The 115,343-nt window shown below is 67.6% G+C and carries 97 protein-coding genes and 1 other RNA gene (1 of these 98 running past the window's edge); 68 read left to right on the plus strand and 30 right to left on the minus strand.

The window, feature by feature from the left end:
* The 7 genes from infB to L0966_RS18435 all read left to right on the plus strand — a co-directional run.
* The coding region (gene infB, locus L0966_RS18405) for a translation initiation factor IF-2 (RefSeq protein ID WP_234053483.1) at positions 1-2,628 on the plus strand (2,628 nt) is incomplete at its 5' end.
* A 284-nt stretch (positions 2,629-2,912) separates the two neighbouring features.
* Positions 2,913-3,347: a 30S ribosome-binding factor RbfA gene (gene rbfA, locus L0966_RS18410; RefSeq protein ID WP_234053484.1), complete on the plus strand. Its 435-nt coding sequence runs from the start codon at positions 2,913-2,915 to the stop codon at positions 3,345-3,347.
* Positions 3,344-4,405, plus strand: coding sequence for a tRNA pseudouridine(55) synthase TruB (gene truB / locus L0966_RS18415; protein WP_234053486.1), 1,062 nt, complete (start codon positions 3,344-3,346; stop codon positions 4,403-4,405). Before rbfA ends, truB begins: the two co-directional genes overlap by 4 nt.
* A gap of 85 nt (positions 4,406-4,490) precedes the next feature.
* The gene (locus tag L0966_RS18420) at positions 4,491-4,778 is read left to right on the plus strand and encodes an SH3 domain-containing protein (RefSeq protein WP_234053488.1); all 288 of its coding nucleotides are present in this window, start codon (positions 4,491-4,493) and stop codon (positions 4,776-4,778) included.
* A 229-nt stretch (positions 4,779-5,007) separates the two neighbouring features.
* Positions 5,008-5,277, plus strand: coding sequence for a 30S ribosomal protein S15 (gene rpsO, locus L0966_RS18425; protein ID WP_234053489.1), 270 nt, complete (start codon positions 5,008-5,010; stop codon positions 5,275-5,277).
* Between the two features lie 318 nt (positions 5,278-5,595).
* Positions 5,596-7,785, plus strand: a complete 2,190-nt coding sequence (pnp, locus tag L0966_RS18430; protein WP_234053494.1) for a polyribonucleotide nucleotidyltransferase — start codon at positions 5,596-5,598, stop codon at positions 7,783-7,785.
* Positions 7,786-8,109: 324 nt separating this feature from the next.
* On the plus strand, positions 8,110-8,586 hold the full coding sequence (locus L0966_RS18435) for a ferritin family protein (RefSeq protein ID WP_234053495.1): 477 nt from the start codon (positions 8,110-8,112) through the stop codon (positions 8,584-8,586).
* A gap of 672 nt (positions 8,587-9,258) precedes the next feature.
* Here L0966_RS18435 and L0966_RS18440 read toward each other — a convergent pair.
* From L0966_RS18440 to ffs, 4 genes are all read right to left on the minus strand, one after another.
* A complete protein-coding gene (locus L0966_RS18440; RefSeq protein WP_234053497.1) occupies positions 9,259-9,579 on the minus strand; it encodes a YbaB/EbfC family nucleoid-associated protein in 321 nt (106 codons plus the stop codon).
* 18 nt (positions 9,580-9,597) lie between these two features.
* Positions 9,598-11,445, minus strand: coding sequence for a DNA polymerase III subunit gamma/tau (locus L0966_RS18445; RefSeq protein ID WP_234053500.1), 1,848 nt, complete (start codon positions 11,443-11,445; stop codon positions 9,598-9,600).
* Between the two features lie 102 nt (positions 11,446-11,547).
* Positions 11,548-11,769 (minus strand): hypothetical protein, encoded by a 222-nt coding sequence (locus tag L0966_RS18450; protein WP_234053501.1) that lies wholly within the window; start codon positions 11,767-11,769, stop codon positions 11,548-11,550.
* Positions 11,770-11,964: 195 nt separating this feature from the next.
* Positions 11,965-12,063: signal recognition particle sRNA small type (gene ffs, locus L0966_RS18455), an RNA gene on the minus strand.
* A 309-nt stretch (positions 12,064-12,372) separates the two neighbouring features.
* Here ffs and L0966_RS18460 point away from each other — a divergent pair.
* From L0966_RS18460 to L0966_RS18545, 18 genes are all read left to right on the plus strand, one after another.
* On the plus strand, positions 12,373-13,005 hold the full coding sequence (locus L0966_RS18460) for a hypothetical protein (protein ID WP_234053503.1): 633 nt from the start codon (positions 12,373-12,375) through the stop codon (positions 13,003-13,005).
* A 166-nt stretch (positions 13,006-13,171) separates the two neighbouring features.
* Positions 13,172-14,923 (plus strand): ATP-dependent endonuclease, encoded by a 1,752-nt coding sequence (locus tag L0966_RS18465; protein WP_234053504.1) that lies wholly within the window; start codon positions 13,172-13,174, stop codon positions 14,921-14,923.
* A 273-nt stretch (positions 14,924-15,196) separates the two neighbouring features.
* Entirely contained in the window at positions 15,197-16,303 is a 1,107-nt protein-coding gene (locus tag L0966_RS18470) for a hydrogenase small subunit (RefSeq protein WP_304945432.1), read from the plus strand.
* On the plus strand, positions 16,300-18,114 hold the full coding sequence (locus tag L0966_RS18475; RefSeq protein ID WP_234053505.1) for a nickel-dependent hydrogenase large subunit: 1,815 nt from the start codon (positions 16,300-16,302) through the stop codon (positions 18,112-18,114). Before L0966_RS18470 ends, L0966_RS18475 begins: the two co-directional genes overlap by 4 nt.
* 11 nt (positions 18,115-18,125) lie before the next feature.
* Entirely contained in the window at positions 18,126-18,887 is a 762-nt protein-coding gene (gene cybH / locus L0966_RS18480) for a Ni/Fe-hydrogenase, b-type cytochrome subunit (RefSeq protein WP_234053506.1), read from the plus strand.
* Between the two features lie 340 nt (positions 18,888-19,227).
* The gene (locus L0966_RS18485; protein WP_234053507.1) at positions 19,228-19,851 is read left to right on the plus strand and encodes a HyaD/HybD family hydrogenase maturation endopeptidase; all 624 of its coding nucleotides are present in this window, start codon (positions 19,228-19,230) and stop codon (positions 19,849-19,851) included.
* A gap of 23 nt (positions 19,852-19,874) precedes the next feature.
* A complete protein-coding gene (locus L0966_RS18490) occupies positions 19,875-20,207 on the plus strand; it encodes a HypC/HybG/HupF family hydrogenase formation chaperone (RefSeq protein ID WP_234053508.1) in 333 nt (110 codons plus the stop codon).
* Positions 20,207-20,602: a hydrogenase gene (locus L0966_RS18495; protein ID WP_234053509.1), complete on the plus strand. Its 396-nt coding sequence runs from the start codon at positions 20,207-20,209 to the stop codon at positions 20,600-20,602. Before L0966_RS18490 ends, L0966_RS18495 begins: the two co-directional genes overlap by 1 nt.
* 22 nt (positions 20,603-20,624) lie before the next feature.
* The gene (locus L0966_RS18500) at positions 20,625-21,476 is read left to right on the plus strand and encodes a hydrogenase expression/formation protein (RefSeq protein ID WP_234053510.1); all 852 of its coding nucleotides are present in this window, start codon (positions 20,625-20,627) and stop codon (positions 21,474-21,476) included.
* A gap of 7 nt (positions 21,477-21,483) precedes the next feature.
* A complete protein-coding gene (gene hybE / locus L0966_RS18505) occupies positions 21,484-22,470 on the plus strand; it encodes a [NiFe]-hydrogenase assembly chaperone HybE (protein WP_234053511.1) in 987 nt (328 codons plus the stop codon).
* Positions 22,467-23,486: a nickel-dependent hydrogenase large subunit gene (locus tag L0966_RS18510; protein ID WP_234053512.1), complete on the plus strand. Its 1,020-nt coding sequence runs from the start codon at positions 22,467-22,469 to the stop codon at positions 23,484-23,486. The genes hybE and L0966_RS18510 overlap by 4 nt, the downstream gene beginning before the upstream one ends.
* Complete coding sequence (gene hypA / locus L0966_RS18515) at positions 23,479-23,820, plus strand: hydrogenase maturation nickel metallochaperone HypA (RefSeq protein ID WP_234053513.1); 342 nt, start codon at positions 23,479-23,481, stop codon at positions 23,818-23,820. The genes L0966_RS18510 and hypA overlap by 8 nt, the downstream gene beginning before the upstream one ends.
* Complete coding sequence (hypB, locus tag L0966_RS18520; RefSeq protein WP_234053514.1) at positions 23,820-24,986, plus strand: hydrogenase nickel incorporation protein HypB; 1,167 nt, start codon at positions 23,820-23,822, stop codon at positions 24,984-24,986. Before hypA ends, hypB begins: the two co-directional genes overlap by 1 nt.
* A gap of 1 nt (position 24,987) precedes the next feature.
* Positions 24,988-26,457: a sigma-54 dependent transcriptional regulator gene (locus L0966_RS18525; RefSeq protein WP_234053515.1), complete on the plus strand. Its 1,470-nt coding sequence runs from the start codon at positions 24,988-24,990 to the stop codon at positions 26,455-26,457.
* Between the two features lie 19 nt (positions 26,458-26,476).
* On the plus strand, positions 26,477-26,779 hold the full coding sequence (locus tag L0966_RS18530; protein ID WP_234053516.1) for a HypC/HybG/HupF family hydrogenase formation chaperone: 303 nt from the start codon (positions 26,477-26,479) through the stop codon (positions 26,777-26,779).
* 11 nt (positions 26,780-26,790) lie between these two features.
* Complete coding sequence (gene hypD, locus L0966_RS18535) at positions 26,791-27,915, plus strand: hydrogenase formation protein HypD (RefSeq protein ID WP_234053518.1); 1,125 nt, start codon at positions 26,791-26,793, stop codon at positions 27,913-27,915.
* Entirely contained in the window at positions 27,912-28,970 is a 1,059-nt protein-coding gene (gene hypE / locus L0966_RS18540; RefSeq protein ID WP_234053520.1) for a hydrogenase expression/formation protein HypE, read from the plus strand. Before hypD ends, hypE begins: the two co-directional genes overlap by 4 nt.
* Before the next feature lie 40 nt (positions 28,971-29,010).
* Positions 29,011-29,610, plus strand: a complete 600-nt coding sequence (locus L0966_RS18545) for a HupE/UreJ family protein (RefSeq protein WP_234053521.1) — start codon at positions 29,011-29,013, stop codon at positions 29,608-29,610.
* 72 nt (positions 29,611-29,682) lie between these two features.
* Here the strand turns inward: L0966_RS18545 and fabG are convergent, their stop codons facing one another.
* Positions 29,683-30,462: a 3-oxoacyl-ACP reductase FabG gene (gene fabG, locus L0966_RS18550; RefSeq protein WP_234053522.1), complete on the minus strand. Its 780-nt coding sequence runs from the start codon at positions 30,460-30,462 to the stop codon at positions 29,683-29,685.
* A 264-nt stretch (positions 30,463-30,726) separates the two neighbouring features.
* On the opposite strand from fabG, the gene L0966_RS18555 reads away from it, so the two are divergent.
* The 9 genes from L0966_RS18555 (at position 30,727) to L0966_RS18595 (ending at position 41,314) form a co-directional block, all read left to right on the plus strand.
* Complete coding sequence (locus L0966_RS18555) at positions 30,727-31,869, plus strand: PotD/PotF family extracellular solute-binding protein (protein ID WP_370640785.1); 1,143 nt, start codon at positions 30,727-30,729, stop codon at positions 31,867-31,869.
* Positions 31,870-31,977: 108 nt separating this feature from the next.
* Entirely contained in the window at positions 31,978-33,057 is a 1,080-nt protein-coding gene (locus L0966_RS22585) for an ABC transporter ATP-binding protein (protein WP_234053524.1), read from the plus strand.
* A gap of 16 nt (positions 33,058-33,073) precedes the next feature.
* Positions 33,074-33,991, plus strand: coding sequence for an ABC transporter permease (locus L0966_RS18565; RefSeq protein ID WP_234053525.1), 918 nt, complete (start codon positions 33,074-33,076; stop codon positions 33,989-33,991).
* Positions 33,991-34,791, plus strand: coding sequence for an ABC transporter permease (locus L0966_RS18570; protein ID WP_234053526.1), 801 nt, complete (start codon positions 33,991-33,993; stop codon positions 34,789-34,791). Before L0966_RS18565 ends, L0966_RS18570 begins: the two co-directional genes overlap by 1 nt.
* The gene (locus L0966_RS18575; RefSeq protein ID WP_234053527.1) at positions 34,788-35,618 is read left to right on the plus strand and encodes a DeoR/GlpR family DNA-binding transcription regulator; all 831 of its coding nucleotides are present in this window, start codon (positions 34,788-34,790) and stop codon (positions 35,616-35,618) included. Before L0966_RS18570 ends, L0966_RS18575 begins: the two co-directional genes overlap by 4 nt.
* A 2-nt stretch (positions 35,619-35,620) precedes the next feature.
* Positions 35,621-36,319, plus strand: coding sequence for an isochorismatase family cysteine hydrolase (locus L0966_RS18580; RefSeq protein WP_234053611.1), 699 nt, complete (start codon positions 35,621-35,623; stop codon positions 36,317-36,319).
* Between the two features lie 12 nt (positions 36,320-36,331).
* On the plus strand, positions 36,332-37,315 hold the full coding sequence (locus L0966_RS18585; protein ID WP_234053528.1) for a phosphotransferase: 984 nt from the start codon (positions 36,332-36,334) through the stop codon (positions 37,313-37,315).
* Between the two features lie 41 nt (positions 37,316-37,356).
* Positions 37,357-38,694, plus strand: coding sequence for an aspartate aminotransferase family protein (locus L0966_RS18590; RefSeq protein ID WP_234053529.1), 1,338 nt, complete (start codon positions 37,357-37,359; stop codon positions 38,692-38,694).
* Positions 38,695-38,944: 250 nt separating this feature from the next.
* The gene (locus L0966_RS18595) at positions 38,945-41,314 is read left to right on the plus strand and encodes a Tex family protein (RefSeq protein ID WP_234053530.1); all 2,370 of its coding nucleotides are present in this window, start codon (positions 38,945-38,947) and stop codon (positions 41,312-41,314) included.
* A gap of 1,781 nt (positions 41,315-43,095) precedes the next feature.
* On the opposite strand, the gene L0966_RS18600 is transcribed toward L0966_RS18595, so the two are convergent.
* Positions 43,096-43,389 (minus strand): hypothetical protein, encoded by a 294-nt coding sequence (locus L0966_RS18600; protein ID WP_234053531.1) that lies wholly within the window; start codon positions 43,387-43,389, stop codon positions 43,096-43,098.
* Positions 43,390-43,659: 270 nt separating this feature from the next.
* Between L0966_RS18600 and L0966_RS18605 the strand changes: the two genes are divergently transcribed.
* From L0966_RS18605 to L0966_RS18635, 7 genes are all read left to right on the plus strand, one after another.
* A complete protein-coding gene (locus tag L0966_RS18605; protein ID WP_234053532.1) occupies positions 43,660-44,103 on the plus strand; it encodes a host attachment protein in 444 nt (147 codons plus the stop codon).
* 923 nt (positions 44,104-45,026) lie between these two features.
* Positions 45,027-45,221, plus strand: coding sequence for a twin transmembrane helix small protein (locus L0966_RS18610; RefSeq protein ID WP_234053533.1), 195 nt, complete (start codon positions 45,027-45,029; stop codon positions 45,219-45,221).
* A gap of 42 nt (positions 45,222-45,263) precedes the next feature.
* The gene (locus L0966_RS18615) at positions 45,264-45,842 is read left to right on the plus strand and encodes a cob(I)yrinic acid a,c-diamide adenosyltransferase (protein WP_234053534.1); all 579 of its coding nucleotides are present in this window, start codon (positions 45,264-45,266) and stop codon (positions 45,840-45,842) included.
* 135 nt (positions 45,843-45,977) lie between these two features.
* Positions 45,978-46,724, plus strand: coding sequence for a rhomboid family intramembrane serine protease (locus tag L0966_RS18620; RefSeq protein WP_234053535.1), 747 nt, complete (start codon positions 45,978-45,980; stop codon positions 46,722-46,724).
* 135 nt (positions 46,725-46,859) lie between these two features.
* Complete coding sequence (locus L0966_RS18625) at positions 46,860-47,609, plus strand: electron transfer flavoprotein subunit beta/FixA family protein (protein ID WP_234053536.1); 750 nt, start codon at positions 46,860-46,862, stop codon at positions 47,607-47,609.
* The gene (locus tag L0966_RS18630; protein WP_234053537.1) at positions 47,609-48,553 is read left to right on the plus strand and encodes an electron transfer flavoprotein subunit alpha/FixB family protein; all 945 of its coding nucleotides are present in this window, start codon (positions 47,609-47,611) and stop codon (positions 48,551-48,553) included. Before L0966_RS18625 ends, L0966_RS18630 begins: the two co-directional genes overlap by 1 nt.
* 213 nt (positions 48,554-48,766) lie before the next feature.
* A complete protein-coding gene (locus L0966_RS18635; protein ID WP_234053538.1) occupies positions 48,767-49,648 on the plus strand; it encodes a 3-hydroxybutyryl-CoA dehydrogenase in 882 nt (293 codons plus the stop codon).
* Between the two features lie 476 nt (positions 49,649-50,124).
* Here L0966_RS18635 and L0966_RS18640 read toward each other — a convergent pair whose 3' ends face one another.
* Together L0966_RS18640 and L0966_RS18645 are read right to left on the minus strand one after the other, a co-directional pair.
* On the minus strand, positions 50,125-51,465 hold the full coding sequence (locus tag L0966_RS18640) for an ATP-binding protein (protein ID WP_234053539.1): 1,341 nt from the start codon (positions 51,463-51,465) through the stop codon (positions 50,125-50,127).
* Positions 51,462-52,193, minus strand: a complete 732-nt coding sequence (locus tag L0966_RS18645; RefSeq protein ID WP_234053540.1) for a response regulator — start codon at positions 52,191-52,193, stop codon at positions 51,462-51,464. The genes L0966_RS18640 and L0966_RS18645 overlap by 4 nt, the downstream gene beginning before the upstream one ends.
* 199 nt (positions 52,194-52,392) lie before the next feature.
* Between L0966_RS18645 and L0966_RS18650 the strand changes: the two genes are divergently transcribed.
* Positions 52,393-53,142 (plus strand): hypothetical protein, encoded by a 750-nt coding sequence (locus L0966_RS18650; RefSeq protein WP_234053618.1) that lies wholly within the window; start codon positions 52,393-52,395, stop codon positions 53,140-53,142.
* Between the two features lie 619 nt (positions 53,143-53,761).
* Here L0966_RS18650 and L0966_RS18655 read toward each other — a convergent pair.
* Entirely contained in the window at positions 53,762-54,682 is a 921-nt protein-coding gene (locus L0966_RS18655; protein ID WP_234053541.1) for a LysR family transcriptional regulator, read from the minus strand.
* A gap of 96 nt (positions 54,683-54,778) precedes the next feature.
* Between L0966_RS18655 and L0966_RS18660 the strand changes: the two genes are divergently transcribed.
* The 8 genes from L0966_RS18660 (at position 54,779) to rpe (ending at position 64,601) form a co-directional block, all read left to right on the plus strand.
* Entirely contained in the window at positions 54,779-56,245 is a 1,467-nt protein-coding gene (locus L0966_RS18660; RefSeq protein WP_234053542.1) for a form I ribulose bisphosphate carboxylase large subunit, read from the plus strand.
* 11 nt (positions 56,246-56,256) lie between these two features.
* On the plus strand, positions 56,257-56,661 hold the full coding sequence (locus tag L0966_RS18665; RefSeq protein ID WP_234053543.1) for a ribulose bisphosphate carboxylase small subunit: 405 nt from the start codon (positions 56,257-56,259) through the stop codon (positions 56,659-56,661).
* Between the two features lie 119 nt (positions 56,662-56,780).
* Complete coding sequence (gene cbbX / locus L0966_RS18670; protein WP_234053544.1) at positions 56,781-57,731, plus strand: CbbX protein; 951 nt, start codon at positions 56,781-56,783, stop codon at positions 57,729-57,731.
* Between the two features lie 82 nt (positions 57,732-57,813).
* Entirely contained in the window at positions 57,814-58,893 is a 1,080-nt protein-coding gene (locus tag L0966_RS18675; protein WP_234053545.1) for a class 1 fructose-bisphosphatase, read from the plus strand.
* Positions 58,894-58,912: 19 nt separating this feature from the next.
* The gene (locus L0966_RS18680; protein WP_234053546.1) at positions 58,913-59,788 is read left to right on the plus strand and encodes a phosphoribulokinase; all 876 of its coding nucleotides are present in this window, start codon (positions 58,913-58,915) and stop codon (positions 59,786-59,788) included.
* 506 nt (positions 59,789-60,294) lie between these two features.
* Positions 60,295-62,334: a transketolase gene (tkt, locus tag L0966_RS18685; protein ID WP_255684144.1), complete on the plus strand. Its 2,040-nt coding sequence runs from the start codon at positions 60,295-60,297 to the stop codon at positions 62,332-62,334.
* Between the two features lie 141 nt (positions 62,335-62,475).
* Positions 62,476-63,540, plus strand: a complete 1,065-nt coding sequence (fba, locus tag L0966_RS18690; RefSeq protein ID WP_234053547.1) for a class II fructose-bisphosphate aldolase — start codon at positions 62,476-62,478, stop codon at positions 63,538-63,540.
* A 368-nt stretch (positions 63,541-63,908) separates the two neighbouring features.
* Positions 63,909-64,601, plus strand: coding sequence for a ribulose-phosphate 3-epimerase (rpe, locus tag L0966_RS18695; RefSeq protein WP_234053548.1), 693 nt, complete (start codon positions 63,909-63,911; stop codon positions 64,599-64,601).
* Between the two features lie 248 nt (positions 64,602-64,849).
* Here rpe and murI read toward each other — a convergent pair whose 3' ends face one another.
* The 9 genes from murI to L0966_RS18740 all read right to left on the minus strand — a co-directional run bounded on the left by murI (position 64,850) and on the right by L0966_RS18740 (position 73,232).
* Positions 64,850-65,698 carry a glutamate racemase gene (murI, locus tag L0966_RS18700; protein ID WP_234053549.1) on the minus strand — a complete coding sequence of 283 codons (849 nt, stop codon included), beginning with the start codon at positions 65,696-65,698 and terminating at the stop codon, positions 64,850-64,852.
* A gap of 213 nt (positions 65,699-65,911) precedes the next feature.
* Complete coding sequence (locus tag L0966_RS18705; protein WP_234053550.1) at positions 65,912-67,438, minus strand: acetyl-CoA hydrolase/transferase family protein; 1,527 nt, start codon at positions 67,436-67,438, stop codon at positions 65,912-65,914.
* A gap of 111 nt (positions 67,439-67,549) precedes the next feature.
* Positions 67,550-68,371 carry a DUF429 domain-containing protein gene (locus L0966_RS18710; protein WP_234053551.1) on the minus strand — a complete coding sequence of 274 codons (822 nt, stop codon included), beginning with the start codon at positions 68,369-68,371 and terminating at the stop codon, positions 67,550-67,552.
* Positions 68,372-68,522: 151 nt separating this feature from the next.
* Positions 68,523-69,599: an extensin family protein gene (locus L0966_RS18715; protein ID WP_234053552.1), complete on the minus strand. Its 1,077-nt coding sequence runs from the start codon at positions 69,597-69,599 to the stop codon at positions 68,523-68,525.
* A 209-nt stretch (positions 69,600-69,808) separates the two neighbouring features.
* Positions 69,809-70,099, minus strand: coding sequence for a hypothetical protein (locus L0966_RS18720; protein WP_234053553.1), 291 nt, complete (start codon positions 70,097-70,099; stop codon positions 69,809-69,811).
* 255 nt (positions 70,100-70,354) lie between these two features.
* Positions 70,355-70,702: a hypothetical protein gene (locus tag L0966_RS18725; protein ID WP_234053554.1), complete on the minus strand. Its 348-nt coding sequence runs from the start codon at positions 70,700-70,702 to the stop codon at positions 70,355-70,357.
* A gap of 204 nt (positions 70,703-70,906) precedes the next feature.
* A complete protein-coding gene (locus tag L0966_RS18730) occupies positions 70,907-71,176 on the minus strand; it encodes a glycine zipper domain-containing protein (protein ID WP_234053555.1) in 270 nt (89 codons plus the stop codon).
* A gap of 315 nt (positions 71,177-71,491) precedes the next feature.
* A complete protein-coding gene (locus tag L0966_RS18735) occupies positions 71,492-72,097 on the minus strand; it encodes an invasion associated locus B family protein (RefSeq protein ID WP_234053556.1) in 606 nt (201 codons plus the stop codon).
* Positions 72,098-72,581: 484 nt separating this feature from the next.
* Positions 72,582-73,232: a glutathione S-transferase family protein gene (locus L0966_RS18740; protein ID WP_370640782.1), complete on the minus strand. Its 651-nt coding sequence runs from the start codon at positions 73,230-73,232 to the stop codon at positions 72,582-72,584.
* Between the two features lie 356 nt (positions 73,233-73,588).
* On the opposite strand from L0966_RS18740, the gene L0966_RS18745 reads away from it, so the two are divergent.
* Together L0966_RS18745 and L0966_RS18750 are read left to right on the plus strand one after the other, a co-directional pair.
* Positions 73,589-74,806, plus strand: a complete 1,218-nt coding sequence (locus tag L0966_RS18745; protein WP_234053558.1) for a polyhydroxyalkanoate depolymerase — start codon at positions 73,589-73,591, stop codon at positions 74,804-74,806.
* Between the two features lie 839 nt (positions 74,807-75,645).
* Complete coding sequence (locus tag L0966_RS18750) at positions 75,646-77,076, plus strand: homospermidine synthase (RefSeq protein WP_234053559.1); 1,431 nt, start codon at positions 75,646-75,648, stop codon at positions 77,074-77,076.
* Positions 77,077-77,539: 463 nt separating this feature from the next.
* On the opposite strand, the gene L0966_RS18755 is transcribed toward L0966_RS18750, so the two are convergent.
* Both L0966_RS18755 and L0966_RS18760 read right to left on the minus strand, forming a co-directional pair.
* A complete protein-coding gene (locus tag L0966_RS18755) occupies positions 77,540-78,112 on the minus strand; it encodes a GNAT family N-acetyltransferase (protein WP_234053560.1) in 573 nt (190 codons plus the stop codon).
* Between the two features lie 256 nt (positions 78,113-78,368).
* On the minus strand, positions 78,369-79,499 hold the full coding sequence (locus L0966_RS18760; protein ID WP_234053561.1) for a type III PLP-dependent enzyme: 1,131 nt from the start codon (positions 79,497-79,499) through the stop codon (positions 78,369-78,371).
* 651 nt (positions 79,500-80,150) lie between these two features.
* On the opposite strand from L0966_RS18760, the gene L0966_RS18765 reads away from it, so the two are divergent.
* Positions 80,151-80,684, plus strand: coding sequence for a hypothetical protein (locus L0966_RS18765; protein ID WP_234053562.1), 534 nt, complete (start codon positions 80,151-80,153; stop codon positions 80,682-80,684).
* Positions 80,685-80,852: 168 nt separating this feature from the next.
* On the plus strand, positions 80,853-82,136 hold the full coding sequence (hemA, locus tag L0966_RS18770; protein ID WP_234053563.1) for a 5-aminolevulinate synthase: 1,284 nt from the start codon (positions 80,853-80,855) through the stop codon (positions 82,134-82,136).
* A 65-nt stretch (positions 82,137-82,201) separates the two neighbouring features.
* On the opposite strand, the gene L0966_RS18775 is transcribed toward hemA, so the two are convergent.
* The 4 genes from L0966_RS18775 to rpmH all read right to left on the minus strand — a co-directional run bounded on the left by L0966_RS18775 (position 82,202) and on the right by rpmH (position 85,643).
* On the minus strand, positions 82,202-82,990 hold the full coding sequence (locus L0966_RS18775; protein ID WP_234053564.1) for an SRPBCC domain-containing protein: 789 nt from the start codon (positions 82,988-82,990) through the stop codon (positions 82,202-82,204).
* Positions 82,991-83,132: 142 nt separating this feature from the next.
* Positions 83,133-84,968 (minus strand): membrane protein insertase YidC, encoded by a 1,836-nt coding sequence (yidC, locus tag L0966_RS18780; protein WP_234053565.1) that lies wholly within the window; start codon positions 84,966-84,968, stop codon positions 83,133-83,135.
* Positions 84,965-85,489: a ribonuclease P protein component gene (gene rnpA / locus L0966_RS18785; RefSeq protein WP_234053566.1), complete on the minus strand. Its 525-nt coding sequence runs from the start codon at positions 85,487-85,489 to the stop codon at positions 84,965-84,967. Before rnpA ends, yidC begins: the two co-directional genes overlap by 4 nt.
* 19 nt (positions 85,490-85,508) lie before the next feature.
* A complete protein-coding gene (gene rpmH / locus L0966_RS18790; protein ID WP_029349589.1) occupies positions 85,509-85,643 on the minus strand; it encodes a 50S ribosomal protein L34 in 135 nt (44 codons plus the stop codon).
* Positions 85,644-85,973: 330 nt separating this feature from the next.
* Between rpmH and L0966_RS18795 the strand changes: the two genes are divergently transcribed.
* The 4 genes from L0966_RS18795 to L0966_RS18810 all read left to right on the plus strand — a co-directional run bounded on the left by L0966_RS18795 (position 85,974) and on the right by L0966_RS18810 (position 91,798).
* Complete coding sequence (locus L0966_RS18795) at positions 85,974-87,758, plus strand: glucan ABC transporter ATP-binding protein/ permease (protein WP_234053567.1); 1,785 nt, start codon at positions 85,974-85,976, stop codon at positions 87,756-87,758.
* Positions 87,759-88,010: 252 nt separating this feature from the next.
* Complete coding sequence (locus L0966_RS22395; protein WP_370640781.1) at positions 88,011-89,354, plus strand: D-alanyl-D-alanine carboxypeptidase family protein; 1,344 nt, start codon at positions 88,011-88,013, stop codon at positions 89,352-89,354.
* A 744-nt stretch (positions 89,355-90,098) separates the two neighbouring features.
* A complete protein-coding gene (locus tag L0966_RS18805) occupies positions 90,099-91,235 on the plus strand; it encodes a GTP-binding protein (protein WP_234053568.1) in 1,137 nt (378 codons plus the stop codon).
* Positions 91,232-91,798: a DUF924 family protein gene (locus L0966_RS18810; protein ID WP_234053569.1), complete on the plus strand. Its 567-nt coding sequence runs from the start codon at positions 91,232-91,234 to the stop codon at positions 91,796-91,798. Before L0966_RS18805 ends, L0966_RS18810 begins: the two co-directional genes overlap by 4 nt.
* A 622-nt stretch (positions 91,799-92,420) precedes the next feature.
* Here the strand turns inward: L0966_RS18810 and L0966_RS18815 are convergent.
* Positions 92,421-93,626: a TIGR03862 family flavoprotein gene (locus L0966_RS18815; protein WP_234053570.1), complete on the minus strand. Its 1,206-nt coding sequence runs from the start codon at positions 93,624-93,626 to the stop codon at positions 92,421-92,423.
* A gap of 1,703 nt (positions 93,627-95,329) precedes the next feature.
* On the opposite strand from L0966_RS18815, the gene L0966_RS18820 reads away from it, so the two are divergent.
* The gene (locus L0966_RS18820; protein ID WP_370640784.1) at positions 95,330-97,810 is read left to right on the plus strand and encodes a DNA translocase FtsK; all 2,481 of its coding nucleotides are present in this window, start codon (positions 95,330-95,332) and stop codon (positions 97,808-97,810) included.
* 30 nt (positions 97,811-97,840) lie between these two features.
* On the opposite strand, the gene L0966_RS18825 is transcribed toward L0966_RS18820, so the two are convergent.
* Positions 97,841-98,764 (minus strand): LysR family transcriptional regulator, encoded by a 924-nt coding sequence (locus tag L0966_RS18825; protein WP_234053614.1) that lies wholly within the window; start codon positions 98,762-98,764, stop codon positions 97,841-97,843.
* Positions 98,765-98,960: 196 nt separating this feature from the next.
* On the opposite strand from L0966_RS18825, the gene L0966_RS18830 reads away from it, so the two are divergent.
* Positions 98,961-99,734 (plus strand): SDR family oxidoreductase, encoded by a 774-nt coding sequence (locus tag L0966_RS18830; RefSeq protein WP_234053571.1) that lies wholly within the window; start codon positions 98,961-98,963, stop codon positions 99,732-99,734.
* Positions 99,735-99,814: 80 nt separating this feature from the next.
* On the opposite strand, the gene L0966_RS18835 is transcribed toward L0966_RS18830, so the two are convergent.
* Positions 99,815-100,936: a helix-turn-helix transcriptional regulator gene (locus tag L0966_RS18835; RefSeq protein ID WP_234053572.1), complete on the minus strand. Its 1,122-nt coding sequence runs from the start codon at positions 100,934-100,936 to the stop codon at positions 99,815-99,817.
* Between the two features lie 218 nt (positions 100,937-101,154).
* Here L0966_RS18835 and L0966_RS18840 point away from each other — a divergent pair, with 218 nt between their 5' ends.
* Positions 101,155-102,423, plus strand: a complete 1,269-nt coding sequence (locus L0966_RS18840) for a HAMP domain-containing methyl-accepting chemotaxis protein (protein ID WP_234053573.1) — start codon at positions 101,155-101,157, stop codon at positions 102,421-102,423.
* 729 nt (positions 102,424-103,152) lie between these two features.
* Here the strand turns inward: L0966_RS18840 and hisN are convergent.
* On the minus strand, positions 103,153-103,938 hold the full coding sequence (gene hisN, locus L0966_RS18845) for a histidinol-phosphatase (protein WP_234053574.1): 786 nt from the start codon (positions 103,936-103,938) through the stop codon (positions 103,153-103,155).
* A 209-nt stretch (positions 103,939-104,147) separates the two neighbouring features.
* Here hisN and L0966_RS18850 point away from each other — a divergent pair, with 209 nt between their 5' ends.
* From L0966_RS18850 to rfbA, 7 genes are all read left to right on the plus strand, one after another.
* Positions 104,148-106,601: an FAD-dependent oxidoreductase gene (locus tag L0966_RS18850; protein WP_370640783.1), complete on the plus strand. Its 2,454-nt coding sequence runs from the start codon at positions 104,148-104,150 to the stop codon at positions 106,599-106,601.
* Between the two features lie 255 nt (positions 106,602-106,856).
* Entirely contained in the window at positions 106,857-107,807 is a 951-nt protein-coding gene (locus tag L0966_RS18855) for an ABC transporter substrate-binding protein (RefSeq protein WP_234053576.1), read from the plus strand.
* Between the two features lie 203 nt (positions 107,808-108,010).
* On the plus strand, positions 108,011-109,045 hold the full coding sequence (locus tag L0966_RS18860; RefSeq protein ID WP_234053577.1) for a glycine betaine/L-proline ABC transporter ATP-binding protein: 1,035 nt from the start codon (positions 108,011-108,013) through the stop codon (positions 109,043-109,045).
* Positions 109,042-111,084: a proline/glycine betaine ABC transporter permease gene (locus L0966_RS18865; RefSeq protein ID WP_234053578.1), complete on the plus strand. Its 2,043-nt coding sequence runs from the start codon at positions 109,042-109,044 to the stop codon at positions 111,082-111,084. The genes L0966_RS18860 and L0966_RS18865 overlap by 4 nt, the downstream gene beginning before the upstream one ends.
* 5 nt (positions 111,085-111,089) lie before the next feature.
* The gene (locus L0966_RS18870) at positions 111,090-111,965 is read left to right on the plus strand and encodes a phosphotransferase (RefSeq protein ID WP_234053579.1); all 876 of its coding nucleotides are present in this window, start codon (positions 111,090-111,092) and stop codon (positions 111,963-111,965) included.
* 333 nt (positions 111,966-112,298) lie between these two features.
* Positions 112,299-113,465: a nucleotide sugar dehydrogenase gene (locus L0966_RS18875; protein ID WP_234053580.1), complete on the plus strand. Its 1,167-nt coding sequence runs from the start codon at positions 112,299-112,301 to the stop codon at positions 113,463-113,465.
* Positions 113,466-113,649: 184 nt separating this feature from the next.
* Complete coding sequence (gene rfbA, locus L0966_RS18880) at positions 113,650-114,522, plus strand: glucose-1-phosphate thymidylyltransferase RfbA (RefSeq protein ID WP_234053581.1); 873 nt, start codon at positions 113,650-113,652, stop codon at positions 114,520-114,522.
* Positions 114,523-114,702: 180 nt separating this feature from the next.
* Here rfbA and trxA read toward each other — a convergent pair whose 3' ends face one another.
* Both trxA and addA read right to left on the minus strand, forming a co-directional pair.
* Complete coding sequence (gene trxA / locus L0966_RS18885; RefSeq protein WP_234053582.1) at positions 114,703-115,023, minus strand: thioredoxin; 321 nt, start codon at positions 115,021-115,023, stop codon at positions 114,703-114,705.
* Between the two features lie 85 nt (positions 115,024-115,108).
* On the minus strand, positions 115,109-115,343 hold the 3' end of the coding sequence (gene addA, locus L0966_RS18890) for a double-strand break repair helicase AddA (protein WP_234053583.1). The gene runs 3,311 nt beyond the window's last position; 235 of the gene's 3,546 nt are visible here — the last part of the coding sequence; its start codon lies off the right edge, out of view; its stop codon occupies positions 115,109-115,111.

Raw genomic sequence — 115,343 nt, forward strand, 5'->3', positions numbered from 1 at the left:
GCCACTCCGGCGGCGCCCGCAGCTCCGGCTCGCCCGGCGGCCCCCGCCGCGCCGCGTGCCGGCGCCAGCCATCAGGGCGCCGGCCATTCCGGCCCCCGTCCGACCGGGAACGCGCCGCAGCGTTCCGGCGGCCCCCAGCGCTCCGGCGCGCCGCAGTCGAACCGCCAGGGTCAGGGCCACGGACAGGGCTCCGGCCAGTCCCAGCGCTCGGGCGGCGGCGCCGATCGCCGTTCCGGCGGCCCGCAGGGTCGTCCCGGCGCCCAGCGCCAGGGCGGTTCCGGCGTGGTGCTGCGCACCCTGACCGAGGAGGAGCGCAACGCTCGCGCCACCGCCCTTGCCGATGCGCGCGCCCGCGCCGTCGAGGAAGCGCGGATGGCGGAGGAGCGCCGCATCGCGGAGGAGGAAGCCCGCCGCCGCGCCGAGCGCGAGCGCGCCGAACGCGCCGAGCGTGAGGCCGCCGAGGCGCGCAAGCGCGAGGAAGACGCCCGCCGCGCCCAGGAAGAGGAAAAGAAGCGCAAGGCCGAGCAGGAAGCGCGCAAGCGTTTCGGCGAGGAGCAGGGCTCCGGCACCGCCGCCGCCCGGCCCGCCGGCACCACCACCGCGCGCCCGCTGACGCCCCGCGCGCCCGGCGAGGGCGAGGAAGAGGAGCGCCGCGCCGGTGGTCCCCTGCGCCGCAGCCCCGGCGCGCGCGTCGTCACGCCGCCCAAGCCCACCCGCACCCCGGGTGCGGCTGAGAAGCAGCGCGGCCGCCTCACCGTGGTCACCGCCTTGTCGGACAGCGACGAGCGCCAGCGTTCGGTGGCCTCGTTCCGCCGCCGCACCCAGCGCATGACCGGCAATCGCGTGCAGGAGAGCAAGGAGAAGATCTCCCGCGAGGTGATCCTGCCCGAGACCATCACCATCCAGGAACTCGCCAACCGCATGTCGGAGCGGGGCGTGGATGTGATCCGCCTGCTGATGAAGCAGGGCCAGATGATGAAGATCACCGACGTGATCGACGCCGATACCGCCGAGCTGATCGCCGAGGAGATGGGGCACACGGTGCGCCGCGTCTCGGAATCCGACGTGGAAGAGGGCCTGTTCGACACGCCCGACGCCGCCGAGGACCTGGTGGCGCGCCCGCCGGTGGTCACCATCATGGGCCATGTCGACCACGGCAAGACCTCGCTGCTCGACGCCATCCGCAAGGCGAACGTGGTGTCGGGTGAGGCCGGTGGCATCACCCAGCACATCGGCGCCTACCAGGTGACCGCGCCGTCCGGCGGCAAGATCACCTTCATCGACACCCCCGGCCACGCCGCCTTCACCGCCATGCGCGCCCGCGGCGCCAAGGTGACGGACATCGTGGTGCTGGTGGTGGCGGCCGATGATGGCGTGATGCCGCAGACCATCGAGGCCATCAATCACGCCCGCGCCGCTGGCGTGCCGATCATCGTGGCCATCAATAAGATCGACAAGCCCGGCGCCAAGCCCGAGCGTGTCCGCACCGAGCTGCTCCAGCACGAGGTGCAGGTGGAAAGCATGGGCGGCGAGACGCTCGAGGTGGAGGTCTCCGCCAAGGAGCAGATCAACCTCGACAAGCTGCTCGACGCCATCTCGCTGCAGTCGGAAATCCTTGATCTCAAGGCCAACCCCGACCGCGCCGCCGAAGGCACCGTGGTGGAAGCCAAGCTGGATCGCGGCCGTGGCCCGGTGGCCACCGTGCTGGTGCAGCGCGGCACCATGCGCGTGGGCGACATCGTGGTGGCCGGCGCCGAATGGGGCCGCGTGCGCGCCCTCATCTCGGACCTTGGCACCAATGTGACCGAGGCCGGCCCCTCCATGCCGGTCGAGGTGCTCGGCTTCAACGGCACCCCGGAGGCGGGCGACCGCCTGGCCGTGGTGGAGAACGAAGCCCGCGCCCGCGAAATCACCGATTATCGTCAGCGCCAGAAGCGCGAGAAGGCGGCGGCTCGCTCCACCGCCATCCGCGGCTCGCTGGAACAGATGATGAGCCAGGTGAAGTCGGCTGGCCGCAAGGAGTTCCCGCTCATCGTCAAGGGCGACGTGCAGGGCTCGGTGGAAGCGATCATCGGCGCGCTGGAGAAGGTGGGCAATGACGAGGTGCAGGCCCGCATCATCCACTCCGGCGCCGGCGGCATCAATGAGAGCGACGTGACCCTGGCGGAGACTTCCGGTGCGGCCATCATCGCCTTCAACGTGCGCGCCAACAAGGAAGCGCGCGACGCGGCCGAGCGGGCCGGTGTCGAGATCCGCTACTACAACATCATCTACGACCTCGTGGATGACGTGAAGCACGCGATGAGCGGCCTTCTGGCCCCCATCACCCGCGAGACCATGCTGGGCAACGCGGAGATCCGTCAGATCTTCGCCGTGTCCAAGGTCGGCAAGGTGGCGGGCTGCCTGGTCACCGACGGTGTGGTGGAACGCGGCCAGCATGTCCGCCTCATCCGCGACAACGTGGTGATCCACGAGGGCAAGCTCTCGACCCTCAACCGCTTCAAGGATGCGGTGAACACCGTGCACGCCGGCCAGGAATGCGGCATGTCCTTCGAGAACTACCAGGACATGCGCGAGGGCGACGTCATCGAGTGCTATCGCGTGGAGACGGTGCAGCGCTCGCTGTGAGCCACCGCGCCTCCGCGTAACGCCGCACGCCCTCCCGCCAAAGGGAGGGGCAGGGGAACGCAAAGCGGGCGTCGGCAACGGCGCGCGCTTGCTTTTCCCGTGGCGGTTATGGGCACTGCCCTGCCCTCCCCGGTCCCTGCGGCCGGGGCACGGCGTGAGTCCTCCGCAGCGACGTGGACATCACGCAAAGACATCACCGGAGCGGCACGGTCCAAGCCCGTCCGCTCCCCCTGAAGGAACAGGCGCCCGGCTCCGCCACGGCGCCGCTGAGGCTTTATCGACCCATGAGACCTGAACCCCGCACGGGAGGCGGCCCCTCCCAGCGCATGCTGCGCGTCGGCGAGCTCGTGCGCCACGCCCTCGCCGATGTGCTCTCGCGCGGCGACCACATCGACCCCGTCCTCTCCGGCCACATCATCACGGTGCCGGAAGTGCGCATGTCCCCCGACCTGAAGGTGGCCACCTGCTTCGTGATGCCCCTGGGCGGCAAGGACCTCGCCCCGGTGCTGAAGGCGCTGGAAGCCAATCGCCGCCACCTGCGCAGCGAGGTCGCGCGCCGGGTGGAGCTGAAATCCGTGCCGGAGCTGCGCTTCCGCGAGGACACCTCGTTCGACGAGGGCGCCCGCATGGATGCGCTCCTGCGCTCTCCCCAGGTGGCGCGCGACGTCGTGCCCGACCTGGATTCCGATAGCGACGACGAAGAGACCAACCGCGAATGACTTCCGCATCTGCCGCCGCCTCCGCCCCCGAAGCAGCGCCCCAGCCGGAGCAGACCGGCGACCACGCCAACGCCCCCCGCGGCCGCGGCCCCCGCGCCCCGCGCGAGCAGGACAACCGCCCCCGCGTGCCCAAGCGCGACCTTGACGGCTGGGTCCTGCTGGACAAGCCCGTGGGCCTCACCTCCACCCAGGCGGTGACCGTGGTGAAGCGCCTGTTCGGCGCCAAGAAGGCCGGCCACGCCGGCACCCTCGACCCGCTGGCGTCGGGCTGCCTGCCCATCGCCTTCGGCGAGGCCACCAAGACCGTCCCCTATGTGATGGACGGCCGCAAAACCTATCGCTTCACCGTGCGCTTCGGCATCGAGACCGACACGGACGATGCCGAGGGCAAGGAGGTCGCCAGCTCCGACGTCCGCCCCGCCGATGACGAGATCGTCGCTGCCCTCGCCCAATTCCACGGCGAGATCATGCAGGTCCCGCCCGCTTACTCGGCCCTGAAGATCGGCGGCGAGCGCGCCTACGACCTCGCCCGCGAAGGCGAGGAAGTGAAGCTGGAGGCCCGCCCCGTCAGCATCTTCAGCCTGGTGATGGTGGAGCGCCCCGACATCGACCACGCGGTTCTGGAAGCGCAGTGCGGCAAGGGCACCTATGTGCGCGCCATCGCCCGCGACCTCGGCCGCCTGCTGGGCACGCGCGGGCACGTTTCCGCCTTGCGCCGCACCTCCGTCGGCCCCTTCCTGGAAGAGGACCTCGTGCCCCTGGACGAGCTGCGCGAGCGGGCCGACGTGGGCGACGAGGCGCTGATGGAAGCGCTCGACCCGGTGGAATTCGCGCTCGAGGAAGTGCCGCAGATCTCGGTGACCCCGCCGGACGCCCACCGCCTGCGCTGCGGGCAGAGCGTGATCCTGCGCGGGCGCGATGCCCCCATCGTCGAGGGCCATGCGGCCATCTTCTGCCAGAACGCGCTGATCGCCATCGGTGACGTTGAGGGGGGTGAAATCTACCCTCATCGCGTGTTTAACTGGGCCCGTCGGGCGGCCAAGCCGGCCAACCGGTAGGAGCGGACCGCCGGCCTCGGCCTCTCCTCAGCCATCGAACCCGGCCCACCGGGTTCGAGTGCCGGCAGATGAGAGGGAGGGGCCCATGTCGCGGCACGTCTTCGCATTCACGCTGCTGGCGGCGAGTCTGCTCGCCGCCGCTTCGCCGGCCTCGGCTCAGAGCCGGTGCAGGGTCACCGACCCCACGGGAACGCCACTGAATGTGCGCACCGCGCCCCAAGGGCAAGTGGTCGGCACCATCCCCAACGGAACACTGGTGACCATTCTGGACCACGCCAGCGATTCCCGCGGGCGCCCCTGGGTCTATGTCGCGGTACACAAATCCGGCCGCCCGCTCGGCTGGGTCTATCGCGAGTTCGTCTCCTGCTTCTGAAAGGCTCGCGGGCGATATTCCGCTAGCCCTCAAGGAGAAATCCGCTATAGTCGCGCCGCGCGGACGGTGCCCTCGGGTGCCGCTTTTCGCGTTGCTGTTTCGACCGTGCTGGACGACATCCCGGCCCGGCCGACCCGCGCCCCTTCGCCACCTTCGGCCGCCATCCGGCGACACCGAGGGAAAGAGGCGGGTGGCGCGTTTTTTCCATCTCGTTTGAAAGGACTGACTGATGTCGATCACGGCAGAGCGCAAGCAGGCGCTTATCAAGGATTACGGGGCCAAGGACGGCGACACCGGTTCGCCCGAGGTGCAGGTTGCGATCCTCACCGAGCGCATCGTGAACCTCACCGAGCACTTCAAGTCCCACCACAAGGACAACCACTCGCGTCGCGGGCTGCTCAAGCTCGTCTCGCAGCGCCGCAGCCTTCTCGACTATTTGAAGAAGAAGGACGAGGGGCGCTACAAGTCCCTCATCGGCCGTCTCGGCCTCCGCCGCTGATGCGTCGACCGGATCTGGGCCCGCCCGGATCCGGCAGCGCCCGCAAGGGCGCGGGATCAATCGGAACCCCGGCACCAAGGTCGCCGGGGCGCCGCAAGCATAAGGGCCCGGCACCCAGCCGAGGCCGCGCGCCATGAAAGCGCGCCGTCGCCGCAGGCATGGGGCCTGCCGCGCAGTCTGAACGCAAGGGACGAGTCATGGCAGGATCGCCGGACGCCACCGTCGGGGCCCCTTCTTGAAAAGGGTGGCTTCGCGCGGCGCGTCCGGCCGTCTTGCTCATGGCTCTCCCCGTTTGCCATGAGAGAAAGACAAGACCACATGTTCGACATTCACAGCGAAACGCTGGATTGGGGTGGCACCACCCTCACCCTGGAAACCGGCAAGATGGCCCGCCAGGCCGACGGTTCCGTGCTCGCCACCTATGGCGACACCAAGGTGCTCGCCACCGTGGTTTCCGCCAAGGAGCCGAAGCCCGGCCAGGACTTCTTCCCCCTGACCGTGAACTATCAGGAAAAGTCCTACGCCGCCGGCCGCATTCCCGGCGGCTACTTCAAGCGCGAGGGCCGTCCCTCCGAGAAGGAGACCCTGGTCTCCCGCCTCATCGACCGGCCGATCCGCCCCCTCTTCCCCGATGGCTACAAGTGCGACACCCAGGTGATCATCACCGTGCTCGCCCATGACCTGGAGAACGATCCCGACGTCGTCTCCATGGTGGCCGCCTCCGCCGCCCTCACCTTGTCCGGCATTCCCTTCATGGGCCCGGTGGGCGCCGCCCGCGTCGGCTTCATCGACGGCGAATACGTGCTCAACCCCACCGTCGACGAAGTGAAGGAAAGCGACCTGGAACTCGTCGTTGCCGGCACCTCCGACGCCGTGCTCATGGTCGAGTCCGAAGCCAAGGAGCTGCCCGAGGAGATCATGCTCGGCGCGGTGATGTTCGGCCACCGCCACTTCCAGCCGGTGATCGAGGCCATCATCAAGCTGGCCGAGAAGGCCGCCAAGGAGCCCCGCGCCTTCCAGCCCGCCGACGTCTCCGCCATCGAGGCCAAGGTGAAGGAGATCGCCGAGGCCGACCTGCGCGCCGCCTACAAGATCAAGCAGAAGCAGGCCCGCTACGAGGCCGTTGGCGCCGCCAAGTCCAAGGTGAAGAAGTATTACGAGGAGCTGGCGCTCGGCGGCACCGCGGTGCCTAACCCGCAGGTGGTGGCCGAGGTCATCAAGCACCTCGAAGCCCAGATCGTCCGCTGGAACATCCTCGACGACGGCATCCGCATCGACGGCCGCGACGTGCGCACCGTGCGCCCGATCGTGTCCGAGGTCGGCGTGCTGCCGCGCGCCCACGGCTCGGCCCTGTTCACCCGCGGCGAGACGCAGGCCCTGGTGGTCGCGACCCTCGGCACCGGCGAGGACGAGCAGTTCATCGACAGCCTGGAGGGCACCTACAAGGAGCACTTCCTGCTGCACTACAACTTCCCGCCCTTCTCCGTGGGCGAGACCGGCCGCATGGGTTCGCCCGGCCGCCGCGAGATCGGCCATGGCAAGCTGGCCTGGCGCGCCATCCACCCGATGCTGCCGGCCAAGCACGAGTTCCCCTACACCCTGCGCGTGGTCTCCGAGATCCTGGAGTCCAACGGCTCCTCGTCCATGGCCACCGTCTGCGGCTCCTCGCTGGCGCTGATGGATGCGGGCGTGCCGCTGCGGCGCCCGGTGGCGGGCATCGCCATGGGCCTCATCCTCGAGGGTGAGAAGTTCGCCGTGCTCTCCGACATCCTGGGCGATGAGGATCACCTCGGCGACATGGACTTCAAGGTGGCCGGCACCGAGCAGGGCGTGACCTCGCTCCAGATGGACATCAAGATCGCCGGCATCACCGAGGAGATCATGAAGGTCGCCCTGGCCCAGGCCAAGGACGGGCGCACCCACATTCTCGGCGAGATGGCCAAGGCCCTCACCAGCGCCCGCGCGGAACTCGGCGAGCATGCCCCGCGCATCGAGGTGATGAAGATCCCCGTGGACAAGATCCGCGAAGTGATCGGCTCCGGCGGCAAGGTGATCCGCGAGATCGTCGAGAAGACCGGCGCCAAGATCAACATCGAGGACGACGGCACCATCAAGATCGCGTCCGCCTCCGGCGACAGCATCAAGGCCGCCATCAACTGGATCAAGTCCATCGCCTCCGAGCCGGAAGTGGGCCAGATCTATGAAGGCACCGTGGTGAAGGTGGTGGACTTCGGCGCCTTCGTGAACTTCTTCGGGTCCAAGGACGGCCTGGTGCACGTCTCCCAGATGGCCAAGGAGCGGGTGAACAAGCCCTCCGACGTGGTCAAGGAAGGCGACAAGGTCAAGGTCAAGCTCATGGGCTTCGACGAGCGCGGCAAGACCCGCCTGTCCATGAAGGTGGTCGACCAGACCACCGGCGAGGACCTGGAAGCCAAGGAGAAGGCCGAGAAGGAGGCCGCCAAGGCCGCCGACGGCGAGAACAAGGGCGAGGCCGGCGCGGCGGAGTGATCCGCACGCCATTCCTGTCTCGATTTAACGCAGGGGCGGCCGCAAGGCCGCCCCTTTCGTTTGCGCGCGCTCCTCCGGAATTCGCAACTCTATGACTTATGTCAATCAAGGCGCAGCCTATCCGCTGTAATGAGGGAAAGTTGTCTTTCCCGATGTTCGGATGAACCCATCCGGCGCTGTTTAATTTTTGTGCATCTTCTTTTTCACTCGCGTCACACAGTGTCCTTCCGCCGTGAAGACAGGGTTCCCTGAGCGCGAGCATCCATCCGCAGCGGCCGGCGGCACCCGTGACATCGGCACGCCTTTGCCTTGGAGGACCCCATCTTGAAGACTGTCGAGGAATTTCTGGCTTACGCGGCCAAGCTCGAGGAAGAAGCCGCCCTGCGTTTCGGCGAGCTGGCCGATGCGATGCAGAGCTGTGGCAATGCCGAGGTTGGCCAGCTGTTCCGCCGCCTGTCCGACTATTCCCGCATGCATCTCTCGGACGCGCGGGCGCGCGCCATGTATCGCGACATTCCCGAGATGAAGCCGAACGAATACCAGTGGCCCGACCTTGAAAGCCCGGAAACCGCGCGCATCTGGGCTGCGGATCCCTTCCTCGGCCATGGCGAGGCCCTGGAGATCGCGCGTGAGGCCGAGGAGGCCAGCCGCGACTATTACAAGTCCATCCTCGACACCACCGAGGATCCTGAAATCAAGGCACTCGCACAGGAATTCTTCGAGGAAGAGTCCGAGCATGTGCGCGAGATCCTCAAATGGATCGCCGCCTATCAGGACCGCCGCCCCGTCGCCGCGAGCTGAGGGCCGCCCGCATTATGATCCGGGGGCGGCCGGAGGGTGTCCGCTTCGGATCGAGGTCGCGCTGGCGCCTCCCGGCAGCCGGCGCGACCTGCGCTCCTTTTGTGTTCCGGGCTATTCCCGCACGCATCGTCCCGGCGCCGCAGCGGCCTGTGGTGACGGCCCAGGGGCCGGTGAGGCGACGCCGGCAGACATGTGGGAAATGCGGAACCTGCGCAGACAATCCGCCCGTCGCGCACGCAAGCAGCACCGGCAACCGGAAGGGTCCCGGCCCGATCGGCGGGGAAACCCAACCATAGCCGCCATCGTCGATGGCCAATCGACAGCCGGCACACGGCAGGTCTTGCCAACCACCAAAGCGCTTGTCAGGCACCTGCGCCGCTCACCCCCTCAAGGGAAAGCGCTGGGCAAGGAGCAGAGCGGGGGCATGTAAACCGAGCAGCGAGGCGAAGCCCCCCCCTTTTGCCTCCGGCGAGCCGGCCGCTCCCTGGCCTTCGGCCGCAAGCGGGGGAGGAAACGAGCCCCACCCGTCTATGCGTCTTGACGGCCCAGGGGCCCCGAACCGCAGACGCAGACCCGGCCTGACCGTTATGAGGACGGCGACGCCTAAGCGATGGGGCACACCGCGCTGGCGTCACTAGCATCGCCAAAGGCCCGGGGCGCCCCCGGCGGCGATCAGAACAGCTTCATGCCGGGCGGCAAGGAGAGGCCGCCGGTGAGGCCCTGCATCTTTTCCTGCATCACCCGCTCGGCCTTGCCGCGCGCGTCGGCCAGGGCGGCGACGATGAGATCCTCCAGGATCTCCACTTCGTCCGGCTTCACCAGAGACGGGTCGATGCGCACCGCCTTGCACTCACCCTTGGCGGTGACGCGGGCGGTGACGAGGCCGCCGCCGGAGGCGCCCTCCACCTCGATGGTGTCGAGCTCGGCCTGCATCTGCTGCATGCGCTCCTGCAGCTCCTTGGCCTGCTTCATCATGCCGAACAGGTCACGCATGGCCTCATTTCTCCTTGGTCAATATTCAATCTCGTCATCGGGCCCGGGACCCGCATAGGCGTCTTCTTCCGCTGGGGGAAGAGCCTCATCCACCTCGTCCTCGCGGGTGCGCACATCCACCACTTCGGCGCGGGGAAAGCGCGCCAGCACGGCGGCCACCAGGGGATGGGCCTTGATGCCCTCCTCCCGCTCCGCCTGGCGCGCGTCGCGCTCCTCGGAAAGCGTGGGCCCGCCCTGCTCCTGGGAGAGGGAGACCAGCCAGCGCCGGCCGGTCCATTCCGTGAGCTTCTTGGCAATGTCGCCCACCACAACAGGACTGGCGCCGGGGGTCAGGGCGATTTCAATGTGCCCGTCCTCGAACTTCACCGGGCGAACCTGGGTTTCCACCGCCAGCTTCAGCAGCAGGTCGCGCTTGTCGCTGGCCAGCGCCGCCACATCCGCAAGGCTCGCCAGCCTTGGCCCGGCCTGCGCGGGCGCGACGGCGACCGGCGCGCGCTGGGGCTGCGCCGTGGCCGCCGCTAGGGCGAGGCGCGCGCCCCCTCCCCCACCGCCCGAGGGCATGGGCGCCGGCGGTGCGGACGAAGGCGAGGGCTGGTCCTTCAGGCGGCGAAGGGCCTCATCGGGGGTGGGCAGATCGGCGGCGTAAGCCAGGCGCACCAGCACCATTTCGGCGGCCTGCACGGGCTTGGGAGCCTGCTGCACCTCGCCGATGCCCTTCTGGAGCATCTGCCAGGCCCGCGCCAGCACGCGCATGGACAAGGCTTGCGCCATCTCGCCGCCGCGCACCCGCTCCGCCTCCACCAAGGCGGCGTCATTGGCCGCATCGGGCACGATCTTCAGGCGGGTGACGAGATGGGTGAATTCGGCCAGATCGGTGAGGATCACCGCGGGGTCGGCGCCGGCATCATACTGGTCGCGGAACTCGGCCAGGGCCTTGGGCATGGCGCCGCGCATCAGCGCCTCGAACAGGTCGATCACGCGCCCCTTGTCGGCAAGGCCCAACAGGCGCCGCACCTCTTCCGCCGAGACGTTGCCGCCGCCATGGGCGATGGCCTGGTCCAGCAGCGAGAGGCTGTCGCGCACCGAGCCTTCCGCCGCCCGCGCCACGATGGACAGGGCCTCCGCCTCGATGGACACGCCTTCCTTGGCGCAGATGCCCTTCAGGTGATCGGCCAAGACGCCCGCATCCACCCGCCTCAGGTCGAAGCGCTGGCAGCGGGAGAGCACGGTGACCGGCACCTTGCGGATTTCGGTGGTGGCGAAGATGAACTTCACATGCTCCGGCGGCTCCTCCAGCGTCTTCAACAGGCCGTTGAAGGCAGCGGTGGAGAGCATGTGCACTTCGTCGATGATGTAGACCTTGTAGCGCGCCATCACCGGGCGATACCGCGCGCTTTCGATGATCTCGCGGATGTCGTTGATGGAGGTGTTGGACGCGGCGTCCATCTCCATCACGTCCACATGGCGCGATTCGATGATGTCGCGGCAGTGCTTACCCGGCACCGACAAATCGAGGCTCGGCCCGCCGGGCGAACCATCCATCGGCTCGTAATTGAGGGCGCGGGCGAGGATGCGGGCGGTGGTGGTCTTGCCCACGCCGCGCACGCCGGTAAGGATATAGGCCTGGGCGATGCGGCCGGAGGCGAAGGCGTTCTTCAGGGTGCGGACCATGGCCTCCTGGCCGATGAGGTCCGCGAAATTCTGCGGGCGATACTTGCGCGCCAGCACCCGATAGGCGCCCGGCGTGGCCGGGACCGGCACCGCAGCCTCGGGCTGCGCGGGCGCACCGAAATCGAGGCCGGGGCCGTCATGCTCCGGCGGCTCGCTGGCGGGGGCGTTCAGGTCGTCGCGGGTGTTCTCGCTCATGGGTCTTACATAGTGCATCCGCGCCACGGCCGCCACGCGATGGTGCGTGGCGCGCCCAAGATCGGCAGATGCTCCACTGCTTCGAGCCCGCGCCGCGGCGGCCTACTTCGCCTTGGTGAGCACGTCGAGGTCACCCACGCGCACGCACACATAGCGGCGATAGCCCTGCTCAAACTCCGCCTTGGCCTTGGCGTCCAGCTTGGCGGGCACGTTGCGGGTGATGGAGGCCTTGCAGGCGTCCTCGGTGGAGTAAGCGGCCTCCTTCACGACCCGGACATCCGGACCGGACAAGGCATTGACGACGAGAAAGACAACGACCCACATGCGCTGATCTCCTTGGCAAGCCGGGCTCCGGCACGGATTTGCCCCTGTGACGCAAAGCTTCAGCCGTCGGGGCGCGCCCCGTCTATCCGCCGATCCAAGCAGGATTGCGACAATGCGGACAGCCTGGTGGGGAGAACGCACCCGCCCCGACGCCGCGCTGAGGGCGCGGCGCTTCGGATGCGGTGATGCGAGTGGGGTGGGAGGCTGGACGAAGACCCGAGACCGGGCTCGTTGGGGCTGCTTCCTTCCGGACCTGACCCGGTTGGCGAGTGGCTCGTCCACCGCCAACCTCCCACGCGCTATATGGCAGGGGTGCGACCGCGATGCAAGGGGCAGGCGGGCAAAGCAAGCCCTCCATCCCACGCCACCGCACAGGCCACGGCCTCGCGGTTGGCCGCCCCGTTTTCAGTCCCCACCCGCACGCGCGGGGGAACCGAAGGCGCGCTTTCGTCTTGAAACTGCGTCACCGCGCGGTCCCAGCGCGGTTGGCGAACGGGAGTGGCTCGGACCCCTGGGGTGCGATAGACATCGCCTGTTCGTGCAGACGCGGGGCCCTGCAAAGGCCGGTTGCACGCGGTGGCGTTTCTTTGGGGGATGGGGACCATGGCGCAGCGCGGTCAGGACAAGCCGAGGTCGTTCCTGGTGCTGATGGGGCGGCGGCTCGTGCTGGGCATGGTGTTTCTGCTGCCCATGGTGCTGGTGCTCATCGTGCTCGGCCACGCCATCAAGCTGGTGGGGGCGCTGGCCAAGCCCGTGTCCCATCTGGTGCCGGTGGAAGATTATGTGGGGGTGAGCGGGGAAAGCCTCATCGGCCTCGTGCTCATTTTGCTCCTGGCCTTCGGCGCCGGCTTTGCCGCCAGCACGCGCCACGGCAGGCGGGTGACGCGCTTCTGGGAGAATTCCCTGCTGGGCGGCGTGCCGCAATACCAGCTCGTGAAAAGCATGGCCGATGGCCTGACCCAGGTGGAAAGCATGGCCGGCGTCACCCCGGCTTTGATCAGCCGCGACGGCGCCTGGCAGCTCGGCTACCAGCTGGAAGACATTCCCGACGGCTGGGCCGCCGTCTTCATCCCCCGCGCCCCAACCCCCATGTCCGGCGACCTCTTCTATGTCCCGAAAGACCGCATCGTCCCCCTGAACATCCCCATGGCCCAGGCCATGATGGTGGTGAAGCGCATGGGATTGGGGTCGGGGGATGCGCTGCGGAAGGCGGGGCTGGTGTTTCCGGAGGGGTGAGGGCATAGCCCAACGGGAGCACCAAACGATGACTCAAGGCCCCCAGCGCTTGGCGTCACGACCTTTCCAGACCAACCGCCCCGACCAACGCTAGGAAACAAAGGCACAGTTAGTTTACACCAAACGCAGAAATTGCAATTATCAAGAATCACCCCGGATAAGAACCATGCCGGCGGTAGCGCAATGCGAAAGCTCGGCAGATAAGAGGCGAACCGTGAAGCTAGCATCGTTCTCGGTCGAAAACTATCGCAGCATAACTCAGGCGCGCCAAATCCCACTCTCAGACAGCACTGTGCTTATTGGCCCAAACAACGAGGGGAAATCAAATATACTCCGTGCGCTCAATGTTGCGATGGTCACGCTAACTGCACACGCGAAGGGGCGCCAGGCATTTCCGGGGGCACGGCTCCGCCGCCGAAGCAGACTACACTACAATGAATACTACGATCCAGCAATTGATGCGCCAATAACAGATAACAAAAAGAAGATGGAGACCCGAATCACACTTGAATTCGAGCTGACAAGTGATGAGATAGAGGATTTCAAGTCGGAATTAAAGAGCGCAATTAACGGAATTTTGATAATAAAAATTACATTCAAATCCGAAACGACAGATATAAAGGTTGTAAAAAACGGACGAGGAAGTCTTTCGTTAAATGCTAAAATTCAACGTATTCTAAAATTTATTTTGAATCGCATACAGTTTCAATACATACCGTCAATTAGAACTGCGGAACATTCAACAAATATCGTGCGCGATATTGTCTCTACAGCACTCGTGGCTCTCGAAAGAGATGAGGCTTACAAGAATGCGCTGGAGGAGATAAAACGCCTTCAGAAGCCAATTCTGGATTCTTTATCTAAAAAAACGACAGATACTCTGCGTCAGTTCCTTCCTGATGTAAAAAAGGTAAAGTTTTCCATCAGCGATGAGCGCAGATATACTACGCTTAGTCAAACAATTGATATCGATGTGGATGACGGAATCATTACTAACCTTGAAGCAAAGGGCGACGGCGTACAGAGTCTGATAGCCCTTGGATTGAGGCGACACGTTCTTGAGGAGGAGCGTGATCGCAAAACCTACATATTTGCTATCGAAGAGCCCGAGGCACACCTCCACTCTGAAGCGATATACGGCCTCCGAAATGTAATAAATAACATGTCGAACCTGGATCAAGTTATCATAACAACGCACAGCGGAATACTAGCAAATCGCGACTCAATTGGAAGCAATATAATTGTAAACAAAACTAAAGCTTCTCCGGCAAATAAATTATCGGACATAAGAAGCGCGCTTGGAATTCGATCATATGATAATTTACTAAACGCAGATGTTATACTTTTAGTCGAAGGCGAAAACGACAAAACGGCGCTAACTTCAATTTTAAAATGGCACTCAGATCCAATACGAAATGCCATGGACTCCGGCCGCATGATCATTGACTCCATAGATGGAGCAGGCGGACTCTGTAGTAAAATATCTCTATACCGTTCAATTCTTTGTCAAATACATTGTTTTTTGGACTACGACCTTTCAGGTCGGCAATCAATTGAAAAAGCAAAGACCTATAACCTGATATCTGACAATGACTATAATCTCACACTGCTCTCTGCTCGAAATGAAAGTGAGTTCGAGGACTTTATAAATCCCGGTATTTACTATAATATATTTATGGATAATTACAGTATTGACTTAAAAACTATAAAGCCTCGCACGAAAGGAAAGTGGTCCGTGCGAATGGCTGACATATTCACTCAATGTGGAAAACCATTCGACAACGCTACCAAGCAGCAGGCGAAATACAGCATCTCAGAGGCTTGCGCCGCGAATCCCGGAGAAGCGATCGCAACTCATGCACAATCCGTTATTGATGCACTCATCGGCACGCTCACCCAAAAGCTGCGTGTTACCTGATCGTAGAAGCCAAGCCCACCCGATAACCCCCTTTCCACCTCCCCTGGAAAGCGCCTTCCCCCCATCCACCACGCCTCCCCCTATCACCCCCTAACCCCCTGAAATCCCTTCCCTCCCGCCCCTGGCACAGCCCTTGCTGTAATCCTTTCAAGTTCCGCCGTCTCACCCCCGGCGGGCCTTGGGTGATGCCAGGGGCCGGGTTGCCGGTGTGGGTGGGGGTCGGTCCGGTAAAGGGCCGGCGGCGAATGGGAAACATGTAAGGGGGAACGCCTGATGGCCCTCGAGACGTTTTATGAAGTGATGCGGCGGCAGGGGATTACCCGCCGGTCGTTCCTGAAATATTGCTCGCTCACGGCGGCGGCGCTCGGCCTCGGGCCGGAATTCGCGCCCAAGATCGCCCACGCCATGGAAACCAAGCCGCGCACCCCCGTGCTGTGGCTCCATGGCCTGGAATGCACCTGCTGTTCGGAGAGCTTCATCCGCTCCGCCCATCCTCTGGTGAAGGATGTGGTGCTCTCCATGATCTCCCTCGATTATGACGACACCCTCATGGCCTCCGCCGGATACCAGGCGGAAGCCATCCTCGAAGAGGTGATGACCAAGTATAAGGGCAATTACATCCTGGCCGTGGAGGGCAACCCGCCCCTCAACGAGGATGGCATGTATTGCATCATCGGCGGCAAGCCGTTCGTGGACCAGCTCAAGAAGGTCGCGACCGACGCCAAGGCCATCATCTCCTGGGGCTCCTGCGCTTCCTATGGCTGCGTGCAGGCAGCCCGGCCCAATCCCACCCGCGCCACGCCCGTGCATGAGGTGATCTTCGACAAGCCCATCATCAAGGTGCCCGGCTGCCCGCCCATCGCCGAGGTGATGACCGGCGTCATCACTTACATGCTCACCTTCGACCAGCTCCCCGCGCTCGACCGCCAGGGCCGGCCGCTGATGTTCTATTCCCAGCGCATCCACGACAAATGCTATCGCCGGCCGCATTTCGACGCCGGCCAGTATGTGGAGAGCTTCGACGACGAGGGCGCGCGCAAGGGCTATTGCCTCTACAAGGTGGGCTGCAAGGGCCCGACCACCTACAATGCCTGCTCCACCGTGCGCTGGAACGACGGCGTGTCCTTCCCCATCCAGTCCGGCCACGGCTGCATCGGCTGCTCGGAAGACGGCTTCTGGGACAAGGGTTCCTGGTATGCCCGCCTGGCGGACCTGAAGAATTCCGGCTTCGGCATCGAGAGCAATGCGGACAAGGTGGGCCTTGCGGCCGCCGCCGTGGTGGGCGGGGGCGTGGCGGTGCATGCCGCCGTCAGCGCCCTGAAGCGCGCCCAGACAAAACACGACAGCAGCAACGGCGCCGATAAGGGAGGCGAGAAGTGACCATCCAGACGCCGAACGGCTTTTCCCTCGACACCTCAGGCAAGCGCATCGTCGTCGATCCGGTTACCCGCATCGAAGGCCATATGCGCTGCGAGGTGAATGTGGATGCTGAGAACGTCATCCGCAACGCGGTCTCCACCGGCACCATGTGGCGCGGGCTGGAAGTGATCCTCAAGGGTCGCGACCCGCGCGACGCCTGGGCCTTCGTGGAGCGCATCTGCGGCGTGTGCACGGGCTGCCACGCGCTGACCTCCGTGCGGGCGGTGGAAGATGCGCTCAACATCACCATCCCCAACAACGCCTATCTCATCCGCGAGATCATGGCGAAGGTGCTCCAGTGGCACGACCACGTGGTGCATTTCTATCACCTCCACGCCCTCGACTGGGTGAACCCGGTGAACGCGCTGAAGGCCGACCCCAAGGCCACCAGCGTGCTGCAGCAGTCCATCTCCGCCCATTCCAAGTCCTCGCCGGGCTATTTCCGCGATGTGCAGAACCGGCTGAAGAAGTTCGTGGAATCGGGGCAGCTCGGCATCTTCAAGAACGGATACTGGGACAATCCGGCCTACCTGCTGCCGCCCGAGGCGGATCTGCTGGCCGTGACCCATTATCTCGAAGCGCTGGATTTCCAGCGCGAGATCGTGAAGGTGCACACCATCTTCGGCGGCAAGAACCCCCATCCGAACTATCTGGTGGGCGGCGTGCCCTGCGCCATCAACATGAATGGCGACATGGCCGCCGGCGCCCCCCTCAACATGGAGCGGCTGAACTTCGTGCAGCTCAAGCTCCAGGAGGCGTTCGAGTTTTCCCAGAACGTGCTGGTGCCGGACGTCATCGCCATTGCGAGCTTCTACAAGGGCTGGCTCTATGGCGGCGGCCTCTCGGGCCAGAATGTGATGGATTATGGCGACTATGCCGCCATCCAGGGCCAGAAGAAGACTGATCGCCTGCCCGGCGGCGTCATCCTCAACGGCAATTGGGAAGAGATCCATCCCATCGACCCGCGCGATCCCGATCAGGTGCAGGAGTTCGTCGCGCACTCTTGGTACACCTATGGCGAGGCGGACAAGGACAAGGGCCTGCACCCCTGGGACGGCATCACCGATCCCAAGTTCGACCTCGGCCCCAACTTCAAGGGCACCCGCACCGACATCAAACAGGTGGACGAGAACGCGAAATATTCGTGGATCAAGGCTCCGCGCTGGCGCGGCAATGCGGTGGAGGTGGGCCCGCTCGCCCGCTACATCCTCGCTTATGCCCATGGCGTGCCGTTCGTGAAGGGGCAGGTGGACGAGGCGCTGGGCCGCTTCAACAGCCTCGCCGGCACCAACCTCACCCCCAAGCAGGCGCTGCCCTCCACCATCGGCCGCACGCTGGCCCGCGCGCTGGAAGCGCATTATTGCGCCGCCATGATGCTGGACGATTTTTCCGCCCTCATCGCCAATATCAAGGCCGGCGACACCTCCACCGCCAACATGGAGAAGTGGGACCCCTCCACCTGGCCCAAGGAGGCCAAGGGGGTGGGCACGGTGGCGGCCCCGCGCGGCGGCCTCGGCCACTGGATCAAGATCAAGGACGGGCGGATCGAGAACTATCAGTGCGTGGTGCCCACCACCTGGAACGGCGGGCCGCGTGATCCCAAGGGCAATATCGGCGCGTTCGAGGCCTCGCTCCTCAACACGCCCATGGCCCGTCCCGAGGAGCCGGTGGAGATTTTGCGCACCCTCCACTCGTTCGACCCGTGCCTGGCCTGCTCCACCCACGTCATGTCCGACGATGGCGAGGAGCTGGCCCGCGTCTCCGTGCGCTAGGGAGGTGAGCCATGACCGACGCGTCGCTCTCCGGCACCACCCCGCCACCTGCGGCCCCGGCGGAAACCGCCCCGGCCAATGGGGCGGTGAAGGGTGGAAAGCACCTGACCACTGTCTATGTCTATGAGGCGCCGGTGCGCCTGTGGCACTGGGTGAATGCCCTGTGCATCGTGGTGCTGTGCATCACCGGCTACTTCATCGGCTCGCCCTTCCCCACTTTGTCGGGCGAGCCGAGTTCCCATTATCTCATGGGCACCATCCGCTTCGTCCACTTCTCGGCGGGCTACGTGCTGGCGGTGGCCTTCATCGGCCGCATCCTGTGGGCGTTCGCGGGCAACAAGTATTCGCGTGAGCTGTTCACCTTCCCCATCTGGAAGAAGAGCTTCTGGCGTGGCTTCTTCACCGAGATCCAGTGGTATGCCTTCCTGAAGCCGCGGCCCCTGAAGTTCGTGGGCCACAATCCCCTGGCGCAGATGTTCCTGTTCCTGGTGATGGTGCTCGGCACGATCTTCATGATCGTCACCGGCTTCGCCCTTTATTCGGAGGGCACGGGGCTCGGGAGCTGGCAGAACAATATGTTCGGCTGGGTCATCCCGCTGCTCGGCGGCTCCATGCAGGTGCACACGCTGCATCACATCGGCATGTGGGTGATCATCCTGTTCGTGATCATCCACGTCTATTTGGTGATCCGCGAGGACATCATGAGCCGCCAGACCATGGTTTCCGCCATCACCAACGGCTACCGCACCTTCCGCGACGACGATCCGGTGTGACGGCAGGCGCAGTCTTAAGACAAGGGCGTGGCGCAAGCCGCGCCCTTTTTCTTTGCGCGCAGAGCCTGTTAGCCCCGGCGGGTGGCCGAGCGCACACCATGGCCCCGGAAATGACCGCTGATGCGGCCAAAATTGAACATATCGCTTTCACTTCAACCGGCGTTCGATCACACTATTTCCAGCTGTCACGCGGCCGCCATGCTGGCGGCATGCAATGGCCACTTGGGCGATCAACACGTTATCACCTGCCCGGTCCGCTGGCACAGTCCTTGAATTGATCTAGTTCAATTCAGGCGGCGCCAGACTGCCGTGGGAGGATGGGCCGAAGGAGAGACGTCGCATGACCGACGAGGGTATACACGCGCGCATTCTGGTGCTCGGTATTGGAAACATCCTGTGGGCGGACGAAGGTTTCGGCGTCCGTGTCCTGGAAGCGCTCGACCGCGACTATGTCTTTCCTGAAAATGTAACCCTGCTCGACGGTGGCACCCAGGGCCTTTACTTGCTGCCCTACCTGGAAGAAACCGATGGTCTGGTGATCGTCGATGCGGTGGATTACGGCCTGCCCCCCGGCACGCTCCATGTCCTGGTGGATCAGGAGGTGCCCAAGGTGCTCGCCGCCCGCAAGGTGAGCCTGCACCAGACCGGCTTCCAGGAAATCCTCGGCCTTCTCGCTCTGCGGGAGCGCGTGCCCAGCCGCATCGTCCTCGTGGGCGTGCAGCCCGAGGTGCTCGACGATTATGGCGGCGGCCTCACCGAGACGGTGGCCGCCCAGGTGGACACCGCGGCCGCCCGCGTCGTGAAGGTGCTGACCGCCGATTTCAACACCTGGATCACCCGGCGCGAGACTTCGGACGACACGCTGGTGACCGCCGCCGTCTCCCGCGATTCCTACGAATCCGGCCGCCCCAGCGCCGAGGATGCCTGCCGCATCGGCGACCCGCGCATCCTCAACCGCTCCTGAAGCCCTCGGAAGGACAGAAGATCATGTGCCTCGGCCTCCCCATGCGCATCGATGCCACAGACGGCGCGTTCGCCCTGTGCTCGGCCGAGGGGCGCACGGAGCGGGTGGACCTCATCCTGGTGCCTGAGGCCGGGGTGGGAGACCACGTGCTGGTGTTCCAGGGCACCGCGCGCCGCCGGCTGGATGCCGAGGAAGCCCGCCTGATCACCGAGGCGCTGGAAGGGGTCGCCGCCATCATGGCGGGCGCGGCCGACAGCAGTCTCGTCGACCGCGCCTTCGCCGATCTCGCCCATCGCGAGCCGGAGCTGCCGCCCCATCTCGCCGCCGCTTATGCCGCCGGCCGAAAGGAAGCCTGATGTCGCAGGATGCGCTCCACCCCCTCGTGCGCCGCCTCATCACCGAGCGCGCCTATCCCTATCTCGACAATGCCGAGGACGCCGCCGGCCTCGATGGGCGCGACCTGTTCGTGCTGCTTCCGGCCCATGGCAAGGCCCATCTGGAGAGCCCGGACATCGCCGTGGTGCTGCCCGAGCTGGTGCAGGCCCTGGGGGGTGAGGAACGCATCGGCGGCGCCGTTGCGGGCCCGGGCGCTGAAGCCAGCTTCCGCGAGGCACTGAACCTGGCCTTGCCGGCCATCGTGGTGCTGCGCGGTGGCGTGCCCCTGGGTGCGATCTCCCGCATGCGGGATTGGGATGAATATCTCGACCGGCTCGGCGCCCTCATCGACGCCCCCTCCACCGCCACGCACTGATCCGCCCCGAAAGGTCGCCGCCATGTCCTCCAGCCCCTTCGCCGTCCAGGCGCCCATCGGCTTCGGCCCCGGCAGCCAGCCCACCGCCGAGGAGGAGGGCCTGGCCTACATGCCCATGCCGTCGGGCATGCGCACCTTCGAGGCCCATCTGCCCGAGGTGGAGGACAAGACCCGCTTCGCCCCCGCTCTGGCGGTGATGAAGGACATCATCGCCGCCCTCCAGGGCTGGACGCCGGGGGCGAGCCTCACCGTGCCGCTCGCCCATCTGGACCGGGACAACCTCGCTCTGGTGGACGAGACCCTGGGCGAGGGCGAGGTGGCGGTGAAGGTGTCGGCGCCGGGCCGGGCCATGGACATCCAGGAGGCGACCTTCGCCGGGGTGTGGCGCCTGTCGGGCAGCGAGGGCGCGGACCGGGTGGAGGTTTCCGCCTTCCCGCGCGGCGCCATCCTGCGCGCCCATGACGAGACCTGGGCCATCGACACCGCCCGCCTCGCGGACGCGACCGGCCCCGGCATCTTCAACGCCCCCACCTTGCTGGTGGAGATCGACCACCGCGCCCGCAGCCGCTCCGCCGGCGACCCGCCCCACGTCATCAACCTGTCCCTGTTGCCCCACACGCCGGAGGACCTGGCCATGCTCGACGAGAGACTGGGCCAAGGAGCGACGGTGGTGCTCTCGCGCGGCTATGGCAATTGCCGCATCGACTCCACCGCGCTGAAGGGCGTGTGGCGGGTGCGCTTCTACAATTCCACCGACGTGCTCATCCTCGACACCATCGAGATCTGCGAGGTGCCGGAAGTGGCGTGCGCGGCGCCGGAGGACATTTCCGATTCCGCCGAGCGCCTCATCGAAGTGTTGGACGCGGTGGCGTGAGGGCATCATGAGCGCCGCTTTCTCCTCCCCCGCGCTGCTGCGCACCTTCGAGGGCTCCTATCTTGGAGACCGCGCCCGGCTCGCGCCCACCGCGCGCCTGGAATGCAAGGTGTGCTGGCACGTCTATGATCCGGCCGAGGGCTGCGAAGCCTGGCAGATCCCGGCCGGCACCGCCTTCAACGATCTGCCCGAGCACTGGCGCTGCCCGGTGTGCGACGGCGCCCGCGACCAGTTCATGGTGCTGGACGGCGGTGCCGCCGGCCTCTCCGCCGTGGTGAGCGAGCCGACGCCGGAAGAGGCGGCGCTCGCCCGCACCCTGGCCACCGCGCCCGGCCGGTTCGAGGCGGTGTTCCAGGAAATCCACGCCTCGCGCATGAAGGGCGTGCCGTTCGTGAACGGCTCCCTGTCGGTGAAGGCGGTGGGCTTCCGTATTCATGAGGGGCGCGTCATGGGCGTGCTGGTGACGCCCTGGTTCATGAACATCATCCTGCTGCCGGGAGCGAATGAGGACTGGTCCGGCCTGCCCACCGGCACCCGCGAGCTCCTGGAATTTCCCTCGGGACTCTATGAATTCCTCTCCGCCGAACGGCCGGAAACGGGGCCCTACAAGGCGTGCTCCCTGTTCTCCCCCATGTTTGACTTTTCCTCCATGCTGCAGGCGGTGGAGACGGCGGAAGCGGTGATCCCCGCACTGCTCGACCCCGCCAATCGCGAGGAAGGCAGCCGCTCCGGCGAGATCCGCCGCCGAGCGGAGGAGGATGCCGCGCGCCGCGAGGAGCAGGAGCGCGCCAGGTCGGATCGTGCCAGGTCGGATCGTGCCATCTCGGATCCCGCCATCTCGGACCGCGCTTCGCCCGAGCCCGCCTCTGGCGAAGCCGCCGGGGCGCCCACGGCCCTGTCGCGCCGGGCCATGATTTTCGGCCCCGGCCTCGCCGCGAAGGAAGAGCCGGCGCCAGCCGTGGCCACCGCGCACCCGCAGGCGCAAGAACCATGAGCCGCGCCGCCCTCCGCCACATCGCCATCAGCCGCGATCCCGCTCCGGGCTCGCGGGGGTGGCGCGTCGTGCGCGCGGAGGGCGCGGACCCGGCCCAGTCGCTGGAAGGACGCCCGGTGGAGGAGGCCGCCAGCCTCGCGCCCCGCATCTTCAATCTGTGCGGCGCCGCCCATGGCCTCGCGGCCGCCCGCGCCCTCGGCCTGCCCGTGGCGGCGAACGACAGGGCCATGGCGCGGGAAAGCGTGCGCGATCATGCCCTTGCCATTCTCCATGGCTGGCCGACCCTGTTCGATGGCGCACCCGACCGCACCGCCCTGCGCGCCTTGGCGCAGGACAGCACCGAGGCCGATGCCGCCTTGCGCGCCGCTTTGGTGGGCGAGCGCCTGGCGCACCGCGATTTCGGCGCCCTCTCCCGCTCGGAGCTGGGCGGCTGGCTGTGCGCGGGGGAAACGGCCACGGCGCGCATTCTCTCGCGCCTCTCCCGCGAGCTGGACCCGGCCGAGGGGCGCGTGGGATTGCCCGAGCTCACGGCCGTCGACCTTTCCCGCGCCCTTGCGGCCGGGCTGGAGCATGACGGCTCGGCCCGCCCCCTGCCCTTCCGCGAGACCGGCGCGCTCGGCCGGGTGGCGGGAAGCGCGCTGTTCACGGCCCTGCTGCCTGCCGAGGGACCGAGCCTCTTCGTGCGCCTGCTGGCGCGCCTGACGGATCTGTTGGCGCTGCTGGCCGCACCCGCCGCCCCGCCCGCTCCCTCCGGCGCGCCGGGCACCGGCCTTGCCGATGCGGCGCGCGGCCTGCTCGGCCATGGGGCGCGCGTGGAAGGCGGGCGCGTGGCGCGCTATCGCATCCTTTCGCCCAGCGCCTGGAACCTTGCCCCCGGCGGCCTGCTGGAGCAGGCCTTCGCGACGCTCGATCCCTCGGCCCCGCACGCCCCGCTGGCGGCGCGCTTCCTGCTCTCGGCCATCAATCCATGCGTCCCGGTCACCCTCGATCTCGAAGGAGCGCTCGACCATGCATGAGATGGCCCTGTGCGAAAGCCTGCGCAGCGCGATGGAAGACGCCGCGCAGCGACAGAACTTCTCGAAGGTCACGCGGGTGCGCCTCGCCGTCGGCCGCTTCGCCGGGGTGGAGGTGGAAGCGCTGCGCTTCGGCTTCGACGTGGTGATGCAGGGCTCGCTCGCCGAGGGCGCCGAGCTGGTGGTGCTGGACGAGCCCGGCACCGCCTGGTGCTTCGACTGCAACGACACCGTGCCGCTCGCCAACCGGCTCGACCCCTGCCCGCGATGCGGCGGCGAGCGGCTTCTGCCCAATGGCGGCACCGAAATGACCATCAAGGACCTGGAGGTGATGTGATGTGCACGGTTTGCGGCTGCGGCGGCGACGGCGCCACCATTTCCGAAGCCCACGGCCACGCGCACGGCGCGCACACGCATACCCATGCGGACGGCACCACGCACAGCCACCCGTGCGAGCATCACGGCGCGCATGGGCACGCCCATGAACACCAAGATGAACACCCCCACGAGCACCAACATGAGCACGCCCACGCGCACCATGCTCATGAGGCAGTGACCAAGTCCGGCGCGGTCGCGTATAGTCACGTCCAAGAACCTTCGATCGAACATTCGCCAGACCTGACGCAGGACCATGCATCTCGCCCTGACGCTCATCACAGCGTGCCTCACCACGGTGGTGATCATCATCATCATGGTGGCGCTCACGCGCCGCAGGAGACCCTCGACTTCGGACGAGGGCCCGCGCGCGCCCATGCACCTGGTCTCTCCCAAGCACGCATGGTCGAAATCGAAACCGGAATCCTCGCCAAAAACGACGCCTACGCATCAGATAACCGGGCCCGGCTGGAAGCGGCCGGCGTCCTCGCGCTCAATCTCCTCTCCGGGCCGGGGGCGGGCAAGACCACCCTCCTCGTCGAGACGCTGAAGGCGCTGGCGGGGCGCATTCCCGCCGCCGTCATCGAGGGCGACCAGCAGACCGACAACGACGCCGAGCGCATCCGCGCCGTGGGCGTGCCGGCGGTGCAGATCAACACCGGCAAGGGCTGCCACCTGGACGCCCACATGGTGGGCCACGCCCTCGAAAAGCTGCCGCTGCCCCAGGGCGGCGTCCTCTTCATCGAGAATGTGGGCAACCTCGTCTGCCCCGCCGCCTTCGATCTTGGGGAAACGCGGCGCGTCACCCTCATCTCGGTGGCGGAGGGTGACGACAAGCCCCTGAAATATCCAGATATCTTCCAGGGCGCCGACCTCGTCCTCATCACCAAGGCCGACCTTGCGCCCTATGTGGACGCGGACCTTGCGGCGCTGGAACGCAACATCGCGCGGGTGAACCCCAAGGCGGAGGTCCTGCGCGTGTCCTCCCGGGGCGATGTGGGCCTGGCCCGCTGGACAGCCTGGCTGGACGGCGCCCGCGCCGCCCGCCTCGATGCCCTCGCCAGCGCCGCCGAGGCCCGCGCCCGCGCCTTGCGCGCCGCCGCCGCCCCCGCGGCGAAGGGGGCTTGAGATGACCCGCCGCCCCGCCATCCTGGTGGTGGACGACGAGCCGCGCTCGGTGGAAGTCATCGCGCGGGTGCTCGACGAGGATTTCGACGTCTTCACCGCCCTCGACGCGGACGAGGCCCGCCGCATCCTCGAAAACGAGTGGATCCAGGTGATCTTCTGCGACCAGCGCATGCCCGGCACCTCCGGCGTCGCCCTCCTCACCGAGGTGCGCGAGCGCTGGCCGGACATCCTGCGCATCATCGTCACCGGCTATAGCGAGCCGGAGGACATGATCGGCGCCATCAATGCGGCGGGCATCTACCAGTTCATCCCCAAGCCCTGGCATCCGGACCAGCTGCTGCTGGCGGCGCGCAACGCCGCCCATCTGTTCGAGCTGCAGCGCGAGCATGAGCGCCTGAGCCTGGAAATGAAGCTCACCGCCACCACCGCCGAGGCGCGGCTCGCCGCCCAGCGCGAGCGGGTGGCGCAGATCTTCCATTTCGACACGCTCATCCGCGCCCCCGGCAGCCCCCTGTCACAGACCTGCACCCGCGCCGCCCAGGTGGCCACCTTCGACGTGCCGGTGCTGATCCATGGCGAAACCGGCACCGGCAAGGAATTGCTGGCCCGCGCCATTCATTATTCCAGCCTGCGCTCGGACCGGCCCTTTTTCGCCGTGAATTGCGGGGCGATCCCGGACGACCTGCTGGAATCCGAGCTGTTCGGCCACAAGAAGGGCTCCTTCACCGGCGCCCATGTCACGCGCGTCGGCCTGCTCGACCAAGCGGATGGCGGCACCATTCTGCTGGACGAGATCGGCGACATCTCCCCCGCCTTCCAGGTGAAGCTGCTGCGCTTCCTGCAGGAAGGCGAGATCCGCCCGGTGGGCTCCAACGAATCCAAGCGGGTGAATGTGCGCGTGCTCGCCGCCACCCATCGCGACCTTTATGGCGAAGTGGGACAGGGGCGCTTTCGAGAGGACCTCTATTACCGCCTCTGCGCCATGGTGCTGACGCTGCCGGCTTTGCGGGAGCGGCGCGGCGACATTCCGGTGCTGGCGCAGAGCATCCTCGACGCGCTCTCCGCCCAACACGGCAAGCGTGCCAAGGGCTTCAGCGAGGAAGCGCTCGGCTGCATGAAGGCCTATGACTGGCCCGGCAATGTGCGCGAATTGCAGAACGAGATCACCCGCATGCTGGTGCTGGCCGAGCGCGACATGCTGGGCGCCGATTTGCTTTCTCCCCACGTTCTGCGCGCCGCCGCCGTCACCACCGCGCGGGCGGAACCGGAAAGCATCGCGTTGCCCGAGAGCGGCCCGCTGAAGGACCGCATCGAGCGGATGGAAGCCTCCATCCTCACCGAGACCCTGGTGCGCTGCCGCTGGAACAAGAGCCGCGCGGCCGAGGAACTGGGCCTCTCGCGGGTGGGTCTGCGCGCCAAGCTCGACCGCTACGGCATCGCCCGCGGCGCCACCTTCGCCAGCTCGCACTGAAGAAGAACGGAGAACCGCCATGTGCCTCGGCATTCCAGGACGCATCGTCGCCGTCGCCGACGCGGACGCCATGCTGTGCGTGGTGGACGTCTCCGGCGTGCGCCGCACCGTGGACGTGGTGTGCGTGGCCCCGCCCGGCGAACCCCTCGAAGCCCTGGTGGGCGCCTGGGTGCTGGTGCATGTGGGCTTCGCCATGAGCATCATCGACGAGGAGGAGGCCGCCGCCACCCTCAAGGTGCTCACCGAGATCGGCGAGGCGGAAGCGGAGATGGAGGCCCTGCGAACGGGCAGCATCGAGCCCGTCCCCGCACCGGCCCGCTGAGGAGGAACGCCATGCGCTTCGTCGATGAATTCCGCGACCCCGCCCTCGCCAAGACCCTGGTGAAGGAGATCGAGGCCATCTCCGCCCGCCTGGAGCGCGGGCGCGACAAGCCGTTCGCCATCATGGAAGTGTGCGGCGGGCACACCCACGCCATCTTCCGCTACGGGCTGGAAGGCCTGTTGCCGGATCTCGTGGAGTTCGTGCACGGCCCCGGCTGCCCGGTCTGCGTGCTGCCCATGGGGCGGGTGGACGATTGCGTGGCCATCGCCGAACGGGAAGAGGTGATCTTCGCCACCTTCGGCGATGCCATGCGGGTGCCCGGTTCCAAGAAGAGCCTGCTCCAGGCCAAGGCGGAGGGCGCCGATGTGCGCATGGTCTATTCGCCCCTGGACGCGCTCACTCTGGCCAAGCGCAATCCCGACCGGCAGGTGGTGTTCTTCGGCCTGGGGTTCGAAACCACCATGCCGTCCACCGCCCTCACAGTGCTGCGGGCGGCGCGGGAGAAGGTCGAGAACTTCTCCTTGTTCTGCAACCACATCACCATCATCCCGACACTGCGGGCGCTGCTCTCCCAGGAGGATTTCGGCATTGATGGCTTCATCGGGCCGGGCCACGTCTCCATGGTGATCGGCACCACGCCCTACCGCTTCATCGCCGAGGAATTCAAAAAGCCCCTGGTGGTGGCCGGGTTCGAGCCCATTGACCTGTTGCAATCCCTGCTCATGGTGCTGCGGCAGATCGAGGCCGGGCAAGCGCGCATAGAGAACCAATATGCTCGCGTGGTGCCCGTGGAGGGCAATCCCGCGGCGCTGAAGGCGGTGAACGAGGTCTATGAGCCGCGCGCCACTTTCGAGTGGCGGGGCCTGGGCTCCATCGCCGGGTCCGGCGTGCGGCTGCGTGAGGCCTATGGGGCGTTCGACGCGGAACGGCGCTTCGCGGTGCCCGACATGAAGGTGGCCGACCCCGCCCAATGCCGCTGTGGCGAGGTGCTCACCGGCGCCGCCAAGCCCTGGGCCTGCCCCGAATTCGGCAAGGGCTGCAATCCGGAAACCCCGCTCGGCGCGCTCATGGTCTCGTCCGAGGGCGCCTGCGCGGCCTATTACCAATATGGCGGGCTGAGGGGAGAAGCCGCATGAGCGCCCATCCCTCGCCCAAGCGCCGCGCTTTCGGGGCCAAGACCATCACGCTGGCCCATGGCGGCGGCGGCAGCGCCATGCGCGACCTCATCGACGACGTGTTCCTTGCCCCCTTCTCCGGCGAAAGGCGTGATGCGCCCGAGGATCAGGCCCGCTTCGACCTAGCAGCCCTCAGCGCGAAGGGCGACCGGCTGGCCTTCACCACCGACAGCTTTGTGGTGGACCCGCTGTTCTTCCCCGGCGGCGACATCGGCAAGCTCGCCATCTGCGGCACGGTGAACGACCTTGCGGTGGGCGGGGCGGTGCCGGTGGCGCTTTCCTGCGCCGTCATCATCGAGGAGGGGCTCGACGTGGAGGTGCTGCGCCGGGTGGTGGGCTCCATGGCCGAAACCGCCCGGGCGGCGGGGGTGTCCATCTCCACCGGTGACACCAAGGTGGTGGCGCGCGGCGCCTGCGACAAACTCTTCATCACCACCACCGGCATCGGCGTGGTGCGCTCGGGCCTCGACGTGGGCATCACCAGGGCCCGGCCCGGCGACGTGGTGCTGGTGAACGGCCTTCTGGGCGACCATGGCGCCGCCATCCTCAATGCCCGCGGCGACCTCGCCCTCGACACCGAGATCGAGAGCGACTGCGCCCCGCTCAACGGGCTGATCGAGACCCTCATCGCCGCCGCTCCCGGCATCCGCATGATGCGCGATGCCACCCGCGGTGGCATCGCGGCCGTGGTGAACGAGCTGGCGGAGGCGAGCGCGGTGGGCGTGCGGCTGTCCGAGCTCTCTCTGCCCATGCGGCCGGAGGTGCAAGGCTTCTGCGAGATCCTCGGGCTGGACCCGCTCTATCTCGCCAATGAGGGCAAGATCCTCGCGGTGGTGCCGCCGGAAGAGGCGCAGGCCGCGCTCGCCGCGCTGCGCGCCCATCCCCTGGGGCGCGAGGCCGCCATCATCGGCACGGTGAGCGACGGTCGGCCCGGCCGCGTCACCATGGAAACCCGTTTCGGGGGCGAGCGCATCGTCGACATGCTGGTCGGCGATCAGCTCCCCCGCATCTGTTGAACCCGAATTGAGAACCCCAAGACCCTAAGGAGCCCCCTTGATGCGTCACTTCTCCCGCACGGCCCTTCTGGCCGCCATTGCAACCACCCTGCCCACCCTCGCCTTCGCCCATACCGGGGTCGGCGCCACCCACGGCTTCGTGCACGGCTTCGGCCATCCGCTGGGCGGGCTGGACCACATGCTGGCCATGGTCACCGTGGGCATCTTCGCCTGGCAGCTGGGCGGGCGCGCCATCTGGGCGGTGCCGGCCACCTTCGTGGCGCTGATGGCGGTGGGTGGCGCGCTCGGCGTCTCGGGTGTGAACGTGCCGTTCGTGGAACTGGGCATCGGCCTGTCGGTGGTGGTGCTGGGCGCCGTGGTGGCGTTCGGGCTCAAGGCGCCGCTGGCGGTGGCCATGGCGCTCGCCGGCTTCTTCGCCATCTTCCACGGCCACGCCCACGGCACGGAAATGCCGCTGGATGCCTCCGGCCTCAGCTATGGCCTGGGCTTCATGCTGGCCACCGGCCTGCTGCATGTGGCGGGCATTGGCCTGGGCATGGCCATCGGCCGCTTCGGCGAGACCCATGGCGAGAGGTTCGTGCGCGGCGCCGGCGCGGCGGTGGCGGTGGCGGGCCTCGCCCTCATCGGCGGCGTGCTCTGAGGCGCTGACGCCTACGACAAAAAACGGCCCTCTCCCCGTGGGAGAGGGCCGTTTTCATTTTCTGGCAGGGGCTCAGACCACCGCCATTTCCTCCAGCGCCATGAGCGATTCGGGCAGCACCTGCCCGCCATCGATCACCAGCGTCTGGCCGGTGATGAACGCGGCTTCCTCGGAGGCGAAGAACAGGGCCGCATTGGCGATGTCATCCACACTGCCCAGCCGCTTCAGGGGAATGGAGCCCTCCATCTTGGCGAGATAATCGGCGCCCAGGCCATCCAGCCCCTCGGTCTTGATGTTGCCCGGCATCACCGCGTTCACCGTGATGCCCCAGGGCGCCAGCTCGATGCAGGCGGTGCGCACGAAGCCGAGCTGGCCGGCCTTGGAGGCGCCATAGTGCGCCCAGCCGGGATAGCCGGTGATGGGGCCGGTGATGGAGCTCGTCACCACGATCCGCCCCCACTTGGCAGCCTTCATCGCCGGCATCACCGCCGCCACCGAGAGGAAGGTGCCCTTCAGGTTCACATTCATCACGTGGTCGAAATCGGCCGCCGTCATCACGTCCAGCTTGGCCGCGGGGAAGATGCCCGCATTGGCGCACAGCACGTCAATGCGCCCATAACGCTCCAAGGCCGCCTGCGCGAACGCCTTGCACTCTTCTGGATCGGACACGTCGGCCGCGAAGCCCGAGGCATTGGGACCGATCTCGGCGGCGGTGGCCTCTGCCTCCTTCAGCGAGCGGGACACCACCAGCACATTGAGATCCGCCGCGCCGAAGCGCTTCGCGATGCCCTTGCCGATCCCCTTGCTGCCGCCGGTGACGATGACCGTGCGTCCCGCGAGCGCCTTCAACATGCTGACTTCCCCTTAGGTGAGCTTTTTGGACGAGTTTTGAGCAGATGCGCCCTCTGGCGCGAAAGTTGGCAAAAACCAGCTTGCCCGGCTAAAAAGGTGTTGTAAAGCCCAACAGTCGGCGTTTAACATCCAACATAGTTCAACAAGAGTCCCACATTTGAGCAGCCCTTTCGCCCGCCCGGACCAGCCGGCGCGGCCACGGGGGAGGCATGCCCCGGGGACCCCTTCCAGATGCGTGAGCAGCCAGAGGCGAACTCCATGACGATGAATCGGCGGTCAGTTCTCAAGGGCATGGCGGCGGGCGGTCTCGCCCTCGCGGCCTCTCCTTTCGCGGGCGCCCGCAGCGCCTTCGCGGCCCGGGAAAAGGATCTGAACATCCTGTGCTGGGAGGGCTACAACTCGGCTCAGGTGCTGGACCCGTTCCGCAAGGCCCACGGCGCCACCGTGAAGGCCGAAAGCCTCACCAACGACCCCACCATGATCAACCGCCTGCGCGCCGGCGAGACCAATGTGTGGGACCTCATCAACGTCAACAATCCCTGGGCCCGCAAGGTCATGTACCCGGAGAAGCTGATCAGGCCGCTCCCGCGCGAGACCTTCGAGCCCTATTTCGACAAGATGCTCCCCCAGTTCAAGCCGCCTTATAAGTGGGCCATGGACGATTCCGGCACCGAATTGCTGGGCATGTGTCAGCGGTTCGGACCCTATTCCTTCGTGGTGAACACCAAGAAGATCGACCGCAAGACCGCCGAAGACGTGGGCTGGGACCTGTTCAACGACCCCAAGCTCGCCGGCAGATACGGCATCCTGGAATCCGATGACTGGAACGTCTTCGGCCTGTTCGTGGTGGCGGGCATCGACCCGTTCAAGAAGCACACCCCGGACGAGATGGCGAAGTTCGAGGAGACGGCCAAGCGGGTGTTCAAGGGCGCCAAGCTCATCGGCGACATCGCGGCCATGAACCAGGCGCTCATTTCCGGCGAGATCGACCTGCACCTCACCGGCGGCACCTATTCAGTCTCCCCCGCCCGCGCCGACGGCTATCCGGAAATGCGCGGCATCACGCCTTTGCGTGGCCCCATGGCCGGCGGCAAGGGCGGCATCGCCTGGATCGAGGTGACCTCCCTCGTCAACAATCCCCAGCTCTCGCCCTTGGCCGAGACCTTCCTGAAATATGTGCAGCAGCCCGAGGTGGCGCACACGGTGGCGTTTGCCGAGGGCACCTACAATCCGGTGACCCAGATGGGCAATCCGGACTGCTTCAAGCTGTTCACCAAGACCGAGCTGGAAGCCATCCAGTGGGACAGCCTGGAAGAGGACATGGCCCGCTGCGTCGAATACGACATCGTGCCCGATTACGATCAGGCCCTCGACATCATGACCGCCGCCAAGCGCGTGCGCGGCTGAGGCTGCCCCCGGGGCGCGCCTGACCGGCGCCTTGGGCCCCTCCCCACCGATCCGGGGAGGGGCCACACCCCACCGCCGCCAGAACGACACACATGAGCGAGAGTTAAGGTGACCGACATCAAAGACAAAAAGCCCATTCTCCAGCTCGTGGGCGTGCGCAAGACCTTCAACGACTTCGCGGCCGTGGAGAAGATCGACCTCGACATTTTCGAGGGCGAGTTCTTCACCATCGTCGGCCCCTCGGGCTCCGGCAAGACCACCATGCTGCGCATGCTGGCCGGCATGGAGGCGCCCAGCGAGGGCAACATCACGCTGCATGGCGAGCGCATCAATGACGTGCCCGCCAACAAGCGCCCCACCTGCCTCGTGTTCCAGTCGCTCGCACTGTTCCCCCATATGAGCGTCGGGCAGAACATCGAGTTCCCCTTGAAGATCAAGGGCGTGGACGCCGCCACCCGCAAGGCCCGCGCGCTGGAGCTGATGGCCATCGTGCGCCTGCCGGCGAGCTATTATGGCAAGAACGTCATGAAGTGCTCGGGCGGCGAACGCCAGCGCGTGGCGCTCGCCCGGGCGCTGGCCTATGACCCCGAAGTGCTGTTCTTCGACGAGCCGCTCTCGGCCATCGACTACAAGCTGAAGAAGATCCTCGAAAAGGAACTGAAGGACCTGCACCGGGAGACCGGCAAGACCTTCATCTACATTACCCACTCGCTGGAAGAGGCCATGGTGATGTCGGACCGCATCGGCGTGATGCGCGCGGGCCGGCTGATCCAGGTGGGCACGCCGGAAGAGATCTATGCCGCCCCCGTGGACCGCTTCGTGTCCGAGTTCGTGGGCGAGGTGAACGTCATCGAGCTGAAGCGCGAGGGAGAGGGCTGGCGCGGCGTCAACCTGCCCGGCGCCTTCCGCGCGGCGCCGCCCAAGGACGCCCCCCAGGCGGACAGCACCTTCGTGGTGGTGCGGCCTGAATTCATGCGTTTCCTCAATGATGGCGAGGAGGCGGACAATACTCTTGAAGGTGTCGTCTATAATGAATACTCGCTCGGCTCGCGCATCCAGTATCAGGTGCGGGTGGGCGACAAGGTGATGCTGGTGGAGCTCTCCCGCTCCAATGCCCTGCCCGCGGCCGCCAATCGCAATGTACGCCTGGGTTGGGACGTGCGCGACGCCATCTCGGTGAAGGCGTGACGCCATGAGCAACGCCATGACCGAAACAACCCTGGCCGGCGCGCCGGAGGCCGCTCGCGCGCCGCTCTCCGCCCGCTTCGCCGCCCTTTGGGCCGCCGCCGGCGTGCGCTGCGCGGTGCCCGTGGTGGTGCTGCTGGCGGCGGGCTTCCTCGCCCCGCTCATCGCCATCTTCGCCTATTCGTTCGCGCCGCCCCGCTCGTTTGACGTGTTCCGGGCCTTCAGCCTCGCGAACTATGCGGAACTGTTCTCGCCGGACAACACGGTGTGGCTGTCCTTCGCCTGGTCCATCGGCTTCGCGCTGGTGACCTGCGCGCTGCTGGCGGTGATCTCCTATCCCATCGCCTATGGCATGGTGTTCCTGTTCGGGCGCTGGTCGTCGCTGGTGTCGGTGCTGTTCGTGTTTCCGCTGTTCGTGTCGGAGAATGTGCGGCTCTATGGCTGGGTGCTGTTCTTCATCAAGAATGGTGTGCTCGACGGCAGCTTGAAGTGGCTCGGCCTCGGTGGCGCGCCGGAGGTGCTCTACACGCCGGGGGCGATCCTGGCCGGCATGGTCTACACCTACCTGCCCTTCATGCTGTTTCCGCTCACTTTGGGCCTGTCCATGGTGCCGCGCGACCTCATCGACGCGGCCCGTGACCTGGGCGCCAACCGCTTCCAGATCTGGCGCGAGGTGGAAGTGCCCCTGGCCATGCCGGGCATTCTCATCGGCATGCTGCTCACCTTCGTCTTGGCCATCGGCGCGGTGTCGGAAGCCAAGATTTTGGGCGGGCAATCGGTGATCGTCATCTCCCACGATATCGAGATCGCCTTCACCTATGCCCAGAACTGGCCGCTGGGCTCCGCCCTGGCGGTGCTGGTGACGGCCTTCATCGGCGCTCTCACCCTGGCCGTCTTCGCGCGGCTGGATCTCGACCGGCTGCTGGGGAGGCGTTGATGGAACAGGACAAGCTGCGCACCCGGGTGTTCATCGCCCTGTGGTCCGCCTTCGTGGTGCTGCTCGTCTATTTGCCCCTCGCCTGCGTGGCGCTGGCGAGCGTCTCGAAGGGCCGCTACTTCGCCTTCCCCATCCGCGCCTTTTCCTGGGAATGGTGGGAGAAGACGACGGATTCCATCGAGATTTCCATGATCGTGGAAAATTCGCTGCTGGTGGCGGCGGTGGTGACGGTGTTTTCCGTGGTCATCGCCTTCTTCGGCGCCCTCGCCTTCGCCCGCTATGACTGGAAGGGCCGCAAGCTTTACCAGAAGCTCATTCTGCTCCCGGTCTTCTTTCCCCAGCCGGTGCTCGGGCTTGCCTTGCTGCTGGCCTATTCGGCGCTGGGCATCACCACGTCGTGGATGACCGCCGTGTTCGCCCACATGGTGTGGATCGTGCCGGTGGTCACGCTGGTCATCGCCATCAAGGTCTACGGCTTCGACCCCTCTTTGGAGGAAGCCGCCTTCGACCTCGGCGCCTCGCGCGTTGAGGTGATGACGAACGTGACGCTGCCGCTGCTGTGGCCCGGCATCTGGTCCGGCGCCCTGTTCGCCTTCCTGCTCTCCTGGGGCAATTTCCCGCTCTCGCTCTACACGGCCGGCGCGGATTCCACGGTGCCCAAGTGGCTCTATGCCAAGATGGTGGCGGGCTATTCGCCCATGGTTCCGGCGCTCGGCACCATGGCGACCCTGGCGGCGGCGGCCGTGCTGCTGGGCGGCGCGCTCCTCGGCGCCATCGTGAAGAAGGCGCGGGCGGCATGAGCGCGAACGACCCCACCGAGCTGCCCGAGGCCCCGGAGGTGGACCGCGCGCGCCTCTCCAAGAAGGCCCGGCACGAGCGCATCGTGCGCGAGCTGATGGCCTCCTCCACCCTGCGCGTGTCGGAGCTGGCGGCCGAGCTCGGCGTTTCCACGGAAACCATCCGTCGCGACCTGCTGGAACTCGACGAGAAGGGCCTCATCAACCGCACCTATGGCGGCGCCGTGCGCCCCCTGGGCACCGAGCCCGCGGTGAGCGAGCGCCACCTGCTGATGGTGGCGGAGCGCGAGGCGCTGGCCGCCGCCACGGTGAGGTTCCTCAAGCCCAATGAGGTGGTGGCCATCGGCGCCGGCGCCACCACCACCCATGTGGCGCGCCGCATGGCGGCGGAGTGCCGGGACATCACCGTCATCACCCATTCCTTCTCGGTGGCGACCGTGCTGGCGGCCAATCCCACCATCACCGTTCTCATGTGCCCGGGCCGCTATAATGGGCGGGAAGGCATGATGACCGGCGCGGAAACCATCGATTTCCTGCAGTCCTACAATGCCAACTGGGCCATTCTCGGCGCCAGCGGCATCACCGCCGAAGGCATGAGCGAGGCCGAGGCGGGCGCCGCCTCCGTCTACAAGGCCATGATGCAGCGGGCGGTGGAAACGCTGGTGGTGGCGGACCACACCAAGTTTTCCCAGCAGGCGCTGGCCATCTGGGGCCGCTGGCACGACATCAACCGCCTCGTCACCGACGAGCCGCCGCCCGCCCCCATCGCCCGCGCCATGGAGCGCGCCCGCACCGAGCTGGTGATTGCCAGGAAAAGGGGGGAGCCATGAGCGTGAACTGGAAGACCCGCCACCGCTCCCTCTATTATGCCACCGCGCCCGAGCCGGAAGATCCTGAGATCGTGCCGGAGGCCACGGCCCTGCTCGTCATCGACGTGCAGAACACCTATCTGGAGCGCCCGGCGCGCGAGAGCCTCTCGGGCGCCGAGCAGGCCCATTACGATGCCTGGACGCCCTTCCACGCCCGCATGGCGGATGTGGTGATCCCCAACATCGCCCAGGCCCTCGCCACTTTCCGCGGCCGGCGGATGGAGGTGCTGCACGCCCGCATCGCCTGCCAAACGCTCGACGGGCGCGACCGCTCTTTGAGCCAGAAGAAGCCCGGCTTCAACAATCTGCTGCTGCCGAAGGACGAGGCCGCCAGCCAGATCGTGGACGCCGTGGCGCCCGTGGGTGACGAGATCGTGGTGACCAAGACCACGGATTCCGCCCTCACCGGCACCAATCTGCGCTTGATGCTGCACAATCTGGGCATCCGCACCGTGGTCTGCGCCGGCATCTTCACCGACCAATGCATCGCGTCCACCGTGCGCAGCCTCGCGGACGAGAGCTTCGACGTGATCGTGCTGGAGGACTGCTGCGCGGCCGCCTCCATGGCCCTGCACGACGCCGAGCTCGCAATCATCAACATGATCTATTGCAACGTAATGGAGCTGAACGAGTTCAAGGCGTTGCTGGACAATCGGCCTTGAGGGAGAACCTGCGTGCTCTATGACGATGAATTCCTGAAGCGGCTCGAGGACGGCGTGCGCGGCGCCCTGCCCCGCTGGGGCCTTGGCACCGATGCCGAGGTGAAGCTGCTCACCATTTCCGAGAACGCCACCTTCCGCGTCACCGACAAGGAGGCCGGCCCCCTCGTCTTCCGCGTCCACCGGCCGGGCTATCACAGCCGCGCGGAGATCACCTCCGAACTCGCCTGGATCGAGGCGCTGCGCGCGGATGAGGTCATCACCACCCCGCGCCCCATTCCGCTGATCAATGGCGGCCTCATCGCCGATATCGAGGATGAGGGCACGACCCGCCATGTGGTGGCGTTCGAGTTCCTCAATGGCAGCGAGCCGGCGGAGGGCGAGGACCTCGTGGGCTGGTTCCGCCAGCTCGGCGCCATCCACGCCAAGCTTCACGCCCATGCCCGCGCCTGGAGCAAGCCGGAGGGCTTCACCCGCAAGGTGTGGAACTTCGAGACAACCCTGGGCGACACCCCCCATTGGGGCGATTTCCGCGCCAGCCTGGGCCTCGACGCCAAGGGCCAGGCGCTGCTGGAGCGCACCGCGGCCCTGCTCAAGGAAAAGCTGCTGCCGCTCTCGCAGCCGGACAGCTTCGGCCTCGTCCATGCGGACCTGCGCCTCGCCAACCTGCTGGTGAACGGGGACGAGCTGGCGCTCATCGATTTCGATGATTGCGGCCTGTCCTGGTTCCTGTTCGATTTCGCCGCCGCCATCTCCTTCCTGGAGCATGAGCCCTATGTGCCGGCCCTCAAGGCCGCATGGATGGAGGGCTATCGCACGGTTGCTCCGCTTCCGGCCGAGGCCTCCGACCAGCTCGATTTGTTCGTGATGCTCCGGCGCATCCAGCTCACGGCCTGGGTCGCCTCCCACGCGGAAACGCCCACCGGCCAGGCCATGGGCATCCCCTACACCGAAGGCACGCTCGCTCTCGCCGAAGCCTTCCTCGCCCGCCACGGCTGACCGCCACCGGGCCAAAGACGAACGAAAGAATAGGTGCACCCATGGGCCAGACGGCTCGCGCGAAAAAGCAGATCCTCGCCCTCAACGCCTTCGCGGCGGACAACACCAGCGCCCTCAGCGAAGACGTGGCGCAGCTCGTGGCCCGGCGGCGCCGCAGCTTCGGCGCCACATCGGTGCTGTTCTACGAGCAGCCCCTGCACATCGTCGCCGCCAAGGGTGCGGAAATCTTCACCGCCGACGGGCGCACCTATCTCGACCTCTATAACAATGTGCCCTCGGTGGGCCATTGCCACCCCAAGGTGGTGGAAGCCGTCTCCCGCCAGATGGGGCGCTACAACACCCATACCCGCTACCTCTTCGATGAGGTGCATGATTATGCCGAGCGGCTGCTGGCCCATTTTCCGGCGCCCCTCACCAATGTGGCCTTCACCTGCACCGGCTCGGAGAGCAACGATCTCGCGCTCCGCCTCATCCGGGGCTGGACCGGCGGCATGGGCGTGATCGTCACCGAGACCGCCTATCACGGCAACACCAGCGCGGTGACGGAGGTTTCCCCCTCCTCCTACAAAACCGGTGCGCCGCCCGCGCACGTGCGCACCGTGCCCCCGCCCCATCCGCGCCATTACGGGGCGGATGTGGGCGCGGGCTTCGCCGCCGCCATCACCGCCGCCGCCAAGTCCATGGCGGACGAGGGCATTGCCTTCGCCGGCCTGCTGGTGGACAGCATCTTTTCCTCCGACGGAGTCTATGCGGACCCGGTGGGCTTCCTCGCCCCCGCCTTCGAGGCGACGCGGGCTTTGGGCGGGCTCGTGATCGCGGACGAGGTGCAGCCGGGCTTCGCTCGCACCGGCAGCCATATGTGGGGCTTTGCCCGCCACGGCGTGGTGCCGGACGCGGTCACCATGGGCAAGCCCATGGGCAACGGCTTTCCCATGGGCGGCGTGGTCACGCGGCCCGAGCTGCTCGCGCGCTTTGCGGACGAATTCGGCTATTTCAACACCTTCGGCGGCAATCCGGTGGCCAGCGCCGCCGGGCTCGCCGTGCTCGACGCCATCGCCGAGGACGGGCTGATGGAGAATGCCCGCCGGGTGGGCGCCTTTATCGTGGCGCGGCTGGAAGGCGCACGCGCCGGCTGCCCCGCCATTGGCGAGGTGCGCGGGGCGGGCCTTTATCTGGGCGTCGAGATCGTCTCGCGGGAGGATGGCGCGCCCGATCCGGCGGGAGCTTCCGCCCTCATCAACCGGCTGCGTGACAAGGGCATTCTCATCGGCGCCGCCGGACCCCTCGGCCATGTGCTGAAGGTGCGCCCGCCTCTGTGCCTCAGCATAGAGCAGGCCGAGCGCTTCGCCGATGCCATGGAGCAGATCCTCGGGGCATGAGCCCATCCTCCCGGCCGACCAGTTCCAAGCCCCCGGTGTCCGAAACGATGCCGGGGGCTTTTCTGTGGGTTTTTCATCACCGCCGTGACAGCGCCTCAACCCTGGGCTAAGGCCGGGACCCCTGGAATCAAGCCGGGAGCCTTTCCCTGTTTTACGGAATCTGGGAAAAGGCTCTAGATTATTGAATTAACGCGCTTTCTTCACGCGAACCGGTCCCCGCTTCGCTCGAAAGCGCTGCAGAGGAGTTCCCATGGCCGCCCAGCCCCACGGTGATACCGAAGCCATCGCCCGCATCATTGCCGGCGAGATCAGCGCCCGGCCGGCGCAGGTGAGCGCGGCGGTGGGGCTCCTGGACGAGGGCGCGACCGTGCCCTTCATCGCGCGCTACCGCAAGGAGGTCACCGGCGGCCTCGACGACACCCAATTGCGCACCCTGGAAGAGCGCCTGTCCTATCTGCGCGAGCTGGAGGCGCGGCGCGCCACCGTGCTCTCTTCCATCGAGGGGCAAGGCAAGCTCACCGACGATCTGCGCGCCAGGATCCTCGCCGTGCCCACCAAGGCCGAGCTGGAGGATCTCTACCTTCCCTACAAGCCCAAGCGCCGCACCAAGGCTGAGATCGCCCGCGAAAAGGGCCTTGCCCCCCTCGCCGAAGCCATCCTGTCCGATCGCACGACGGTGCCGGCTGAGCTCGCCACGCGCTTCCTCAACGATCAGGTGGCGGACGTGAAGGCCGCGCTCGACGGCGCCCGCGACATCCTGGTCGAGACCTTCGCGGAGAATGCCGATCTGGTGGGCCGCCTGCGCACCTATATGAAGGGCAATGCCATGCTCAAGGCCAAGATGGCCGAGGGCAAGGAGGAGGCGGGCGCCAAGTTCCGCGACTATTTCGACCACACGGAGAAATGGGCCACGGCCCCGAGCCACCGCGTGCTCGCCATGCTGCGCGGCCGCAATGAGGAGATGCTCACCCTCGACCTGGTGGTGGACGAGGATGCCACCGCCCCCATCAAGCCGGTGGAAAGGTTGGTGGCCGAGGCCTACGAGATCCCGCTGGCGAACGGCCGACCGGCCGACGCCTTCCTCCTGGATGTGGCGCGCTGGGCGTGGCGGGTGAAGCTCTCGCTGCACCTCACCATCGACCTCATGGGCGAGCTGCGCGAGCGGGCGGAAGAGGAAGCCATCCACGTCTTCGCCCGCAATCTCAAGGACCTGCTGTTGGCGGCCCCGGCCGGCTCGCGCGCCACCATGGGGCTCGACCCCGGCATCCGCACCGGCGTGAAGGTGGCGGTAGTGGACGGCACCGGCAAATTGCTGGCCACCTCCACTGTCTACCCCTTCCAGCCCCGCAACGACGTGCAGGGCGCCATGGCGGAGCTCGCACACCTCATCCGCCGCCATCACGTGGAGCTGATCGCCATCGGCAACGGCACCGCCAGCCGCGAGACCGACAAGCTGGCCTCCGACGTCATCGCCGCGCTGCCGCCGGACGCCGAGGGCAAGAAGCCCATCAAGGTGGTAGTGAGCGAGGCCGGCGCCTCGGTCTATTCCGCCTCCGCCGTGGCGGCCGCCGAAATGCCGGACATTGACGTGTCGCTGCGCGGCGCCGTCTCCATTGCCCGCCGGCTCCAGGACCCGCTGGCGGAACTGGTGAAGATTGAGCCCAAGTCCATCGGCGTCGGCCAGTATCAACATGACGTGGATCAGGCCCGCCTCGCCAAGGCCCTCGACGCGGTGGTGGAAGATGCGGTGAACGCGGTGGGCGTGGACCTCAACACCGCCTCCGCATCGCTGCTCGCCCGCGTGTCGGGGCTGGGGGCGTCCCTGGCGGAAGCCATTGTCGCCCATCGCAACACGGTGGGGCCGTTCAAGACCCGCAAGGAGCTACTCAAGGTTTCCCGCCTCGGCCCGCGCACGTTCGAATTGTCCGCCGGCTTCCTGCGCATTCCCGATGGGGCCGAGCCGCTCGACGCCTCCGCCGTGCATCCGGAGGCCTATGAGGTCGCCAAAAAGATCGTGGCTGCCTGCGGACGCGACGTGCGCGCGCTGATGGGCGACACTGCGGCCCTGAAGGCGCTCGATCCGCGCGTGTTCGCGGACGAGCGCTTCGGCCTGCCCACGGTGCGCGACATCCTCTCCGAACTGGAGAAGCCCGGCCGCGATCCGCGCCCCGCCTTCAAGACCGCCACCTTCGCCGAGGGCGTTCACGAGATGAGCGACCTGAAGCCGGGCATGATCTTGGAAGGCACCGTGACCAATGTGGCCGCCTTCGGCGCGTTCGTGGATATCGGCGTGCACCAGGACGGGCTGGTCCATGTCTCGGCCCTGGCTGACCGGTTCGTGAAGGACCCCCATGAGGTGGTCAAGGCCGGCGACGTGGTGAAGGTGCGCGTGGTGGACGTGGACGTGAAGCGCAAGCGCATCGCCTTGTCCATGCGCAAGGACGATGCCGGCGCCCGCCCCGCCGGCGGCAAGGGCCAGGACGCCCCCACCCGGAACGCGGGCGGCCCCTCCCCCCAGGGGCGCGATCAACGCCGCGCGCCAAGCGGCCGCGATCAAGGCGCGAACCAGGGCGCCTTCGGCGCTGCTTTGGCCGAGGCCATGCGGCGCAAGGGCAAATAACGCGCTCCACGCCATCTCCATCTGCGGGACGGGCGCCGCCCACCGGCGCCTTCCAGCCCCCTTCCCGTGTGCGGAGGCGGATTGCCGCGGGCCGGCCTCCCGCGAAGCAATGCGCGCACACGACGCGGCTCGGCGCCGTCGCGCCTCTGTGGCGCATGGTCTGAAAAATCGGGGCCGTGCGAGGTACCTGCCGGCCTCATGGGGCAGCCACGACGCCACTCCAAAGCCCGCCCGCACCGACACGGCTTCCGCTAGCGGGCAGAGGGAGCGGGAAAGGCCGCGCACCGCCCGCGAAGAGCGCATCACCAGAACAAACCCGGCGCCGCGCAGAGCCATCGCAGCTCTGCGGTGCGTCATCTGAGGGATCGGGCGGCCCGAGCAGCTTCGCCCCCCCCATCGGGGCGGCCACGACGCCCCTCCGAAGCCCCTGCTCAGCGACACGTCTTCCGCCTGCGGGCAGAGGGGGCGGGAAAGGCAGCGCGCTGCCCGCGAAAACGCATCGGCAAGACAAAACTGACACCGCGCGGGCTATCGCGGCTGAGGTGCGTCGTCTGAAAGATTAGGACCGCGCGAGCAGCGTCGCCGCCCCATCGGGGCGACCACGACGCCACTCCGGAGCTCGCGCTCAACGACACGGCTTCCGCCAGCCGAAGAGGGAGCCGGAGGAGCGGCGCGCCGCGAAACGCTTCGCCGACGCAAATCCGGTTCGGCGTCATCGCGGCCTCCGCGATGCCACTTTAGAGCCCCGCGTTCAAACGGTTTCCGCCTGCGGGCGGAGGGGGCGGGAAAGGCAGCGCGACGCCCGCGAAAACGCATCGGCAGAGGCGGCACGCCGCGCGGGGACCATCGCGGCTTTGTGGGGCTTGGTCTGAAGGATTGAGGCCGCGCGCATTCCTTCACGGCCCTATCTGGGCGGCCACGACTGCACTCCGGAGCCCCCGCACAACGACATAGCCTCCGCCAGCGGGCGGAGGGGCGGGAAAGGCGGCGCGCCACCCGCGAAAGCGCATCTGCAGGGCAAATCCGGCGCCGGGCGGGGCGGCGCGACTCTGCTGTGCGTTACCTGAGACACGACAACCGCGCGGGCTACGTTCTGCCCCACCAGAGCGCCACCGGGAGCGCGGATAACGCCGACCTGGAGCACCCCACCCCACGTCCAGCATTTGCAGCGGAGGGATCGGAAAGAAAGGCAGAAGGGGCGCAAAAGCGCGGCACGGCAACCAAGGCCGCGCGACGCGGGCCCACTGCGCCTCGCGCCTCTTCTGAAAGAGTGGAGACGCGCCGGCTGCGCCGTCCCCCATCAGGCGGCCATAAGAGCGTTCCAGCGCACACGCGTCACGGCGGATCTTCGGCCTGCGGCACGGCATCGGGGCGGCGCGGGGCGAGGCAAGAGATGCGGCGACAAGGGACAGGACCGCACTGCGCAGGCCACGCCGCCTCAAGCCGTCATTCTGCAGCGATTGAAACGGCGCTGGCCCCTGCCATGCCCATCAGGAGGGCCAGAGGCAGCGACAATGCCAATAGGCCGGCCGCGCGCCCGCTGCGAAGGGGGGCGCGTGCGGATGCTCACGGTAAACGCCACAATGAATGGCGCGAGGACGGAACCTCACGGCGCCGCTATGCCCCCAAGGGCCGCTATGCCCCCAAGGGATGAGGCGCTCTCGCCAGCGACCCATTCACGCGCGTGAGCCCTCACTCTCCCTTCAAGCGAAGGAGGGCACGCCGCACTCGGCGTCATCCTGTGACGGTCGATCCGGCGTTGGCGGATCAGCCACCCGCCGTCAGCGGTGCGCGGTCACCTTCACGGTGCGCGGAACGAGGCGCGAGAGCACGCGGCGGCCACGGGGCGGCTCCTTGCCGTCGCTCATGAGCATAACGGCGAAGCCCATCTGCACGCTGCCGAAGGTCACGCCCAGACCGAAGGTGAGCAGCACCAGACCCAGCATGCCGTCCTCGGTGCTGGCCAGCTTGCCGAGGCCCGCCACGTTGAACGCCACCATGGCCCCCACCAGCGCCACCGCCAGCGAGATGCCAACCACCGCGTGGGTCACAAGAAACCTGACGAGAAAAGGCATCGTCCCTTCCCCTTTTCCGCGCTCCTGCACGGCCCCGCGGGTCGTTTCGTCTTCGCCGAGCGCCACATGAAGCATTATGATCTCACGCGTGCGACACACTGTGCAAGGGCGCCGTGCCGCCAAGGAGTCGCAGACACGGCGGACCGCGTGCAAGAAGTGATCGCGGCGGAAGGGCAGCTTGATCCCGCGCAAGGCACGGCCGGCCGCCGGCGCCGATGCTGGGGGCGAAATCAAGGGCCGGAACGCACGGCAGAACGAGGAGAAACGTCGATGGGTACGCTCCCCAAATGCAATCGTCTGGTGGTGGTGGCCGATGGCGCGAAGGCGCTGCTGCTGGCTGATTCGGGCATCCCGCCCGAACCCAAGCTCGCGGTGGTCGACACGGTGAGCGAGCCGCACGAGAGCACCACCGCGCTCGGCACCGAGCGTCCCGGGCGGGTGCACGAATCGGCGGGCGTATCGCGCAGCGCCGTCGAGGAGGCCGATCTCCATACAGAGGCCGAGATCGCCTTCCTCAAGCGCGTGGCGGAGCGCCTTGACGCGCTGGCGAGCGCTGGCGAGCTGCGCCGGCTGTTGCTGGTCGCCCCGCCCAAGGCCCTCGGCACCCTGCGCGACGCCCTCGGCCCGCAGGCGCGGGGACTGGTGGACGGCGAGGTGGCCAAGGACCTCGTGAAACTGCCCGTGGACGAGATCGCCCGCCGCATCGCCACCTGAGGCAATGCTTTCACTGATGAGCGCCCCCCCCCGGAGGGCGGGCGCTCATCCGCATCGCGAGGGGGCGTGCCCCGCGACGCCAAGGTACGACAGGGGGAATAACGGCATCGTTCGCCTTCCACTTTTAAAGGAGAGCGCCGGCATGCCCAAGCTGACGCGGAAGCGGCGCGTCCAAGGCCGCATGGCCATTTCAGGTTTTCGAAGCCCCGTCCTCCGTCGCTCGGCCACGCCCACATTTCCGGTGCGTCTCCTTATCCCTGCCACGAAGGCAAGGCGGAACCGCTGAAGGCGAGCTTTCCGCGTGGCCACGCACCTCTCGCCACGTGCGCTTAAGCTTGACCAGCCCTCGGCGCGGCTCCGCCGGCCTTGCGGCTTGCGCCCTGCGGACGAGGTGATGAGCGCGGAAGCAGGGTTGCTGCGCCGGGGTGCTCGCGCGCATCGAAGCCCCATGCCTCCTGCTGTTCCGGGACCGGCGCCACAGACCGCGCGAGCCGCAGCGGTGGCGGAGCCCCCCCAATGGCCAAGGCAACCGGTGCCACAGCCGGGCAAACGGACGTCCGCCGGACATCGAGGTGCTCCGCCAAGGGAGCGGGCTGCCGTGTGCCGGGCGATGAGCCAGCTCCAGGGCCCGCGGCATCGATGGCCGTTTGCCCGCTCCCGCAGCAGCAAAGGGGCGCGCCACCGGCTTCACCCACCACGGCGAAGGTGCCCGGGGCCAGCCGCAGACCTCCCCACACCCGCCGCGCCCTCCCTCGCGTTCCCCACAGGCGTTTCGGCGCGCCGCGGCGGGCTCGCCGGAACGCCCGCACTGCCCTATCCTGGCGGCAACTCCGCCCCCAAACCGTGCGGCCTCTCTCCGCGAGAGCGCGGCCATCCGCTTTCGGCAAAAGGGCGACAAGGACGGAACGGGGAGGACGGCCGCCATGCTGCAATGGTCCATCTATGTCTTCATTCCGCTGGCGCTGGCGGTGGTGGCCGGCGTGCTGTTCCTGGGCCTTTACAATCTCGCCTCGGGCGGCTCCCCGCGCCGCTCGCAGAAGCTCATGCGGCTGCGGGTGCTGGCCCAGCTCATCGCGGTCGCCCTGGTGGCGGCCACGGTGTTCGCCATGCACCACTGACCGCCCCCTTCCCCAGTTCTCGACCAGAAGGCACCTCCACCCATGGTGAAGCTCAACAAGATCTACACGCGCACCGGCGACGACGGCACCACCGGCCTCGGCACCGGCGCGCGGGTACTGAAGTACGACCTCCGGGTGATGGCCTACGGCTCCGTGGACGAAGCTAATGCGGCCGTCGGCCTCGCCCGGCTGCATCTGGCCGATGCGCCGGCCCTCGATGCCATCCTGAACCGGGTTCAAAATGACCTGTTCGATCTCGGCGCCGACCTGTGCACGCCCGCGGCGGCGAACGAGGCGCCCGGCGATGCCCTGCGCATCGTGCCGGCCCAGGTGGAGCGCCTGGAAAAGGATATCGACACCCTCAATGCGGAGCTGGCGCCGCTCACCTCATTCGTGCTGCCCGGCGGCACCCCGGCGGCCGCCCATCTCCACCTCGCCCGCACCATCTGCCGGCGCGCCGAACGCGAGATGGTGGAGCTGTCCCACAGCGCCGAGGACGCGGTGGGCAAGCCGGCCATCCAGTACATGAACCGCCTGTCCGATTTCCTGTTCGTGGCGAGCCGCTACACCAATGCCCGCGGCGCCCGCGACGTGCTGTGGGTGCCCGGCGGCGGCCGCTGAGCGCGGCCGACCGGAGCTGGCGTGAGGAAGACACGCCAGCTCAATGAATGAGGACCCTTCCCCGTTTCCGCGGAACGGGGAAATGCTCTAGCATGCGGGCCTCGCGCCACCGGCCATGACCGCCCCGAGGCCCTCATGTTCGTGCCCATCGCCGACATCAACCCCCTGGAACATGTGCGCCGGCCTTACGTCACCTATGCCCTCATCGCGGTGAACGTGCTGGTCTACACGCTGCTGCAGGGGGGCATTTCGGGCCACCCGGAGGAAGCCGGCATGGTCTCCTTCGGCGCCATCCCGGCGGTGGTGTCGGGGTTGGCGGTGCTGCCGGAGGGCTTTCTGGCGCCACCGGCCGACCTGACCCTCGTGACCTACATGTTCCTGCACGGCAGCTGGCTGCACCTCATCGGCAACATGGCCTTCCTGTGGGTGTTCGCCGACAATGTGGAGGACGCCCTGGGCCACCTGCGCTTCCTCCTCTTCTACCTGCTGTGCGGGGTGGCGGCGGCCATCGCCCATGTGGTCGTCCAGCCGGAGGCGGAAGGGCCGCTGGTGGGCGCCTCGGGCGCGGTGGCCGGGGTCATCGCCGCCTATCTGGTGCTGCACCCCAACGTCCGGCTGTGGGCGCTCGTCTTCATGAAGGTGCCGTTGAAGGTGCCGGCCTATCTCATCATCGGGGTCTGGCTGGCGGTGCAGATCTGGCAGGTTGTCATGGCCCGCGAGGGGGAAACCGCATGGGTCGCGCACCTCGGCGGCTTCCTGGCGGGCGGGGTGCTGGTGCTGGTGATGCGCCGGCCCGGCGTCGCGCTGCTTGATCCCGATCCATCCGGCGCGCCCTCGGTGCGCGGAGAGGACAAGGCCCGGGGCGATTTTCGCCAGCGTTGACACGGTTTCGGGCCCCTCCTACGTTGCCCGCCCCAAGGTTTGCTGCAATGCAGGGAACCCGAAGGAAGGAGGAGCCTCCGGCGCGGCTCGCGCGCGCTCGGGACCTCCATGGTGTTAGACGGGGAGCACGCCTTTATGAAGATCTTGGTGCCCGTGAAGCGGGTGGTGGACTACAACGTCAAGGTGCGGGTGAAATCGGACGGCTCGGGCGTCGAGCTGGCCAATATCAAGATGTCGATGAACCCGTTCGACGAAATCGCCGTGGAAGAAGCCCTGCGGCTGAAGGAAGCCGGCAAGGCGACCGAGGTGGTGGCCGTTTCCATCGGCCCGGCCCAGGCCTCCGAAACCCTGCGGACAGCTCTCGCCATGGGCGCCGACCGCGGCATCCTGGTGAAGACCGATTCCGCGGTGGAACCCCTCGCCGTCGCCAAGATCCTGAAGGGCGTGGTGGGCGAAGAGGCCCCCGGCCTCGTGATTCTCGGCAAGCAGGCCATCGACGACGACTGCAACCAGACCGGCCAGATGCTCGCGGCCCTGCTCGGCTGGCCGCAGGGGACCTTCGCCTCGAAGGTGGTCGTGGAAGACGGCGGCTTCGCCATCACCCGTGAGATCGACGGCGGCCTCCAGACCATCAAGCTGAAGGGCCCGGCCATCGTCACCACCGACCTGCGCCTCAATGAGCCGCGCTATGCGTCGCTGCCCAACATCATGAAGGCCAAGAAGAAGCCCATCGCCGACAAGACCCCGGCGGACTACGGCGTCGACGTGGCGCCGCGCCTCCAGGTGCTGAAGACCGCCGAGCCGGCCGGCCGCAAGGCAGGCGTGAAGGTGGCCTCGGTGGCCGAACTGGTGGCGAAGCTCAAGGACGAGGCGGGGGTGATCTGATGGCGACTTTGCTTCTGGCGGAACACGACAATACCGCTCTCAACGGCGTCACCGCCAAGGCCCTGACCGCGGCCCTGGCCCTGGGCGCGCCGGTGGACGTGCTGGTGGCCGGCAAGGATGCCAAGGCCGCTGCCGAGGCCGCCGCCAAGCTCACCGGCGTCAACAAGGTGCTGCTGGCCGACGACGCGCTCTATGCGCACCGCCTGGCCGAGCCGCTGGCCGCGCTCATCGTGGCGCTCGCCCCCGGCTATGACGCCATCGTCGGCCCCTCCACCGCCATGGTGAAGAATGTGCTGCCCCGCGTCGCGGCCCTGCTCGACGTGATGCAGATCTCGGACATCATCAAGGTGGACGGCGCCGACACGTTCGAGCGTCCCATCTATGCGGGCAACGCCATCCAGACCGTGAAGTCGACCGACGCCAAGAAGGTCATCACGGTGCGCACCGCCTCCTTCGCCGCCACCGCCGAAGGCGGCTCGGCGCCGATCGAGGCCGCTGCCGTGGCCGCGGATCCCGCGCTCTCCACCTTCGTGGAAGAGGCCATCGCCGCTTCCGACCGCCCCGAGCTGACCGCCGCGAAGATCATCGTGTCGGGCGGCCGCGCGGTGGGTTCGCGCGAGAAGTTCGCCGAGCTGATCGAGCCGCTGGCGGACGAGCTGGGCGCGGCTGTCGGCGCTTCGCGCGCCGCGGTGGACGCGGGCTACGCCCCCAACGACTGGCAGGTGGGCCAGACCGGCAAGGTCGTCGCCCCCGAGCTCTATGTGGCGCTCGGCATTTCCGGCGCCATCCAGCACCTGGCCGGCATGAAGGACTCCAAGGTCATCGTTGCCGTCAACAAGGATGAGGAAGCCCCCATCTTCCAGGTGGCCGACTATGGTCTCGTGGGTGACATCTTCACCGTGGTACCAGAGCTGAAGGCCGAGATCGCCAAGGTGAAGGGCTGATCGCCCAAGGTCCCGACCTGGTTCCGCCGCCCGCCGGCGGGACCTTAGGCCGCCGGGCTCGCAAGGGTTCCGCCGGGACATGACGACAAGGAGCACGAGGGCGCCGGAGCCCCTCGTGCTCGGAAGGAACATCACGGCCGCAGCGGTGCCCCCCGCGCTGCCATCCTCATCCGGGTGCCGTCCCGCCGGCCCCTCATGCGAAATGAGAGAATCATGCCGATCGAGATCAAGAAGGTCGGGGTTATCGGCGCCGGCCAGATGGGCAACGGCATCGCTCACGTGTGCGCCCTCGCCGGCTACGACGTGTTCCTCAGCGACGCCGATCCCGAACGCTGCCGCGCCGGCATCGCCACTATCAACGGCAACATGGCCCGTCAGGTGTCCAAGGGCACCATCACCGAGGACGCCCGCCAGGCCGCGCTCGCGCGCATCTCCGTCGCCCCCGCGACCGAGGACCTCTCTCCCTGCGACATGGTGATCGAATCGGCCACCGAGCGCGAGGAGGTGAAGCGCAAGATCTTCACCGGCCTGTGCGCCGTGCTGCGCCCCGAGGCGCTGCTGGCCTCCAACACCTCATCCATCTCCATCACGCGCCTCGCCGCCGCCACCGACCGGCCGGAGCGCTTCATCGGCATTCACTTCATGAATCCGGTGCCGCTGATGGAGCTGGTGGAACTGGTGCGCGGCATCGCCACCGACGACGAGACCTTCGACGTGGCGAAGGGGTTCGTCTCCAGCCTCCACAAGACCTATGCGGTGGCGGAAGACTTCCCGGCCTTCATCGTCAACCGCATCCTGCTGCCCATGATCAACGAGGCCATCTATACCCTCTATGAGGGCGTGGGCTCGGTGGACGCCATCGACAAGGCCATGCGGCTCGGCGCCAACCATCCCATGGGCCCGCTGCAGCTGGCGGACTTCATCGGCCTCGACACCTGCCTTGCCATCATGCAGGTGCTGCACGAAGGCTTGGCCGATTCCAAGTACCGCCCCTGCCCGCTGCTGGTGAAGTATGTCGAGGCCGGCTGGCTCGGCCGCAAGACCAAGCGCGGCTTCTACGACTATCGCGGCGAAAAGCCCGTCCCCACCCGCTGAGCCGTCACCGCTCCAAGGCTCCAAAGGCCCGGCCCCGCGCCGGGCCTTTTTCGTTCTGAGGCTCCGTCCCGGCGGGTGCCGCCTGTGCTCCTGAGCACCCTTGCTCCCAAGCACCCGCTCCCAAGCACCCGCTCCCAAGCACCCTTGCCTCGCGGCGCCGCTCGTCCCCGGCAGGCGCCCCTGCCACAGGCAGGAAGCCGCGAGGGCCCTGGCCCCGCGCCGGGAAAGGCCAGCAGCCTGGGCGGCGACGGCAATCTGCCAGCCTGCGGCTGGATCGGCTGTACCCGGAGGAGCGAAGCTGCAACCTCATACGGGCAGACTTGTGGATGTTCCTCCGGGGCGCCCCGGCCAGGGCCGTGCGGCTTCACGGCCACAGCGGCACATCCCGGCCCTGCGGCCTCCTCGCAGCTTCGACGTCCGGGGCGCTTCCGCGCGAGGCGGGAATCCGTTCGCTCGGAAGCGCGGGAAAGCAACGGCTAGGCCGGGCCGTGATTCCCCGTCTCCGGTGCCACTGCCGGCAGCTCCGCCCGCTGGAGAAGGCCGCCGCCGGGGCGGTTGACCAGGGTGAGCTTTCCGCCGTGACGACCCAAAATCTCGTTGGCGATGGCAAGGCCCAGCCCCGCCCCCGGAATCTTGGTCTGGCGGGCGGGATCCACCCGAAAGAAGGGCTCGAACACCTGCCCCATGAGCGCCTCGGGAATGCCCGGGCCGTCATCCTCGATGGTGAGCACGGCCCGCATGGCGCCACCGGTGGGCGCGCCATCGCAGCGCACCGCCACCCGCGCGCCGCCGCCATGGGTGGCGGCATTGACGACCAGGTTGCGCACCGCGCGCTTCAGCGAGAGCGGACGCCCCGGCACCAGCACGGGCTCTACCCCCAGGAGCGCCACGGTGCCGCCCGTCTCCGCCACTTCCCTCACCACCTCCTGCACCATCAGGTCGAGGCGCACGGGCTCGCCCGGCCCGGCCTCCACCTCCTCCCGCACGAGGCGGATGGCGCTGTCGGCGATGCGATCCAGCTCGGCGAGGTCGGAAAGCCATTGGGCCCGCTCCTCGTCATCGGGGATGAACTCGGCACGCAGCCGCATGCGGGTGAGCGGCGTGCGCAGATCGTGGGCGGCGCCGGCGACGATGCGCATGCGACTGTCCATGGCCGCCTTGAGGCGCGCGGAGAGGCGGTTGATGGCGGCGGCCGCCGCCCTCACCTCCTCCGGCCCCTCCTCGGGCAGCACCGGCGGCTCGCCATTGGGGCCGATCTGGGCCGCCGCCTCCTCGATGAGGGACAACGGCTTCATGAGCCGGCGCATGACAAACAGCACCACCAGGGTGATGCCGGCCACCATCAGCACGAACCAGGTGGCAAGGTTGAGCGTCCAGCCGGCGCGCCCGGGCGCGCCCGGAGGCGGCGGCGGCAGGGGGCCATAGAGATTGGCCCGCGTCACCAGCCAGCGGCCGTCGGGCAGGTGCAGGGCCGCCATCGGCGCCATTTCCCCGGGCACGTTCAGCACCTCGACGGGATAGAAGATGCCGAGCCGTGCCAGGGCTTCCCGAAGCTGATTGGTGGCAAACGGGTTGAGGTCCCCGGCCGGCGGGCTGCCGCGAAAGCCCATTCCGCTCGTTCCGGCCGTCTCCCCGGCATGGGGTGCCTTGGTGGCCAGCGCCACCACGAAGGCAATGTGCTCCGCCGCGTCGTCGGCCACATGGGGCGGCGGGCCGCCCGGAGCCGTGAGGAAGAAGGAGGCGACGTTGGCGAACGCCACCACCAGCACCATGGCCACCACAAGAAGCGCCGTGACCTGCGCGCGCAGGCTCTTCATGACGCTTCCTCGGTCTCCACCCGCACCGCCAGCTGGTAGCCGCCATTCCGCAGGGTCTTGAGGATCTGGTAATTGCCCTGGTCACCCAGCTTGCGGCGCAGCCGGCTCACCAGCACATCCACCGAACGGTCGAAGGGCCCGGCCTCCCGCCCCTTGGTGATGTCCAGCAGCTGGTCACGCGAGAGGATGCGGCCCGGGCGCTCCAGGAACGCCATCAGGAGGTCGAACTCGGCCCCGGTCAGGGTCACCTCGCTGCCATCCTCGGCGGTGACGCGGCGCAGATCCGGCTCGGCGCGAAAGCCGGCGAATCGGAAACTGGCAGGCATTGACTGCTGCTCCCCCCCGCTCGGCGCCACGCGCCGCAGCACGGCTCGGATGCGCGCCACCAGCTCGCGCGGGTTGAACGGCTTGCCGAGATAGTCGTCGGCGCCGATCTCAAGGCCGATGATGCGGTCCACATCCTCCTTCAGGGCGGTCAGCAGAATCACCGGCACGTTGGAGGTGGCGCGCAGCTCTCGGCACAGATCCAGGCCGGAGGCATCCGGCAGCATCAGATCCAGCACCACAAGATCGATTCGCTGGGTGGCAAGCTTCTCGCCCATCTCCCGGCCGTCTCCCGCCGTCGTCACGCGAAAGCCCTGCCCCACCAGATAACGGCCGAGCAGCTTCCGGATCTCCAGGTCGTCGTCGACGACGAGAACATGCGCACCAATGTCCACGGGCCTCATTCTCCTGTCTCCCCGGACCTTAACCGCCCTCGACCGTTTCCCGGCATCACCGGGTGCAACGCTTCTTTGCCACGAGGCCGCCGGCAACGTTCGCTTACAAATCGGCGCGCGGCGGACAAATTGGGATACCAGCAGACCTTCGGCAGCAACAGGAGCGGCCCAAGGTGCCTCCATCGCAATCGTCGCAAGGGCGATGGACATGACACCTCGAACCGTTCGGCTGGCTTTGTTGTCCGGAGTCGCCGTCTGCCTGGCGGGGGCCGCCCTCGCCCAGGGCAGCCCGGCGAAGATCCAGGACCGCCTGCCGATGGAGCAATCGGCCAAGTCTGACCGCGCGGTACAGATGGCCGCGCTGGAGGTGCCCTTCGGTGCTCCCCCGCCTGCGGCGCCGGAAGGCCCCCGCTTCGCGGCCGGCGAGCCGAGATCGCAGGGCCCCGACGCCCGCCGCATGGGTCCTCCGCCCGGGGCCGAGCGCCCGATGGGCCATCCGGGCCGCCGGCCGATGGGGCCGCCGCCCGGTCCGCGCCCCGACCCGCTCGCCTATGCGCGGGCCCTGGCCGGAGCTGAGGCTGCCATCGGCATCCGCGCCGACCAGCTCGATGCCTGGCGCGACCTGACCGACGCGCTCCAGGCGAGCGCGCCGCCGCCCGCCCCGTGCCGGCCCCGCCGCCCGGCGCCGGCCTGCCCGCAAGGCACGACGGCCGAAGGCGGAAATGCCGCCGTGCCGGCTCCCTTCGGCGCCCTGGAGGCGCTTGCCGGGGGGCTGCAGGAACAGGGGCGTGTGGGCGAGCGCATCACGCGGGCCATCAGCACCCTGAAGACCAAGCTGACGCCGGAACAGATGGAGCGCCTGGCGCGCATCGAGCCGGCCCTGCTGCCGCCTCCGCCCGGCGGCTTCCCCCCGCCTCCACCGCCCCCCGGCGGCCCGGGGCCAAGCGAAGAGGATTGAAGATCGCCCCCAGGCAGGGGGCTTCGGAAAGGAAGGGATTCTCGCCGCCCTGATCGTCCCTTCCTGATGGCGAGCGTGCTTCGGCGCGCTCGCCATCCATCCCAGGCGCGACAACCATGCGCGCCTGAAACCGCCCCCCGCCCCGGGGGCATGTGTGGCCAGCGCAGCCAGCCCGCGTCGACGTTTCGGCCCCACCGCCCCCCGGTGGACCGGAACACGACACGCAGGATTGAAATCGCCCCCACGGTGGGGGCCTTGGGAAGGAAGGGACTCTCGCCGCCCTGAGATCATCCCTTCCCGACGGCGAGCGCGTTCCGGCGCGCTCGCCGCTCCCCCCAGAGCCAAGGCGTTCCGCGTTAGGATCCGCCTCCGACCCAGAGGCATCCACGGCCAGCGCTGCCGCCCTCTCGCCGCCGACTCGGCCCCACCGCCCCCCGGTGGACCGCAGCGCACGGCGCAGGGGATTGAAATCGCCCCCACGGTCGGGGGCATCGGAACAGGAAGGGATTCTCGCCGCCCTGATCGTCCCTTCCTAGCAGCGGGTGCGCCTCGGCGCGCCCGCTGCGCCGTTTTGCGCCGGGCCGGCGTCAAGCCGCACCCGCACGGGCACCGATGTCTCTCAGCGCGACATCCGCGGCAGGAAGCTGCCGCCTTCTTCCGCAAGGAATTCGTTCAAGGCCTGCCCCGCCGGCAGCAGGCGCTTCTCCCGCGCGCGCACCACCAGCCATTGGCGCATCACCGGCAGCCCCGCCACATCCAGAACCGCCAGCCGCCCGTCCGCCACCTCCGCGGCCACCGTGTGGGCGGAAATGAAGCTGAGGCCCAGCCCCGCCATCACCGCCTGCTTGATGGTCTCGTTGGAGCCGATCTCCATGGCGATGGCAGGCGCCTGGGCGCCCGCCTCCTCGAACACCCGCTCCATCAGGATGCGCGTGCCCGAGCCCGGCTCGCGCACCAGGAACGCCTCCTTGGCCAGCTCATGCGGCGACAGGCGCTTTCGCCGCGCCAGCCGGTGCTCGGTCGGAGCGATGATCACATGGGGATGGTCGCCGATGACCAGCGTTTCCGCGTCCAGCTCCGCCGGCGGGCGGCCCATCACCGCGAGGTCGAAATCAAGGGTCTTCAGGCCGGAGATGATTTCGGCGCGGTTGCCGATCACCAGCTTCAGCTCAATGCTCGGAAAGCGCTTGCGGAAGGCGGCCAGGGCCATGGGCGCGAAATATTTCGCGGTGGAGACCACGCCCACCACCACCGAGCCCTGCTCCGGGCTGCGCAGGGCGACGATGGCGCGCTCAGCGTCCGCCACCGCCAGGGCGACGCGCTGCGACGCAGCAATCAGCTCCCGTCCCGCGGCGGTCGGTCGCATCTTTCCACCGATGCGCTCGAACACCGGCATCTGAAGCTCGTCTTCCAACGCCTTCATCTGAGCGGTCACCGCCGGTGGGCTCAAACCCAGTTCCTGTCCCGCTTTTGCGTAGGACCCCATGGCGTCCGCCAGGGCAACGAGGCGGAGCTGCTTCAATGTCAGGTGCAGCGCCATATTCCATTTTCCGGAATGTTGTGTTCAGTTCATTCAAATTTACATAAATCGCGGCCGGATGCAACTTTGGTCCAACAAAACAGGAGGGCCGCCAACATGGGTGCCGACGCCGCCATCGGGCAGATCAAGGATGCGAAGAAGAGGTACGCCGCGGGCGTGCTGAAATATGCCCAGATGGGCTATTGGGACGGCGACTACCAGCCGAAGGACACCGATGTCCTGGCGCTGTTCCGCATCACCCCCCAGGAGGGCGTGGATCCCGTCGAGGCCGCAGCCGCAGTCGCCGGTGAAAGCTCCACCGCCACCTGGACCGTGGTGTGGACCGACCGCCTCACCGCCGCCGACGTCTACCGGGCGAAGGCCTACAAGGTGGAGCCGGTGCCGGGCCAGCCGGGCCAATACTTCTGCTATGTGGCCTATGACCTCGACCTGTTCGAGGAAGGCTCCATCGCCAACCTCACCGCCTCCATCATCGGCAACGTGTTCTCGTTCAAGCCGCTGAAGGCCGCGCGCCTGGAGGACATGCGTCTTCCGGTGGCCTATGTGAAGACCTTCCGCGGCCCGCCGACGGGCATCGTGGTGGAGCGCGAGCGCCTCGACAAGTTCGGCCGCCCGCTTCTGGGCGCCACCACCAAGCCGAAGCTGGGTCTTTCCGGCAAGAACTATGGCCGCGTCGTGTATGAGGCCCTCAAGGGCGGCCTTGATTTCGTGAAGGATGACGAGAACATCAACTCGCAGCCCTTCATGCACTGGCGCGACCGCTTCCTCTACTGCATGGAAGCCGTCAACAAGGCCCAGGCCGAGACCGGCGAGGTGAAGGGGCACTACCTCAACATCACCGCCGGCACCATGGAGGAGATGTACCGCCGCGCGGACTTCGCCAAGGAGCTCGGCTCCGCCATCGTGATGGTGGACCTGATCGTGGGTTGGACGGCCATCCAGTCCATCTCCAACTGGTGCCGCGAGAACGACATGATCCTCCACATGCACCGCGCGGGGCATGGCACCTACACGCGGCAGAAGAGCCATGGCGTCTCCTTCCGCGTCATCGCCAAATGGCTGCGCCTGGCCGGTGTCGACCACCTGCATGCGGGCACCGCCGTGGGCAAGCTGGAAGGCGACCCCATGACCGTGCAGGGCTACTACAATGTCTGCCGCGAGATGACGACGAAGACCGACCTGCAGCGCGGCATCTTCTTCGACCAGGATTGGGGCGGCCTGCGCAAGGTGATGCCGGTGGCCTCCGGCGGCATCCACGCCGGCCAGATGCACCAGCTCATCGACCTGTTCGGCGAGGATGTGGTGCTTCAGTTCGGCGGCGGCACCATCGGCCATCCCGATGGCATCCAGGCCGGCGCGACCGCCAACCGCGTGGCGCTCGAAGCCATGATCCTCGCCCGCAACGAGGGCCGGGACATCCGCAATGAGGGCCCCGAAATCCTCATCAACGCCGCCAAGACCTGCGCCCCGCTCAAGGCCGCGCTCGATACCTGGGGCGAGGTGACCTTCAACTACGCCTCCACCGACACGTCCGACTACGTGCCCACCGCGTCCGTGGCCTGAGGAGAGAAGACATGCGCATTACCCAAGGAGCCTTCTCCTTCCTGCCCGACCTCACCGACGCGCAGATCAAGGCCCAGGTGCAGTATTGCCTGGAGCAGGGTTGGGCGGTTTCGGTGGAATACACGGACGATCCCCATCCCCGGAACAATTACTGGGAGATGTGGGGCCCGCCCATGTTCGACCTGAAGGACGCGGCCGGCGTGTTCAGCGAGATCGCCGCCTGCCGCAACACCTTCCCCAACCACTATGTGCGGGTGAATGCCTTCGACTCCAGCCGCGGCTGGGAGACGGTGCGCCTCTCCTTCATCGTCCAGCGGCCGGCCAAGGAAGATGGCTTCCGCCTCGACCGCACCGAGTGGGAAGGCCGCACCCAGCGCTATGCCCTGCGCCATCGCGCCCAGTTCGAGGCGCGCTGACCTCGAATGACGGCGCCGGCCGCCCGCGTTTGTCTGCCTTCGCGGGCGGCCCCTGATCCCCTTTCACCGCTTCACCAGCGCGGCTGTTCCCACCGCGCAACTTAGCCGAGGATCGAGTGATGCTGGACGCAACCCTCTCCGCTCCGCCCGCCGCGTTGCCGGCGCGGGACGCCGACGGCAAGCTCGACCTCGGTGCTCTCTTCACCGAAAGCGAGGTGCCGGAATTCCTGGCCGACCTCGAAGCCGACCTCATCGGCCTGAAGCCGGTGAAGCGCCGCATCCGCGAGATCGCGGCCCACCTCGTCATCGGCCGCGCGCGGGAGCAACTGGGCCTCACCGCCGGCGCGCCGACCCTGCACATGACGTTCACGGGCAATCCCGGCACCGGCAAGACCACCGTCGCCCTCAAGATGGCCCAAATCCTCCACCGGCTGGGCTATGTGCGGCGCGGACACCTGGTCTCCGTGACGCGTGACGACCTGGTGGGCCAATATATCGGCCACACCGCGCCGAAGACCAAAGAGATCCTGAAGAAGGCCATGGGCGGCGTGCTGTTCATCGACGAGGCCTATTATCTCTACCGGCCCGAGAATGAGCGCGATTACGGCCAGGAGGCCATCGAGATCCTGCTGCAGGTGATGGAGAACCAGCGCGACGATCTGGTGGTGATCCTTGCCGGCTACAAGGACCGCATGGACCGCTTCTTTGAAAGCAATCCCGGCTTCCGCTCCCGCATCGCCCACCACATCGACTTCCCCGATTATGAGGATGAAGAGCTGGTGGCCATCGCCCGGTCCATGGCGGACGCCGCCGACTATCGCTTCAGCCCCGAAGCCGAGCGGGCGCTCGTGGAATATGTGACGGCGCGGCGCGGCCAGCCGAATTTCGCCAACGCCCGTTCCATCCGCAACGCCTTCGATCGCATGCGCCTGCGCCAGTCGCTGCGCCTGTTCGACACCGCCGGCCTCATCGATCGCGAGGCGCTGGAGACCATCACCGAAGGGGATGTGCGCGCAAGTCGCGTCTTCTCCGGCGGCATCGACGCCCCGCGCAGCGCGGCGAGCGTGTAAGACTAAAGTCCGATCTGGATCAAATCAGACGACGGCCCGCCGAACGGGCCGCAAGGGCAAAGCCCTCAGGGAGACGAACGTCATGTTGGAGCCTCAGGCGGCGCCGGCCGCCGCGCCTTGCGCCACATCCGGCATCAGCCTTTCCGCCGCGCTCGACGAGTGGGCGGGCGAGGACAGCGCGCGCCGGCAGGTGGCCCTCACCCTCAACGCCCTGGCCAAGGGGGCTGTGGCGCTCGCCGCCAGGATCGCCGAAGGCCCGCTCAGCGGCGATCTCGGCGCCACCCTTTCTTCCGGCGAGGCCGGCGAGGGACAGAAGGCGCTGGACGTGATCGCCAATGATCTCGTCATCGGCGCCCTGGCCGAAGCCCCGGTGGCCGCGGTCGCATCCGAGGAGAACGAGGCCCCCGTGCTGCTGGCGGCGGACGCCCCGCTGCTGGTGGCCATCGACCCGCTCGACGGCTCGTCCAATATCGACACCGACATTTCGGTGGGCACCATCTTCGCGGTGTTCCGCCGGCCGGAGGGGGCGAACGCCGCCGATCCCGCCGCCTTCTTCCAGAACGGTCGCGACCAGCTCGCCGCCGGCTATGTGGTCTACGGACCCCATGTGGCGCTGATGCTCACGGTCGGCGCCGGCACCTGGCACTTCGCCCTGGACCGCGAGGGCACGTTCCGCCTGGTGAATGCGGCGGTGAGCGTGAAGGAGGGCCTGGCGGAGTTCGCCATCAACATGTCGAACTACCACCACTGGGACGAGCCCGTGCGCGCCTATGTGGACGATTGCCTGGCCGGCAAGAATGGCCCGCGTGAGCGCGAGTTCAACATGCGCTGGGTGGCCTCCATGGTGGCCGATGCCCACCGCATCTTCCGCCGGGGCGGCATCTATCTCTATCCGGGCGACAGCCGGAAGGGCTACGCCCACGGCCGCCTGCGCCTGCTGTACGAGGCCTTCCCAGTCGCATTCCTGATGGAGCAGGCGGGGGGCGCCGCCTGCGACGGGCGCGCCGACATCCTGGACCGCACCGCCGAGGCGCTGCACCAGCGGGTGCCGTTCGTGTTCGGCGCCAAGGACGAGGTGACGCGCGTGGCGCGCTACCACCTTTCGCCCGCGGGCCATGGCGAGCGCTCGCCCTTGTTCACGCGGCGCGGCCTGTTCATCTGATTTCCGGCGGGGCTCAAGAATGTCGGTCAAGCATCCCATCATCGTCGTCACCGGCTCTTCGGGCGCGGGAACGACCTCGGTCAAGCGCACTTTCGAGCAGATCTTCCGCCGCGAGGGCGTGAAGGCGGCCTATGTGGAGGGCGACGCCTTCCACCGCTACGACCGCCTTGAAATGCGCGAGCTGATGGCCGCCGAGGCGGCCAAGGGCAACAAGCACTTCAGCCACTTTTCCCCCGACACCAACCTGCTCGGGGAGCTGGAAACCCTGTTCCGGGACTATGGCGCCACCGGCTCCGGCCGCTTCCGCCACTATGTGCACGATGCGGGCGAAGCCAAGCTCTATGGCGCCGAGCCCGGCCGCTTCACCCAGTGGGAGGATGTGGAGGCGGACACCGACGTGCTCTTCTATGAGGGCCTGCACGGCGCTGTCGTCACCGACGACATCAACATCGCCCAGCATGCGGACCTGAAAATCGGCGTGGTTCCGGTGATCAACCTCGAATGGATCCAGAAGATCCATCGCGACAAGGCCACCCGCGGCTATTCCACGGAAGATGTCACTGACACCATCCTGCGCCGCATGCCCGATTACGTGCACTATATCTGCCCGCAATTCACGGAGACGGACATCAACTTCCAGCGCGTGCCGACGGTGGACACGTCCAACCCGTTCGTCGCCCGCTGGATCCCGACGCCGGACGAATCCATGGTGGTGATCCGCTTCCGCGACCCCCACGGCATCGATTTTCCGTACCTGCTCTCCATGATCCACAACAGCTTCATGTCGCGGGCGAATTCCATCGTCATTCCGGGCAACAAGCAGGATCTCGCCATGCAGCTCCTGCTGACGCCCCTCATCATGAAGCTGATGGACCGGAAGCGCCGGGCCGGCTGAGGCCCGCCTTCCCGAAACGACATCGCGGACCTGCTCCCGGCGCCGGCCCAGCTGGCGCCGAACGGAAACGGCTGGCCCGCGTGCTCCGCTCCCGCGCGTGGGGGAGACAGGGGGAGGGTGGCACGTTCTATGAGCCCTAGGACGCGTGGCAGCCACCCTCCCCCAGCTCTCGCGCCGCGCCGGACCCGGGCCATGCCGGGGACACCCCGGTCATCGCCCTCCCCTCGCGGGGCGGGCTGCGGCAGCGGCGCGATGCCGCCCGTTGCCGGGCTTATGCCGCCGACGCCGGTCTCCGCCCGGTGCCGGGTGGGTCCGCTCAAACATCATGCTGGCTTGCATCACGCGGGCTTGCACCACGTGGGCTTGGCCGACAGCCCGGGAGCCCTGCCCGCGGGCCGTCGAAATTCAAACCAAGCCTGCGGCCCCCCACGCCCAAGCGCGCAAACCTTCAGAGCGAAGGGAAACAAGCCGCAAGGGGACCCAAGGTTGCGAAGGGAGAGAACATCATGACCGCGCACGCCGTGCTGACAGAACCGGCCCTCGACCGTTCCCCGGGCGCCTTGGCCTGGCCCGTCACCGCCGCCGTGCGCGCACTCGCCATGGATGCGGTGGAGCAGGCGAAATCGGGCCATCCCGGCGCCCCCCTGGGCATGGCGGAAATCGCCGCCGTGCTGTGGCGCGAGCATCTGCGGCACAATCCCGCCGATCCCTCCTGGCCCGACCGCGACCGCTTCGTGCTCTCCAACGGGCATGGCTCCATGCTCATCTATGCGCTGCTGCACCTGACGGGCTATGACCTGCCCATCGCCGAGCTGAAGCGCTTTCGCCAGCTCCACGCCCGCACGCCCGGCCATCCGGAAGTGGGCATGACGCCGGGTGTGGAGACCACCACCGGCCCGCTGGGCCAGGGCCTCGCCAATGCGGTGGGCATGGCGCTGGCGGAAAAGACCCTGGCCGCCCAGTTCAACCGGCCCGGCCTCGCCATCGTCGACCATCGCACCTTCGTGTTCCTGGGCGACGGCTGCCTGATGGAAGGCGTCAGCCACGAGGCCTGCTCCCTGGCGGGGCGGCTCGGCCTCGGCAAGCTCGTCGCCTTCTATGACGACAACGGCATCTCCATCGACGGCAAGGTGGAGGAGTGGTTCCCCGACGATACCCCGGCTCGCTTCGAGGCCTATGGCTGGCACGTGGTGCGCGATGTGGACGGCCACGACCCCGCCGCCCTCGCCAAGGCCATGGATGCCGCCTTGGCGGAAACCGGCAAGCCCTCCCTCATCTGCTGCAAGACCGTCATCGGCCGGGGCGCGCCCACCAAGCAGGGCCACCAGGACACCCACGGCGCGCCCTTGGGCGCGGACGAGATCGCGCGCACCCGGGCCGCCATGGGCTGGACCCACGCGCCGTTCGAGATTCCCGACGAGGTCTATGCCGCGTGGGACGCCCGCAAGACCGGCGCCGCCCGCCAGCAGGCCTGGGAAGCCCGCATGGCCGCCTATGAGCGCGCCTATCCCAACGAGGCCGCCGAATTCCGCCGCCGCCTGGCCGGCGACCTTTCCGCGGCCTTCGCCTCCACCTTCGATGCGGCGCTCGAAGCCGCCATGGCGAAGAAGGAGAACATCGCCACCCGCAAGGCCAGCCAGCAGGCGCTGGCGGCGCTGGCCCCGGCGGTGCCCGAATTCCTGGGCGGCTCGGCGGACCTCGCCCATTCCAACCTCACCACCTTCCCCGGCTCCACCCCGGTGACGCGGGACCCGGCGGGCAACCAGGTGCTCTACGGGGTGCGCGAGTTCGGCATGTCGGCCATCGCCAACGGCATCGCCCTGCACGGCGGCTTCATCCCGTTCGTGGCCACGTTCCTGGTGTTCTCGGACTATGCCCGCAACGCCATGCGCATGAGCGCGCTGATGGGGCAAAGGGTCATCTACATCCTCACCCACGATTCCATCGGCCTGGGAGAGGACGGGCCCACCCACCAGCCGGTGGAGCATGTGGAGAGCCTGCGCCTCATCCCCAACCTGGACGTCTGGCGCCCCGCCGACACGGTGGAAACACTGGTGGCCTGGCGCTCCGCCCTCGCGCGCAAGGACGGCCCGTCCGCCCTCATCCTCTCGCGCCAGAACCTGCCGTGCTGGGAGCACTCGGCCACACAGGCGGAAGCCATGGCCGACGGCGCCTATGTGGTGCGCGAGAGCGCCGCGCCGCCCAAGGCGGTGCTGGTGGCCACCGGCTCCGAGGTGAAGCTGGCTCATGCCGCCGCCGAGCTTCTGGAGGCCGAGGGCGTGCCCACCCGCCTCGTCTCCATGCCCTGCCGCGACCGGTTCGAGGCGCTGTCCGAGGAAGCGCGCGCGGCGCTGGTTCCCGCCATCATCCCCATCGTGACGGTGGAAGCGGGGGTGACGCGCGGCTGGCGGGGGCTCGGCTGCTCCGGCGTCACCGCCATCGGCATCGACCGGTTCGGCGAATCCGCCCCTGAAAAGGACCTCTGGCCCCTGTTCGGCTTCACCGCCGAGAAGGTGGCCGAAGCCGTGCGCCGCGCGGCCGAGTGAGCCACATGCCCTCTCCCGCCAGCGGGGGAGGGATCGGAAGGGAGCCGCCGCCACCTTCCATCAACGGAGCCCGGGAGCGCGCCGCCCGTGCGGCGGCGGAAGCGACCCGCACAAACGACAGACGAACCAAGGGAGAGGACAATGGCCCTCGTGTCCATGCGCCAGCTGCTTGACCATGCGGCGGAGCATTCCTACGGCCTTCCGGCCTTCAACGTGAACAACATGGAGCAGGTGAAGGCCATCATGGAGGCGGCCCGCGCCACCTCATCGCCGGTCATCCTCCAGGGCTCGGCGGGCGCGCGCAAATATGCGGGCGAGCCGTTTTTGCGCCACCTCATCGCCGCCGCGGTGGAAGCCTATCCGGAAATCCCGGTGGTGATGCACCAGGACCACGGCGCCTCCCCCGCCGTGTGCCTCGCAGCCATCAAGTCCGGCTTCTCCTCGGTGATGATGGACGGCTCCCTGAAGGAAGACGGCAAGACCCCCGCCGATACCGAGTACAACACCGCCGTCACCGCCAAGGTGGTGGAATTCGCCCATGCGGTGGGCGTCTCGGTGGAAGGCGAGCTGGGCTGCCTCGGCTCCCTGGAGACCGGCAAGGGCGAGGCGGAGGACGGCCACGGGGCCGAGGGCACCCTCGACCATTCCAAGCTGCTCACCGATCCGGACGAGGCCGCCCAGTTCGTGAAGGCCACCCAGTGCGACGCGCTCGCCATCGCCATCGGTACCTCCCACGGCGCCTACAAGTTCACCCGCAAGCCCACCGGCGACATTCTCGCCATCGAGCGGGTGAAGGCCATCCACCAGCGCATTCCCACCACCCACCTGGTGATGCACGGCTCGTCCTCGGTGCCCCAGGAGCTGCTGGAAGAGATCCGCACCTATGGCGGCGACATCAAGGAAACCTATGGCGTGCCGGTGGAGGAGATCCAGGAGGGCATCCGCTACGGCGTGCGCAAGGTGAACATCGACACCGACATCCGCCTCGCCATGACCGCCGCCATGCGCCGGGTGGCGGCCAAGAACCCTTCCGAGTTCGATCCGCGCAAGCTGCTCACCGCCGCCATGGACGAGGCCAAGAAGGTGTGCATCTCCCGCTTCGAGGCGTTCGGCTCCGCCGGCCAGGCCGAGAAGATCCGCCCCATCGACCTGGATGACATGGCCCGGCGCTACGCCGCCGGCAGCCTCAGCCAGACGGTGCATTGATGCCAAAGGCCCCTGGGCCTGCCCCATGGGTATGCTTCATGGGCCTGCGTCTTCGGCCTTTGAGGCCCCTCGCGCGGCGCTTGAGCAAGCGCGCTGGCTCCGGTCGAAGACCGGCGTCGAGGGGCTGATGCCTCCCCCCCCCCACGCGGACGCCGACCGCGTGGGGCCGACAGGTGACCTGCCGTCCCCGGGCAGGACGCGGAGCCGCCGGCGCGCAGCCGCCGCGGCGAAGGGCCGGGGTGCCGGGAGCGACCTCACCCGGCGCCCCGGCCCCGGCGGGCCACGCACCTGTCATCACCATGACGTGGAGAACCGGCCCAAGGCCGGGTATGAAGAGCATCGATCGAAGACCCCTCAAGGAGGCTCCCATGGCCCGCGCGCACCCCATCATCGCCCCGTCCATCCTCTCGGCGGACTTCGCCCGCCTCGGCGCCGAGGTGCAGGCGGTGCTCGACGGTGGGGCCGAGTGGATCCATTTCGACGTGATGGACAATCACTACGTGCCGAACCTCACCATCGGCCCGCTCGTGCTCCAGTCCCTGCGCAAGACCACCGACGCCTTCGTCGACGTGCACCTGATGGTGAAGCCGGTGGATGGCATGATCGAGGCCTTCGCAGCCGCCGGCGCCAGCCTCATTTCCTTCCATCCGGAAGCCAGCGAGCATGTGGACCGCTCGCTCCAGCTCATCCGCTCCAAGGGCGTGAAGGCGGGCCTGGTGCTGAACCCGGCCACCCCCCTCTCGGTGCTCGACTACACGCTGGACGCGCTCGACCTGGTGCTGGTGATGTCGGTGAACCCCGGCTTCGGCGGGCAGGCCTTCATTCCGAGCGCGCTCGACAAGCTGAAGGCGATCCGCGAGCGCATCGACGCCTCGGGCCGCGACATCCGCCTGGAGATCGACGGCGGGGTGAAGGTGGACAATATCGGCGCCATCGCGGCGGCCGGCGCCGACACGTTCGTGGCTGGCAGCGCCATTTTCGGCGCCAAGGACTACGCCGCCACCATCGCCGCCATGAAGGGCGAGATCGCGGCCGCCACCGGCCCCGCCGCGGCCGCCTGAGCCGGCCGGCCGCCCCCTGAGAATGAAGGCCCGTGAGCCTGGCTCGCGGGCCTTTTCCATCCGTGGGTTGCGGCGGCGCCGGCGGGACGCCCGCTCGCGGGAAAGAACATCGAGACCGGACATCTCAAATCGCCCGCGCCATCAGCCGTGACGCCTGCTCAAGGCCGACGCGACCGGGAGCCCGACAGGTCCATTCCACGCCTCCGGGGCGCCGACCGGTTCGGCCCCGGGGCCCTCAGATCATGCCGTCACAGCGCCGGTTCGAACGCCACCGCGCGGCCGAAGAAGCGGGAGGCGATCCGCGACGCGAGGTCCGGTGCGCCGGTGGTGAGGAAGCGGCGGACGCCGGCACCGCGCGTGTCAAGATCCGGGTGCCGGTCAAGATAGGCGCGCAGGCTCATGGCCGTCACCTGGGGCTGGGAGAGGATCTGCGTCGTCGCCGGAAGCGCGCGGCGGAACAGGGGCTCCACCAGCGGATAATGGGTGCAGCCGAGGATGCAGACATCGGGCTCGCGGCCGCCCATGCCCGCGCGCAGGTCGGCCACATAGCCCTCGACCGCGCGGGCCAGCTCCGCCTCGCCGGCATCATCCTCGATCAGGCGCACCAGGCTCGGGCAGGCCTGCTGCCACACCGCCACATGGGGTGCGCGCTTGTGGATCTCCCCCGCGAACGCTCCGCTGTCCACCGTATGGCGCGTGGCGAACACGGCCACCGCCACCTTGGCGGCGCCATCCACGCGGGGAAGGGGCGGCTGGTCCGCGATCCAGGGCACTCCGGTCACCTCTTCCACCACCGGCACGATGACACCGAGCACCCGCCGCTCGGGATAAAGGCGGGGCAGCCATTCGTGCTGCAAGCGCCGCAGCCCGCGCGCCGCGGCCGTGTTGCAGGCTAGGATGACCAGCCCGCAATCCTCGCGGAACAGGCGCTCCACCGCGCGCACGGTGAGGGCGTAGATCTCCTCGGGCGACTTGTCGCCATAGGGCGCGTGGGCGTGGTCGCCGAGATAGATGAGGTTCCGGTCCGGCAGGGCCGCGTCGAGGGCACGCATGACCGTAAGGCCGCCGCTCCCCGAATCGAAGACACCGATATTCATGGTGAACTTCATGCCGCGAAAGATGCGCCGGGGCCAGAGGTTGAAACCATGCCGCGACCAGCTGCTGCGCCGGGGAGATGGACCATGCGGAAGCGACAAGATCCGGCGGTCGATGGCGGGAGAGCATGGCACGCCCGCAGCCGGGTGGGCCGTGTGAACCCGACCCGGCGGAACTGCGAGGCCCGCGAGCGATACTCGCGGGCCTGCCGGGCATCAGGCGATCTTGCGTTCCGCCTTGGCGTGCATGGAACCGGTCTCGCGGGCCCGCACATGCCAGGACAGGGCTTCCTCGATGACGTGCGGCGTGTGGCCGCCGCGCGCGGTGGCGCGGGCGAAATAGTCTTCCATCTCGTCGCGGAAGGAGGGGTGCACGCAATTGTCGATGATGACGCGCGCCCGTTCGCGCGGCGCCAGCTCGCGCAGATCCGCGAGGCCCACCTCGGTGACAAGGATGTCCACATCGTGCTCGGTGTGGTCCACATGGCTCACCATGGGCACCACCGAGGAGATCGCGCCGCCCTTGGCGATGGACTTGGTGACGAACACCGACAGATAGGCATTGCGCGCGAAGTCGCCCGAGCCGCCAATGCCGTTCATCATATGGGTGCCGCCCACATGGGTGGAGTTCACATTGCCATAGATGTCGAACTCGAGCGCCGTGTTGATGCCGATGATGCCGAGGCGGCGGATAATCTCCGGATGGTTGGAGATTTCCTGCGGCCGCAGGATGAGGCGCGACTTATAGTCGGTGATGTGCGGCATCACCTGGTCGTGCTTGGCTTTCGACAGGGTGATGGACGAGCCCGAGGCGAAATTCAGCTTGCCGGCGTCGAACAGGTCGAAGGTCGAATCCTGCAGCACCTCGGAATACATGGTGAGGTCATGGAACGGGCTCTCGATGAAGCCGTGCATGACCGCGTTGGCGATGGTGCCGATGCCGGCCTGGAGCGGCTGCAGGCGCTCGGTGAGCCGGCCCACCTTCACCTCATGGCCCAGGAACTCCATGAGGTTGGAGGCGATGGCCGCCGTCTCATGGTCGGGCGGCAGCACGTTGGAGGCCGAATCCAGCTTCTCGGTGATGACGATGGCGGCGATCTTCTCCGGCGGCACCGGAATGAAGGGCAGGCCCACCCGGCTCTCGGGGGTCACCACCGGGATCGGCTCGCGGAACGGGCGGCGGGTGGGAATGTAGATGTCGTGCAGGCCTTCCAGCTCGGCCGGCTGGGTCAGGTTGATCTCGACGATCACCTTCTCCGCCAGGATGGCGAAGGTGGCCGAATTGCCGACGGACGTGGTGGGCACGATGCCACCGGACGCGGTGATGCCCACCGCCTCGATGATCGCGACGTCGATGGGGCCCAGCTGGCGGGTGCGCAGGTGCTCCACCGTCTCCGACAGATGCTGGTCGACGAACATCACCTCGCCGGCATTGATGGCCTTGCGCAGAGCCGGGTCGGACTGGAACGGGATGCGGCGCGAGAGCAGGTGCGCCTCGGCCATCTGCTTGTCGAGGTCGTTGCCCAGCGAGGCGCCGGTGATGAGCGTGACCTTGAGGGGCTCGCCCTTGGCGTGCGCCTCCTTCGCCCGGGCGGCGAGCGCCATGGGCACCGCCTTGGCCTCACCCGCGCGGGTGAACCCGCTCATGCCCAGGATCATCCCATCCTTGATATGGCTGGCAGCCTCGTCCGCGGACACGATCTTGTCACGCAGGGAGGCGAGGCGAATGCGGTCTTGAGGCATGGTGGCGTTTCCCCCGAGGGTTTCCTCGAACAGTGTTCCCAAAACAGTGTTCCCACCGCGCATAGCCAGCGCAATGGCTTCCTCGGAATTCGACTATAGACAATAAGCGCCTCATGCGCAGATGCAGATGGGCAGGCCCAAAGTGTCGCGCCCGGGCGGATCGGGAAAGCGCAAAGCCTTGCCATATGCGACTCTTTTGGCGCTCCAGGCACACGCACACGCATCAATCAGGTCATCGAGCCCCGCTCTCAGTGCAAGGGCGGTTTGCGCTGAAAGCGCATCCACCGGTATCCCACGGGACGCGAGTAGAGACCGCCGCAGCTCCAGCCCGGGGAGATGGGGCCGATTCTTCACCTTCTTCGGCAACGGCAGAGGCTGGCCGTCATTCATGGCCCAGAAGGCCACCTCGGGGTGGCACTCGTGCACCTGCTCCACCAGCTCGGAGCGCCCGCGCAGCAGCGCATCCACCTCGCCCATCTTCGGGAACAGGTGGAAACATTGCTTCGCCACCGCCCGTGGCGGATCGGATGATGCCAGGGCCGCGGCGCAGGCGGCGCGATAGCGCGTGCCCTCGTCCTCTCCCGGCTGCAGCCCGGCCATCACGGCGGCGCGCGACGGCACAGAGAAGACCGAGGATTGGCGGCCGCCCAGCAGCGGCCGCACCAGGCGCTCGGCCTCCCGCCCGCCGGGCCCCGCCCGCTCCGGAAGGCCAATCGGCATGTCGATGGCGACCACGGGAAAGGGTGGCGACGGGAACAGCTCCGCGAGGCGCTCCACGCGGCTGATGTGCAAGAGGTCAGCGCCGTTCCAGCGCGCGCAGATCCATCCACCCCGGCAACCATCGATGCCCAGGAACAGCGGCTCCACCGGCAGCGGGCTCGCGGGCGGTTCGCTCTCGGGCAGTTGGCTGGCGCGCACTTGGCTGGCGCGCACTTGGCTCCCAGGCGCTTGGCTCGTAGCGGCCTTACCAACGTCGGCCTGGTCGACCACAGCTTGGACCGCCGACGCTCGAACCGCCGCGACTTGGTCTGCCGCAGCTGGGCCCGCAACGCCTTGCCTGCTCATGGCGTCGCCGGGCTCCGGTTCAGTCCTCGCCGGCCCGGGCCTGCGGAAGGGGGATAGTCGAGGGCTGGGGCATGGGCGCGGAGTAGTATTGGCGCTTCGGCAGTGATCCGGTCATGTCACCATTGCCGGAGGGCGCATAGGACATGGGCCCGGGCGGGCGCATGCCTTCCGGCCCCACCTGCCAGCCCGGAGGCAGCTGGTTGCCATTGGGGCGGGGCGCCGGCTGCTGGCGGTGCTGCGCCGGCACGGGGGCGGGCGGCGCCAGTGGCGCGGCGGCGGGCTCCGGCGGCAGCGGCTGCGGACGTTCGGGAATGGGTTCCGGCGCAGCCAGGGGCGCCGGCTGCTGCATCTCCGGCTGGGGCTGCGGCGGCATGGCGACGGGCATGGGCCGGCCCGCGGCGGCCATGGCGCCGGCCGGCAGCGGCATGGGCTTGGGCGCGGGCTTGCAGATCATGCGGCCCTTGGCATGGCGCATCAGATCCACATGGATATGGTCGTAGTGGAAGATGTTGGAGCCGGGCGCGAGTACGGTCGTGAAGCGCTCGCAGGCGCCAGCCTGCACCTGCAGCAGGAAACCGCGCTCCTCGGGCGTGCCCTTCCAGCCGTTCTTGACGGTGATCCACTGGCCGTCGGCGGTGCGGAAGGCGCCGATATCCAGCGCATTGCCGAAGGCATGCTCAGAAATCTTGCTGTTCGCCTGCCCGTTCATGTTGCGGCAGGAATAGGAGGACATCTGGCGGATGGCCACCACCGGCTGGCCCAGCCATGCCTCTGCGGCCGGCTCCACCACCGTCTGCACCCAGGCATCGAGCTCGCGGATGACCGGGCAGGCGAGCCGGGCGGACGGCTCCACCACCACATTGCCCTCGGCGAAGGCATGGACACGGAAGGGATATTCCATGCCGCACGCACCATCGCCGTTGATGGCCGACAACGGCTCCATGAAGGCGGAAGGCACTACGCCCTTCTCCGCCAGGCACTGCTCTTCAGCCTCGGTGCGCCAGGAATCCCGCCCATCATCGCCGAAACGGCAACCGGAGAGCAGAACCGCGCAAACGAGCGGAGCAACGAGATACCAAGGTCCGCCGCGCATCATGGGCGGAACACTGGCGGATGTGGCGTTGCGGAGAAGTTAAAGCGGCAGAGATTTTCACCCTTTCCGAGACCCCCTCCAGGGTCCATCGGCGAAGGTGGGGCACAGGCCCGCACCCATCACGCCGCCTGTCCGGAACGGTGGCGGGGAGGCACCCGCGAAGGATGCAGCAGGCCGCCAGGGGGCACCCATTCGGCCCCAGTCGCGGCGCCTCAGCCTTGGACCGACGGCTTGCCGGCGGCAACGGCTGGGATGGCCGGGGCGTCGGTAGTAGCGGAGGGCTGCTCGCCCCCACCCCGCTCGTCATCCGCGGGAGTAGCGACGCGGGCGTGCTGCGTGGCGCCAGTGGGCGGAAGTTCTTCCATGGCCGATTGCAACTGAAGCGCAAGCTTCTGCAACTCTTCCGGCATATCTTCCTGGACATAATCGTCGAACAGCTGGCGCAGCTCGCGACCCAGGAGATCCTGTCGCGCGGAGATATCGCGTCGATGAGGAGTGCGCATGCCGCGGGTCTCTTTCTGGTCCTGCAAGGTCATTGGGGAGGAAGCATGGGGGTGGGACCTGCCGACACCACAGGCACGCGCCGCGCCGCGCATCGCAAGCACGTCGCCCGGCTGGCCAGCCCTGGTGCCGCTGGCTCCGCCGGCAAACGCGCAACACCCGCGCCGACGGAAGCCCCCGTGTGACACCCTCCCCACCCCGATTCAATATGGGAGAACACCGTACCACTCCCCCGCCCGGAGGACTGGCTGGCGGGGTCAATCCCGATAGAGCCGGCTGGAGCCATCGCCCACCGCCTGGTCATCCTCCATATCCTCGACCGCCACCTCGTGGACCGAGTTGTTGGCCGAGAATTCTGCGGCGACACGCCGCAGCAGGGCCTGCTCCTCATCCCGCACCCGAATACGGCGCCGACGCATCACGGCCTGGGGAAAATCGCGTCCGCAATCCTGCGGCGCGAACTCCATCGTGTCGTAGCCGCGATGAACCTCACTCGCCGGCCATGCGGCAGGGGGCCTCCCGGCCGCGGATTGCATTGCTTTCATGGCATCCTCCATGCGCGAGCATGTCTGCGTCCGCATGAGCGCGAGCGCATCGCCTTCCACGGCCGGACCACCCCGCCTTTCGCGAGATCAATCCCGCCTTCCGCGTGAACGGCATCCCCCGCGCGCTCAAGCAACCTTGGTAAGCGGGGATATAACGCGCGATGCCGGGCCCGGTTCCCCGCGCCGCGGGAGGCGAGGACGGTCCCAAATGAAAAGGGCGCTCAATGAGCGCCCTTCATTACTCCACTGGCCTTGATGCCGGCGTCAGCGGCACTGCACCCGGTAACGGTTGCCGTAGGCGTCACGCGCCCAGCAAGCCTTCGGGGTGGTTTCCGCGCCGATGATGGCACCGGTGCCGGCACCGATCAGGCCGCCCACGAGGGCGCCAGTGCCAGTGCCCGTGGCCGCAGCGCCAATGGCCGCGCCAGCGCCACCGCCCAGCAGGGCGCCGCCCACGGCGCGATCCTGACGGGAATATTCGCTGCATCCCGCGAGAGCGAGCGCCAGGCTACCCACAATGAGAGCCGCTTTCATTGTCATCTCCCTTGCCCATGATCTCGCCCAAGCGGGCCGAGATATCCAGCCGAACCCAAGACATGCTCCGGGGCAGGCTCCGCAGTGCCTGTGGGCGAGGTTGAGCGCCCAGTCAAGAACACGGTCCGACGCTGCGGCATATAACACAGGACGAACCGATGCGGCCAATATCTGTCAGCCGCCAGCCAACGGACGAGCCGACGAGAAACACCCGTTTTGCGAGCACTCCCAACGCGTCGGGCCACGGCCCCATCGCGGGGTCAGCTGCGTTGGGGCTGCCGCCAGCCCCAACGCCCTGCCGTGAGCCCGAGTGCCTCAATCCTTGGGATTGAGGGCCGCATCCGTGGCGGCGCCCAGACCGTTGAAGGAGATCGGCACGGCGATGCGCTTGCGCGCAGCGTCCACGAATTCCAGCCGACCCGGCCCCTTCGCGGCCTTCAGGGCGGCCAGTTGGTCGGCCTTCAGCTCCACATCGGCAAAGCAGCCGCGCGGGCACGAGGAAAAGACCGTGTCGATGCCGCTCTTCGCCTTGTCGTCGAGATAGAGCGTGGCGCCCGGCGGCAGGAAAACGCCGGCGGGGAGCTGCACGATGAGGTGCACCGGCTGGTCCTTCGCGGCGCGGCCCACCACGATCTGCGTGAGCAGGCCCTGCTGTCCCTGGGCCTGGACGCCGGTCACCGCCTCGCACACCTTCGCCGCCTGGGGCTGGGGCACCACGCAGCGCACGACCCAATCGCCATAGGTGGCGGTGGTGGCCTGCGGGCCCGCGGGCTCGGCGGCGGCAGCCGGCTTCTTCGCCTGATTGCCCGAAGCAGCGGCGTTCTGGGCCTGTGCCGCGCCAGCGCCACCCAGCACGAGGCCGACCGCCAGAGCGAGCACCGCGCCGCCGGCGGACGTGAAGAGACGAGCAGAAAGCGCCATCGAACGAAACCTCATGCAAGCGACAGGTGAAGCGATGCCAGCCTTCCAATGGGCAGGCGCCGATGAAGACAGGTCCGCTGACGGCCCCAGAGCCCCAGACACCCGAACCTGTACGCGCGAGGGATCAGGCGCGCCAGCCACGGCCTCCGGCGGCCCCGTCGAATCCGACCCAGCTACCAGGAACAGGGGTATCTCCCCAATCCGCCCAGCGCCTCCAGCACGCAGGGGTTGCATTTCGGCTGTAGAGGAGAATCCATCGTTCGGTGTGGGCTATTCCCCACAGCCCGGCTCTGCCGGAGCACGCGGGCCAGGGAAAAGTGGCCGCACGCCCCCTCGCCCGCCGCAGACCTGAAGGCAGCCACCATCTCGCGACGGATCACCGCGCGCGGATACTGCCGCCGCAATCAAGCCGCGCCTTGCAGCACTGGCCATAGCCGGTGAACCGGAGGGGATGCCTCCAGTCGCCGGTCAGCCGCGCTGGGGTTCAAAACTCCACGTCGAGCTCTTCCAGCTCATCCGGCTCGGCAAGGGCGCCCTCAATCCACTCCTGCATCACGGGCAGCGCCATGATCCGGTCGCGATAGGCCGTGGTTTCCGCGTCGGCGGTGACGTCATAGGTGGTGAAGCGCGAGCACACCGGCGCGTACATGGCATCGGCGAGCGTAGGAGTGGCCCCCATCAGGAACGGCCCGCCATGGGCGGTGAGGCAGCCGCGCCAGATGGCCAGGATGCGATCGATATCCGCCTGGGCGCCGGCCCACACCTTGAAGCCGGGATAACGGGCCTTGATGTTCATGGGCAGCGCCGAGCGCAGATTTGCGAAGCCCGAATGCATCTCGCCCGAGATGGACAGGCAGTGGGCCCGCACCGCGCGGTCCGCCGGCAGCAGCCCCGCCTGAGGGAAAATTTCGGCCAGGATGGCGCCGATGGCCAGGGTGTCCCACACTGTGATGTCGTCCAGCACCAGGCGCGGCACCAGGAAGGAGGGGGACAGCAGCAGCAGCTCCGCCTTCGCGTCCGGATCATCGACCGGCACCCGCTCTTCCTCGAAGGCGAGGCCCGCCATCTTGCACAAGAGCCAGCCGCGCAACGACCAGGAGGAGTAATTCTTGCTGGAGATGGTGAGAGTTGCCATGTTTGCCATACGCCTCGGCTGTTCCACGGGCTTCGGGACGACACGGTGGCACCTCCGGCGCGCTCCGCCCCCGCCAGGTGCTGGCGAGGGGGGTGGGAGCGACAAACCTTCGGCCCCGGTGACGAAGCATGTTGCAATGCACCACGCCGCGCTTCAATATCTCTCTAACAGGTACAACTGAACTCGCGACCAGGAAAGAGCAAAAACGTCCCTGCGACAATAACTTAAGGTTTCGCTTTCGGCGCGATGTCGCTTAAGCTCGAAGGCGGAGCGGAAGGACGGTTCAGCCACATGATCGGGTGCCTTCTTCGTTTGGTGCTGCCGACCTCCGCCGGAGCCCGGTGGTGTAGGGAGCCATGATGTATTTGGCCTATCAGACCCAAGCCGACCTCATGCAGCCGCTGCGCTTTGCGGCGGGGCTCACGCGGCAGACCCTCAACGGTCCTCTCATCAATGGCTTCGCCCATGCCGGGCTGCGCCACATCTCCGCCGCCTGTGAGCTGGTGGAGCGCGCCGGCCTCAGTCACGGGCGCCCCGATTTCGGCATCCGTACCGTGGAGGTGGGCAACCAGGAAGTGCCGGTGACGGAGGAGAACACCGCCGTTCTGCCCTTCGGCACCCTCCTGCACTTCAAGAAGCAAACGGACGTGGCCCAGCCCCGTGTGCTGGTGGTGGCGCCCCTCTCCGGTCACTTCGCGACGCTCCTGGTCAACACGGTCAAGACCCTGCTGCCGGACCATGACGTTTATATTACCGACTGGCATAATGCGCGGGACGTGCCCCTGTCCGAAGGCCCCTTCGCCTTCGACGATTATGTGGAGCATGTGATCCGTTTCCTGGAGGTGCTGGGGCCAGGGGCCCACCTTCTGGCGGTGTGCCAGCCCTGCGTGCAGGCCCTGGTGGCCACCGCCGTCATGTCCCAGGACAACAATCCGGCAACGCCGCGCTCCATGACCCTCATGGCCGGGCCCATCGACTGCCGCATCAATCCCACGGCGGTGAACAAGCTCGCCACCACCAAGCCCATCAGCTGGTTCGAGCGCAATCTCATCTCACGAGTGCCGCGCGGGTTCGCCGGGTCGGGCCGGCGGGTGTATCCGGGCTTCCTCCAGCTCACCGCCTTCGTGAACATGAATTTCGGCCGCCACATGAAGGCGCACTTCGACCTCTACAACAGCCTGGCAGAGGGCGACGACGAAAAGGCCGAGTCCACCAAGAACTTCTATGACGAGTATTTCGCGGTGCTCGATCTGGATGCGGATTTCTACCTCCAGACCGTGCGCTACGTGTTCCAGGAATACCGCCTGCCAAAAGGTGAATTGACCTATCGCGGGCGTCCTCTGGACTTCGGCGCCATCCGGCGCACCGCATTGCTCACCGTGGAAGGCGAGCGCGACGACATCTGCTCCCTCGGCCAGACCGTGGCCGCCCAGGAGCTGTGCCGGAACCTTCGCCCCCACAAGAAGCGCCACCATATGCAGGCCGGCGTGGGTCATTACGGCGTCTTCTCTGGCCGCAAATGGGCGGGGCAGGTCTATCCCATCGTCCGCAACCACATCCTGGCCAGCGACTGAGCTTGATTTCCACCGCGGCCTGACACGCATTCCCAGCGAAGCGGGCCGCGGGCAGGAGATGCGCCGACCAACCTGGGTGGCATGTCCCCGCTCCATGAAACGGGACATGCCTTCGGCGGAACGCGGATACCGTCAGTAATCCCGCGGCCTCACGGATGCCGGGCCGCATTGTCCGGGTCCGCGCTCGCGCGGTCATCGGCGCTTCTGGCGCGCGCCGACTTCCCCCCCTGCATGCGTGCCGCCCCTGCCGAGCAGTGGAGCCGATGGCGCGCCGGGCACGGCGCGAGCGTGGAGAGGAATACCCCTGACCTCTTTGCGTCCGGCCATCAGCCGTGCCGGCACATTGCCATGCGGGTTCGTCCGCAGGCCGCGCGCGCCACAAGGGGCACAACTCCGACAGCCCCCTTCACTACCACGGGACGGAAGCACCGCGCCGCGCCGGGCGTAGACCGCCGAGCGGGACCGGCACGCGCGCCCAAACTCAGTCCGGCGCCTGTCGCAACGGCAGCAAAAGCAAGAAAACCTCAGAAAGAGGCGCGACAACGAATGAAGATATTATGACAACCCCGCATTGGTCGTGGCATTTTTCCGCTGCGCGGCCGCTGATATTGGAAATCCCAAAGCCGGCGGCAGTCATCACAACCGGAAACACGCAGCAGAGTTGTGACATCTGAAGGATTCAACAAGTCGATCAGGATCATTCGCACGCCGGCAGCGACCGAAATTTCATACCGCGCCTTCGAGGGCGCGGCTGAATGCCTGTTGACGGCACCGGTTTTCATCCTCCATGGTGCTCGTGTCCGGATAACGGGCATATTTCAGGAGGAGTGTTCCCTATTATGAGCGACTGGCCGGTACACGCGACGATCGACGGCCCCATCGTGATGATCGGTTTCGGATCCATCGGTCGCGGCACGCTGCCGCTGATCGAGCGTCATTTCGACTTCGACCGAGACCGCATGGTGGTGATCGACCCGGTGGCGGAGCACCGCACCTTGCTCGATGCCCGCGGCATCCGCTACATCCAGTCCGAGGTGACGCCGGAGAATTACCGCGAGCTGCTCACTCCCCTGCTCACCAATGGCGGCGGCCAGGGCTTCTGCGTGAACCTTTCCGTGGACGTGTCCTCAATCGCCATCATGGAGCTCACCCGCGAGCTCGGCGCGCTCTATGTCGACACGGTCATTGAGCCGTGGAAGGGCTTCTACTTCGATGAGAGCATGGACAATGCCGCGCGCACCAATTACGCGCTGCGCGAAAGCCTGCTCGACGCCCGCCGCCGCAATCCTGGCGGCACCACGGCGGTGTCCACCTGCGGCGCCAATCCGGGCATGGTGTCCTGGTTCGTGAAGCAGGCGCTGCTCAACATCGCCGCCGACACCGGCCTCGACCGGCCCGAGCCTCAGAACCGTGCGGAATGGGCCCAGTTCGCCCGCGCTTTGGGCGTGAAGGGCATCCACATCGCCGAGCGCGACACCCAGCGCTCTCGCAACCCCAAGGTGATGGGCGAGTTCTGGAACACCTGGTCCGTGGAGGGCTTCGTGTCGGAAGGGTTGCAGCCGGCCGAGCTGGGCTGGGGCACCCATGAGAAGGAGCTGCCCCCGGAGGCGCGCACCCATAACGAGGGCTGCGGCGCGGCCATCTATCTGCTCTCGCCGGGCGCCCAAACCCGCGTCCGCTCCTGGACACCGACGCCAGGGCCCCAATTCGGCTTCCTCGTCACCCACAACGAGGCCATCTCCATCGCCGACTATCTGACGGTGCGGGACGGCGAAAAGGTGGTCTACCGGCCGACCTGCCACTATGCCTACCACCCCTGCAACGACGCCGTGCTGTCGCTGCACGAGATGTTCGGCAATGGCGGCCACTTCCAGGGCAAGTGGAAGATCCTGGACGAGCATGAGATCGTCGACGGCATCGATGAGCTGGGTGTGCTCATCTACGGCCACGCCAAGAACGCCTATTGGTTCGGCTCCCAGCTCTCCATCGAGCAGACCCGCGAGCTGGCGCCCTACCAGAACGCCACCGGCCTGCAGGTGTCCTCCGCCGTGCTCGCGGGCATGGTGTGGGCGCTGGAGAACCCCAATGCGGGCATCGTCGAGGCGGATGAGCTGGACTTCCATCGCTGCCTCAAAGTGCAGATGCCCTATCTCGGCCCCGTCATCGGCACCTATACCGACTGGACGCCCATGACCGGCCGCCAGAAGCTGTTCCCCGAGGACATCGACCTCGAAGATCCCTGGCAGTTCAAAAACATCATCGTGCGCTGACCGCGGCGTCACCCATCACGGCCCCTCTCCACGCGGAGAGGGGCTTTTTTATTGGGCGCGCACAGAAGGCAGAGCGGAGCGAGGCGCCGGCGTAGGCGCCCCGCGATCTCGCGTTTCCTCGACTGCCGGCAAACAAAAGTCCCCCCTCCGCGCGGAGAGGGGACTCTTTTGGTCGCGCGCCGACGGCAAAGCAAAGCCAGACATGGACGGCGCCGCCCGTCAATCTCGCGTTTCTTGGGTCGTAAGCAAACGAAAGCCCCCGCTCCCGCACCAGAACCCGGAGCAAGGAGCCTCGGGGCACGGGTGACGGGGCAAGGGAGAGGGGCTGGCGCGGCATCGGCCAAGGCTGCGCGTCGGCGCCGGACAGCGGGCGAAGCGGAGGACCGCCTCGACGCCGCGGCGGCGGCCGACGCAAACCACCGGCCCGCGCGCAATCGCGCGAACGGGCGGCGGTGCGCGCGCCTCAGGCCGAGCGGCGCAGCTCGCCGGCGATGAGCTCGTCGAGGGAGGGGCGGGCGATCTCCACGCCAGTGGGGCTGATGAGGCCGCGGGCGCCATCGAGGGCGCCCGCCGTCAGCTCCAGGCCGAGCAGACGGTTGCGGTCGAACGGCCCCGGCATCCACAATTCGCCGGTCTTCTGCGCCGAAAAGCCGAAGCGCGCGTAATAGGGCGCATCGCCCACCAGAACCACGGCGCCATGGCCGCGCGCGCGCGCCGCATCCAGCGCCGTGCGCATCAGGGCGCCGCCCAGGCCGTCCTTGCGGAACCAGGGGTGCACGGCGAGCGGCCCCAGCAGCAGCGCCGCCTTGCCCGGGCCGGCGCAGACGTTCCACAGGCGAACGGTGCCCGCCAGACGCCCGTCCGGTCCATGGGCGGAAAAGGCGAGCCCTTCGGCCGGCAGCCGGCCTTCGCGCAGGCGCTCGGAGGACTTGGCGCGCCGATCCTCGCCCAGGCACAGGTCCAGCAGGACCTCGCGCGCGGCCACATCTTCCACGGATTCCAGCACAATGTCAGTCACCGGCACCTCCTGTGCCATAACCGAGACGTGAAGAATGCCGTCCCCGGCCGCGTCTGCGACCAGGCCGAAAACCCGGCTATGGGGACGGTGCGGAAGACGAGGGGAAAGCCCCCTCCTCATCGCCTCCGGACGGCGGATGCCGGTGCCGGAGGAGCCCGGACGCCAACGCGGCGCCGGACAACGGGCCAGCCTGCTAAAGGCGCGAAGCCGCCCACCCCACGCCACGCGCCGGGGAAGGTCGGAACTCACGCCGCGCGGGAAGCGCCCGAAACGGTCAGATCACGTAGGACTTCAGCGGCGGGAAGCCATTGAACGCCACCGCCGAATAGGTGGTGGTGTAGGCGCCGCAAGCCTCGATGATGACCTTGTCGCCGATGGCCAGCGACAAAGGCAGGTGCACCGGCGTCTTCTCATAAAGCACGTCGGCCGAATCGCAGGTGGGGCCGGCGAGGACGCAGGGCGCCGTGTCATCGCCATCGCGCGGGGTGCGCAGCGGATAGCGGATGGCCTCGTCCATGGTCTCGGCCAGGCCGCCGAACTTGCCGATGTCCAGATAGACCCAGCGCATGGCGTCGGTATCGGACTTCTTGGAGATCAGCACCACTTCCGCCTCGATGAGGCCGGCATTGCCCACCATGCCGCGGCCCGGCTCCATGATGGTTTCCGGAATGCGGTTGCCGAAGTGCTTGCGCAGCGACGAGAAAATGGCCTCGCCATAGGAGCGGGCGGCCGGCACGTCCTGCAGATAGCGGGTGGGGAAACCGCCGCCCAGATTGACCATGGAGAGGGAAATGCCCCGCTCCCCGCATTCGCGGAAGATGCGGCCGGCGGAGGCCAGCGCGCTGTCCCAGGCGTTCACGTTCTTCTGCTGGGAACCCACATGGAAGGACACGCCATAGGCCACGAGGCCCAGGCGGTGGGCATGCTCCAGCACCTCAACCGCCAGCTCCGGCTCGCAGCCGAACTTGCGGGAGAGTGGCCATTCGGCGCCCGCGCCATCGCACAGGATGCGGCAGAACACCTTGGAGCGCGGAGCAACGCGCGCGATCTTCTCGACTTCCTCGTAGGAATCGACCGCGAACAGGCGCACGCCGGCCTTGAAGGCGCGCTCGATGTCGCGCTCTTTCTTGATGGTGTTGCCGAAGGAGATGCGCTCCGGGCCGGCACCGGTGGCCAGCACCATGTCGATCTCGCCGGTGGAGGCGCAATCGAAGCAGGATCCCAGCTCTTCCAGGGCCTGGAGAATGGCGGCATCCGGGTTCGCCTTCACCGCGTAGAACACGCGGGTGTCGGGCAAAGCGCGGGCGAACGCCTGGTAATTGGAGCGGACCACATCGAGGTCCACCACCACGCAGGGGCCATCCTCTCGTCGGGTACGCAGGAATTCGCGGATGCGATCGGTCATGGTGTCCTCCCCGTGACCTGAAGCCAAGTGAAACGCGGAGAAGCCGCGCGCCGACAGGACGAACGGGACCGTTCCCGCCTTCAGCACGAAGGTGGGTTTTCTGGCCCATCCGGGGCATGCGCATGCGGCGAGGCGGCGATGTGGACACGCCGTCACGGCCGCGGGCCATACCCGCTTCGCCGGTCTCTCAACCGGCCGCATCATGGGACCGAACGGCAGCCGAACAGCTCGCAGGGGCGAAAGCCTCGCGAACTTGAGACGACTGCGCACGCTTGGAGAGGGAAATCCCGCTCCGCACGGCCGGCAAGATGTAGCGCCTCTTCAGTGTCGCCGACCTTTGGAGGGGCGGCTGAGACCAAAAAAGCCCTTACGTCGTTGCTTCAAGTCACGTCCCCCGCATTGAGGAGCGGGGTGGGCCGGTTCCCTCCGGCTATCGGTCGCCTGGCAGCTTTCCGGCCTCTTGTCCGGAGATCCTACCGACCGACACGCGACCACAGGCACGTGCGAATTTGGGCGAGGCGGGGTTTAGTGGATTCGGCCTGCCGGCGCAAGTGGCAATTTGATGAAAATCAAGGCGACGGCGGAACGGGAATGGCCCTACAATTTTGCGGTGCCCGCCCGCTGCCCTCACCCTCACCCACAGGCCCGCTGATGCCTCGGCAACATGCCCGACCGATCCTGCTCCCCGCGCTGATTTCGGCGGCGCTGCTGAGTGCGGCTTTCGCGCCGCAGGCGGCCGCCGTGGAGCCGGGCCGCCCGCCGGCGGTGGAGGGCTGGCTCCAGTTGCCACCCCGGAACGGGATGATGACCTTCCGTTGCCAGTCGGCGGCCTGCGGGGGATCGGGCGCCGTGCTGACGATCTTCCGCCATCATGAGGTACTGGCGAATATGACCGCGGAGATGTTCATGCGTCTCCAGGAAGAGAATAATGTCAGCGACAACGCCGCCAATCCCGGCGCCAAGTCGGTGGTGAGCCTGCGCTCGGTCACCAGTCTGGACGGAATCAACGTCTTCAGTGCCTGGCAGGAGCGGACCCAGCCCAATGGCGACAAGCTGTTCGTCGTCACCAGCCTCATCCCCGGCCCGGCAGCGACGGTGACGGTGGTGGCCATGGCCCGAACCCGGGAGCAGGTCAGCGCCAATTTTGATGCCTTCCTGCCTCAGCTCCCCGCGCTCACCCATTGAGTCGGCAGCCCTCGAAGGCCCCCTGCCCCACCGGACCCGCGCTCGATCGCCGCGCACCCCTCGCGCACCCTTGATTGGCATCAATACAAGGAGCAAGGTGGAATCATAATATGAAAAGAACGCAGGGTCGTTTTGCCGGCGATCCGCGCGCCGTCTGCAGGGTCCGGAATGAATTACGATCATTTCTTCGCTGACGCCATCGACGCTCTGCGCAAGGAGCGCCGCTATCGTACCTTCGCCGAGATCGAGCGCGACGCGCGCCATTTTCCGCGTGCGGTCTGGCATTCGCCGGGTGGCCCCCGCGACATCGTCGTGTGGTGCTCTAACGATTATCTCGGCATGGGCAGCCATCCCAAGGTGATCGAGGCCATGTGCGCCGCCGCCCAGGAGCGCGGCGCCGGCGCGGGCGGCACCCGCAACATCTCCGGCAACAGCCATGAGATCGTGATGCTCGAGCGCGAGCTCGCCGATCTGCATGGCAAGGAGCAGGGCCTGGTTTTCACCTCGGGCTACATCTCCAACGACACCGGCATTTCCACCATCGTGAAGCTCATTCCCGACTGCGTGGTGCTGTCCGACGAGCTCAACCACAATTCCATGATCGAGGGCGTGCGCCACGGCGGCCGGCAGAAGGCCATCTTCCGCCACAACGACCTTGAGCACCTGGAAGAACTGCTGAAGGCGGCGGGCGACCGGCCCAAGCTCATTGCCTTCGAGAGTGTCTACTCCATGGACGGGGACATTTCCCCCATGGCTGGCATCTGCGACCTCGCCGAAAAATACGGCGCCATGACCTATCTCGATGAGGTCCATGCCGTCGGCATGTATGGCGAGCGCGGCGGCGGCGTGGCCGAGCAGGAAGGCGTGATGCACCGCATCGACGTCATCGAAGGCACGCTCGGCAAGGCGTTCGGCGTGGTTGGCGGCTACATCACCGGCAAGCGCGTACTCATCGATGCGGTGCGCTCCTACGCGCCCGGCTTCATTTTCACCACGGCTCTGCCGCCGGCCATCGCCGCTGCGGCAGCCGCCTCCGTCCGCCACCTCAAGGACTCGCAGGCGGAGCGCGCGGGGCAGCGGGCGCAGGTAGCCAAGGTGAAAGCGGCGCTGGCCGCCGCCGGCCTGCCGCAAATGGAAACGCCCACCCACATCGTTCCGGTGATGGTTGGCGACGCCAAGGCCTGCAAGATGGCCAGCGATCTGCTGCTGGCCGAATACGGCATCTACATCCAGCCTATCAACTACCCCACGGTGCCGCGCGGCACCGAGCGCCTGCGCATCACCCCCACCCCGTTCCACGACGACGCCCTCATCGCCCATCTGGCGAAGGCGCTTTCGGATGTGTGGGAGCGGCTTGAGCTGCCCTATGCGGACCGCGTGGTGGAGCGCCCCGATTCGCGGCGCGTGGCCCTGGGCCCGGCGCCCATTCCGCTGCCGGTTGCCGGCGGCTGAAGGTTTCTTCTCCGAATGCAAAATGCCCCGGCTCGCCGGGGCATTTTCTTTTGGAGCCGCAGCCCTTAGGCCGCGGGCGCATCGACCACGAAGGCAGTGCCGGTTTCCACCAGCGTCTTGAGGCGCGAAAGCCCCTCCGGCCAGCCATGGACGACCGCCTTGGCGGTCGCGGTCTCGCCCGCGAACCCATCATGGGTCAAGGTGAGCTTGCAGGCGTCCTCGCCCACGGGCGTGATCTCCCAGGTCACGCGGGACGGCAGATCCGCCGCAACATCCGGCGCCCACTGAGCGGAAAACGTCATCACCAGACGGCGCGGCGGGTCGATCTCAACCAGCTTGCCCTCAATCACCCGGCGCTCACCCATGAAGTAGTCCCGCGCGCCACCGACACGCCAGTCAGTGCGGCTGGTCATGTTGAAGTGCTCATAGAGCGGCGTCTTGCTGTCGTCGGTCAGCACCGCCCAGAGGGCCTCCGGCGTGGCGCGGATGAAGAGCTCATAGACGTGGGTCGGCGCGGTGGACATGGGAATGCTTCCTTCTAGAAGAGCCTTCAAGTTCGCCATGCCCGCCACGTGGGGAGCGGCATAGCGCGAGATCCAGCGGTCACTCACAAGCTGGATGGGCGCCGGGTTGAGATAATGATGCTTCTCCCGGCCCACCTTGCGCGTCAGCACCAGATGCGCGTCCTCCAGCACCTTGAGATGCTTCATCACGCCGAAGCGGGTGAGCTGCGTTTGGCGCTCAAGCTCCCCCAGGGTCTGCCCGTCCTTCGCCATGAGAAGGTCGAGCAGTGCGCGGCGAACCGGGCTGGCAAGCGCAGCGAAGACGTCATCCATGCCGCTAATATGTGCCATCTTACTCACGTGTCAATATGGTCACCTATTGCACTAAGACCACAGCGCGCAGGGCGCGACGCGCGTAACCGCCAGCCCCGAACGCAAAGCGCCGCCGGATCTTTCGACCGGCGGCGCTTACGGCAACGGAAAAGGCGGAGCCTCACCCCTTGGCGGGCTGCTTCTTTTTGAAGGCGCCCTTGATGTTGTCCCAGAGTTCGATCTTCACGCCATTGCGCTTCATGATCAGCGCCTGCTGGGCCACCGACAGGGTGTTATTCCAGGCCCAGTAGATCACCAGACCAGCCGCGAAATGGGCCAGCATGAAGGTGAAGATGATGGGCATCCAGTTGAAGATGGCCTGCTGGGTCGGGTCCGGCGGGGCCGGATTCAGCTTCATCTGCACCCACATGGTGATGCCCATGATGATCGGCCACGCGCCCAGCATCAGATAGACGCCAACCACCGGAACCGATGCCGGATCCCACGGAATGAGGCCGAACAGGTTGAAGACAGTGGTCGGGTCCGGCGCCGAGAGGTCGCGGATCCAGCCAAAGAAGGGCGCATGCCGCATCTCGATGGTGACGAACAGCACCTTGTAGAGCGCGAAGAACACCGGGATCTGGATCAGGATGGGAAGGCAGCCTGCGACCGGATTGATCTTCTCCTTCTTGTACAGCTCCATCATCGCCTGCTGCTGCTTCGCCTTGTCGTCGGCGTAGCGCTCGCGGATGGCGGTGAGCTCGGGCTGCACGGCCTTCATCTTCGCCATGGAGGCGTAGGACTTGTTGGCCAGCGGGAAGAAGATGCCCTTCAGGATCACCGTCACGATGAGGATGGCGACACCGAAATTGCCGACCAGCTTGTAGATCCAGTCCAGCACCAGGAACAGCGGCTTGGTGATGAAGTAGAACCAGCCCCAGTCGATCAGCAGGTCGAAGCGATCGATATTGTAGCTGTGCTGGTAGCCATCGACCACCTGCACCACCTTGGCGCCCGCAAACAGCTGCGATTTCGTAGACACCGTGGCGCCCGGCTCCACCGTCTTCGGAGCCGCGAGGAAGTCGGCCTGGAAGGTCTGGGTGTTGCCCACCATGGCGCTGGAGAACTTCGCGTCATACTTCACGCTCTGGTCGGGAATGACCGTCGCGGCCCAGTACTTGTCGGTAATGCCCATCCAGCCGCCGGTGGCTCCGGAAAAGGCCTGCGGCTTCTCCTTGTCCATCTTGGCGTAGGTCACTTCCTGCAGGCCATTATCGCCCAGAACGCCGATGAGGCCCTCATGCAGAATGTAGAAGCCGGAGGTGTGCGGCATGCCGTGGCGCGAGACCAGAGCATAAGGATAGAGGGTGACGGCGGTGCCCGCCTTGTTCTCCACCTCGTCCTTCACGGCAAACATGTAATGGTCGTCGACGGTGAAGGTGCGGCGGAACGTGAGGCCCGCGCCATTATCCCAGGTCAGCACCAGGGGCGCCTCGGGCGTCAGCTTGCCGCCATTGGAGGTCCACAGCGTCTCGGGCCCGGGCACCTTGGCGCCGGCGCCGGCCGCAGCGGCCCAGCCGAACTCGGCATAAAAGGGGTTCGGCGCGCCCGAGGGAGAGAGCAGAACGATGTTCGGGCTCTTGGGGTCCACCGTCTCGTGATATTCGGTCAGCAGCAGGTCGTCGACCCGCGCGCCCTTGAGGGAGATAGAGCCCTTCAGGCGCGGCGTCTCGATGAGCGCACGCGGCGTGGCGTCGATGGCCTGCTCGCGCGTCAGGGCCTTGGTCGGGGTGGTGGAGCCCCCCGCCTGCGGCACGGAGCCGGGCGCCGGGGCGGCGCTGCCGGGCGCGGGCGTCGAGCTCTCGGCCTTCTGGGCCTCCTGCAACGCGGTGATGCGCTGCTGCTCCGCCGCCTGGCGCTGCCGCTCCGCCTGCGGCATGCCGTAGAAAAACTGCCAGCCGATGAGAATCACCACCGACAAAGCGATGGCGATGATCATATTGCGGTTGTCACTCATGCCGAATGGCCTCCGTCGGCGGATGGCGCCTGGGGGTCGGAACTGATTTTCGAATCGGAATGTGGGGCGTCGCCCAGGGCTGGCGCAACGCCCTGCGGCGATGCGCCTTTGGCGCCACCCTCGCGCATCTGGCGCTCGACGGGGCTGCGGGGTGTGCGCCTGGAGCCCCCGGATCGCGCAACGCGCGCGGGATCGTGGAGTTTGCGCAAAGCCTTGCCGAGATCACTCAAAAGAGCGCCGAATGGCGCAGCAAGCGCCTGCTCGCGCGCCACCAGCACATAATCATATCCGGGGCGCCCGGCATCGGGCACCACCTGTCGGGCCACCTCGCGCAAACGGCGGCGGATGCGATTGCGCACCACCGCGTTGCCGGTCTTCTTGGTGACCGTAAAACCGATGCGAACGTCACCGCCGTCGCCGCGATCGCGCCCCTGCAGAAGGAAGGCGGAGACGCCTGCGCGCTCCGCCTTGGCTGCCGCAAGGAAATCACGGCGTTTGCGGAGCTGATCCACGATCGGCACGGCTCCGCCCGGCCCGCCGTCAGGCGGACAGACGCTTGCGACCGTGGGCGCGGCGGGCGGCGATGACCTTGCGGCCGTTGCGGGTCGCCATGCGCGCACGGAAGCCGTGGCGACGCTTGCGCACGAGCTTGCTGGGTTGATAGGTGCGCTTCACGGGTCTCTTCTCCGAATTCTAAAGGTGATTTAAGCGCAAGGGACGGCACCCAGAGTGGCAACGGCTTGCGCCGCCATGCCGCCCCGTAAGATGAGCCGGCACGCAAATACCCACTGAGCTCCGGCCGCCAGAGCCGCCTGAGTTGGCGAGGCTTATAGGTGGGCCGGGCCCATCCGTCAATCACCGCATCGCCCCCACAAGCGTGAACGCGCGCGGCGACCCAGCGTCAGCCGGCCCTGCACATGGCCGGAGAAGCCCTTGCACCGCGTGGGGTTGCGGGCGCATCTTCCGCCACCCTTACGGGGCATCTTTCCAGGAAGCCGGCGTCCCATGAACTTGATCCGCGTCTATCTGCGCACCCTCGCTCTGCTCGGTCCGCAGGCGCGGATGGGGGCCCTGCTGGCCCTCGCCAATCTGGTGCTGGCCATTGCCCAGTTCGCCGAGCCGATCCTGTTCGGCCGCATCATCGATGCGCTGGCCGCCGCCCAGGCCGCGACCCGCCTGCCCACCTTCCAGGAGCTGACCCCACTGCTGGCGGCGTGGGTCGCCTTCGGGCTGTTCAACATCGGCGCCGGCGTCCTCATCTCTCTCCATGCGGACCGGCTCTCCCACCGGCGGCGACTCAGCGTGCTCACCCAGTATTTCGAGCACGTGCTGCAACTGCCCCTGAGCTTCCACGGCGAAACCCATTCCGGGCGCCTGCTGAAGGTGATGCTGGAGGGTGTGGATGCCCTGTGGGGCCTCTGGCTCTCCTTCTTCCGCGACGATTGCGCGGCTATCCTCTCGCTGGTGGTGCTGGTGCCAGTGGGCATCTGGATCAACTGGCGGCTTGGGCTGGTGCTGATCGTGCTGATGGCGGTGTTCGGCGTCATCACGGCCTATGTCATCCGCCGCACCGAGACCATGCAGCGGCAGGTGGAGGAATATAATTCCGATCTCGCGGAGCAGACTTCGGACGCGCTCGGCAACGTTGCCGTGATCCAGAGCTACACCCGCGTCGAGGCGGAGGTGGGCGGCCTGAAGGACACGGTGAACCGGGTGCTTCGGGTGCAGATCCCGGTGCTGTCCTGGTGGGCGGTCGTGTCCATGGCCACCAAGGCGGCGACCACGCTCACCATCCTCGCCATCCTGCTCATCGGCACGTGGCTCTATCTGCACGGCCTTGCCGGCATCGGCGAGATCGTCACCTATGTGGCCTTCGCCAACATGCTGATCGGCCGGCTCGATCACACGGTGAGCTTCTTCAACCGGCTGATGATGTCCGCGCCCCAGCTCGCCCAGTTCTTCGAGGTGCTGGACACGGTCGGCGCGGTGCGCGACCGGCCCCATGCCCGCCCGCTGGTGGCGGTGAAGGGCGATGTGGTGTTCGACGACGTGTCCTTCTCCTATGACGGCAAGCGGCCGGCGGTGGAGGATGTCTCGCTCCATGCCGAGCCGGGGCAGACCTTCGCCTTCGTGGGCACCACGGGTGCGGGTAAGTCCACCGCCCTGGCTTTGCTTCACCGGGTGTTCGATCCGCAGTCCGGCGCCATCCGCATTGATGGCATGGATATTCGTGACGCCACCCTCTCCTCGCTGCGCAAGAGCATCGGCGTGGTGTTCCAGGAGCCGCTGCTGTTCAACCGCTCCATCGAGGACAATCTGCGCGTGGGCAAGCCCGACGCCACCGAGGCCGAGCTGCGCGCGGCGCTCGCCCGCGCCCAGGCGCTGGAGCTGGTGGAGCGCAACCCCCTCGGCCTTCAGGCAGTGGTGGGTGAGCGCGGGCGCGCACTCTCCGGCGGCGAGCGCCAGCGCCTCTCCATTGCCCGGGCGCTGCTGAAGAATCCGCCGGTCCTGATCCTGGACGAAGCGACCTCCGCCCTTGACGCGGCCACCGAGGCAAAAGTGCAGGCCGCCCTCGACGAGGTGATGAAAGGCCGCACCACCTTCGTCATCGCCCACCGCCTCGCGACCGTGCGAAACGCGGACCGGATCCTGGTGTTCGAGCACGGCCGCGTCATTGAGGCCGGCACCTTCGACGAGCTGGTGGCCCTCGGCGGGCGATTCGCCGCGCTGGCGCAGGCCCAGTTCATGGTGGAGACCCCCGCGCGGGAGAAGCCCCTGGCGGAAACCTGAACCACCGGCGCCAGGAAGCATTTTCATGCGCGCCGCCAGAATTCGGCAAGAATGTGGCAGCAAATGTGGCAAGCTTGGGCGTTCGCTCCCGGCGTTTTCAACGCGTCGCGCGGGGGTGCGGAATGGTTTCGACTTTCCCGCGACTGCGAAACCGGCTAGGAAAGGGACATTCAGGCGGGGGCCTCCTTCCAACAAAGGGAGCGGAACAGGTTGGCGCGCTCGAAATCCCATCTTGCCGCATGGACCGCGCGTGTGAACGCCGCTGCGTTGAGGCTCGTGGCCGGCGCCGTCCTGGTGACCGGCCTCTGCGCCGGCCCGGCCCGCGCCAATCCGGTTCTCCTGGTTGAGGCCGACACCGGCCGGGTGCTGGAGCAGCAGGACGCCGGCAAGCCCTGGTACCAGGCCTCCGTCACCAAGCTGATGACGGTCTATGTGGCGCTGAACGCGGTCAAGAATGGCCGCCTCACCATGGACAGCCCGCTCACCGTCTCCGCCCTCGCGGCCTCGCAGTCACCCTCGAAGATGGGCTTCAAGCCCGGCACGGTGGTGACCCTCGACAACGCGCTCAAGATGGTGCTGGTGAAGTCGGCCAACGACATGGCCATGGTGGTGGCCGAAGGCGTGGGCGGCTCCATGCCCGCCTTCGTGGACGAGATGAACGCCACCGCCGCCCATCTCGGCATGACCGGCACTCATTACGAGAACCCCAACGGCCTGCCGAACCCGGGCCAGGTTTCCACCGCCCGTGACCTCGCCATTCTGGCCCGGGCGCTGATCTATCATTTCCCCGAGCACGAGATGCTGTTCCGCATCCCGGCCATCAAGCTCGGCAAGAGCGTGCTGCGCAATTACAACAAGCTGATCGACCGCTATCCCGGCGCCGACGGCATGAAGACTGGCTTCGTCTGCGGCTCGGGCTACAATCTGGTGGCCACCGCCACCCGCGGCGGCAAGCGGCTCATCGCCGTGGTGCTCGGCGCCCGCTCCGGCACCGCCCGCGCGGAAGAGGCCGCCATGCTGTTCGAGAAGGGCTTCCAGTCCTCCTGGAACATTTTCGGCTCAGCCGCCCCCACCCTCTCCGCCATTCAGAATGTGGGCGGCGACCCGTTCAACATGACGCCCTATGTCTGCGGCGGGAAGCGCGCGGTGGCCGCCTCGGAGGCCGACGACGACAGCCCGGGCATCAACAGCCAGGCCATCTCCTTCGCCCTGGCCGCCGGTGGCCCCACCCAGCCGCGCTCGGGCGCCGACCTGCTGCAGCCGCTGCCGCCCTCCATGCCGCCCATTCCGGTTTTCGTGGGCACGCGGTCCGCGCCGCAGGATCTCGCTTCCGCCTATGCGCCGGACGAGAACGATAAGCCGAAGAAGAAGCCGGCGGCCGCCAGCAACACCAAGAAGCCGGCAAACAGCGACGCCGCGGGCAAGCCCGCCTCCAAGCCGAGCACCAAGAAGCCCGCCAAGGAGGCCAAGGCGACCTCCGCCGAGCAGAAGCCGGCGCCGAAGCCGGCGGCAAAGCCCAAGCTTTCCCCCAAGCCCCTTTCCATGCCGCGGCCCGACCTCGCCGCCAGCACCGGATCAGCCAAATCGGGCGAGTAAGCCGGGCGGGTTCCGCCGCCATGGCGCACCGCGCCTGATCGAAGCGCCCCTTGCCTCCGCCGGCATGCACGAGCCAGCATTGCGCGTGCGCCCCCCTTCTCCCGACCGCCGCGCGGCAGAAGGTCCGTGCCGGAGCACAGGAATCCGCGCCCTTGCGCGGTTAGGGCCCGAAAGGGCCGACGCACGCCCTCCCGGCGCGCCCGCTCGACGTCCCCTTCCGATCTGCCCTTCTGGCGATCGGTAGCGCCCGCCCCTGGCCCCGATCACGGATTGAGCCTCCTGCTTGATCCCCCTGCGTCGCGTCGGTGGGAATGGTGGCGGGGAACCGTCGGTGCCGCGCGCCACGCTGAGGCTCGAGGCCCCGCTTTCGCGCCAGCCGGTGTCTGCTGTTTCATGGAAACACTGAGACCGCTGATCCTTTTGTTTTGACGCACGTCCCTCGCGCGAACCGGCTCCCGCCTCATGCGGGAATGCCGTAGCCGCCGAATCCGCTGCCACCATGTTCCGAGACGGGCGCGACACGGCTGCAGAGCCGGCGCATCCGCCACCGGCCTGCAGGCAGCCCACGCTCCGCTCGCCCGCCCCCGGGGCGGCGTCCGGCGACACCACGGGCTTCTCCCTGCGGGAAGCACGCCCCGTTCCCGGCGCAGCAGTCCGCGTCCAGCAGCCAGAGCCCTGCGTCGCTGCCGCGAGACGGGCATGAAGGCGGATGCGCGGGCGGGCCCGATGGGGTAGCTTGCGGCCATGCCTCAGCCTGCTTCCGAAGACGCGCCCGCCCGTCGCGGCCCGCCCGCCCCCATTCCCGTCACCGTGCTCACCGGCTTCCTGGGCGCGGGCAAGACCACGCTGCTCAACCGGCTGCTGGCCGATCCGGCGCTGGCCGACACTGCGGTGCTCATCAACGAATTCGGCGAGATCGGCCTCGACCACCTGTTCGTGCGGCCGGTCGAGGAGGGCATCGTCATGCTCTCTTCCGGCTGCCTGTGCTGCACCGTGCGGGGCGATCTGGTGGCGGCGCTGGAGGACCTGCTGCGCGGGCGCGACAATGACCGCCTGCCGCCCTTCAGCCGCGTCATCATCGAGACCACGGGCCTCGCCGATCCCGCGCCCGTGCTGCACACGCTGATGACGCACCCCTACCTCGCCATGCGCTACCGCCTGGACGGGCTCGTGTGCGTGATCGACGCGGTGAATGGCGAAGCGACCCTCGACAGCTATGAGGAAGCGGTGAAGCAGGCGGCCATGGCCGACCGCCTGGTGCTCACCAAGACAGACCTCATGACCACCGATGAGGCGCGCCGCGCACTTGATGCCCTGCGGGCGCGGCTGCGGCGCCTCGCCCCCGCCGCCCGGCTGCTGGAGAGCACCGAGGCGTCCGCCGCCACGCTGCTCGATACCGGCCTTTATGATCCCACCGCCAAGGGACCCGACGTGGCCCGCTGGCTCTCGGACGAGGCGGTGGCCACCGCCGAGGCCACCGCGGGCACCCCCGACCCGAACCGTCACGACGGGCGCATCCGCGCCTTCACCATCGCCACCGACGCCGCCATTCCGGCCTCGACCCTCGACCTGTTCCTGGAGCTGCTGCGCGCCACCCATGGCGCCAACCTGCTGCGGCTCAAGGGCATCGTGAAGGTGAAGGAGGATCCGCAGGCGCCCATCGTGCTGCACGGCGTGCAGCATGTGCTGCATCCGCCCGCACGACTGCCCGCCTGGCCCGACGACGACCACCGCACGCGGCTGGTGATGATCGTGCGCGATCTCGACCCCAAGGTGATCGAGCGCCTGTTCAACGCCTTCCTCGGCGTGCCCGAAGTCGATTCGCCCGATCGCGCCGCCCTCACGGACAATCCCCTCGCCCCGCCCGGCCTGCCGCGATGAGCGAGGGCCTCCGCGATAACCCCGCCGATATCCTCGCCTGGTGGCGCGCGGCCGGGCGCGAGCGCTGGTTCGGCGGCGGCGCCAGCTTCGACCATGAAGTGCGCGCCCGACTGCTGCCGGCCCATGAGGAAGCCGCCGCCGGCCGCCTCGACCTTTGGGAGGACACCCCGGAAGGCGCGGCGGCACTGCTCATTCTGCTCGATCAGGTCCCGCGCAACGTGTTCCGCGCCACACCCCGCGCCTTCACCACCGATGAGCGGGCCCGCGCGGTGGCGGGACGAGCCATCGCACGCGGCTTCGACGAAGCCCCGCTGGTGAACGCCGCGCCGAGCCTGCGCGGCTTCTTCTACCTGCCCTACATGCACGCGGAGGACGACGCCAGCCAGCAGCGCTGCGTGGACCTCTACCGCCAGGCCGGGGACGAGGACGGGCTCGCTTATGCCCTGCTCCACCAGGAGGCCATCGCGCGCTTCGGCCGCTTCCCCCACCGCAACCCGATCCTCGGGCGCGCCATGACACCGGCCGAGCAGGCCTATCTCGACGCTGGCGGCTTCCAGGGCTGATCGAGCCCGCCGGGTGCCAGGCGGCATTCAGCGCAGGGCCATGGCTGCCATCCGGTCGGTCCGCACGTCACAGCTCTCCGACCGGTGCGAGGGGCGGAAACCGAGGGGCTTGGACGCAACGGCGCGGCGAAGAGGCTCCGCCGTGGGAAGACTTGCGGGTTAGAGGACTTCAGCGCGTTACGGGAAGTGCCCCGTCCCGCCCCTGCAAGCCAAAAGGGGAGGCACGCTTGCCAAACCCTATTGCTCGAATCTCGATCCAACCTAAGGGCTGAAGGGCGTTCATCGCACGTGGCGCGGCTTCTGGCCCACGACCGCGTTCCCCGTGATGCTTTCCCGTGGCGCGTTCCTCGTCGTGCTTGCCTCGTGGCGCGGCTCCCTCTCCCGCCTGCGGGAGCGGGTTGGGGGCGAAACGGGGGAACGTGGCTCCGGCAGCGAGATCTTGGGCAACCCCTCGAAAATGTCGAAAGCCTTGAATCGGGGGCCTGTGCGCCACTGAGGCGGCCCGCGCCCCCCTCGCCCGCGAACGGGAAGGGGGAGCGAGCCCCCTGGCAACCCGTGCCTCTTGAATGTCGGTCGGGCCTCGCCCCCGCCCAAGACCAGGGCGACCTGAAGCCGGGCGACATCAGCTGAGGCGCGCAAGAATGCCTTCGGCGGCGGCGCGCCCGGTGGCGAAGCAGGCTTGCAGCAGGTAGCCGCCGGTGGGCGCTTCCCAATCCAGCATTTCCCCCGCCACGAAAACGCCGGGCCGGCGGCGAAGTTGAAAGTCCGCGCCGACCTCGTCCCAGGCCAGGCCCCCGGCGCTGGAAATGGCCCGGCTGAGATCGCCCACGCCGGTCACGGTCAGCGGCACGGCCTTGATGGCTTCTGCGAGAGCACCCGCATCCGCCGGACGGGCGGGGCCGATCGCCTCGCGCAGCAGACCCGCCGCCACCGGGGAAAGGCCGGCGGCCTTGCGCAGCAGGTTGGCGAAGGAGAGCCGGGACGGCGCCGCCGACAGGCGCCCGGCAAGGCGCGCGACATCGAGATCAGGCCGGAGGTCCACATGCAGCGTGGCACCGTCCGCCGCCAGCGCCTCGCGCACCGCCCGCGACACCGCATAGATGGCACCGCCCTCCAGCCCCGCCTCGGTGACCACCGCCTCACCGGCCGCGCGCGCCTCGCCGCAGCGCACGACGATGCGCTTCAGCGGGGTGCCGGCGAAGCGGGAACGGAACAGATCGGACCACGCGCAGCACACGCCCATGTTGGCGGGCACGAAATCTCGCACCTCCACCCCCTGCGCGCGCAGCAGCCCCACCCAGCCGCCATCGGCGCCGAGTCGCGGCCAGGACGCCCCGCCGAGGGCGAGCAGGGTCGCCGCCGGCTGCTCCAGCAGCTCGCCCTCAGGGGTGGCGAAGCGCAGGCGGCCGGCGCCATCCCAGCCCAGCCACTGGTGGCGCGTGTTGAGGTTCACCCCCTGCCCCGCCAGGCGCCGCAGCCACGCCCGCAGCAAGGGGCTGGCCTTGAAGCTCTCGGGAAAGACACGGCCGCTGCTGCCCACGAAGGTGGGCTCGCCCAGCGCCTCGGCCCAGGCCCTGAGATCATCCGGGGTGAAAGCGGAAAGGGCGGGCGCGAGCCGGCCGGCCTGCGGCCCATAGCGGGTGAGGAATCGCTCGAACGGCTCGGAATGGGTGAGATTGAGCCCGCCGCGCCCGGCCATCAGGAACTTGCGCGCAGGCGAGGGCATCCGCTCATGCACATGAACGCCGAGACCGGCGGCCGACAGGCGCTCGGCGGCCATGAGCCCCGCCGGGCCGGCGCCGATGATGGAAACGAATGTGGAAGCCATTGCGGGCGGAAACTCTCGAAATGCGCTGCCACGCGTTGTTTCGCCCAAGCGCGCCCGCGTCAATCGTCACCCGGGCCCGCCCGCGGATTTCCGCGCCCCGCGGCCTCCGGCACGCGCCATCACCAGCGTCATGCACAGGCCCCGGGCCGTGAAGGCGGGGGAAGCCGGCGCACGAAACCTCCTTTTAAGGTCACGCGCCTATGCCTTGATGTGTACCGAGTAGCCCTGGATTTGCTCCGATGTCCTCTTCGAACCAGCCTCCGAGAATGGTGAACTTCCCCTCGCTCCTGGTTTCGGAGGAAGACGAGGACATGCTCCCGGCGAATCCGGACGGCTCCACGGTCCATAGCTGGATCAACGCCGACTTCGTGCCGAGCTGGCTGCGGCCCTTCACCCTGGACCAGAATACCCGCTTCACCCGCACGCCGGACCACCTGCTGCGCCCGCCCGAGGAGACGCAGCCCGAGCCGCTGCCCAGCTACGGCACGGCCGGCGCCTCCTGGCACTTCCTGGAAATGCCCCTCGACATTCAGGACGACGCCGCCCCGATTCCCAGCGTGAAGGCCGATATCGCCGCCCTTGAGCAGGCCTTCGCCGACCTGCCGGCGCTGCGCGCCGCCCGCGAGAGCACCCAAGGTGAGGAAGCCGAGCACGCCCACGCCTTCGGCCATCACGCTGAAGGCTGGAGCGTGGACGAGCAGGGCCGCGAGACCGTCCTCTCCTGGCAGGACCTGACCCCGGCGCCGGACCTCGACACCACCGCCGAGAGCGATGCCGGGCAGCCGCAGGCTCCTACCGCCGGCCCCCCGGCGCCGGAGGCGTTTGCCCAGGAGGCGTTCGCCCAGGAGGCGTTCGCCCAGGAACCGTTTGCTCAAGAGCCCTTTGCCCCGGAGCAGCACGCACTCGGCGCCGATGAATTCGCCGGTGCGCCCGATGCCGCGTCCGGCGGCTGGAACCCGGAGCCGGTCTGGCAGCCGACCTCCCTGCCCCAGCAGGCCGCGATGGAGAACGCCCCGGCTTTCCCCACTGCGGATTCGACCACGTTCGCCGCTCCGCCGGCCATGGCTTGGTCGGACGATGGCGCGGCGCCGCCCGCCTTCAGCACCGACGGCTCAGGCGTTAGCGCCAGCGCCGCTCCCCTCGGCGCGGCGGGACCGGAAACCCCGGCCCCTGCGGACATGGGCTGGACCCCGCCCCTCGGCGAGGCCAACGCCACCAGCGAGGCCCCCTTCGCGCCCCAAGACGCGAATGCACAGCCCGACGCGAGCGGACAGCCCGCCATGATGGACAACTCGGCCCAGGGCTTCAGCGAAACGCCGGAATTCGCCCCGGCGCCGTGCGACAGCGTTCCCGCGCAGGCGCCGGACTTCGGCACCGCACCCGTCGAATTCGCGTCATGCGATGGCCCGGCGCCAGCCTTCATCGGCAACGCGGAATTTGTGGAATCCTCCGCCCCAGACCTGCCCGTCATGGAGCCCGAGATGTCTGAGGCTGCGATGGCGCAGCCCTTCCCCGCTCCGGAATTCAGTGCTCCGGTCGATGCGGCCGCAGCCGGCACCGACGCTGCGGGACAGGCCGAAGCCGTGCCTCCCCAGGCCATCATGGACGGGGCGGCGGCCTTCGCTGAGGATCCCGCGCTCGCCGGCACCGGCGATGTGGCGGACGCGCCCGCCCCCCAATTCCCCGAGGAGACCCCGGCCGAAATGGTCATGGACGGAATGGACACCGCAGCCCAGCCATTCACCGGCAACACCGCCTTCGAGGCCGACTTCATCCCCGCCGCAACCCACGACCCGCAGCCGGTGATGGACGCCGCGACCACGCCCGCCCTCAGCGAAGGTGTTTCTGAACCGACCATGGCCGCGTTTGATCCCGCCACCTCGTCGTTCGGCCCCTCCCCGGACGTGGCCGAAGCCGCGCCGCAGGACGCCGGCATGGCGGCGGTACCGGTGATGGAAGACACCTCCGCGCCGGGCGCCACCATGGTCGACACAGCCGCCTCCGACACAGCCTTGGCGATGTCCGACACGGACGTGTCGGTGCAGGAGCCCGCGGCCGAAGCGGGCTCGTCGATCGCCGCCATGGCCGAGCTCCCCGCATCTGAGGCAGCGGCCCCCTCCGAAATGCTGGCCTCCGATGAAGCGGACCAGATGAGCGAAGCGGTGGACGGCGTGCCCCTGGACGGGACCCTGGCCCAGCTCGCCGCCGCCGCCCTTGAGGGCGCCACCGCCTTCCTCGACGAAACACCCGATCAGACAGCCGCCGCCGATCCGCTCATGGAAGACCTTGCCCCGGCCCACCTGCGCCCGCTCACGCGGATGATCGTGGTTGGCCGCCTTGCCCTGCCCGAGATCCTTGAGCAGGACCTTGCCCCCATCGTGCCCGAACCGCTCGCGCCGGAAGCCGACGCGGCGGCGCGTGCCGCGGACCTGATCCACGCCCATTTCGCCTGGCAGCCCTACCATCTGAGCATCAATGGCAGCCTCGACGCCCCGGCGGAGAAGGGTACCGACGCCACGGCCGAGCCGTCCGCGGCCAGCGCCCCGGAAGCCACCGCCCCCGCGATCGACGTGCCCGCCGAGGCGGCGCTGCCGGCCCTCGCCACGCCCGCCGGCCTGCCGGCGGTGGTGGACCCGGCGCATGACCCCTTCGCCTACCACCTGCCGCCCATCGACCTTCTGGGCGAGCCGCCCCAGCTGGAGCCGGACTACGAGCTCTCCGAGGAATTCCTCGACCAGAGCTCGGCCATGCTGCAGCAGATTTTGCGCGACTTCGGCATTCGCGGCGAGGTGATCGACGCCAATCCCGGCCCGGTGGTGACGCTCTATGAGTTCGAGCCGGCGCCGGGCGTGAAGTCTTCCCGCGTCATCGCGCTCGCCGCCGACATCGCCCGCTCCATGAGCGCGGTGTCCGCCCGCGTGGCGGTGGTGGAAGGGCGCAACGTCATCGGCATCGAGCTGCCGAACCGTCGGCGCGACACGGTGTGGCTGCGCGAGCTGCTCGCCTCCCACGAGTTCGAGGAGGCGCGCACCAAGCTCGGCATCTGCCTGGGCAAGACCATTGGCGGCGTGCCGGTCATCACGGACCTTGCCCGCATGCCCCATCTTCTGGTGGCGGGCACCACCGGCTCGGGCAAGTCGGTGGCCATCAACACCATGATCCTGAGCCTGCTCTACCGGCATACGCCGGAAGCCTGCCGGCTCATCATGATCGACCCCAAGATGCTGGAGCTGTCGGTCTATGAGGGCATCCCGCATCTGCTGACCCCCGTGGTGACGGACCCCAAGAAGGCCATCATTGCCCTCAAGTGGGCGGTGAAGGAGATGGAGGACCGCTATCGCAAGATGGCGCGCCTCGCCGTGCGCAACATCGACGGCTACAATGCCCGCATGGCGGAGGCCCGCGAGAAGGGCGAGGTGCTCACCCGCCAGGTGCAGGTGGGCTTCGACAAGGAAAGCGGCGAGGCGCTCTATGAAGAGCAGCAGATGGACCTCTCCGCCCTGCCCTACATCGTCATCATCGTCGACGAGATGGCCGACCTCATGATGGTGGCCGGCAAGGAGATCGAGGGCGCCATCCAGCGCCTGGCACAGATGGCGCGCGCCGCCGGCATCCACCTCGTCATGGCCACCCAGCGCCCCTCGGTGGATGTGATCACCGGCACCATCAAGGCGAACTTCCCCACCCGCATCTCGTTCCAGGTGACCAGCAAGATCGACAGCCGGACCATTCTCGGCGAGATGGGCGCGGAAACCCTGCTGGGCCAGGGCGACATGCTCTTCATGGCCGGCGGCGGGCGCATCACCCGCGTCCACGGCCCCTTCGTCTCCGACCAGGAGGTGGAGCACGTGGTCGCCTTCCTGAAGGCCCAGGGCGGGCCGGAATATCTGGAAGACGTGGTGCAGGACGAGGAGGCGGAAGGCGCCTCCGGCTCCGACGACGCCGTGTTCGACAAGAGCGAGATGGGAGACGGCGGCGGCGATCTCTACGAGCAGGCGGTGGCCATCGTGCTGCGCGATCGCAAGGCCTCCACCTCCTATATCCAGCGCCGGCTGCAGGTGGGGTACAACAAGGCCGCCAGCCTCATGGAGCGCATGGAGGCGGAACAGATCGTGGGCCCGGCCAACCATGCCGGCAAACGTGAGATCCTCTCCTTCGGCCGCGACCGCGACGACGACCACTGATCGGGGCGGGGCGCCAGGCAGGCGCCCCTCTCAAGCTGCCGTCGGGGGCGGGCTGAGGACCTGCTCGCGCCGCAACAGATCCTCCAGCCAGGCCACGAACACCTGAAGCCGGCGCGAGAGCTGCCGGCGGTGGGGATAAAGCAACGTCGCCGGCATGGGGGCCGCCCGGTAAAGGGGCATCACCTCCACCAGCGCACCCGCCTCGATGTCCCGCCGCACGTCATAAGCGGGGATCTGGAGCAGCCCCAGCCCCGCGCGGCAGCAGGCAATGGCCGCCTCCGCGCTGTTGACGCTGACCCGCCCGCGCACGACGCGGGAGTGCATCGCCCCCTCTTCCATCCACTCCCAAGGCGCCACCCGGCCGGTGGAGGGCGAGGCATAATTGACCGCCAGATGGCCGTCGAGATCGTCCGGAGCGAGCGGCGCGCCATGGCGGGCGAGATAGGCCGGGCTCGCCACATTGATGAGATCGAGCCGGCCCAGCGGCCGCGCGATCAGGCCGCTGTCGCTCAATTCCCCGATCCGCAGCACGCAATCAACCGCATCCTCCACCAGGTCCACCGCACGGTCGGTGACGCCGAGCTCGATGTCGATGCCCCGGTACCGCTCGAGGAAATCCGGCAGAGCGGGGGCCACGATCAGCCGGCCGATGCGGCCGGGAACATCCACCCGCAGCGTGCCGGCGGGCATGGAGGCGCCGTGGCGGAACAGGCTCTCGGCCTCCTCCACGTCCGCCACCAGGCGCAGGCAGCGCTCATAGAAAGCGGCGCCGTCCTGGGTGGGGGCCACCTTGCGGGTGGTGCGGTGGAGCAGGCGCGTGCCCAGGCGCGCCTCCAGTTCCTGCACCGCAGCCGAGACCGAGGAGCGCGGCAGGCCCAGCGTGTCCGCCGCCCGGGTGAAGCTCGCGCACTCCACCACTCGGGCGAAGATGCGGAAGAGATCGATGCGGTCCACCGCGCGCCCCCGATTGTTCGGAAAATCCGACAAGTGATGTCATCAGGAACGGATTTATCCGCCATGTCCAGACGATAACCTTGCACCCGGCGGCGGTGAGGGGGCAGCCGGCGGACGCGCGCGGCAGGGCGCCAGCGGAAGCCGGACGCCCCCCGCCGCCGCTGCCCATGAATGCGTCGGAACAGGAATTCTCGTCATGACCGATCACGCAATCCGCGGAAAGACGGCGCTCATCACCGGCGGCGGGAAGAATCTCGGCGCCTTGATCGCCCGCGATCTCGCCGCGCATGGCGCCCGCGCCATCGCCATCCACTACAACAGCACCGGCGCGAAAGCGGAGGCGGAGGCAACCGTGGCCGCCCTGAAGGCGGCGGGGGCCGAGGCCATCGCCCTTCAGGGGGACCTCACCACCGCCGATGCCATGGAGCGCCTGTTTGCGGACGCCGCGGCCGCCGTCGGCAGGCTGGATATCGCCATCAACACCGTCGGCAAGGTGCTGAAGAAGCCCATTCTGGAGATTTCCGAGGCCGAATACGACGAGATGAGCGCGGTGAACGCCAAGGCCGCGTTCTTCTTCCTGAAGGAGGCGGGGCGCCATCTCAACGACAATGGCAAGGTGGTCACCTTGGTCACCTCGCTGCTGGGCGCCTTCACGCCCTTTTACGCGTCCTATGCGGGCACCAAGGCGGCGGTGGAGCACTTCACCCGCGCGGCGGCCAAGGAGTTCGGGCCACGGGGTATTTCGGTGAGCGCCATCGGCCCCGGCCCCATGGACACCCCCTTCTTCTACCCCGCCGAGGGTGAGGACGCGGTGGCCTATCACAAGACCGCCGCGGCGCTCTCGGCCTTCTCGAAGACCGGACTCACCGACATCGCCGACATCGTGCCCTGGGTGCGCATGCTGGTCTCGGAGGGCTGGTGGATGACCGGCCAGACCATCCTGGTCAATGGCGGCTACACCACCAAGTAAGACGCCCCCAATAAGATGCTCCAGCGCGTTGGGTTGACGCGTTCTGGGGGCGATCCGGCATTCGCGCCGCGCAAAGCCCCCTAACGGGAGATGGCCGAGGCCAGCCGGCTCAGGAGGCCCACCAGCTCCGTCTGGCGGCCGATGCCGAGCTTGGCGAACACCGCGCGCAGGTGGCTGCGCGCGGTTTCATAGGAAATACCCTGATTGTCCGCGATGTCGCGCAGGCGCTCGCCATGGCCGATGGCCTCGGCGACGCGCGCTTCCGCCGGCGTCAGCCCCAGGTCACGCAGATGCTGCGACAGGCGCGGCACCTGCGCGCCCAGGTCCCGTACCAGCACCATGGCGCCACCCGCACCAAAGGTGATGAATTCCAGCCCCTCGAACTGCCGGTAGACGGGGACCGCCTGCGCATACAAAGCGGGCCGGCCGCTGGGACGGCGGATCAGCACGCCGCGAGCGGGGGCGGCCGCCGCGCCCGGCAGGGCGGTGCCGATGGCGCGCTGAAGCCGCTCGTCATCCTGCCGCTGGGCGGCCCGCAACCGGCGGGCGACGACGCTCAGCCCGTCCCCCAGCAGGCGCTCGCCCATCACGTTCACATGCCGCACTGCGCCGTCGCGATCCAGCAGGAACGCGCCCCACGCCAGGCGGTCCACCGCGTCCGCGAAATCGCTCGCCACCACGCGCGCCTCCAGCAGCGCCGTGCTGATGGAAAGGGCCCGCCCGATATGGCCCGCAAGGCCGGCCATGCGCGCGATGTCGTCCGGCGGGTAGCGGTCTCGCTTGATGGGATTGTGAACGGCCACCGAGACGAGCTGCCCATCCCGGCTGCCGGTGATGGCCGCCAGCAGCTCGCCCACGCCGTAGCCGTGCAGGAATTCCTGGTAGAACGGATCCTGGCGGATTTCCTCCTCGGTCATCACCAGCCGATCGGTGCTCGCCGTCCCCGGCAGGACCCCGCGCGCCACCACCCGCTGGGCCGGCGTGTCGTGCCGCCACCACAGCGCGTCATAGGCAGCCTTGAGATCGCCGAGCTCGGATGAAACCATGGCCCGCATCATATGCTCGGCCCCGAGCGGCACCATGGATGCCCCCACCGCTCCAAAGGCGTGGGCGATCCGGTCGAGCACCTGCGGCCATTGATCGGGCTGGAGCGCGGCCCCGTAGAGCGCCTCGATCACCTCCAGAATGTCGGTATCCGCCATCCGCGCCCCCTCACGGTGAGCATAAGGCAGACTTATCACAACCCCAAACTCAGGATCTGCACATTTTCTCGCGAACCGAGCACTGGCGTTGCGGCCCAGCTTCCGGCAAGCTCCATATGGTCCATGGAGACTGGTAAAGTTTCCGAAACACGTCCACGCTACACTACAAATATACCATCATTCTATGTAGATTTGCATCGAGGCGAGGAAACGCCAGCGTGCTCAATTACATCCTAACCCTCCTTGGCATTTTTACGAAGGGTCTGGGCCTGCGGATCGTCCTGTGCTTTCTGCCCCCCATCGTGGCAGCCTGGACTTTCTTCATCCTGCACCTGGTCAATCTTTACGAGTTCCATCCGGACTCATTCACGCCAACGCTGGTGTTCGGCCTGCTCGGCATTGCCGTCGGCAGCGTGATCGTCTGCATCCTGATCCTGACCATCGTTCCGCCCCTGCGGCGGATTGTCGACGTCACGGCGGTGCTCCAGCACGGCAAGACCGATTTCTCCATTCCCTATCTGGCCCGCAAGGACGAGATCGGCGATCTGGCCCGCTCGTTCGAGGTGCTGCGCGAAGGCCTCATCCGCGCCGCCGAGCTGGAGGCGGCCAACCGGGCCGAGGCGGAAGCCAAGATTGCCCACGGCAACCGCATCTCCACCCTCGCGCGGAACTTCGAGGCCGTCATCAAGACCGTGGTGGGCGCCCTCACCGCGGCGGCGAGCGAGCTGCAGAGCAGTGCCGCCCGCATGCTGGAGATCTCGCAGCAGACCCAGCAGCAGAGCAATGTGGTGGCCTCCGCCTCCCTCGACGCCTCCTCGAACGTGCAGGCCGTGGCCGGCGCCACTGAGCAGATGACCGCCTCCAGCCGCGAGATCGGGCGGCAGGTGTCCAAGGCCTCCGACATGGCCGCCACCGCCGTGGAGCAGGCCAACCGCACCGGGGACGTGGTGGATCGCCTCGCCAAGGACGCGGACAAGATCGGCTCGGTGGTGCAGCTGATCCAGGAAATCACCGCCCAGACCAACCTGCTCGCCCTCAACGCCACCATCGAGGCGGCCCGCGCGGGTGAGGCCGGCAAGGGCTTCGCCGTGGTGGCGAGCGAAGTGAAGACCCTGGCCGAGCAAACCGCCAAGGCCACCGAGGAAATCTCCTCACAGATCGCCGACATCCAGGGTGCCACCACCTCCACGGTGGGCGCCATCCGCGAGATCAGCCATTCCATCGCCGACATCAATGACGTCGCCTCCGCCGTGGCCATGGCCGCGCAGCAGCAGGTGACGGCGACCGTCGAAATCTCCGACAACGTGCAGCAGGCGGCGCTGGGCACCGGCGAGATTTCCCGGAACATTTCCGGCGTCGCGGAGGCGGTGGACATGACGAGCACGGTGGCCGGAACCGTGCTCTCCGCCGCCACCCGCCTCACCGGGCAGGCCGACGAGCTGCGCAAGGAAGTCGATCAGTTCCTGACCGCCCTCAACCAGGCCTAGACGGGGTGGGATTTCGGGGATCACGGACCCGCGAGGGCCTGCTCCGGCTTTGCGGAGCACAGTGAGGCTCGGGGCCATGACCGCTCGGGGGCAATGACCGCCTCGGGGCCATGACCGCCTCGGTGGCGTGGACGGGCCTTGAGGCCGTCGCGATGGGCCAGGACCCTGCCCTTCGCCGCGCCGGCGTGGCCTCGTCGTCGACGCGACGCCCCGGTCTCACGGGCGGGCGTGGCGCCGGACGAGCGCCTCGGTGGCTGCGCGGAAACCTGCCTCGTACGCCTAAGGCGGACCGGCCCTGGGGTCGATCACATTCCAGCCCCCACGAATGCTGCCGGAAGGATGCGCCTTTCCACGCCCGAGGCGAGGCCGGTCGCGGAACCGTGGCTCCGGCGCGCGAGCGGCTGTGAAGGCGCGAGACATTGAACCCGGACGCATCGAGGCCAGCCCCGGCGGGAGCATGCGCGAGCCGGCGCCCGATGTTTCCGCGCACAAGCATACCGCGCCTGCCCCGCCTCACCCTCCCCCGCGAAGCTCAACACAGTCCGTTAAGAGCAACGCCCGCCCTGCCCCGTTGCGCAGGAGACAGCCGGCCGCTTCCTCCCCCTCAGGGGTGCTCGCCGCCGTCATCGGCCGCCACGCTCATCGCGCCTTTGGGGAAACACACCCCCCGCCTGCGGAAGGCAAGGGGTGCCTGGCGCGCGCGCCGGAGGCCAAGCCGTCCCTCCGCCCTCAGGCGCTGAGCTCACGCAAGGCCGCCGCATGCAGAGCGGGCGAGGCCGCCGCCACCACCTTGCCGTCGGAGCCGAGGCCGAGGGGCCGGCCCTGCCAGTCGGTCATGATGCCGCCCGCGCCTTCCACCACCGGCACCAGGGCCATGTAATCGTAGGGCTGGAGCGAGGTTTCCACCACCAGGTCACAATGGCCCGAGGCCAGAAGGCCATATTGGTAGCAATCGCCACCGAAACGGCGGATGGCGCCCTTGCGGCTCAGCGCGTCATAGCGCGCCCAATCGGACGGCGCGAAGAAATCCGGGGAGGTGGTGTAGACCCGCGCATCCTCCAGCGCCGCGCAGCCGCTCACATGCGCGGGCGCGCCATTGAAGGTGGTGGCGCCGGGCAGGCCCACCCAGCGCTCGCCCAAGGGCGGCACCTCGATCACCCCCAGCTTCGGCACACCGCGTTCGGCATAGGCGATGAGCGCGCCGAACAGGGGCATGCCGGTGATGAAGCTCTTGGTGCCGTCGATGGGATCGATCACCCACAGATGGTCGTCTCCGCCGCTCATGCCCGCTTCCTCGCCGAGGATGGCATGACCGGGAAAGCGCGCTGCGATGGCCTCGCGCAGGGCGGCCTCAATGGCCTTGTCGGCGATGGTCACCGGGCTTTCGTCCGCCTTGCGCTCGAACGCCGTGGTCTTGCGGAAATGGGCCCGGGCCAGCCCGCGCGCCAGGTCCGCCAGCTCACCGGCGAAGGCCGCCAGAACACCCGCATCGAGATCCAGATCGAAACCGCTCATTGAACTCCATCTCCCCACGGATCGCGCGACGGCGCAGCAGCCGGAACCGGCCAAAGCCACAAAAACCTCTATTTGCCACACAAATCAATATCGATTTGTGGATTTGTGTTGACTTCGCCGCAGCGCAGCAGGAATCATGAGGCTGTTCGCGGGCCAATCCGGCGCCACTGCATGCTTCGCGCGCCGCCCGCCACAGGACCACTCAGGGGATCTTCATGGCTGAGTTTCCGACCCAGGCCCAGGTCGTCATCGTCGGCGGCGGCATCATCGGCACGTCCACCGCCTATCACCTCGCCAAGCTGGGCTATAAGGACACGGTGCTCATCGAGCGCCACAAGCTCACCTCCGGCTCGACCTTCCACGCGGCGGGCCTGGTGGGTCAGCTGCGCTCCAACGCCAACATCACCCAGCTCCTGGGTGAATCGGTGAAGATCTACCAGACGCTGGAACAGGAAACCGGCCTCGCCACCGGCTGGAAGATGAATGGCGGCCTGCGCCTCGCCTGCACGCAGGAGCGCTGGACCGAGGTGAAGCGCCAGGCCACCACCGCCCGCTCCTTCGGCCTGGAAATGCACCTGCTGACGCCGAAGGAGGCGCAGGAGCTGTGGCCGCTCATGGACATTTCGGACGTGGTGGGCGCTGCCTTCCTGCCCACGGACGGCCAGGCCAACCCCTCCGACATCACCGGCTCCCTCGCCAAGGGCGCGCGCATGAACGGCGCCCGCATCTTCGAGGACACGGAAGTCACCGGCTTCAAGGTGGAGAACGGCCGCGTCACCGTGGTGGAGACCAGCCGCGGGCCGATCCGCTGCGAAATCGTGGTGAACTGCGCCGGCCAGTGGGCCCGCGAGGTGGGCGCCATGGTGGGGGTCAATGTGCCCCTGGTCTCGGTTGAGCACCAATATATGGTGACCGAGCGCATCCCCGGCGTCACCTCCGCTTTGCCCACGCTGCGCGATCCCGATCGCCTCACCTATTACAAGGAAGAGGTGGGCGGCCTCGTGATGGGCGGCTACGAGCCGAACCCCATTCCCTGGGCCATCAACGGCTTCCCGGAGAAGTTCAACTTCCAGCTTCTCCAGTCGAACTTCGACCATTTCGAGCAGCTCATGGAGCTGGCGCTGGGCCGCGTGCCGGCGCTTCAGACTGCCGGCATCAAGCAGCTCATCAACGGACCGGAAAGCTTCACGCCCGACGGCAACTTCATCCTTGGGCAGGCGCCGGAGCTCACGGGCTTCTATGTGGGCGCGGGCTTCAACGCCTTCGGCATCGCCTCCGGCGGCGGGGCGGGCAAGGTGCTGGCGGAATGGATCGTCGGCGGCGAGCCGCCTTACGACCTCTCTCCCGTGGACATTCTGCGCTTCGGCCGCAACCACCAGGATGTGAACTGGGTGCGCCAGCGCACGCTGGAAGCCTATGCCAAGCACTACACCATCGCCTGGCCGAGCGAGGAGCACAAAAGCGGCCGCCCGCTGCGGCGCTCGCCCCTCTATGACCGGCTGAAGGCGCAGGGCGCCGTGTTCGGCGAAAAGCTGGGCTGGGAGCGGCCCAACTGGTTCGCCGCCCCCGGCGAGGAGGCACAGGACCACTACACATTCGGCCGCCCCAACTGGACCGACGCCGTCGCCCGCGAGCACAAGGCGACCCGCGAGAGCGTGACGGTGTTCGACCAGACCTCGTTCGCCAAGTTCATGCTCATCGGCAAGGATGCCGAGCAGGCACTGTCTGCTGTCAGCGCCGGCGACATGACGCGCCCGGTGGGCTCGCTCACCTATGCGCCCATGCTGAATGCCCGGGGCGGCATAGAGTGCGACCTGACGGTGGGCCGGCTGGCGGCGGACAGCTATTACATCGTCGCCGGAACGGGTGCGGCCACCAAGGATTTCGACTGGCTGAAGCGGCATCTGCCCCAGGGCCTCGACGCCCATCTCATGGACGTGTCCTCCATGTATGCGGTGCTCGCCCTCATGGGGCCGAACGCCCGCAAGGTGCTGGAGAAGCTCACCCGCGACGACGTTTCCGACGCCGCCTTCCCGTTCGCCACGGTGCGCACGCTCAATGTGGCCGGCGCGCCGGTGATGGCGCTGCGCCTCACCTTCGTGGGTGAACTGGGCTGGGAATTGCACATTCCCGTGGAGTTCGCCGCCACGGTCTATGACGCGCTCATGGAAGCAGGTTCCGAATTCGGCATCCGAAATGCGGGCTACCGGGCCATCGAAACCCTGCGCCTGGAGAAGGGCTATTGGGCCTCGGGCTCCGATATCGGGCCCGACCACACCCCGTTTGAAAGCGGCCTCGGCTGGGCCATCAAGCCGGAAGGGGCCGGGGCCTTCATCGGCCGCGAGGCGCTGGAAAAGAAGAAGGCGGAACCGCTCAAGAAGCGCCTCGCCGGCTTCACCGTGGATGATCCCAACGTGGTGCTGCTGGGCCGCGAAACCATCTATCGCAACGGCGAGCGGGTGGGCTGGCTGTCGTCCGGCGGCTTCGGCCACACCCTGGGCAAGCCCATCGGCTACGGCTATGTGCGCCAGCCCGAGGCAGGACTGGACGAAGCCTACGTACTCTCCGGCACCTATGAGCTGGATGTGGCCACCGTGCGGGTTCCGGCCAAGGTGCACCTGGCCCCGCTCTACGATCCCGAAATGAAGAAGATCCTCGCTTGACCGGCGAGTGATGCCGCGGAAGCCGCCGCCAACCCCTCAGGCGGCGGCTTCCACCCTCCCCTTGAGCCCCCCTTCACCCGGACGAAAGGAGACCCCGCTTCGTGCCAACGAAATAGTCACACGAAGCCGCAAATTCGCGCAGGCAGGTTGGAAAAAAACAAAATATGCTCCGCTTCATTCCTGGGACGAATTGAAATTTCCGTTGAGTGAACGGCTTCGAAGTAAGCCGCCGAAAAACTTCCAAAGGGGTTTCGCATGCTTCGCACTCTGTCTCGCATCGCCCTTGCGGGCGTGGTCTCCATGGCGGTCGGCACGGCTTCGGCCGCGCCCGAATCCAAGGATCCCATCAAGATTACCCTCAACGACTGGACCGGACAGCTTCTCACCGCCCACATCATGGGTGAGATCCTGAAGAAGGAAGGCTACAACGTCGAATATGTCCCGGCCGATTACTTGGCCCAGTTCTCGGGCATGGGCACCGGTGATCTGACCGTTGCGCCCGAAGTGTGGGCCACCACGGCCCAGGAAGCGCTCGACGCGGCGGTGAAGACTGGCGGCGTGGAGAATATGGGTTCCTCCGGCATGGAAGCGCGCGAGGATTGGTGGTTTCCCGAATACATGAAGGAAAAGTGCCCCGGTTTGCCCGACTGGAAGGCCCTGAAGAAGTGCGGCGCCGCCTTCGCCACCCCGGACACCGCCCCCAAGGGGCGCTATCTCGGCGGCCCCTCCACCTGGGGCGGCTATGACGAGGAGCGCGTGGAAGCCCTCGGCCTGCCGTTCGAGGTGATCCATGCCGGCACCGACGCCGCCATGTTCGCCGAGCTGAAGAGCGCCTATGAGCGCAAGGCCCCGATCATCCTGTGGATCTACACGCCCCACTGGGCGCCCATCAAGTATAAGGGCGAGTTCGTGGAGTTTCCGCCTTATGAGGCCGCCTGCTACGAAGATCCGGCCTGGGGCGTGAACAAGGAAATGAAGTATGATTGCGCCAAGCCGCGTGGCCCCATCTGGAAGGCGGCCTGGTCCGGCATGAGCAAGAAGTGGCCGGGCGCTTACGAAATCATCAAGGAATACAAGTTCGACAACCAGACCATGGGCGAGCTTGCCGCCCGCGTGGATATCGACGGCCAAAAGGTGGAAGACGTGGCCGCCGACTGGGTCGCCAAGAACGAGCCCACCTGGAAGGCCTGGGTGAAGAAGCAGTGATGCCGGGGGCCCGTGGGCGTGCCCCACGGGCCCTTGCTCCAGCCTGCCCGGCAACCGGTCGCCGACCGGCGCCGGGAGGTCAGCGCCGCCCGCGCCCCTGCCAGAAGACCCGCACCCGATGGGCCGCCTCAGCCTTCGGATGCGCGGCGGTTCCTTCGTTTCCAGGCCATCCAGCCAAGGCCACGCAGCCAAGGTCCACCACCATGAGCCATCCCGTTCTCGCCTGTCGCAACGTCGCCAAGCTGTATGGGGCGAAAGCCCTGAAGTTTGTCGCCGACGGACGCCTTTCCGCCGATGGCGCGACCCTGGCCGAAGCCGGCGTCACCGCCGCCGTGCGCAACGTCAATCTTGAGATCCAGCGCGGGCAGACCTTTGTCATCATGGGCCTGTCGGGCTCGGGCAAGTCGACCCTGGTGCGCTGCCTGTCCGGCCTCACGCCGCCCACCGCCGGCGAGGTGCTGTTTGAAGGGCGCGACCTGTTCAAATATTCCGAGAGCGAGCTGATCCAGATCCGCCGCCACCAGATGGGCATGGTGTTTCAGCATTTCGCTCTGCTGCCCCATCTCAACATCCTGCAGAATGTGGCTTTCCCCCTGGAGATCCAGGGCCGCACCAAGGCCGAGCGGCTGGAGAAGGCTCACAAGATGATCGAGCTCGTGGGCCTCAAGGGCCGCGAGCACCGTTTCCCCAGCGAGCTTTCCGGCGGCCAGCAGCAGCGCGTGGGCATCGCCCGTTCGCTCGCCGCCGACCCAGACCTGTGGTTTCTGGACGAACCCTTCTCCGCCCTCGACCCTCTCATCCGCCGCGAGATGCAGGATGAGGTGCTGCGCCTGCAGGGCATGCTCAAGAAGACCATCGTCTTCATCACCCACGATTTCGATGAAGCCGTGCGCATCGCCGACCGCATCGCCATCATGAAGGACGGCAAGGTGGAGCAGATTGGCACCGCCGAGGAACTGGTGCTGACCCCCGCCACCGATTATGTGCGCGCCTTCACCCGCGAGGCGCCGCGCGCCAAGATCCTCACCGCCCGCGCCATCATGACGCCCGCCCCGGCCGACGCGAAATTCGCCGGGCTCATCGAGGCCAAGGCCCGCATCGCCACCTTCGCCCATCAGGTGGGCTCCGCCGATGGCGTCTACGGCGTGGTGGACAATGGCCGCATCCTCGGCGCCATCGACCGGCTGGCCATGATCGACGTGCTGGTGGGCCGCGAGCCGCGGGGCCTGGCGGCATGAGCACTGATGGCATGACCATGGCGCCCACACAGGACACCACCCGCGATCCCACCGAGGAACCGGCCACCGCGGCCCCCTTCCCCTGGCGCCGCCTGGTGTGGCCCGTGGTGGCTCTGCTCACCGTCGTCGCGGTGATGTTGCCCCACGAAGACCTTCCGGCCTGGGTCTGGAAATATCCCCATGCCTGGCAGGTGCCGCTGGCCTCCTGGATCTCGGACTTCATGAAGTGGCTGATGAACAGCGCCAGCTTTGGCCTGTTCACGGTGCGCGACATCACCCGCGCCATCTCGGGCCTGCTCGACATTCCGCTCTCGGTGGCCAAGGCCATCTTCGCCACCGGCATCATGCAGGGCGAAGGCTCCATGGCGGTGCAGCTGTTCCCGCCCATCCCCTGGTATTCCCTGGTGATCGCGGCCACCGCCGTGTCCTACACCATCGGGGGGCTGCGGCTCGCCCTCGGCATGGCGCTGGGTCTGCTCTATCTCGCGGTGTTCGGCCAGTGGACGAGCGCCATGGTCACCTTCGCCTCGGTGCTGGTGTCGTCCATCATCGGTTCGTTCGGCGGCCTGCTGCTGGGCCTGGCCTGCGTGCGCTCGAAGACGGTGGAGCGGCTGATCTCGCCGCTGCTCGACGTGGCGCAGACCATGCCGGTATTCGCCTATCTGCTGCCCATGCTGATCCTGTTCGGCTTCGGGCCGGTGTCGGCAATGATCGCCACCATCATCTATGCGGTGCCGCCCATGGTGCGCATCACCATCGTGGCCATCCGCGCGGTGCCGGAGGAGATCGACGCGCTCGGCCGCATGACCGGCTGCACCCGGCGCCAGATCACCTGGAAGATGCTGGTGCCCTCCGCCATGCCCGCGCTCATGGTGGGCGTGAACCAGGTCATCATGCTCTCGCTCAACGTGGTCATCATCGCCTCCATGATCGGCGCCGGAGGCCTGGGCTGGGACGTGCTGGCGGCCCTGCGGCGGCTCGACATCGGCGGCGGCCTGGAAGCGGGCCTCGCCATCACCGTGCTCGCCATCCTGCTCGATCGCTTCGCACAGGCGCTGGCCTTCCGCGCCAAGCGCAACCGGCGGCGGCAGGACAGCCAGAAGCTGGTCACCTACGCGGTCTATGCCGCGCTCGCCGTGGCGGCGGCGGGCTGGCTCGCGGCCGACCAGTGGCGCGCCATCGCCCAGTATCCGCAGGGCTGGCAGCTCTCCACGGGGCCGTTCTGGGGTGACCTCGTCTCCTGGATCAACATCAACTTCTACGGGCCGCTGGACGCGGTGAAGACCTTCATCCTGCTCAACGTCCTCTCGCCGGTGAAGCAGTTCATGCTCGCCTTGCCCTGGCCGTGGGTGGTGGCGGTGACGGCGCTCGCCGGCTATTGGCTCGGCGGCGCGCGGCTGGCGCTCACGGTGGGCCTCATGTGCGCCTTCATGGCGGTGGTGGGGCTGTGGCCGGCCACCATGATCACGGTCTATCTGTGCGGCGTGGCGGTGGTGATCTCGGTGCTCATCGGCGTGCCCGTGGGCATTGCCTGCGCCCAGCGGCCGATGCTGCGCACGGCGGTGGAGTGGATCATCGACACGCTCCAGACCCTGCCGGCCTTCGTCTACCTCATTCCCATCGTGATGCTGTTCCGGGTGGGCGACTTCACGGCCCTCATCGCCATCGTGCTCTATGCCATCGCCCCGGCCATCCGCTACACGGCCCACGGCGTGGCGCAGGTTTCGCCCCACCTCATCGAGGCGGGGGTGATGAGCGGCTGCACCCGGCGGCAGATCCTCACCCGCATCCGCCTGCCGCTGGCGGTACCGGACATGCTGCTGGGCCTCAACCAGACCATCCTGCTGGCCCTGTCCATGCTGGTCATCACCGCTTTGGTGGGCACCCGCGACCTCGGCCAGGTCACCTATGCCGCCCTCGCCAAGGCGGATGTGGGGCTTGGCCTGGTGGCGGGCCTCAGCGTGGCCTTCATCGGCATGATCGCCGACCGGCTCATCACCGCCGGCAGCGCCCGCCTGAAGACCCACAAGGGACACTGAGAGCCATGAACGCGAAAGCCGTGGACCGCGTGCGGGCCCTGTCCTTCTGGGGCGGGCCCGTGGATCCCCTGCCGCTGGGCGGGGGCATCACCAATTCCAACTTCCTGGTGGAGGACGGGCCGCGCAAATATGTGGTCCGCCTCGGCGCCGACATTCCGCTTCACAATGTGATGCGCTTCAACGAGCGCGCCGCGGCGCTGGCGGCGGAGGCGGCGGGCGTGTCCCCGCCCCTGCGCTATTTCGAGCCCGGCCTCATCGTCATCGACTTCATCGAGGGCCACACCTTCACCGAGGCCGATGTGCGCGCCCACCTGCCACGCGTGGTGGAGCTGGTGAAGCGGACCCATCGCGAAGTGACCCGCCACATCCGGGGGCCGGCGCTCAGCTTCTGGACCTTCCATGTGCTGCGCAACTATCTGGCCGCCCTCGCCGAACGGCGCCACCGCCTCGCCGGGGAACTGAGCCGCCTGGCGGGTATCGCCGAGCGCCTGGAGGCCGCCCTTGGCCCGGCTGAGATGGTGTATGGCCACAACGACCTGCTGCCCGGCAATTTCATCGACGACGGCAAGAAACTGTGGCTGATCGACTGGGACTATGGCGGCTTCAACACCCCCCTGTTCGACCTCGGCAACCTCGCGTCCAACAACGAATTGGACCTCGCCCAGCGCCGGGAGCTGCTCCAGCTCTATTATGGGCGCGAGCCGGACGACGCCCTGCGCCTGAAATTCCAGGCCATGTTCGTCGCCTCGCTGTTGCGCGAAAGCCTGTGGAGCATGATTTCGGAGCTCGAATCCACGATCGACTTCGACTACCGCGCCTACACGGCCAAGAACCTCACCCGCTTCGAGCGTGCCCTCGCCGATTTTGAAGCCCTGCGCTGAGCAAGGGCCGGCGGCGCGCCCGTCTCGTCTCCACGCGCCGGCCCATCGCCATAACGTCATGGGAACGCCGTAAAAGATCGGCCTTCGCGACAGCTCTCGGAAGGTGCCCCAGCGCCTTGGGAGCAGCCGCAAGGTCACGCGCGACCTGGCGGCGCGGGTGGACGGGGTGGAGGAGATCCGGGCGCAAACCGCGTGACACTTTTGCCGGATTTGCTCTAGAGCGTTCTCGCGCGAGGCCGCCCTCGGCCCGGAACGGATGCACCCATGGCTGCTGCGTCCACCGGACCCGACCGCCAATGACCGCGCGCGGCGAACCGATGGGACACGAGTAACATGCGCATAGCGATCGCCGGCCTGGGATATGTGGGCCTTTCCAACGCGGTGCTGCTGGCCCAGAGGCACAGCGTGATGGCCCTGGATGTGGACGCGGCGCGGGTCGCAAGCATCAATGCCCGCCGCTCCCCCATCGTCGATCCCGACATCGAGCGCTATCTGGCGGAAAAGGAGCTCGACCTCACCGCCACACTGAGCCCCGCCGAGGCCTTTGCCGGGGCTCAGTTCGTCATTGTCTCCACGCCCACCAATTACGACGTGGAGACCAGCCATTTCGACACCCACTCCGTTGAGGCGGTGATCGGGGAGGCGCTGGAGATCAATCCGGACGCCACCATCATCATCAAGTCCACCATTCCCGTGGGATTCGTGCAGCACCTGCGCACGCGGCTGGGGCGGGAGAACATTATCTTCTCCCCGGAATTCCTGCGCGAGGGCAAGGCGCTCCACGACAATCTCTATCCCTCCCGCATCATCGTCGGCGACCATTGCGAGGCAGCCCACACCTTTGCCGGACTGCTGAAGGAGTGCGCCTTGAGGGAGGACGTGCCCGTGCTCTTCACCGGGCCGGGCGAGGCGGAGGCCATCAAGCTGTTCGCCAATACCTACCTTGCCATGCGCGTGGCCTTCTTCAACGAGCTCGACAGCTACGCCCTCGCCTTCGGCCTCGACAGCCGGGAGATCATCGGCGGCGTCAGCCTCGATCCGCGCATTGGCGGGCACTACAATAATCCCTCCTTCGGCTATGGCGGCTACTGCCTGCCGAAGGATACCAAGCAGCTGCTCGCCAATTATTCGAGCGTTCCGCAGAACCTCATCCGCGCCATCGTCGACGCCAACGCCACCCGCAAGGACTTCATCGCCGAGCGCATCCTGGCCCGCGCCCCGCGCCATGTGGGCATCTACCGCCTCACCATGAAGGCCGGCTCGGACAATTTCCGCGACAGCTCCATCCAGGGCATCATGAAGCGGATCAAGGCCAAGGGCATCCCCGTCACGGTCTACGAGCCGCAGTTCAAGGATGACCATTTCTTCAATTCGCCGGTGGAACGGGACCTCGCCGCCTTCAAGGCCAACTCGGACATCATCGTTGCCAACCGCTGCACCGACGAACTGGCCGATGTCGCCCACAAGGTCTTCACCCGCGACCTGTTCGGCTCGGACTGAACCCCGCCCCGCAGGCTCCCCATCCCTCCGCCGGCTGCCTTCTTCAGGGCACATTGCAAGGCGAAACGACGCGGCGGCTTGGCGCCGCGCGCGCCGGCGCTTGTTCCGCACGCGGTTTCAGCGCACACGGGCATGGAGAAACGGCGGTGACGCCGCGGGACGCACAGCAAAACAGAGGGAACGCATGAAGGGTATCATTCTCGCCGGCGGCAGCGGCACGCGCCTGCATCCCCTGACCCTGGTCACCTCCAAGCAGCTGATGCCGGTCTATGACAAGCCGATGATCTATTACCCGCTGTGCGTTCTCATGCGCGCGGGCATCACCGACATCCTCATCATCTCCACCCCGCAGGACATGCCCCAGTTCCAGCGCCTGCTGGGCGACGGCAGCCAATGGGGCCTCTCCTTCTCCTACGCCGTGCAGCCCTCGCCCGACGGGCTCGCCCAGGCCTACATCATCGGCGCCGACTTCGTGGCGGGGGAATGCTCCGCGCTCATCCTCGGCGACAACATCTTCTACGGCCACGGCCTGCCGGAGCTGCTGCAGCCCGCCGCCCACCGCACCGAGGGCGCAACCGTCTTCGCCTATTACGTCAATGACCCCGAGCGCTACGGCATCGTGGAATTCGACGCGCAGGGCCACGCCCTCACCATCGAGGAAAAGCCCAAGCAGCCACGCTCCAACTGGGCGGTGACCGGGCTTTATTTCTACGATCCGAGCGTGGTGGACATCGCCGCCAACCTGAAGCCCTCCGCCCGCGGCGAGCTGGAGATCACCGACGTCAACCGCGCCTATCTCGAGCGCGGCCAGCTGCAGGTGGAGAAGATGGGCCGCGGCTATGCCTGGCTCGACACCGGCACCCATGACAGCCTGGTGGACGCCGCCACCTTCGTGCGCACCCTGGAGCGCCGCCAGGGCCTTCGCATCGCCTGCCCCGAGGAGATCGCCTTCGTCACGGGCCTCATCGATCGCGACCAGCTCCACAAGCTGGGCGAGAAGCTCGGCAAGAGCGATTACGGCCGCTATCTGATGCGAATCGCCGAAGAGACCGCCTGATTCCCCAGCGGCTCGCCGCGCCGGCCCAGGGGGGGCAGGCCGGGGCGGGCCGCAATCATCGCCCGTGCACAAGCAAAAGGGGCATCCGCGCGAGACCGCGCGGATGCCCCTTTTCGTTTCAACGCACCTGGATCCGGGATTTGGCGCCCCGCTCGGGGCCCGCCATCTCCCCCGCTGGCCTCAGACCGCGGTGTTGATCCACTGCACCAGCTTGGCCTTGGGGGCGGCGCCCACCTGGCGGGAGGCGATCTTGCCATCCTTGAACATGAGCAGGGTGGGGATCGACATGATGCCGTACTTGGAAGCCGTCTGCGGATTCTCGTCCACGTTCAGCTTCACGATGCGCACCTTGCCGGCCAGCTCGCCGGACACTTCATCGAGGATCGGCGCCACCATGCGGCAGGGACCGCACCACTCGGCCCAGAAATCGACGATCACCGGCGCGCTGGAATTGAGCACGTCGGTTTCGAAGTTCTGATCGGTCACCTTTTCGACGGCCATGACATACCTCGTAGGGGCAGAATGAAAGAACCACTGAATGTTGCCTGGGAACGTAGGGATGCCCTCCCCGTCCCGTCAAGCGGCGTCACGCCGAGGTGAGCGCCGAAAGCGCGGACAGGGCCCCCGCCAGCGCCGCCCCATCCAGAACGAACACGCGCGGCTCGGCGGTATAAACCAGCCGCGCTTCCACCGCCCGCCCGCCGAACACCCGCGACAGCACGGCGCCATACAAAGCCAGCTGCGCCACATGGCTGCGGGGCACGCCCGCAAGGTTTTGCGGGGGCGTGCGGTCGGTCTTGAAATCGGCCACGAGGATGCGG

This window comes from Xanthobacter sp. NM-59, assembly GCF_021401125.1.
In the GTDB taxonomy this organism is placed as follows: Bacteria; Pseudomonadota; Alphaproteobacteria; order Rhizobiales; family Xanthobacteraceae; genus Xanthobacter.

Bases quoted from the DNA above. Each gene is read 5' to 3' on its own strand.
- rbfA (WP_234053484.1), top strand. From the start codon at position 2,913: ATGAGACCTGAACCCCGCACGGGAGGCGGCCCCTCCCAGCGCATGCTG.
- truB (WP_234053486.1), top strand. From the start codon at position 3,344: ATGACTTCCGCATCTGCCGCCGCCTCCGCCCCCGAAGCAGCGCCCCAG.
- L0966_RS18420 (WP_234053488.1), top strand. From the start codon at position 4,491: ATGTCGCGGCACGTCTTCGCATTCACGCTGCTGGCGGCGAGTCTGCTC.
- rpsO (WP_234053489.1), top strand. From the start codon at position 5,008: ATGTCGATCACGGCAGAGCGCAAGCAGGCGCTTATCAAGGATTACGGG.
- pnp (WP_234053494.1), top strand. From the start codon at position 5,596: ATGTTCGACATTCACAGCGAAACGCTGGATTGGGGTGGCACCACCCTC.
- L0966_RS18440 (WP_234053497.1), bottom strand. From the start codon at position 9,579: ATGCGTGACCTGTTCGGCATGATGAAGCAGGCCAAGGAGCTGCAGGAG.
- L0966_RS18445 (WP_234053500.1), bottom strand. From the start codon at position 11,445: ATGAGCGAGAACACCCGCGACGACCTGAACGCCCCCGCCAGCGAGCCG.
- L0966_RS18450 (WP_234053501.1), bottom strand. From the start codon at position 11,769: ATGTGGGTCGTTGTCTTTCTCGTCGTCAATGCCTTGTCCGGTCCGGAT.
- L0966_RS18460 (WP_234053503.1), top strand. From the start codon at position 12,373: ATGGCGCAGCGCGGTCAGGACAAGCCGAGGTCGTTCCTGGTGCTGATG.
- L0966_RS18465 (WP_234053504.1), top strand. From the start codon at position 13,172: ATGCCGGCGGTAGCGCAATGCGAAAGCTCGGCAGATAAGAGGCGAACC.
- L0966_RS18470 (WP_304945432.1), top strand. From the start codon at position 15,197: ATGGCCCTCGAGACGTTTTATGAAGTGATGCGGCGGCAGGGGATTACC.
- cybH (WP_234053506.1), top strand. From the start codon at position 18,126: ATGACCGACGCGTCGCTCTCCGGCACCACCCCGCCACCTGCGGCCCCG.
- L0966_RS18485 (WP_234053507.1), top strand. From the start codon at position 19,228: ATGACCGACGAGGGTATACACGCGCGCATTCTGGTGCTCGGTATTGGA.
- L0966_RS18490 (WP_234053508.1), top strand. From the start codon at position 19,875: ATGTGCCTCGGCCTCCCCATGCGCATCGATGCCACAGACGGCGCGTTC.
- L0966_RS18495 (WP_234053509.1), top strand. From the start codon at position 20,207: ATGTCGCAGGATGCGCTCCACCCCCTCGTGCGCCGCCTCATCACCGAG.
- L0966_RS18500 (WP_234053510.1), top strand. From the start codon at position 20,625: ATGTCCTCCAGCCCCTTCGCCGTCCAGGCGCCCATCGGCTTCGGCCCC.
- hybE (WP_234053511.1), top strand. From the start codon at position 21,484: ATGAGCGCCGCTTTCTCCTCCCCCGCGCTGCTGCGCACCTTCGAGGGC.
- L0966_RS18510 (WP_234053512.1), top strand. From the start codon at position 22,467: ATGAGCCGCGCCGCCCTCCGCCACATCGCCATCAGCCGCGATCCCGCT.
- hypA (WP_234053513.1), top strand. From the start codon at position 23,479: ATGCATGAGATGGCCCTGTGCGAAAGCCTGCGCAGCGCGATGGAAGAC.
- hypB (WP_234053514.1), top strand. From the start codon at position 23,820: ATGTGCACGGTTTGCGGCTGCGGCGGCGACGGCGCCACCATTTCCGAA.
- L0966_RS18525 (WP_234053515.1), top strand. From the start codon at position 24,988: ATGACCCGCCGCCCCGCCATCCTGGTGGTGGACGACGAGCCGCGCTCG.
- L0966_RS18530 (WP_234053516.1), top strand. From the start codon at position 26,477: ATGTGCCTCGGCATTCCAGGACGCATCGTCGCCGTCGCCGACGCGGAC.
- hypD (WP_234053518.1), top strand. From the start codon at position 26,791: ATGCGCTTCGTCGATGAATTCCGCGACCCCGCCCTCGCCAAGACCCTG.
- hypE (WP_234053520.1), top strand. From the start codon at position 27,912: ATGAGCGCCCATCCCTCGCCCAAGCGCCGCGCTTTCGGGGCCAAGACC.
- L0966_RS18545 (WP_234053521.1), top strand. From the start codon at position 29,011: ATGCGTCACTTCTCCCGCACGGCCCTTCTGGCCGCCATTGCAACCACC.
- fabG (WP_234053522.1), bottom strand. From the start codon at position 30,462: ATGTTGAAGGCGCTCGCGGGACGCACGGTCATCGTCACCGGCGGCAGC.
- L0966_RS18555 (WP_370640785.1), top strand. From the start codon at position 30,727: ATGAATCGGCGGTCAGTTCTCAAGGGCATGGCGGCGGGCGGTCTCGCC.
- L0966_RS18565 (WP_234053525.1), top strand. From the start codon at position 33,074: ATGACCGAAACAACCCTGGCCGGCGCGCCGGAGGCCGCTCGCGCGCCG.
- L0966_RS18570 (WP_234053526.1), top strand. From the start codon at position 33,991: ATGGAACAGGACAAGCTGCGCACCCGGGTGTTCATCGCCCTGTGGTCC.
- L0966_RS18575 (WP_234053527.1), top strand. From the start codon at position 34,788: ATGAGCGCGAACGACCCCACCGAGCTGCCCGAGGCCCCGGAGGTGGAC.
- L0966_RS18590 (WP_234053529.1), top strand. From the start codon at position 37,357: ATGGGCCAGACGGCTCGCGCGAAAAAGCAGATCCTCGCCCTCAACGCC.
- L0966_RS18595 (WP_234053530.1), top strand. From the start codon at position 38,945: ATGGCCGCCCAGCCCCACGGTGATACCGAAGCCATCGCCCGCATCATT.
- L0966_RS18600 (WP_234053531.1), bottom strand. From the start codon at position 43,389: ATGCCTTTTCTCGTCAGGTTTCTTGTGACCCACGCGGTGGTTGGCATC.
- L0966_RS18605 (WP_234053532.1), top strand. From the start codon at position 43,660: ATGGGTACGCTCCCCAAATGCAATCGTCTGGTGGTGGTGGCCGATGGC.
- L0966_RS18610 (WP_234053533.1), top strand. From the start codon at position 45,027: ATGCTGCAATGGTCCATCTATGTCTTCATTCCGCTGGCGCTGGCGGTG.
- L0966_RS18615 (WP_234053534.1), top strand. From the start codon at position 45,264: ATGGTGAAGCTCAACAAGATCTACACGCGCACCGGCGACGACGGCACC.
- L0966_RS18620 (WP_234053535.1), top strand. From the start codon at position 45,978: ATGTTCGTGCCCATCGCCGACATCAACCCCCTGGAACATGTGCGCCGG.
- L0966_RS18625 (WP_234053536.1), top strand. From the start codon at position 46,860: ATGAAGATCTTGGTGCCCGTGAAGCGGGTGGTGGACTACAACGTCAAG.
- L0966_RS18630 (WP_234053537.1), top strand. From the start codon at position 47,609: ATGGCGACTTTGCTTCTGGCGGAACACGACAATACCGCTCTCAACGGC.
- L0966_RS18635 (WP_234053538.1), top strand. From the start codon at position 48,767: ATGCCGATCGAGATCAAGAAGGTCGGGGTTATCGGCGCCGGCCAGATG.
- L0966_RS18640 (WP_234053539.1), bottom strand. From the start codon at position 51,465: ATGAAGAGCCTGCGCGCGCAGGTCACGGCGCTTCTTGTGGTGGCCATG.
- L0966_RS18645 (WP_234053540.1), bottom strand. From the start codon at position 52,193: ATGAGGCCCGTGGACATTGGTGCGCATGTTCTCGTCGTCGACGACGAC.
- L0966_RS18650 (WP_234053618.1), top strand. From the start codon at position 52,393: ATGACACCTCGAACCGTTCGGCTGGCTTTGTTGTCCGGAGTCGCCGTC.
- L0966_RS18655 (WP_234053541.1), bottom strand. From the start codon at position 54,682: ATGGCGCTGCACCTGACATTGAAGCAGCTCCGCCTCGTTGCCCTGGCG.
- L0966_RS18660 (WP_234053542.1), top strand. From the start codon at position 54,779: ATGGGTGCCGACGCCGCCATCGGGCAGATCAAGGATGCGAAGAAGAGG.
- L0966_RS18665 (WP_234053543.1), top strand. From the start codon at position 56,257: ATGCGCATTACCCAAGGAGCCTTCTCCTTCCTGCCCGACCTCACCGAC.
- cbbX (WP_234053544.1), top strand. From the start codon at position 56,781: ATGCTGGACGCAACCCTCTCCGCTCCGCCCGCCGCGTTGCCGGCGCGG.
- L0966_RS18675 (WP_234053545.1), top strand. From the start codon at position 57,814: ATGTTGGAGCCTCAGGCGGCGCCGGCCGCCGCGCCTTGCGCCACATCC.
- L0966_RS18680 (WP_234053546.1), top strand. From the start codon at position 58,913: ATGTCGGTCAAGCATCCCATCATCGTCGTCACCGGCTCTTCGGGCGCG.
- tkt (WP_255684144.1), top strand. From the start codon at position 60,295: ATGACCGCGCACGCCGTGCTGACAGAACCGGCCCTCGACCGTTCCCCG.
- fba (WP_234053547.1), top strand. From the start codon at position 62,476: ATGGCCCTCGTGTCCATGCGCCAGCTGCTTGACCATGCGGCGGAGCAT.
- rpe (WP_234053548.1), top strand. From the start codon at position 63,909: ATGGCCCGCGCGCACCCCATCATCGCCCCGTCCATCCTCTCGGCGGAC.
- murI (WP_234053549.1), bottom strand. From the start codon at position 65,698: ATGAATATCGGTGTCTTCGATTCGGGGAGCGGCGGCCTTACGGTCATG.
- L0966_RS18705 (WP_234053550.1), bottom strand. From the start codon at position 67,438: ATGCCTCAAGACCGCATTCGCCTCGCCTCCCTGCGTGACAAGATCGTG.
- L0966_RS18715 (WP_234053552.1), bottom strand. From the start codon at position 69,599: ATGATGCGCGGCGGACCTTGGTATCTCGTTGCTCCGCTCGTTTGCGCG.
- L0966_RS18720 (WP_234053553.1), bottom strand. From the start codon at position 70,099: ATGCGCACTCCTCATCGACGCGATATCTCCGCGCGACAGGATCTCCTG.
- L0966_RS18730 (WP_234053555.1), bottom strand. From the start codon at position 71,176: ATGAAAGCGGCTCTCATTGTGGGTAGCCTGGCGCTCGCTCTCGCGGGA.
- L0966_RS18735 (WP_234053556.1), bottom strand. From the start codon at position 72,097: ATGGCGCTTTCTGCTCGTCTCTTCACGTCCGCCGGCGGCGCGGTGCTC.
- L0966_RS18740 (WP_370640782.1), bottom strand. From the start codon at position 73,232: ATGGCAACTCTCACCATCTCCAGCAAGAATTACTCCTCCTGGTCGTTG.
- L0966_RS18745 (WP_234053558.1), top strand. From the start codon at position 73,589: ATGATGTATTTGGCCTATCAGACCCAAGCCGACCTCATGCAGCCGCTG.
- L0966_RS18750 (WP_234053559.1), top strand. From the start codon at position 75,646: ATGAGCGACTGGCCGGTACACGCGACGATCGACGGCCCCATCGTGATG.
- L0966_RS18755 (WP_234053560.1), bottom strand. From the start codon at position 78,112: ATGGCACAGGAGGTGCCGGTGACTGACATTGTGCTGGAATCCGTGGAA.
- L0966_RS18760 (WP_234053561.1), bottom strand. From the start codon at position 79,499: ATGACCGATCGCATCCGCGAATTCCTGCGTACCCGACGAGAGGATGGC.
- L0966_RS18765 (WP_234053562.1), top strand. From the start codon at position 80,151: ATGCCTCGGCAACATGCCCGACCGATCCTGCTCCCCGCGCTGATTTCG.
- hemA (WP_234053563.1), top strand. From the start codon at position 80,853: ATGAATTACGATCATTTCTTCGCTGACGCCATCGACGCTCTGCGCAAG.
- L0966_RS18775 (WP_234053564.1), bottom strand. From the start codon at position 82,990: ATGGCACATATTAGCGGCATGGATGACGTCTTCGCTGCGCTTGCCAGC.
- yidC (WP_234053565.1), bottom strand. From the start codon at position 84,968: ATGAGTGACAACCGCAATATGATCATCGCCATCGCTTTGTCGGTGGTG.
- L0966_RS18795 (WP_234053567.1), top strand. From the start codon at position 85,974: ATGAACTTGATCCGCGTCTATCTGCGCACCCTCGCTCTGCTCGGTCCG.
- L0966_RS18805 (WP_234053568.1), top strand. From the start codon at position 90,099: ATGCCTCAGCCTGCTTCCGAAGACGCGCCCGCCCGTCGCGGCCCGCCC.
- L0966_RS18810 (WP_234053569.1), top strand. From the start codon at position 91,232: ATGAGCGAGGGCCTCCGCGATAACCCCGCCGATATCCTCGCCTGGTGG.
- L0966_RS18815 (WP_234053570.1), bottom strand. From the start codon at position 93,626: ATGGCTTCCACATTCGTTTCCATCATCGGCGCCGGCCCGGCGGGGCTC.
- L0966_RS18820 (WP_370640784.1), top strand. From the start codon at position 95,330: ATGGTCATGGACGGAATGGACACCGCAGCCCAGCCATTCACCGGCAAC.
- L0966_RS18830 (WP_234053571.1), top strand. From the start codon at position 98,961: ATGACCGATCACGCAATCCGCGGAAAGACGGCGCTCATCACCGGCGGC.
- L0966_RS18835 (WP_234053572.1), bottom strand. From the start codon at position 100,936: ATGGCGGATACCGACATTCTGGAGGTGATCGAGGCGCTCTACGGGGCC.
- hisN (WP_234053574.1), bottom strand. From the start codon at position 103,938: ATGAGCGGTTTCGATCTGGATCTCGATGCGGGTGTTCTGGCGGCCTTC.
- L0966_RS18855 (WP_234053576.1), top strand. From the start codon at position 106,857: ATGCTTCGCACTCTGTCTCGCATCGCCCTTGCGGGCGTGGTCTCCATG.
- L0966_RS18860 (WP_234053577.1), top strand. From the start codon at position 108,011: ATGAGCCATCCCGTTCTCGCCTGTCGCAACGTCGCCAAGCTGTATGGG.
- L0966_RS18865 (WP_234053578.1), top strand. From the start codon at position 109,042: ATGAGCACTGATGGCATGACCATGGCGCCCACACAGGACACCACCCGC.
- L0966_RS18870 (WP_234053579.1), top strand. From the start codon at position 111,090: ATGAACGCGAAAGCCGTGGACCGCGTGCGGGCCCTGTCCTTCTGGGGC.
- L0966_RS18875 (WP_234053580.1), top strand. From the start codon at position 112,299: ATGCGCATAGCGATCGCCGGCCTGGGATATGTGGGCCTTTCCAACGCG.
- rfbA (WP_234053581.1), top strand. From the start codon at position 113,650: ATGAAGGGTATCATTCTCGCCGGCGGCAGCGGCACGCGCCTGCATCCC.
- trxA (WP_234053582.1), bottom strand. From the start codon at position 115,023: ATGGCCGTCGAAAAGGTGACCGATCAGAACTTCGAAACCGACGTGCTC.